The organism is Leptotrichia sp. oral taxon 223 (assembly GCF_013394795.1).
In the GTDB taxonomy this organism is placed as follows: domain Bacteria; phylum Fusobacteriota; class Fusobacteriia; order Fusobacteriales; family Leptotrichiaceae; genus Leptotrichia.
Genome location: NZ_JABXYU010000001.1, coordinates 634,385 through 749,727, shown reverse-complemented (window position 1 = coordinate 749,727; position 115,343 = coordinate 634,385). Strand labels below are relative to the sequence as shown.

99 protein-coding genes, 5 tRNA genes, 1 other RNA gene and 1 pseudogene (2 of these 106 running past the window's edge) are annotated in these 115,343 nt (G+C 31.0%); 73 read left to right on the top strand and 33 right to left on the bottom strand.

Going from position 1 to position 115,343, the window contains the following annotated elements:
- The 9 genes from HW275_RS03535 to HW275_RS03500 form a co-directional block, all read left to right on the top strand.
- Positions 1 to 583: the 3' portion of a Rha family transcriptional regulator gene (locus HW275_RS03535; RefSeq protein ID WP_178935213.1), read on the top strand. 143 nt of this gene lie to the left of the window's left edge; the window shows 583 of its 726 coding nt (coding positions 144-726); the start codon falls outside the window, past its left edge; its stop codon occupies positions 581 to 583.
- A gap of 174 nt (positions 584 to 757) precedes the next feature.
- Positions 758 to 982, top strand: a complete 225-nt coding sequence (locus HW275_RS03530) for a hypothetical protein (protein ID WP_178935211.1) — start codon at positions 758 to 760, stop codon at positions 980 to 982.
- A 3-nt stretch (positions 983 to 985) separates the two neighbouring features.
- Complete coding sequence (locus HW275_RS03525) at positions 986 to 1,606, top strand: hypothetical protein (protein ID WP_178935209.1); 621 nt, start codon at positions 986 to 988, stop codon at positions 1,604 to 1,606.
- Between the two features lie 66 nt (positions 1,607 to 1,672).
- Positions 1,673 to 1,795 (top strand): hypothetical protein, encoded by a 123-nt coding sequence (locus tag HW275_RS12350; RefSeq protein WP_255460003.1) that lies wholly within the window; start codon positions 1,673 to 1,675, stop codon positions 1,793 to 1,795.
- A gap of 12 nt (positions 1,796 to 1,807) precedes the next feature.
- Positions 1,808 to 2,092: a hypothetical protein gene (locus tag HW275_RS03520; RefSeq protein ID WP_178935207.1), complete on the top strand. Its 285-nt coding sequence runs from the start codon at positions 1,808 to 1,810 to the stop codon at positions 2,090 to 2,092.
- Positions 2,093 to 2,109: 17 nt separating this feature from the next.
- Positions 2,110 to 2,262 carry a hypothetical protein gene (locus tag HW275_RS03515; protein ID WP_178935205.1) on the top strand — a complete coding sequence of 51 codons (153 nt, stop codon included), beginning with the start codon at positions 2,110 to 2,112 and terminating at the stop codon, positions 2,260 to 2,262.
- A gap of 539 nt (positions 2,263 to 2,801) precedes the next feature.
- On the top strand, positions 2,802 to 3,554 hold the full coding sequence (locus HW275_RS03510; protein ID WP_178935203.1) for a protein rep: 753 nt from the start codon (positions 2,802 to 2,804) through the stop codon (positions 3,552 to 3,554).
- A gap of 18 nt (positions 3,555 to 3,572) precedes the next feature.
- Positions 3,573 to 3,791: a helix-turn-helix transcriptional regulator gene (locus tag HW275_RS03505; RefSeq protein ID WP_178935202.1), complete on the top strand. Its 219-nt coding sequence runs from the start codon at positions 3,573 to 3,575 to the stop codon at positions 3,789 to 3,791.
- A 75-nt stretch (positions 3,792 to 3,866) separates the two neighbouring features.
- Positions 3,867 to 4,925 (top strand): site-specific integrase, encoded by a 1,059-nt coding sequence (locus HW275_RS03500; RefSeq protein WP_178935200.1) that lies wholly within the window; start codon positions 3,867 to 3,869, stop codon positions 4,923 to 4,925.
- Positions 4,926 to 5,279: 354 nt separating this feature from the next.
- Here HW275_RS03500 and HW275_RS03495 read toward each other — a convergent pair whose 3' ends face one another.
- From HW275_RS03495 to HW275_RS03470, 6 genes are all read right to left on the bottom strand, one after another.
- On the bottom strand, positions 5,280 to 5,453 hold the full coding sequence (locus tag HW275_RS03495) for a FeoB-associated Cys-rich membrane protein (RefSeq protein ID WP_178935198.1): 174 nt from the start codon (positions 5,451 to 5,453) through the stop codon (positions 5,280 to 5,282).
- 119 nt (positions 5,454 to 5,572) lie between these two features.
- The gene (feoB, locus tag HW275_RS03490) at positions 5,573 to 7,765 is read right to left on the bottom strand and encodes a ferrous iron transport protein B (RefSeq protein WP_178935196.1); all 2,193 of its coding nucleotides are present in this window, start codon (positions 7,763 to 7,765) and stop codon (positions 5,573 to 5,575) included.
- Positions 7,762 to 7,980, bottom strand: a complete 219-nt coding sequence (locus tag HW275_RS03485) for a FeoA domain-containing protein (protein WP_012806491.1) — start codon at positions 7,978 to 7,980, stop codon at positions 7,762 to 7,764. Before HW275_RS03485 ends, feoB begins: the two co-directional genes overlap by 4 nt.
- Positions 7,981 to 8,344: 364 nt before the next feature.
- Positions 8,345 to 9,547 (bottom strand): argininosuccinate synthase, encoded by a 1,203-nt coding sequence (locus tag HW275_RS03480; protein WP_178935194.1) that lies wholly within the window; start codon positions 9,545 to 9,547, stop codon positions 8,345 to 8,347.
- Between the two features lie 18 nt (positions 9,548 to 9,565).
- Entirely contained in the window at positions 9,566 to 10,120 is a 555-nt protein-coding gene (locus HW275_RS03475; protein ID WP_178936397.1) for a peptidylprolyl isomerase, read from the bottom strand.
- 436 nt (positions 10,121 to 10,556) lie between these two features.
- Entirely contained in the window at positions 10,557 to 10,961 is a 405-nt protein-coding gene (locus tag HW275_RS03470; RefSeq protein ID WP_178935192.1) for a MarR family transcriptional regulator, read from the bottom strand.
- A gap of 619 nt (positions 10,962 to 11,580) precedes the next feature.
- Here HW275_RS03470 and cobU point away from each other — a divergent pair.
- From cobU to HW275_RS03455, 3 genes are all read left to right on the top strand, one after another.
- Positions 11,581 to 12,171, top strand: a complete 591-nt coding sequence (cobU, locus tag HW275_RS03465; protein WP_178935190.1) for a bifunctional adenosylcobinamide kinase/adenosylcobinamide-phosphate guanylyltransferase — start codon at positions 11,581 to 11,583, stop codon at positions 12,169 to 12,171.
- A 28-nt stretch (positions 12,172 to 12,199) separates the two neighbouring features.
- Positions 12,200 to 12,781 (top strand): 5-formyltetrahydrofolate cyclo-ligase, encoded by a 582-nt coding sequence (locus tag HW275_RS03460; protein ID WP_178935188.1) that lies wholly within the window; start codon positions 12,200 to 12,202, stop codon positions 12,779 to 12,781.
- A gap of 380 nt (positions 12,782 to 13,161) precedes the next feature.
- A complete protein-coding gene (locus HW275_RS03455) occupies positions 13,162 to 19,914 on the top strand; it encodes an autotransporter-associated N-terminal domain-containing protein (protein WP_178935186.1) in 6,753 nt (2,250 codons plus the stop codon).
- 150 nt (positions 19,915 to 20,064) lie between these two features.
- Here the strand turns inward: HW275_RS03455 and ssrS are convergent.
- Both ssrS and HW275_RS03445 read right to left on the bottom strand, forming a co-directional pair.
- Positions 20,065 to 20,266, bottom strand: a non-coding RNA gene (ssrS, locus tag HW275_RS03450) — 6S RNA.
- Between the two features lie 59 nt (positions 20,267 to 20,325).
- Positions 20,326 to 21,003 (bottom strand): Crp/Fnr family transcriptional regulator, encoded by a 678-nt coding sequence (locus tag HW275_RS03445; protein ID WP_178935184.1) that lies wholly within the window; start codon positions 21,001 to 21,003, stop codon positions 20,326 to 20,328.
- A 295-nt stretch (positions 21,004 to 21,298) separates the two neighbouring features.
- On the opposite strand from HW275_RS03445, the gene HW275_RS03440 reads away from it, so the two are divergent.
- A complete protein-coding gene (locus tag HW275_RS03440; RefSeq protein WP_178935182.1) occupies positions 21,299 to 22,456 on the top strand; it encodes a CapA family protein in 1,158 nt (385 codons plus the stop codon).
- A 69-nt stretch (positions 22,457 to 22,525) separates the two neighbouring features.
- Here the strand turns inward: HW275_RS03440 and HW275_RS03435 are convergent, their stop codons facing one another.
- The 8 genes from HW275_RS03435 to HW275_RS03400 form a co-directional block, all read right to left on the bottom strand.
- Positions 22,526 to 23,785: an efflux RND transporter periplasmic adaptor subunit gene (locus HW275_RS03435; protein ID WP_178935181.1), complete on the bottom strand. Its 1,260-nt coding sequence runs from the start codon at positions 23,783 to 23,785 to the stop codon at positions 22,526 to 22,528.
- 15 nt (positions 23,786 to 23,800) lie between these two features.
- A complete protein-coding gene (locus tag HW275_RS03430) occupies positions 23,801 to 26,464 on the bottom strand; it encodes a molecular chaperone (RefSeq protein WP_178935179.1) in 2,664 nt (887 codons plus the stop codon).
- Between the two features lie 149 nt (positions 26,465 to 26,613).
- The gene (locus tag HW275_RS03425; RefSeq protein WP_178935177.1) at positions 26,614 to 27,513 is read right to left on the bottom strand and encodes a serine/threonine-protein kinase; all 900 of its coding nucleotides are present in this window, start codon (positions 27,511 to 27,513) and stop codon (positions 26,614 to 26,616) included.
- The gene (locus HW275_RS03420) at positions 27,470 to 28,885 is read right to left on the bottom strand and encodes a hypothetical protein (protein WP_178935175.1); all 1,416 of its coding nucleotides are present in this window, start codon (positions 28,883 to 28,885) and stop codon (positions 27,470 to 27,472) included. Before HW275_RS03420 ends, HW275_RS03425 begins: the two co-directional genes overlap by 44 nt.
- 15 nt (positions 28,886 to 28,900) lie before the next feature.
- Positions 28,901 to 31,270, bottom strand: coding sequence for a PP2C family serine/threonine-protein phosphatase (locus HW275_RS03415; protein ID WP_178935174.1), 2,370 nt, complete (start codon positions 31,268 to 31,270; stop codon positions 28,901 to 28,903).
- Between the two features lie 503 nt (positions 31,271 to 31,773).
- Entirely contained in the window at positions 31,774 to 32,418 is a 645-nt protein-coding gene (locus tag HW275_RS03410) for an FHA domain-containing protein (protein ID WP_178935172.1), read from the bottom strand.
- Positions 32,419 to 32,461: 43 nt separating this feature from the next.
- Positions 32,462 to 33,289, bottom strand: coding sequence for an FHA domain-containing protein (locus tag HW275_RS03405; protein WP_178935169.1), 828 nt, complete (start codon positions 33,287 to 33,289; stop codon positions 32,462 to 32,464).
- A gap of 16 nt (positions 33,290 to 33,305) precedes the next feature.
- Entirely contained in the window at positions 33,306 to 33,740 is a 435-nt protein-coding gene (locus tag HW275_RS03400; protein WP_178935167.1) for a DnaJ domain-containing protein, read from the bottom strand.
- A gap of 220 nt (positions 33,741 to 33,960) precedes the next feature.
- Here HW275_RS03400 and HW275_RS03395 point away from each other — a divergent pair, with 220 nt between their 5' ends.
- Together HW275_RS03395 and HW275_RS03390 are read left to right on the top strand one after the other, a co-directional pair.
- Positions 33,961 to 34,191: a hypothetical protein gene (locus HW275_RS03395; RefSeq protein WP_218975082.1), complete on the top strand. Its 231-nt coding sequence runs from the start codon at positions 33,961 to 33,963 to the stop codon at positions 34,189 to 34,191.
- A 338-nt stretch (positions 34,192 to 34,529) separates the two neighbouring features.
- Positions 34,530 to 35,900 carry a spherulation-specific family 4 protein gene (locus tag HW275_RS03390; protein WP_178935165.1) on the top strand — a complete coding sequence of 457 codons (1,371 nt, stop codon included), beginning with the start codon at positions 34,530 to 34,532 and terminating at the stop codon, positions 35,898 to 35,900.
- Positions 35,901 to 35,955: 55 nt separating this feature from the next.
- On the opposite strand, the gene HW275_RS03385 is transcribed toward HW275_RS03390, so the two are convergent.
- Positions 35,956 to 36,699: a gamma-glutamyl-gamma-aminobutyrate hydrolase family protein gene (locus tag HW275_RS03385; protein ID WP_178935163.1), complete on the bottom strand. Its 744-nt coding sequence runs from the start codon at positions 36,697 to 36,699 to the stop codon at positions 35,956 to 35,958.
- A gap of 180 nt (positions 36,700 to 36,879) precedes the next feature.
- On the bottom strand, positions 36,880 to 37,977 hold the full coding sequence (locus tag HW275_RS03380; protein ID WP_178935161.1) for an RNA-guided endonuclease TnpB family protein: 1,098 nt from the start codon (positions 37,975 to 37,977) through the stop codon (positions 36,880 to 36,882).
- 295 nt (positions 37,978 to 38,272) lie between these two features.
- On the opposite strand from HW275_RS03380, the gene dnaX reads away from it, so the two are divergent.
- The 16 genes from dnaX (at position 38,273) to HW275_RS03300 (ending at position 57,142) form a co-directional block, all read left to right on the top strand.
- A complete protein-coding gene (gene dnaX / locus HW275_RS03375; protein ID WP_178935159.1) occupies positions 38,273 to 39,850 on the top strand; it encodes a DNA polymerase III subunit gamma/tau in 1,578 nt (525 codons plus the stop codon).
- Between the two features lie 47 nt (positions 39,851 to 39,897).
- Positions 39,898 to 40,350, top strand: a complete 453-nt coding sequence (gene rplI, locus HW275_RS03370; RefSeq protein ID WP_178935157.1) for a 50S ribosomal protein L9 — start codon at positions 39,898 to 39,900, stop codon at positions 40,348 to 40,350.
- Positions 40,351 to 40,392: 42 nt separating this feature from the next.
- Positions 40,393 to 41,829: a replicative DNA helicase gene (gene dnaB, locus HW275_RS03365; protein WP_178935155.1), complete on the top strand. Its 1,437-nt coding sequence runs from the start codon at positions 40,393 to 40,395 to the stop codon at positions 41,827 to 41,829.
- Between the two features lie 44 nt (positions 41,830 to 41,873).
- The gene (locus HW275_RS03360) at positions 41,874 to 43,142 is read left to right on the top strand and encodes a U32 family peptidase (protein ID WP_178935153.1); all 1,269 of its coding nucleotides are present in this window, start codon (positions 41,874 to 41,876) and stop codon (positions 43,140 to 43,142) included.
- 247 nt (positions 43,143 to 43,389) lie between these two features.
- Positions 43,390 to 44,070, top strand: coding sequence for a response regulator transcription factor (locus tag HW275_RS03355; RefSeq protein WP_021744742.1), 681 nt, complete (start codon positions 43,390 to 43,392; stop codon positions 44,068 to 44,070).
- Positions 44,071 to 44,080: 10 nt separating this feature from the next.
- Positions 44,081 to 45,691: a HAMP domain-containing sensor histidine kinase gene (locus HW275_RS03350; RefSeq protein WP_178935151.1), complete on the top strand. Its 1,611-nt coding sequence runs from the start codon at positions 44,081 to 44,083 to the stop codon at positions 45,689 to 45,691.
- A complete protein-coding gene (gene glmM, locus HW275_RS03345; RefSeq protein ID WP_178935149.1) occupies positions 45,684 to 47,045 on the top strand; it encodes a phosphoglucosamine mutase in 1,362 nt (453 codons plus the stop codon). The genes HW275_RS03350 and glmM overlap by 8 nt, the downstream gene beginning before the upstream one ends.
- Before the next feature lie 618 nt (positions 47,046 to 47,663).
- Entirely contained in the window at positions 47,664 to 48,041 is a 378-nt protein-coding gene (locus HW275_RS03340; RefSeq protein WP_178935147.1) for a hypothetical protein, read from the top strand.
- Between the two features lie 176 nt (positions 48,042 to 48,217).
- Positions 48,218 to 49,471: a glucose-1-phosphate adenylyltransferase gene (locus tag HW275_RS03335; protein WP_178935145.1), complete on the top strand. Its 1,254-nt coding sequence runs from the start codon at positions 48,218 to 48,220 to the stop codon at positions 49,469 to 49,471.
- Between the two features lie 200 nt (positions 49,472 to 49,671).
- Positions 49,672 to 51,060, top strand: coding sequence for a glycogen synthase (locus HW275_RS03330; RefSeq protein ID WP_178935143.1), 1,389 nt, complete (start codon positions 49,672 to 49,674; stop codon positions 51,058 to 51,060).
- Between the two features lie 197 nt (positions 51,061 to 51,257).
- Positions 51,258 to 52,388: a mannose-1-phosphate guanylyltransferase gene (locus HW275_RS03325; protein WP_178935141.1), complete on the top strand. Its 1,131-nt coding sequence runs from the start codon at positions 51,258 to 51,260 to the stop codon at positions 52,386 to 52,388.
- Positions 52,389 to 52,514: 126 nt separating this feature from the next.
- Entirely contained in the window at positions 52,515 to 53,495 is a 981-nt protein-coding gene (locus HW275_RS03320; RefSeq protein WP_178935139.1) for an SIS domain-containing protein, read from the top strand.
- Positions 53,496 to 53,510: 15 nt separating this feature from the next.
- Entirely contained in the window at positions 53,511 to 54,971 is a 1,461-nt protein-coding gene (locus tag HW275_RS03315) for a lipopolysaccharide biosynthesis protein (RefSeq protein ID WP_178935137.1), read from the top strand.
- Positions 54,972 to 55,006: 35 nt separating this feature from the next.
- On the top strand, positions 55,007 to 55,885 hold the full coding sequence (locus HW275_RS03310; RefSeq protein WP_178935136.1) for a glycosyltransferase family 2 protein: 879 nt from the start codon (positions 55,007 to 55,009) through the stop codon (positions 55,883 to 55,885).
- Positions 55,886 to 55,940: 55 nt separating this feature from the next.
- Complete coding sequence (gene mnmA / locus HW275_RS03305) at positions 55,941 to 57,047, top strand: tRNA 2-thiouridine(34) synthase MnmA (RefSeq protein ID WP_178935135.1); 1,107 nt, start codon at positions 55,941 to 55,943, stop codon at positions 57,045 to 57,047.
- A gap of 20 nt (positions 57,048 to 57,067) precedes the next feature.
- Positions 57,068 to 57,142: transfer RNA gene (locus HW275_RS03300), tRNA-Cys, on the top strand.
- Between the two features lie 698 nt (positions 57,143 to 57,840).
- Here HW275_RS03300 and HW275_RS03295 read toward each other — a convergent pair.
- The gene (locus HW275_RS03295) at positions 57,841 to 58,698 is read right to left on the bottom strand and encodes a YitT family protein (protein ID WP_178935134.1); all 858 of its coding nucleotides are present in this window, start codon (positions 58,696 to 58,698) and stop codon (positions 57,841 to 57,843) included.
- A gap of 453 nt (positions 58,699 to 59,151) precedes the next feature.
- Between HW275_RS03295 and HW275_RS03290 the strand changes: the two genes are divergently transcribed.
- From HW275_RS03290 to queA, 10 genes are all read left to right on the top strand, one after another.
- Entirely contained in the window at positions 59,152 to 59,772 is a 621-nt protein-coding gene (locus HW275_RS03290; protein WP_178935133.1) for an MliC family protein, read from the top strand.
- Positions 59,773 to 59,926: 154 nt separating this feature from the next.
- Positions 59,927 to 62,398 (top strand): helicase C-terminal domain-containing protein, encoded by a 2,472-nt coding sequence (locus tag HW275_RS03285; RefSeq protein ID WP_178935132.1) that lies wholly within the window; start codon positions 59,927 to 59,929, stop codon positions 62,396 to 62,398.
- Between the two features lie 65 nt (positions 62,399 to 62,463).
- Positions 62,464 to 64,518 carry an HD family phosphohydrolase gene (locus HW275_RS03280; RefSeq protein WP_178935131.1) on the top strand — a complete coding sequence of 685 codons (2,055 nt, stop codon included), beginning with the start codon at positions 62,464 to 62,466 and terminating at the stop codon, positions 64,516 to 64,518.
- A 19-nt stretch (positions 64,519 to 64,537) separates the two neighbouring features.
- Complete coding sequence (gene ybeY / locus HW275_RS03275) at positions 64,538 to 64,999, top strand: rRNA maturation RNase YbeY (protein WP_178935130.1); 462 nt, start codon at positions 64,538 to 64,540, stop codon at positions 64,997 to 64,999.
- A gap of 42 nt (positions 65,000 to 65,041) precedes the next feature.
- Positions 65,042 to 65,878 carry a diacylglycerol kinase gene (locus tag HW275_RS03270; RefSeq protein WP_178935129.1) on the top strand — a complete coding sequence of 279 codons (837 nt, stop codon included), beginning with the start codon at positions 65,042 to 65,044 and terminating at the stop codon, positions 65,876 to 65,878.
- A gap of 142 nt (positions 65,879 to 66,020) precedes the next feature.
- The gene (gene prfA, locus HW275_RS03265; RefSeq protein WP_178935128.1) at positions 66,021 to 67,103 is read left to right on the top strand and encodes a peptide chain release factor 1; all 1,083 of its coding nucleotides are present in this window, start codon (positions 66,021 to 66,023) and stop codon (positions 67,101 to 67,103) included.
- Entirely contained in the window at positions 67,096 to 67,764 is a 669-nt protein-coding gene (locus tag HW275_RS12345; RefSeq protein WP_255460001.1) for a hypothetical protein, read from the top strand. The genes prfA and HW275_RS12345 overlap by 8 nt, the downstream gene beginning before the upstream one ends.
- On the top strand, positions 67,722 to 68,249 hold the full coding sequence (locus HW275_RS12340; protein WP_370464340.1) for a HemK/PrmC family methyltransferase: 528 nt from the start codon (positions 67,722 to 67,724) through the stop codon (positions 68,247 to 68,249). The genes HW275_RS12345 and HW275_RS12340 overlap by 43 nt, the downstream gene beginning before the upstream one ends.
- Before the next feature lie 74 nt (positions 68,250 to 68,323).
- A complete protein-coding gene (locus tag HW275_RS03255) occupies positions 68,324 to 69,406 on the top strand; it encodes a hypothetical protein (protein WP_178935126.1) in 1,083 nt (360 codons plus the stop codon).
- Positions 69,407 to 69,507: 101 nt separating this feature from the next.
- A complete protein-coding gene (gene queA, locus HW275_RS03250; RefSeq protein WP_178935124.1) occupies positions 69,508 to 70,530 on the top strand; it encodes a tRNA preQ1(34) S-adenosylmethionine ribosyltransferase-isomerase QueA in 1,023 nt (340 codons plus the stop codon).
- Positions 70,531 to 70,754: 224 nt separating this feature from the next.
- On the opposite strand, the gene HW275_RS03245 is transcribed toward queA, so the two are convergent.
- Positions 70,755 to 71,171: a hypothetical protein gene (locus HW275_RS03245; protein ID WP_178935122.1), complete on the bottom strand. Its 417-nt coding sequence runs from the start codon at positions 71,169 to 71,171 to the stop codon at positions 70,755 to 70,757.
- A 710-nt stretch (positions 71,172 to 71,881) separates the two neighbouring features.
- Here HW275_RS03245 and HW275_RS03240 point away from each other — a divergent pair.
- The 4 genes from HW275_RS03240 (at position 71,882) to HW275_RS03225 (ending at position 75,466) form a co-directional block, all read left to right on the top strand.
- Positions 71,882 to 72,934, top strand: a complete 1,053-nt coding sequence (locus HW275_RS03240) for a hypothetical protein (protein WP_178935120.1) — start codon at positions 71,882 to 71,884, stop codon at positions 72,932 to 72,934.
- Positions 72,935 to 72,963: 29 nt separating this feature from the next.
- On the top strand, positions 72,964 to 73,650 hold the full coding sequence (locus HW275_RS03235) for a PspA/IM30 family protein (RefSeq protein ID WP_178935118.1): 687 nt from the start codon (positions 72,964 to 72,966) through the stop codon (positions 73,648 to 73,650).
- 23 nt (positions 73,651 to 73,673) lie between these two features.
- Positions 73,674 to 74,666: an SPFH domain-containing protein gene (locus HW275_RS03230; protein ID WP_178935116.1), complete on the top strand. Its 993-nt coding sequence runs from the start codon at positions 73,674 to 73,676 to the stop codon at positions 74,664 to 74,666.
- A gap of 263 nt (positions 74,667 to 74,929) precedes the next feature.
- Entirely contained in the window at positions 74,930 to 75,466 is a 537-nt protein-coding gene (locus tag HW275_RS03225) for a hypothetical protein (RefSeq protein WP_178935114.1), read from the top strand.
- A gap of 216 nt (positions 75,467 to 75,682) precedes the next feature.
- Here HW275_RS03225 and HW275_RS03220 read toward each other — a convergent pair whose 3' ends face one another.
- Positions 75,683 to 76,183, bottom strand: coding sequence for a TlpA disulfide reductase family protein (locus HW275_RS03220; RefSeq protein WP_178935112.1), 501 nt, complete (start codon positions 76,181 to 76,183; stop codon positions 75,683 to 75,685).
- A 243-nt stretch (positions 76,184 to 76,426) separates the two neighbouring features.
- Between HW275_RS03220 and HW275_RS03215 the strand changes: the two genes are divergently transcribed.
- The 3 genes from HW275_RS03215 to HW275_RS03205 all read left to right on the top strand — a co-directional run bounded on the left by HW275_RS03215 (position 76,427) and on the right by HW275_RS03205 (position 78,672).
- Positions 76,427 to 77,437 carry a YiiG family protein gene (locus HW275_RS03215; RefSeq protein ID WP_178935110.1) on the top strand — a complete coding sequence of 337 codons (1,011 nt, stop codon included), beginning with the start codon at positions 76,427 to 76,429 and terminating at the stop codon, positions 77,435 to 77,437.
- Between the two features lie 186 nt (positions 77,438 to 77,623).
- Positions 77,624 to 78,076 carry an OmpA family protein gene (locus HW275_RS03210; RefSeq protein ID WP_178935108.1) on the top strand — a complete coding sequence of 151 codons (453 nt, stop codon included), beginning with the start codon at positions 77,624 to 77,626 and terminating at the stop codon, positions 78,074 to 78,076.
- Between the two features lie 35 nt (positions 78,077 to 78,111).
- Positions 78,112 to 78,672: an OmpA family protein gene (locus tag HW275_RS03205; RefSeq protein ID WP_178935106.1), complete on the top strand. Its 561-nt coding sequence runs from the start codon at positions 78,112 to 78,114 to the stop codon at positions 78,670 to 78,672.
- Positions 78,673 to 78,710: 38 nt separating this feature from the next.
- Here HW275_RS03205 and HW275_RS03200 read toward each other — a convergent pair.
- Positions 78,711 to 78,786 (bottom strand) — tRNA-Thr (locus HW275_RS03200).
- Positions 78,787 to 79,307: 521 nt separating this feature from the next.
- Here HW275_RS03200 and HW275_RS03195 point away from each other — a divergent pair.
- The 13 genes and pseudogenes from HW275_RS03195 to cbiB all read left to right on the top strand — a co-directional run bounded on the left by HW275_RS03195 (position 79,308) and on the right by cbiB (position 93,654).
- Positions 79,308 to 80,447 (top strand): cysteine desulfurase family protein, encoded by a 1,140-nt coding sequence (locus HW275_RS03195; RefSeq protein WP_178935104.1) that lies wholly within the window; start codon positions 79,308 to 79,310, stop codon positions 80,445 to 80,447.
- Positions 80,448 to 80,536: 89 nt separating this feature from the next.
- A complete protein-coding gene (locus HW275_RS03190; protein ID WP_026749356.1) occupies positions 80,537 to 81,148 on the top strand; it encodes a metallophosphoesterase in 612 nt (203 codons plus the stop codon).
- Between the two features lie 65 nt (positions 81,149 to 81,213).
- Complete coding sequence (locus HW275_RS03185; RefSeq protein ID WP_178935102.1) at positions 81,214 to 82,995, top strand: DUF4032 domain-containing protein; 1,782 nt, start codon at positions 81,214 to 81,216, stop codon at positions 82,993 to 82,995.
- 27 nt (positions 82,996 to 83,022) lie between these two features.
- Positions 83,023 to 83,814 (top strand): Cof-type HAD-IIB family hydrolase, encoded by a 792-nt coding sequence (locus HW275_RS03180; protein WP_178935100.1) that lies wholly within the window; start codon positions 83,023 to 83,025, stop codon positions 83,812 to 83,814.
- 34 nt (positions 83,815 to 83,848) lie between these two features.
- Positions 83,849 to 87,405: pseudogene (dnaE, locus tag HW275_RS03175) on the top strand (DNA polymerase III subunit alpha).
- 24 nt (positions 87,406 to 87,429) lie between these two features.
- A complete protein-coding gene (locus HW275_RS03170; RefSeq protein ID WP_178935098.1) occupies positions 87,430 to 88,200 on the top strand; it encodes a hypothetical protein in 771 nt (256 codons plus the stop codon).
- Between the two features lie 93 nt (positions 88,201 to 88,293).
- Positions 88,294 to 88,848, top strand: a complete 555-nt coding sequence (gene rsmD, locus HW275_RS03165) for a 16S rRNA (guanine(966)-N(2))-methyltransferase RsmD (RefSeq protein WP_178935096.1) — start codon at positions 88,294 to 88,296, stop codon at positions 88,846 to 88,848.
- A 27-nt stretch (positions 88,849 to 88,875) separates the two neighbouring features.
- A complete protein-coding gene (xseB, locus tag HW275_RS03160; protein ID WP_060918438.1) occupies positions 88,876 to 89,097 on the top strand; it encodes an exodeoxyribonuclease VII small subunit in 222 nt (73 codons plus the stop codon).
- A 109-nt stretch (positions 89,098 to 89,206) separates the two neighbouring features.
- Positions 89,207 to 90,097: a polyprenyl synthetase family protein gene (locus HW275_RS03155; RefSeq protein WP_178935094.1), complete on the top strand. Its 891-nt coding sequence runs from the start codon at positions 89,207 to 89,209 to the stop codon at positions 90,095 to 90,097.
- Positions 90,098 to 90,139: 42 nt separating this feature from the next.
- Positions 90,140 to 91,072 (top strand): YeiH family protein, encoded by a 933-nt coding sequence (locus HW275_RS03150; protein ID WP_178935092.1) that lies wholly within the window; start codon positions 90,140 to 90,142, stop codon positions 91,070 to 91,072.
- A 35-nt stretch (positions 91,073 to 91,107) separates the two neighbouring features.
- On the top strand, positions 91,108 to 91,815 hold the full coding sequence (locus HW275_RS03145) for a hypothetical protein (protein ID WP_178935090.1): 708 nt from the start codon (positions 91,108 to 91,110) through the stop codon (positions 91,813 to 91,815).
- Positions 91,816 to 91,838: 23 nt separating this feature from the next.
- On the top strand, positions 91,839 to 92,618 hold the full coding sequence (locus HW275_RS03140) for a polyphenol oxidase family protein (RefSeq protein WP_178935088.1): 780 nt from the start codon (positions 91,839 to 91,841) through the stop codon (positions 92,616 to 92,618).
- A 31-nt stretch (positions 92,619 to 92,649) separates the two neighbouring features.
- Entirely contained in the window at positions 92,650 to 93,654 is a 1,005-nt protein-coding gene (gene cbiB / locus HW275_RS03135; protein ID WP_178935086.1) for an adenosylcobinamide-phosphate synthase CbiB, read from the top strand.
- On the opposite strand, the gene HW275_RS03130 is transcribed toward cbiB, so the two are convergent.
- From HW275_RS03130 to tpiA, 10 genes are all read right to left on the bottom strand, one after another.
- Positions 93,649 to 94,059: a hypothetical protein gene (locus HW275_RS03130; RefSeq protein WP_178935084.1), complete on the bottom strand. Its 411-nt coding sequence runs from the start codon at positions 94,057 to 94,059 to the stop codon at positions 93,649 to 93,651. The genes cbiB and HW275_RS03130 overlap by 6 nt on opposite strands.
- A gap of 24 nt (positions 94,060 to 94,083) precedes the next feature.
- Positions 94,084 to 94,452 (bottom strand): AtpZ/AtpI family protein, encoded by a 369-nt coding sequence (locus tag HW275_RS03125; RefSeq protein WP_178935082.1) that lies wholly within the window; start codon positions 94,450 to 94,452, stop codon positions 94,084 to 94,086.
- A 109-nt stretch (positions 94,453 to 94,561) separates the two neighbouring features.
- A complete protein-coding gene (locus HW275_RS03120) occupies positions 94,562 to 95,302 on the bottom strand; it encodes a bifunctional 2-polyprenyl-6-hydroxyphenol methylase/3-demethylubiquinol 3-O-methyltransferase UbiG (protein WP_178935080.1) in 741 nt (246 codons plus the stop codon).
- Between the two features lie 139 nt (positions 95,303 to 95,441).
- A complete protein-coding gene (locus HW275_RS03115) occupies positions 95,442 to 96,077 on the bottom strand; it encodes a peptidylprolyl isomerase (protein WP_178935077.1) in 636 nt (211 codons plus the stop codon).
- A 90-nt stretch (positions 96,078 to 96,167) separates the two neighbouring features.
- Positions 96,168 to 96,527: a hypothetical protein gene (locus tag HW275_RS03110; RefSeq protein ID WP_178935075.1), complete on the bottom strand. Its 360-nt coding sequence runs from the start codon at positions 96,525 to 96,527 to the stop codon at positions 96,168 to 96,170.
- A gap of 32 nt (positions 96,528 to 96,559) precedes the next feature.
- Positions 96,560 to 97,480, bottom strand: a complete 921-nt coding sequence (locus HW275_RS03105) for a manganese-dependent inorganic pyrophosphatase (RefSeq protein WP_178935073.1) — start codon at positions 97,478 to 97,480, stop codon at positions 96,560 to 96,562.
- Between the two features lie 93 nt (positions 97,481 to 97,573).
- Positions 97,574 to 100,855: an exodeoxyribonuclease V subunit beta gene (locus tag HW275_RS03100; RefSeq protein ID WP_178935071.1), complete on the bottom strand. Its 3,282-nt coding sequence runs from the start codon at positions 100,853 to 100,855 to the stop codon at positions 97,574 to 97,576.
- Entirely contained in the window at positions 100,839 to 103,946 is a 3,108-nt protein-coding gene (locus HW275_RS03095) for a PD-(D/E)XK nuclease family protein (RefSeq protein ID WP_178935069.1), read from the bottom strand. Before HW275_RS03095 ends, HW275_RS03100 begins: the two co-directional genes overlap by 17 nt.
- A 122-nt stretch (positions 103,947 to 104,068) precedes the next feature.
- Positions 104,069 to 104,275, bottom strand: a complete 207-nt coding sequence (gene secG / locus HW275_RS03090; RefSeq protein WP_018451309.1) for a preprotein translocase subunit SecG — start codon at positions 104,273 to 104,275, stop codon at positions 104,069 to 104,071.
- A 62-nt stretch (positions 104,276 to 104,337) separates the two neighbouring features.
- Entirely contained in the window at positions 104,338 to 105,105 is a 768-nt protein-coding gene (gene tpiA, locus HW275_RS03085) for a triose-phosphate isomerase (RefSeq protein ID WP_178935067.1), read from the bottom strand.
- Between the two features lie 186 nt (positions 105,106 to 105,291).
- Here tpiA and HW275_RS03080 point away from each other — a divergent pair, with 186 nt between their 5' ends.
- The 12 genes from HW275_RS03080 (at position 105,292) to fucO (ending at position 114,834) form a co-directional block, all read left to right on the top strand.
- Positions 105,292 to 105,702: a DUF4870 domain-containing protein gene (locus HW275_RS03080; RefSeq protein ID WP_178935065.1), complete on the top strand. Its 411-nt coding sequence runs from the start codon at positions 105,292 to 105,294 to the stop codon at positions 105,700 to 105,702.
- A 114-nt stretch (positions 105,703 to 105,816) separates the two neighbouring features.
- Positions 105,817 to 105,903: transfer RNA gene (locus HW275_RS03075), tRNA-Ser, on the top strand.
- A gap of 18 nt (positions 105,904 to 105,921) precedes the next feature.
- Positions 105,922 to 106,015: transfer RNA gene (locus HW275_RS03070), tRNA-Ser, on the top strand.
- 35 nt (positions 106,016 to 106,050) lie between these two features.
- A tRNA-Arg gene (locus tag HW275_RS03065) sits at positions 106,051 to 106,127 on the top strand.
- 462 nt (positions 106,128 to 106,589) lie between these two features.
- The gene (locus HW275_RS03060) at positions 106,590 to 107,069 is read left to right on the top strand and encodes a hypothetical protein (RefSeq protein ID WP_178935063.1); all 480 of its coding nucleotides are present in this window, start codon (positions 106,590 to 106,592) and stop codon (positions 107,067 to 107,069) included.
- Between the two features lie 338 nt (positions 107,070 to 107,407).
- The gene (locus HW275_RS03055; protein WP_178935061.1) at positions 107,408 to 108,250 is read left to right on the top strand and encodes an NAD(+)/NADH kinase; all 843 of its coding nucleotides are present in this window, start codon (positions 107,408 to 107,410) and stop codon (positions 108,248 to 108,250) included.
- Between the two features lie 92 nt (positions 108,251 to 108,342).
- Complete coding sequence (gene recN, locus HW275_RS03050; protein WP_178935059.1) at positions 108,343 to 110,022, top strand: DNA repair protein RecN; 1,680 nt, start codon at positions 108,343 to 108,345, stop codon at positions 110,020 to 110,022.
- Positions 109,998 to 111,002: a tyrosine-type recombinase/integrase gene (locus HW275_RS03045; RefSeq protein WP_178935057.1), complete on the top strand. Its 1,005-nt coding sequence runs from the start codon at positions 109,998 to 110,000 to the stop codon at positions 111,000 to 111,002. Before recN ends, HW275_RS03045 begins: the two co-directional genes overlap by 25 nt.
- A gap of 5 nt (positions 111,003 to 111,007) precedes the next feature.
- Positions 111,008 to 111,427, top strand: coding sequence for a phospholipid phosphatase (locus HW275_RS03040; protein WP_178935055.1), 420 nt, complete (start codon positions 111,008 to 111,010; stop codon positions 111,425 to 111,427).
- 189 nt (positions 111,428 to 111,616) lie between these two features.
- On the top strand, positions 111,617 to 112,216 hold the full coding sequence (locus HW275_RS03035) for a DUF1694 domain-containing protein (protein ID WP_178935053.1): 600 nt from the start codon (positions 111,617 to 111,619) through the stop codon (positions 112,214 to 112,216).
- A complete protein-coding gene (gene murA, locus HW275_RS03030) occupies positions 112,209 to 113,477 on the top strand; it encodes a UDP-N-acetylglucosamine 1-carboxyvinyltransferase (RefSeq protein WP_178935051.1) in 1,269 nt (422 codons plus the stop codon). The genes HW275_RS03035 and murA overlap by 8 nt, the downstream gene beginning before the upstream one ends.
- A 208-nt stretch (positions 113,478 to 113,685) precedes the next feature.
- Positions 113,686 to 114,834: a lactaldehyde reductase gene (gene fucO, locus HW275_RS03025; protein WP_178935049.1), complete on the top strand. Its 1,149-nt coding sequence runs from the start codon at positions 113,686 to 113,688 to the stop codon at positions 114,832 to 114,834.
- Positions 114,835 to 115,228: 394 nt separating this feature from the next.
- On the opposite strand, the gene HW275_RS03020 is transcribed toward fucO, so the two are convergent.
- A protein-coding gene (locus tag HW275_RS03020) for a tRNA1(Val) (adenine(37)-N6)-methyltransferase (protein ID WP_178935047.1) crosses the window boundary here: on the bottom strand, positions 115,229 to 115,343 show its 3' end. Its footprint extends 614 nt past the window's final position; 115 of the gene's 729 nt are visible here — the last part of the coding sequence; its start codon lies off the right edge, out of view — the gene reads right to left on this strand; it ends in the stop codon at positions 115,229 to 115,231.

Genomic DNA, 115,343 nt, shown 5'->3' with positions numbered 1-115,343 from the left:
CATTTTTGCGTTGAGTGAATATTCGGACAATACAGGAAGAAAATTGCCACAGTACGATTTAACAAAAGAGGGGGTATTCCAGTTAGCGGCTCGATATGATGCGGTAGTAAGATTTAAGTTAATTGAAAGAGCTACTAAACCTAAGCAGTTTACTAAGATTGAGTTGTTACAAATGCAGATAGAAAGCGAGCTTGAAAACGAAAGATTAAGAATTGAGAACGAGGCACAAAAGGAAATAATCAAAGGGCTTAATGGAGATTTACAGCCTTATCAGATAGAGGACATTATAAACAGGGTCGTAAGAGTTGGTGGGGGAAATTACGGGAACAGATACAATGAAATTTACAGGGTATTTAAGGAACAATATCACATTGATTTAAAGGCTAGAATGACTAACTATAACAAGACGGTAAGGGCAAAGGACAGATTTAAAAGCGTGCTTAAATATGCACTAGCGAATGATTATGGCAAGGACTTATTAAAAGTGGTAACAAGGCTATACCCCGAAAGTGTAAGGGTTATAATGGACGGAATCAATCAAAATACAGGGCTAGGGAATAATGAAGTTTTGTTATTGAACTAGATCCGAAAATAAACAAATAAATAAAATTTAATATTGAAATGGAGTGGTAAAGAATGAAACACAAATTTGAAGCCATAGGAATGGTAAACAAGAACAGCGACAAGGCAAGGGAAAAGGAACAAAAGAAAATCATTAACAGAATCAAGAAAATATTTAAATAGGAGAGTGGATTAAATGGAAGAAATGAAAGAAAAAGCGAAAAAAAGTATGGAAGAAGCAATACTTGAATGGGCAGATATAGAACTTGAGATACGTTGCAAAAGAAAAATGGATATTGTAATGAAAGAACTTAAAAGCAGTAGAGAGGCGAGTAATTTTTTTGCTGATTTACTTGTAGAAACACAAAAAACTTTTTTTGAATTAGGAAAGCAAGTGGCAAGAATGGAAATGGAGGGATAGGAAATGACTATATACATTGGATACGAACTAAATAACGAATTGAGTAAACTTATTGCAAAGGCGGAAGAAAAAAGGCTGATATTTTTAGAAAGCCTAAGAATAACTAGAGAAAGCCACGAAGGTGCGTGGGGTTCACCAGAAGAAATTGAAAAAAATATCACGCAGAATATGAAACCTGTAAAAGAAAAATTTGAGATTGAAATAAAGCAAATAAATGCTGATATAACTGGAAATATTAAAGAATACAGTCAAAAATGGAGCAAAAAAGAAATTGAAAAAATAGACTTTGATAAACTTAAATATATAATGGAATTTTCAAAATTTGATATACCAGATGAACTTTTTGAAGAAATAGTATTTGAAATTTTAGGTTACGAGGCTAATAATCTTAAAATGCTTAGAATAATAAGGGAAATATTGGGGAACAGAAAAATAGGAAAATTATTTACAAGGCTAGATAAAGAAAAGGAACTTGAAAAATTGATAAACAAGGACTTAGAAAAATACCTTGATTTTGAACTTGAGCCGCAAACAGAAATGAGCTTTGAAGAAAAATACAGACCGTTTTTAAATGCTATTGAAGAAATACAAACTAAAGTTTTAGAAATAAAAACAGGCAGATAATACAGGAATTTACGAGAACGGAATTTTCCGTTCTATTAACTGAAAAAATAACGGGAGGAATACAGGATGGAGAAAATTAATAGTGATGAAAGAGCAAAGGCGATAATCAAAGCATTTAAACAATTAAGCGTGGAAGAAATGGAGAAATTATTGATTAAGTTAGGAATACCGACAGACAGAAAATTATAGGAGTGTTAGAAAATGGATAGAATGGGTATATTAAGAAAAGTCTTAACAACAACAAATGAAGAACGAAAAAAGAAGTGGATTGAAACACAAAAAGAACGGAAAATACAGGCAGTAGCATTTGTTGAGTTTTTAGGCGAATTGATGATACCTGGTAATCAAATAATTCAAATAGTGGATAAAGTTACCGATTTGTTAGAGGTGTCAATAGATAATGTTGTTTTTGAGGCACTTATTGACGAAAGCGAGCAAATAATGAAAGTCTTTGATGAAGAGGAAGACGGACAACCATTATCATAACAGCGAAAGGAGAAAATATGAAATCAGTATATTGCAAGCATTGTGGAACGTTCTTATTTGGAATAGAGAACAGCTGTATTTATTATGCCGCCAAATGCAAGAAGTGTGGCAAACTGAATTATGGAAAATCACAGCAAGAATATAATCCGAAGAAAAAGGACAAGAAATAAAAAAATGCCTGTTATTTCACAAAAAGGGGGGAGTGTTATAACAAGCAATCATAATTATTTTGGTGTATTTCTATATATCAATTATACCATATCAGAGCAGTTAAGACAATCAAAATTTAGGCCCTAATCTTTAAATGATAAGAGAATAAAAATGTAATATTAAATACCATAACAAATTATACGTTTTTGAAGTAAAAAATAGGAAATAAAAATGTAAAGTTAGATACCATAACAACAAAAAATGTAAGATTAATACAAGGTTAAAAAAATTACGTGATTTTGAGTGAACAAAAATTTTTCCCTTTTCTTATATATAGTTATATGGGGTAGTTATCTTACATTTTTAATCATTTTTCATTCAAAGATATAATCTAGATAGCATAAATAAAGGCTTAGAATACAAAATAATCTATATATTTCAAAGAAAAGCAATGATAATTTATTGATTATATACAGACATACACAAGGAAAAATGATTATAGAAAAAAGAGAGGGATAATGCACGCCGAATTTAACATTTGGGTAAGGAAGTGAATTGAATGGAAAAAAGTGGGAATTATCCTAAGCGATATAGATATACAGAAAAAGAAACAGATAGGATAATAGAGATATTGGAAATCATAGAGGAATACAGGAAGACAAATGAAGTTGATGAAATAATAGACTGCATAAACAATGAACTTTTATACAGTGCTGGAGAAATAAACTTTGTAACAAGGTGTAAGCGCCAAACTTGTCCTTTATGCCGAGAAAACAAAAAATTCAAGTCCTTTTTAAAACTAAAGAAAAAAATCAATGAACAAAACGGAATCCGATATATCCTAATAACATTTAACGGCAGAGAAATAAGCGATTTATCGAAATTAAGCAAGGAAGTGGGAGAAAATAATGAAATAGTGGCTAAAATCATAAGGAAAAGGAGCATACAGGCAATAATGCTGGGCTATATAAAAATAGTTGAAATTTCCTATAATAAATATACAGGAAAGTTATTGCCGCATATCCATTTATTATTAGGAGTTAGAGAAGACTTTAAGAAACATTGGATCAGAAAAAAAGAAATAGAAAAATTGGAAAAGACTTGGAAAAAATGGAAAGGAGAGGAAATTAAGAACGCTATTGACGTAAAAATAGTAAAAGATACTGAAAATGATATTGATACAGTATTAAAATATATAACTATTGTAGGAAAAAAGCGTATAATGAAACTTGATGATATGGAAATTCGGGCCTTTTTTGAAATGATAAATGACAGGAAAAGGCTGTTTACTGCTTCAGGAATATTCAAATAACAAAACGGGGTGATTTAATTGAACTTGAGAGCAAAGAGAATGGCATACAACGTATTAAAGCTCAAGATAAAGGATAAAAAAATGAATTACCAGAAATTAGCTAAGGAATTAAGAATATCGGAAAGTGGACTTAATAAAAAAATAAACGGAAAAAATTATTTTACACAGTCGGAAATATACAGGATAAAAGAGTTATTAGAACTAACGGACAATGAACTGATTAAAATATTTTTTTGACTATTGTAAAAAACGGTATTAAAATTATAGGGTAGAGTAGTGCCTATTAGCTAGATTTTTGGATTGGTGGAAGAAATGAAAAGAATAAAAAATGCAAATGGTACTGGAAGTGTAACAAAAACCACAAAGAGAAAGCCGTACAGGGTAAGGGTTACGGACTGGAGAACAAAGAAAAGGGTATCGCTGGGCTATTATGAAACAAGGAAACAGGCAATGGAAGTGCTGAATGAATATTTATACAATCCCTATGACGTAGAAAACAGCACAATGACATTTAAGGGGTTGTATAGATTATTTATTGAGAATCAGAAAGGACTGGTTGCAGTTGGCACGATAAAAGGCTACGAGAACAGCTTTAAGAGATGTAAGCCGTTACATAGTCTAGTATTCAGGGAAATAAAAGGACCGCAAATGCAAGATACAGTAAACAGTCTTAATTGCAGTGTAGCAACAAAGAAGATCACAAAGAACTTTTTGACAGTATTATCCAATTATGCTATGGAACTTGAGATAATGACAGTGAACAGAGCGAAGTTTATAAGGTTGCCAAAGGAAAGCAGCAAAAGGCAAAAGAACGTGTTTACAGGCTATGAAATTCAAAAGCTGTGGAATAATATTGGCATACAGTGGGTAGACTATATTTTAATTATGATTTACACAGGTATGAGAATAGGTGAAATTACAGAACTGAAAAAAGAAAACGTTGACTTGCTGCGTAGAATTATAAACGGCGGAAACAAGACGGAAAAAGGGAGACATAGACAAATACCGATACACAAGGATATATTTCAGTTAGTGAAAGGACTATATGAGAGCAGTCCAACTGAATATTTGTTATATAATAAAAAATGGGTATTTGAGAAAAAGAAAAAAGAAAATAAGCCGATACGTACAAATTATTTCAGGGAAAAGTTTTATAAGACGCTGGAAGAGTTAAAAATGAATCATAAGCCACACGATTGCCGAAAGACATTGGCAACCTTTATGAACAATCAAAAAATAAATAGCGTTGTAATAACCGATATACTAGGACACGAGGACATAAGCACTACAAATGAATATTATATTCAATCAGACATCGAGGAATTGACTGTATCAATGGATAACATCAAATTTTTGAATGATGTAAATTAAAACCATTAATTGAATCAATAAAACTGATAATTTGTAGGCAATGAATTTGGGGACCAACGGGGGACCAACCGGCAAGGTAAATGAGTACCTTTTTTAGAAAAATCACAAATAAATAAAAAATATTAAAAAATGAAAAAGGTAACTGAATACCTTTTTGGTACTGTATTACCTTGCTTTGTAAAAAATTGGCAAAAAAAATATGCTACCCTTGTGATAGCATATTTAAAAAGGAGTTTTGAAGAAAAAAGTTTTCACTTTTTCTATTGGTCAGATGTAATTATACAGGATAATTCTTATAATAAAATTTTTATTTTCTTTGTTTTTAATTTGTTAAAGAAATATATTTGAATTATATTATTTATTATGATTTTCTGATTTTTTTTGCAAATTACAGACCGAAACACCTGAACAACTGCAGCAGTCTGTTCCACAAAAATTTTTATTTTTCTTATAATCTTTGTATATTTTTCTAAAAACTGCGATTACAACTATGGCTGCAATTACAGCAACAATGATTGTTTTTTCCATGTTTGCACTTCCTTTCAAGATTGTATGGCTAATAGTAAATTTTATTTAGCAAAATTATTTTAAAATTATATGTTAATCTAAAAATATATTTAAATCACAGTAATTCAATGATTCTAAAATTATACAAATAATCGGGCGACATTAAAGAACAGTATTGATACAACATAAGGTAAAATTAACAGCATTGATACTTGGAATGCCAATAATTTCCATCCAAACTCCTGTTTTAACGCTCCCATTGCTACAGCACATGGTACTACAAGAAGGACGTACAGCATAAATGAATAGGCTCTTATTGGACCGTATTTGTCATTCCATAGATTTCTGATTGCTGGAACAATATTTCCTCCTGCATCTTCATCAAGCTCTTCCTGATTTTTCATTTCTAATGTTGAAATTTTGAATGTTGCAACGTGTCCCAGTGATTTTAGCGAATCAACTACGGCACCTCCCAACGCGATTCCTTGATCCTTTAAATCAGCCATGAAATTATATTCTTGCTTCTCATCTTCTTCCTGCGACAACAAAATTTGTCCTAAAAATCCTACAACAGTTTCCTTTGCTATGATACTTGGCACAATGGAAGCCACAGGTTCCCATCTGTCACCAAAACCGGTTGGCTTGAATACAGGCTGTACGACTTTTGCTGCCTGTCCTAAGTAGGAATTTTCAGCATCCCCTTTATTTGGGAAATATTGGAAAAACCAGATAATTAGCAAGATTCCCAAAATTATTGTAGTTGCTCTTTTAATATAAGCGAAAGTTTTAGATTTCATATTGTTCCATACAACTTTGGCACTTGGCAGTCTGTATGGAGGAAGTTCTATCAGCAGTTCCGTGTTATTTCCTTTAAAATAATTGAATCTTTTTAGTATGAATGCTACGAAAAGAGCCATAAATACTCCAAAAAGATAAATTGAAACAACAACTAAGGCTGCATGTTTGCTAAAAAATGCTGCTGCAAGCAGGGAATAAACTGGAAGTCTTGCACCGCACGACATAAATGTGGCAATAACCCCTGTCAGCCTTCTCGTTTTTTCATCTTCCAACGTTCTTGTCGAATAAATGGCTGGAACTGTACATCCAAATCCGATTAGCATTGGGATAAAGGCTTTTCCAGAAAGCCCAACCTTTGTCATCATCTTGTTCAGAATAAATGCTACACGTGCCATATATCCACTTTCTTCAAGAATCGCCATGAAAAAGTATATAAAGAACATAAGCGGAACAAATGTCAAGACTGAACCTACTCCAGCAAGAATCCCTTCCAGCACAAAGCTGCTAAGCCAGTCAGGCACCCCTTCAATAGCGTGTCCCACATATTTTATTACAAAGTCGCTAAAAAAACCGTCAATCCAGTCGATAAACGGAGAACTTCCGTCAAATACAATAACAAATACTGCATAAATTATGGCGAGAAATGCAAGTCCACCAAAAAATTTATTCAAAAGTATTTTGTCAATTTTGTCTGTCAGTGCAAATTTATCTCCGGTACCTCTTTTTAAGTTGGCTGAAATAATTCCACGCACAATTCCATATCTTGCTCTTGCCAGTACATCTTCGGGTACAATTCCATAATGGTCTTCAAGACTCTTTTTTTCAGTGTTTCCGATGCTTGATAAGTCAATCCCGAATTCATTTTTCACTATTGCCAGTATATTTGTATCATTTTCTAAAATTTTGATTACAAGCCAGTCAACAGGGTATTTTTCCAACACTTTTTCATAGGATTTCTCATTTTTCAGTTTATTTTTCAAAATTTCAATATTACTTTCAATTTCTTTGTCAAACAGAAGTCTGTGCTGTTTATGTTCTGATGAAGTTTGTTTTGAAATTTCAACTGCCTTTTCCATAAGCTTGTCTACACCATGCCCAGATTTTCCGCTTGTAAAGACTACTGGGATGCCAAGCTGCTTTTGAAATCTGTCCACATTCAGCTCATAGCCAATTCTTTTAAATTCATCCTCAAAGTTAAGCGCCATGACGATTGGAATGCCAAGTTCCTTTAATAGTGCAGTTAAGTAAATATTTTTCTCAAGCGATGTTGAATCCATAACATTGATTACCACATCAACTTTTTCATTTAGCAAAAAATCCCTTGAAACACGTTCTTCAGGAGTATTTATTGACAAATTGTAAATTCCTGGCAAATCAATAAGTTTTATATCTTCATTGCCTATCTTAAAAGAAACTTCCTTTTTTTCAATTGTTACGCCCGGCCAGTTTCCTATCTTTAAACTTGCATGCGAGATTTGGTTAATTAGGGCAGTTTTTCCTACGTTGGGATTCCCGACAAATGCTACGTTTATCATTTTACCACCTCAATCTGAATGTGATTTGCTAAATTTGTGCTGATTACGATTTTAGTTTCCACTGTTTTTATGAGAATATTTCCATTTGCGATATTTTCAATTGTGCAGGCATCTCCTCTGCATACTCCCAGACTCAATAACCGTGTGTCCAATTTCCTCTCATCAATATCTTTTAATAAAAATTTTTCTCCGACTTTTCCTTCTACTAACGTCATCTCGGATCATCTCCTCTCTTTTTCTGTAATGTTTATTGATTTTTCGATTTCCAAAAGCGTATTTATACTTATATGAAAACTATTTTAGAATTAAACTTAATATTGTTTAATTTCATAAGTTTTAGATTAAGGAATTCTAATACATACTTAGAATAATTTGAAATATATTTTAAAATCATTTCAAAAATGTAACATATACTATGAAAACCGAATATTTTAATTGCCAAACTAATTTTATACCTTTTTAAAAAATAATGCAAGTTTTTTCTCTTTTTAAAAAAAATGAACATAAAAAAAGCAGGAAAACTTCAATTTAAAACAAAGTTCCTGCCGTAATATATTTTTTTTTCTAAGAATTAAAATTTTATTTATGTTTTTTATAAGCTCTAATTCTGTTTGGAAGTGAGAACAATTTTATAAATCCTTCTGCATCTTTATGGCTGTAAAGCTCACTTGCGCCAAATGAAGAGATTTTTTCATCATACAAGGCAAAATCAGTGAATCTTCCAGCGATTTTTATGCTTCCCTTATACAATTTCAATTTTATTGTACCATTCACATTTTTTGAAGTTTCGTCTACAAATGCGTCAAGCCCTTCACGAAGTGGTGTAAACCATTGTCCTGAATAAGTTATGCCTGCATATTTTTGTGAAACAAGTTTTTTAAATTCAAAAGTGTCCTTATCAAAAATTAAAGTTTCCAGTTCCTTTAGTGCTTCCATTAACAGTGTTCCGCCCGGCGTTTCATAAATTCCTCTTGACTTCATTCCAACCAGCCTGTTTTCCACAATGTCAATTACACCGACACCATTTTCTCCAGCGATTTTATTTAATTTTCTTAATAATTCCACTGGCTCCAATGCTTTGCCGTCAACTTTTACAGGCCAGCCCTGCTCAAATGTAATATCCACATAAGTTGGCTTATCTGGCGCTTTTTCAGGAGGAGTTGTCATCATATAGACAATATCTTCCTTATGTTCATTCTCAAGCCCTTCAATATCTCCTCCTTCGTGGGAAATATGCCATAAGTTTTGATCTCTTGAATAAATTTTTTCTTTTGTTACACTTATTTTTATACCTTTTTTTTGTGCGTAGTCAATCGCATCTTCTCTTGAGGAAATATCCCAGATTCTCCAAGGAGCAATTATTTTTAATGTTGGATCCAATGAAAATACTCCAGTTTCAAATCTAACCTGATCATTCCCCTTCCCAGTACATCCGTGACAAATATATGTCGCACCTTCCTTATGGGCAACATCTACCAATGTTTTGGAAATTAACGGACGTGCAAATGAAGTTCCCAGTAAATATTTATTTTCATAAACTGCTCCCGCTCTTAAAGCACGGAAAGCATAATCTCTTACAAATTCATCTTTTTTATCTTCTACATAAACTTTGGAAGCGCCAGATTCTATGGCTTTCACTTTCACGGCTTCCATATCTTCGTTTTGTCCAACATCCACACAGCACGCAATTACCTCTAAATCATAATGTTCCTTTAGCCAAGGTATGATAATTGATGTATCAAGCCCGCCTGAATACGCTAAAACTACTTTTTCTTTTGTCATTTTCCTGTTTCCCTTCAATTAAAATTTATTTGGAAAATTTTGCTTCAATGTCTTATTCCAGTTGTCAACTCTACCTTTCTGAGTTTTTAAGAAAGCGTCAACGTCACCTTCAACTATAACTTTTGTCATCACATCTCCATTAGATAGTTTTTTAACAACAGCCAAATCAGTATCTGATACAACTTCTCCAAAAATAGTATGATTTCCATTTAACCATTCTGTCGGCACAGTCGTAATGAAAAACTGGCTTCCATTTGTTCCTGGCCCAGCATTCGCCATAGCCAGTTTACCAGCTTTAGAAAAGTTCAGTCCATTATTAACTTCATCTTCAAATTGGTATCCTGGTCCTCCTGCTCCTGTTCCAGTTGGATCTCCGCCTTGAGCCATAAAGTTTTCAATAACCCTATGAAATTTTAATCCGTTGTAATATCCTTTTTTTGCCAAATTTACAAAATTAGCAACAGTTACAGGCGATTTGTCAGGTAATAAATTAATATTAATATCACCTTTTGCAGTAATAATTTTCGCTTTCATCTTATACTCTTTACTGTATGATTGCACAGCAACAGTCATCATCATTAAAATCGATAACATCAGTAACGATACTCTTTTAATCATACATCTCCTTTCATTTCAATATTTGATTTGTTTTAAGGAACTTTATTTTAAAGTAAAACCTGTTATTCAAATAGTTAAAATTTCTATTTTTATTTAAGTTTATTTAAATAAGTCCAGATACATTCTATCATATTGTGAAAGATTTTTGAATATAATTTTAAAATTATTTAAAAGCATTGTATTTCTGGTATTATAGTTAATCCAGTTAAAAATTGGAGCAAAAATTATGTAAATAACTTTTTACTTTCATATTAAACTAGAATTGCTATGTATTCTAAAAATTTTGTTTAATAGACATTGCTTTCTTATAAATTAAAACGTACAAAATTATACATGCTCAAAAAGTAAAACGGCAATTTAATAAAACTGCCGTCCTAAATTTATTTATAAATTATTTACCATCGAATACTGTTGGATAAGCTTTATCATTATTAAATGCCCAAGAACCATTGTAATAGTAGCTATTGTCATTTGAATTATAAACTAGATTTTTACCTGCTTTTAAATGCATGTATTTGTATTTTTTCAAATATTTTTCAGTTTTTTCAACATTTTGAATTAATACGCCCACTTTTACATTCTCATAAGTTTCACCGTCGAACACACATTTGTCAAAATCTACATCAACTCGATAATCTTTTTCATTAATTTTCTTAAAATCACTATACTCTTTCGGAATATTACAATATGAATCTTTTTCTAGTTTCGCAGTTTTAGTATGCACCTTTTTTACTTCTGTACCTTCTGCAAAAGCCATCATAGACATAATAAACAATACAAACATACTCTTTTTCATAATAAATTTCCTCCTTGATTTTATTTCTATTATAATTTATCTATAATAGTATATCATATTTTCTTTGATTTTTCTATTTTTTAGGAAAATAAGGTAAATTTTTATTAAAAATACATCTAAAATTAATCAATAAATGTGAGAATTAAATATAATGCTATTTCCCATTTAAAGAGTAGAAAATCAAAAAAGTTATGAAATTAAAGTCATTTTTTTACATGATTATGCTATTATATAACCTATGTAACTATTAAAATATCCTTTACTTAAATTTATCATTAAGTATCCATATAAGGGATTTTTATTTAGATTTTGAAAAACTGCTTATTATTAATAAATATTTTTTTATGGAGTTTAGTATAAAATATTTGGATGGGAAAATCTTTATAAAAAACTTTGAGAAATCAAAAAAATATGGTACAATAATTTTGTAGAAAAAATTCCTACCACTACTAAGTCTGAAAAAATTTTGTGATACTGATAAATAAAGGGGTTCCTCAAACGTACGTAAGAATAGTAAATTCATTAAAATAATGATTGGAATAAAAAAATTAAAAAGCAACAACTTTTATATGAGGTTGTTTTTTTGTTTATAAAAAATTGTGAAAAAGGAGTGAAAGGAATGGCGTTAATTTTTGTTACTGGCGGGGCGAAAAGTGGGAAAAGTAAATTTGCTGAAGAGTTAATTTTAAATTTGAATAATGGGAAGCAGGAAAATGTGTATTTGGCAACATCGCTTGTGTTTGATGAGGAAATGAAGGAAAAGGTGAGGTTGCATAAGGAAAGACGGAAAAACGATTGGGGAACTGTGGAAACTTATAAAAATTTTGAAAATAAATTAAATAAATATTTTCCTAAAACAAAAAATGGAATTAAAAATAATATGCTTGTGGATTGCCTAACAAATATGATTACTAATATAATTTTTGAGGAAAAGGATGTTGACTGGGATAATTTTGATAAAAAGTCTTATGTAAAAATTGTGGAAAAATTGGATAAAAATGTGGAAAATACAGTAAATGAACTGCTGAATATAACAAATCAATTTGAAAATACGATAATTGTGTCAAATGAGTTGGGATTGGGGCTTGTGCCAAGTTATCCATTGGGACGTTATTTTCGTGAAATTGCAGGAAAAATGAATCAGGCTGTGGCAAAAAGGGCTGATGAAGTTTATTTTGTGGTGTCTGGCATTCCAATGAAAATTAAATAATATTTTTTATAAAAGGGGAAATTTTTATATGAAAAATGAAAAGTTAAATTTACAGCTAGAAAAGAATAAAATTAGACAAGAAATTTTGAAAACAAGAAATAATTTATCCACTGAAGAAGTAGAAAAAAAAAGTAATTTAATTATTCAAAATTTGGAAAAATTTATAAAAAATGCTGAAAATATAATGATTTTTATGGATATGAAAAATGAAGTGAGAATCACAAAATTGATGGAACTTTATCCTGAGAAAAGTTTTTTTATTCCAAAAATTACAGATAGTAAAAATAGAGAAATGAAAATTAATAAATATGAGGAAAATGAGCTTGTATTACATAAATTTGGATATTATGAATCTTCTTCCAGTGACTTTTACAACGAAAACATTTTGGACATCGTAATTGTTCCTGCGGCTGTCTTTGATTTGGAAAAAAATCGGATTGGATTTGGAGGCGGATATTATGATACATTTCTGAAAAAAGTTCGAAGGGGGAATAAAAAAGCTATATTTATTGGTGTGTGCTATGATTTTCAGGTTGTTGACAAGATTCCAAGAGAAGAGCACGATATAATCGTAGATTTTGTTGTGAATGAAAATCAGGTTTTTGAATAAAATTATTAGAAATTTTAAATTTAATTAAAAAAATAATTGACAATTCTAATTAATTTGGTAAAATATAGTGTAGCTATGTTTTTTTTAAAGGTTTTGTTAATTTATAATAAAATAAAACGCCTAGTAAAACTATTTTTAAATTTGAACAGAAAATTAAAATTTTAGTTTTTTATTTCATAAAATATTTAAACTTTAATTTTGAAAGAGAATAGACTTTGATTTTTTTATAAATAATTGACTTGAAATTTTAAATTATATTATTCGGTGTATTGTCAAGTCAAGTGCGGCAAGCTTGAATTGGAATAGAATAATTTTTTTAAATAAATATAGTCTGCATAGAAAAATAGTTATAAAGATTTTAGAAAAGGAGATGTGTTAAAATGACGAATAATTTGCAAAATGTGAAACGGGATTTATGTGCATTTGCAAAGCGATGCAAGGAGGTACACTATACAGACAGCTTGTTGATAAAGTTTTTAATGACTGGACTGGTAACAACAGTTACAAGTAATTTATTTTCAGCTTCGGCAAATAAAGGTATTGAAAGTCAAAAACAGGCAATTTCTACATCAATTAAGACAATACATCAGCAAGTTAAAGCGACACGGAAAGAAAACGACAAATTACTAAAAAATACAAATCTTGAACTTATTCAATTAATGGAGCAGGGGGATCATGTTGTAAAAGCGCCATGGAGCAGCTGGCAATATGGTTTAAATTATTTTAATAATAACTGGAACGGGACTTATAAAGGACGTGGAGATAAGAAAACGAAATATCCATATGAAGGAGTATTTCAAAGAAGTTCAAATTCATTTGACAGATATACTTCGCCTCTAAGTAAGCATTATGGTGAATTACCTTTAGGGGCAAATAGACGTTCAGCTTCATCAAATGAAAGAAAAAATCTTCCTTTGTCATCGTATGGACTGGCAAGTAATGATCCGGCTCAAGAACCAATCGTGGAAATGAACGTGGAAGCGTCAATCAGGCCTAAAACAGTAAACATAGATATTCCAGATTTGGGAATAAGAGCACCACGATTACAAGCACTGACAGTAAATGGAACAGAACCGCCAGCAATAACAGTGCCCAAACCAGATACACCTACGAAGGAAGTACATATTGTTGAGCCGAATGCAAACCCATTTACAGGATTCTTTTTTAATGGAACGACTTCTGAAATAGGTACAACAACTACTACTGACCCAATTACAGGTGGAACGTATTATGGAGGGATTCAAGAAAATAGTTGGCATGATACAGATGGAGATGGTGTAAATGATGCAGTAACTGGAGCTGCAGCAACTGGACAAGCAGGAACGGCAACCAAGACATCAAATCGGCCTACAAATATATTTTATAGAATTGGAACCTCTTTATCAAATGTTACTTTTTATGTTAGAGGACATATGAATTCAGATACTTATACAGATCAAGGTTCGGGTGCCTCAGGAGGAGTTGATCCAACGAATGGAATTTCAGGTGGGCCAGTAGTGCCAACTGACGGGACTATAGCTATTCATACGTTAAAAGACATGAATGTAAGTAATGTAACAGCCAATTTATATGGACGTGCAGGTTTTTTAACATCTGAAACATGGAGACATGGACAAGTAAATATGGTTAGCGGTAATAAAATAAATATGTTTGGTACCGAAAATTCAGCTTTTTATATAATGCCAGCAGCGTATAGAACTATTACAAAGTATTTTGATAATGATTTTCATACAGGCGCTATTTATGGGAAGACAGACATAAATATGTATGGTAAAGGAAATACAGCTTATTTAACAACTGGAATTTCTGCTCCAAGAATAATTGCAAATGAGGGTAAAATTCAATCAGATGGAGCTTCAAATATAGTATATTCAAGTTTTAGTTACATACCTAACTGGAATAAAACTGATTGGAAAACTTATTCGGGAAAATCTGGTAAACCTTATGACAGTATGAATTCTCTTATAAAAACAAGTGATGTAAATCTTTATGGTGATGAGAATATAGTTTTATTTTTTGGAAGTAAAATGAAAGGAACAGTTCCGAAATCTTGGGAACGTGCAGATGCTTATCCAGAAAGAAATGAATATTATGCAAAAGGTTCTTCCATAGGAATATATCAAGGGGAAATAGATGTAAAAGCGAATATCGGTTCTCAATTAACATCAGACAACAAAACAGCACAGACAAGTGATGGACAATTGGGTTCTACTGGTTATACGTCGACTACAGTTGATGGTGCTGTGGGAGTATTTGTTGAATCTGGACAAAGAAAAAACATTATACCTACAAAACATTTAGGAGTTCCTGTAACTGTAACTAAAATCAGTAATGCAACTGGGAACCCATATGGAAGTACTCCAGCTACAACTATAAATGGAGGAAAACTTTCTTCATTGGATAATGATAAGATTCATAACTTAGAGATTGGTAAAATAGACATAAAATTTGGAAAATATTCAAAAGATGGATTTATGATAATAGCTAAAAAAGGGAGTGCTGTTGATATAGGAAAACAAACGACGCATGATTATATATCTACAAGTGATATGAGCAAAAGTTTTTCAGATGGTGTAAATGGTGCTTCTACCTCAGAAAGCGATGCTTCAAAAGGAACTATAGTAGCCTATGCAGAAGGTGTATGGAAACAAACTGATCATAAGTTAGGTTCTAGAACTGAAGGAGATAATAGCACATCTGCATTAGAAGATCAACCTTCTGAAGTAAATATATACATACCATTAACTTTGGCTTCAAAAGAAGGAATCGCCTATATGGGTGATAACAAAGGTGTTGTAAATGCTGGAGAAACAGGAAAACCTATAACTACAACAGCAGTGAATCATAAATCAATAATTGGATTTGCACGGGATGAAGGAGAAGTTAATATTTTTGGAGATATTACAGCAGCAGATGCAATGGCTGCAACTGATAAATTTGAAAATATTGCAGCATTAGCTACAAAAACAGCAGCAGGTTCAAAAGGTGGAACAGTTACTATAAAGGAAGGAAACATTAAAATAAGCGGTATGGCTGGATTTGCTTCAGGAACTGGTTCTGTTGTAAATATTGACAATGGAACGGGTAATAAAATTCAGACTGGTAAAAATGGTGCGTTGGTTGCGACAGATGGAGGAACTGTAAACTTTAGTGGTGGAGCCATTTATCATGAAAATAAAGCAACATCAAGCAATGTGGTAGCAGGCGGAACTGATACTGTGGACCATTCTAAATCTACGCCATTTTATGCTGATACTAATGCGTCCGCAATAAACTTCAAGGGAGCTACAACAATAAATATGTCAGACGGTATATTAATGCCGGGAACTACGGCAGCTGATTATGAAGGAAATACTGCTGTTGCAACAGCAAAATATCACGGAATGCAAAATGTAACTGTAAACCTTACCGGAGATAACGTGGTATTGCGTACTTATACAGGAGATACTACCAACTGGACAGGCGGAACTACAGGTTCAAATAATATAAAAAATGATATGCAGCTTGCTGCATTGAATACAAATAATAAAAAATATAAAATATATTACATAGATGGCATATTTAATCTTAACAACAATCAAAATTTAGATGATCCGACAGATGAATTTAATACAAAAGTAGGACTTTCAAATGAAAAATTTACAATAGCAAGTGGAGTTACTGTAAGTTCTGCAACTGGAAAAGGTTTGTCAATGGCTTCTCATGATGGTGTTACAACTAACACAACTACAGGATACACAAATAACGGAACAATTAATATAACAGGAGGTACGCCTTCAAATACAACAGCATTGTCTACAAGTTTTGGATATGTTGATAATAAAGGAACTATTAATGTAGATAACGGAATTGGAGCGTATGGAATAAATGGAAGCAGCCTTACAAATAACAGCGCCATAAATATTACTTCAAGCGGAGTAGGTATGGCAGGATTTGCCTCAGCTTCCACATTAAAAACTTATGGAACGGATGATAAAATTTCAAAAGGAACATTGACAGCGGCTGATAAAGTGTTAGAAGTAACTAATAATGGTACAATAACAGTTGCAGGAAATGGTTCAATTGGGTTGTATGGAAATACAAATGACGTTGCAGGAACAGGATTAGTTTCAACTTCAAATGGAGTTATTACAAATAATGGTAAAATAGTAATGACTGGAGATAGTGGCGTTGGAATAGTGTCTGAAGGAAAAGGAAACACGATTAATCTAGGAGGAACAGGAAGTTCAGACATTGCAGTAGGAACTAACGGAATTGGAGTTTATGCAAGTGGAACAAAAAGTGTCGTAAACTTTACATCGGATACAGGAGTGGAAATAAAGGACAAAGGTGTAGGAATCTCTGTTTCAAACGGTTCAATTGTAAATCCTAATGGAAAAACTTTTGAAATAAAATACACAGGTTCTGCAAATGCTTCTGGAGCTGGTATTTTCTATGACAATACAGCAACAAATGTGACTGATATAAATATAGTAAATACAAGCAGTGACAAAGGAATCGTTGGAGTCTATGCGACAAAAGGAACCTTAACAAATACAGCTGCAATAACAGATAAAAGCGGAAAAGCCTATGGAATCTATTCTGAAGGCGCAAACGTAATAAACAGCGGAACATTGACTATTGGAAACAAAGGTAAGGGAATACTCAGTACAAATGGAGATGTCACATTGACAAGCAGTTCTGTAATTAATCTGGGAGAAGATGAAGCGATTGGGGTGTATACAAAAGGAACTGGAAACAACGTAACAGCGGATGCAGGCTCTACAATGGCAATTGGTAACGGTTCATATGGATTTATCAATGAAGGAACAGGAAACACAATAACAAGTAACATGACTTCACAGACAGTTGGAGATAATACAGTCTTCGTATTTTCAAGGGATACATCAGGAACAGTGATAAACAATACACCGTTAACTTCAACAGGGTCACTAAACTATGGACTTTATTCAGCAGGAAATGTAGTAAATAATGCAGATATTAACTACGGTTCAGGAATAGGAAACGTAGGAGTTTACAGTACAAATGGCGGAAATGCAGTAAATAATAAAACAATAACAGTAGGAGCTTCAAACCCGGATCCGACAGCTAATCAATATGCAATAGGAATGGCGGCAGGATATTTTGGAGATGCCTCAACGCCAGCGTATACAGGAAACGTAGTAAATAAGGGGACAATAAATGTAAATGGCGAATATGGTATAGGAATGTATGGAACAGAAATAGGAACGACAGTTACAAATGATGGAACAATCAACCTTAACGCAAGCAATACAACAGGAATGTATCTTGACAACGGAGCATATGGAATAAATAATGGAGTAATCAAGTCAAATGGAGCAGGCTTGAAAAAAGTTGTGGGAATGGTAGTCAAGAATGGCTCGACAATAGAAAATAACGGGACAATAGAAATTAATGCAGAAGAAGCAGTAGGTTTGCTTGCTAAAGGAAATGCGGCAGGACATAATATAGGGAAAATAAAGAATTACGGAACTTTAAGAATAACAGGAAGCGGAGCACAGGATTCACAAGTTCCAGAAGAGGGACAGGAAATATCTAAAGATATGTCAGGAGTCAAGATACATGCGCCAGCAGGTTCATCAACAGCAACAATAACAGTAAACGGAGTTCCAGTAGTGCCTGAATTAGCGACAACGACAGCAGAAGAATACAAGCCTATGGAAGTTTCAACAATAGGAATGTATATAGACACTTCAAACAGACGATTTACAACGCCAGTAACTGGGTTAAGCAAGTTGAGCACGCTAACAAATGCAGATTTGATAATAGGAGCTGAAGCTGCACAGAACACGACAGGTAAATACATTCAGGTAAGCCAAAAAATTCTTGAACCATACAACAAGATGATTTTAAACAATCCACAAATTAACAAGTGGAACATTTATTCAGGTTCACTTACATGGATGGCAAGCGTGGCGCAAAATCAGACAGATGGAACAATACAGAACGCTTATCTGGCAAAAATTCCATATACTAGATGGGCAGGAAGAAAAGATTCTCCTGTAAACAGCACAGATACATACAATTTCCTGGATGGTCTGGAACAAAGATATGGAGTTGAAGGTTTAGGAACTAGAGAAAAATTGTTATTTGACAAGATAAGCGGAATAGGGAACAATGAAGAAATCTTATTTTATCAGGCAACTGACGAAATTATGGGACATCAATATGGAAATCTTCAACAAAGAATCAATGCAACTGGAAACATATTGGACAAGGAATTCAGATACCTGAAACACGACTGGAGAAATCCGTCTAAGCAAAACAACAAGATTAAAGTGTTTGGTGCAAGAGATGAGTACAACACTGACACTGCTGGAATCATTGACTATACAAGTAATGCCTACGGTGTGGCTTACGTTCACGAAGATGAAAAAATCAAGATGGGTAACTCAAGCGGATGGTATGCAGGAGCTGTAACAAACAGATTCAAGTTTAAGGATATAGGACATTCAAGAGAAAATCAAACTCAGCTTAAAGCAGGAATCTTTAAGACAATGTCACCTAAGAAAGATTACAATGGAGCATTGCAATGGACAATCGGAGGAGATGTATTCGTAGGTATCAATGACATGAAACGTAGATACCTGGTTGTAGATGACGTATTCCAGGCAAAATCTGACTATCATTCTTATGGAGCGGCATTAAAGACAGACTTGGGATATGACATAAGAATGAGTGAAAGAACACATTTACGTCCATACGGAGCATTGAAGATGGAATACGGAAGATTCAATGACATCAAGGAAGACAGAGGGGAAATGAGACTGGAAGTAAAAGGGAACGACTACTTCTCAGTTAAGCCGGAAGTCGGAATGGAATTCAGATACGTACAGCCACTTGCAGTAAGAACAAACCTGACAGTGGGATTGTCAGCCGCCTATGAAAACGAATTAGGCAAGATGGCAAGCAAGAACAACGAAGGAAGAGTAAGATACACAAGCGCAGACTGGTTCGGAATAAGAGGGGAAAAGGAAGACAGAAGAGGAAATGGTAAGTTTGACTTGAACATTGGAGTTGACAACACAAGATTCGGAGTGACAGTAAATGGAGGATATGACACTAAAGGAAATAATGTAAGGGCAGGAATAGGATTTAGAGCTATTTACTAGAATGAAGAATTGGGAAAAGCGAAGAACTTTAACAACTGAAAATGTAACAGATGTTTGAGTAAAGAACTAAAAAAGGATAAAAATTAAGGACAGTGGAACTGAGGTTTTGCTGTTCTTTTTTTATGCATCAAACACAGAATTTAAAGAAATAAAAAATCCGATCTACCGTTCTAACGTAATTTTTAGTAGCCTGTAGGATGTTACAGGTGGTAGTCATATTTATAAACTGTACAGAATCCGTACAAAGCGTGAGCCGTCGTGATTTTCCTGAAACAATTTATAAAGGGATAACCCCATTAAAATAGAGTAAAGCCTAAAAATTCGTTGTTAGTATCGAATAGATCAGAAATTTTATTTATTATTTAATTGAGTTTCATTACTTAATTATTATAACTGTTATATGAAAAAATGTCAAACATTCTTTTCAGAAAAATTTGAAAAATTTACCAAATAGGCATTGTTTTCTAATTTCATTAAAATATTCTTTTTACATAGATTTGAAATTTCTCTTGACAAGGCGGGCCTTGTTACCTCAAACCGCTTTGCCAAAGCTGAAATGCTGGGTAAAAACTTGATTTTGCCATTTTTAGTATTTTCCTTTATATAGCTTAATATTTTTTCTTCAATTGTCTTATTTGTAAAATTAAACCATATCCGCTTTGAAAGAAGTTGACTTTTATTTGAAATTTCAGTTATGAAATTAAGTAAGAGCCTCTTATCCGAATAAATTGCATCCAAATATTTTTCTTTATCAAAAAACAGTAATTTAGAATTTTCCAAAGTTATTAAATCAACAGGAAAAATATTATTTTCTCCAAATAAAAATGCAGAAGCCAGAACTTCCCCCGCCTTCATCTCACCAATAACAATTGTATCTCCGTTAAATTTCTGCATTTCCCCATAAGTGGAACCTTTTATAATAATAATTACTTTTTCTAAAGTATCTCCACGAAAAAATACAGTTTCATTTTTCTTATATTTTTCTATTTTAAAATTAATTTTTTCCAGACATTCTGAAATTTCTTCAATAGTTAATCCTTGAAATAACGAAACTTTTGTCAAAAAAATTGATAGATCTTTTATTTTCATAATATTTCTTCTCTCTATAAATAATTTTAATTTAAATCAAAATACGGTAAAATCGCTTTAAAATCGAATTCAAAAGTTATAATTATTTTACTTAATTAAAAAATATCTAATTTTAATAGTTCGACATTATATATTTTGATGACAAAATATTTTGTAAATACTACCTAAGTTTTATATTACCATTTTTGAATTTTAATTTCAATAACAAATGAAAAATTATTTATTTTTAAATATAAAAATTTTAAATTAAAGGTGTGTAAAATATGTTTAAAATAACCATTTATGAGAGGATTTTATGAAAAAAAATATATTGTTAATTTTATGTGCTATTTTAATTTTTTTACTTGCCATAATTGCTGTAAATCCTAATTTTAAAGGTTTTACAAATAAATTTATTAATTTGAAAAAAATGCCAGAAACTAAAAAATCAAGTACTTCTAAAAATGATAAGCCTGATGAAAAATCAGAATTTACAATTATTGGTGTGGGAGATATAATGCTTGGTTCAAATTACCCTTTTGAACATCTGCTTCCTGAAAATAATGCCAATATTCTTGAAAATACACAAAATATACTGAAAAATGCTGATATAACAGTGGGAAATTTGGAAGGAACTCTATTTGATAATGGCGGGACTCCCAAAACCTGTAATAATCAAAATGTATGCTATGTTTTTCGTATGCCTTCAAGATATGGAGCATATCTAAAACAGGCTGGATTTGACTATTTAAGTATTGCCAATAACCATAGCAATGATTTTGGAGAAATTGGAATTAAGAAAACCATGAAAAATCTTGATAATTTAGGCATAAAATATTCTGGAATTAAAGATATCGCTGAAAGTGCGATTTTAGAAAAAGATGGAAAAAAATTTGGATTTATTTCATTTTCTCCAAATTCAGCTACTGTAAAACTAAATGATTATAATTATGCAAAAAAACTTATTTCTGAATTAAAATTAAAAGTTGATATTGTAATTGTTATGTTTCACGGTGGAGCCGAAGGTGCTGGAGCCGAACATATTACAAGAAAAAATGAAATTTTTCATGGCGAAGATAGAGGAAATGTTTATGAATTTGCCCATTTTGCCATAGACAATGGAGCCGATATAATCTTTGGGCAAGGCCCTCATGTTACAAGAGCAGTCGAACTTTACAAAAATAAATTTATTTCGTATAGCGGAGGAAATTTTGCAACTTTTGGAAAGATTAATATTTCAGGATCTATGGGACTTGCTCCAATTTTTAAGATTAAAATAGACAGCAATGGAAATTTTATATCTGGAGAAATTATCCCTATAAGACAGACTTATGAAAGTTTAGGCCCTTTTATAGATTCAGAAAAGTCAGTCATCAAAAAGATAATTTCCTTGAATAAATCTGATTTTCCAAATGGAAATGGACTTTCTATCACTGCTGATGGAAAAATTACCAAGATTAATAATCTAAATTAAAAATTTTTTATTTTATTTTTCACAAATTTAAAGAATATAGCTAGAAATCAGGATAAAAGCATCCTGATTTTACTTTCTTTTTAGTCTAATAATTTCCCTCTCATTTTCATCCATTCTATTCCCCAGTTTCTCATTTTCCCGCTCTAACCTTTCCAATTTTTTTCTCTTTTCAATTTCCTCATCCCTAATATTCCTTCGCTCCACAATCACGTTATTTACAATTTTATTATCAGGATTTCCAATAATTTCCATTCCTTCTTCAATATTCATTCCAAAAATTTCAATCTTCTTTCCGTTCTCCATCCCAACAAAAACTTCCTTTTCTTTAACCAAATTATTTTTATCAATCAAATAAATATAGCTTTTCTGATTTTTAAAAATAACAGCCTTTTTTGGAACAGCTAGAACATTCTCTTTTTTCTTATAAATCACACGAATATCCGCTTGCTCATTTAAAAACAAATCCTTAAATAAAATTGGCAAAAACTCAAATACATTCATATCCCCAATTTTATTAATCTTAAATAATTCTGCTTCAATAACCTTTTTTTCAGAAAATAAATCTGAATTTACTTTTGTTTTATCCTCATCTCGCAAAATTTCCTTATTTTTATCATTTTTAATTTTAATTAATTCTTCAAGTGTTTTTTCTTCTCCAATTTTTTTACTTTCCTTCCTGAAAATACTAATTTCAGCAACATTTCCAATATTCAGATTTTTAACTTTATCACTTTTCACACTTTCACTAACTATTTTTAAATCTTTCCTTTTGGCAAGAATCAAAATAGGCTCATTTTTATTTGTAATTCCACCTTTCACAGTATTAATTTTCACAATGTAAGCATCAAATGGACTTCTTACACTTCTCTGAACCAATCTTGTATTTCCCATTTCATCTTTAATTTCAATTTCCAACCCTGATATTTCTCCACGTAATTCCTGAATTTTCTGACTAACATCAGATCCCAATTCCTTTTGTTTTTCCAAATTTCGTAATTCCCGATTTTTAATCACTAATAACGTACGTTTTTCATTCAATCCATTTTTCTGATAATCACTAAATTTTACTATTACATCGCCCTTTTTTACAAAATCTCCAGCCTTGTAATAAACATCATCAACGGATAAATTCACATCTAGTCCAATTTTAGTAACATTATGTGCAACAACAGTTCCTTTTATATTCACAAAAAGTTCAAGATTTTCACGTGTTATTTTTTCAATAGCATATTTCTGATTAATTTTTGGAGTACAGAATTTTATCATAAAAAGAATAATAAAAATAAAAATTGCGGGCATTATCCAAATTATTTCATCTTTTTTTCTCAATATTCTCTTCCTTTTTTAGTGGTTTCCGTCAAAATAGGAATTTTCACTTAAATTATCTTCATAAGGGAAATATTCCTTTCGTCCAAGATAAAGCTGATCTGATTTTCTTTGGATTGGAACGACAAAAAATCCCCAGTTGTTCAAATCAGTATAAATAAAAAATCTTATTGTGCCGTTTTGAATTGTATCGGTATCATTTTGAGAAATTATATTTGTAAATTCAGGCAAAATTTCCTGTGCATCCATTTCTTCATAGTTATCTTCATTTTTATAAATCATCTCTTTTTTCAATTCACCTTCTGCAGTATAAACATAAATTTTTAGTTCTTCAGCAGAAATCTTTTTGTCAATTTGTCCAATCAGAATATCAGTCTTTCGTGAAGTCTGTATCATTTCCACTTTTTCCCCATCGTATTTTTCCACCCACACAGAATACGGCACAAGCGGAACTTCATTCACAATTTCCACATCTATATGCCCAAATCGCTTATAATCTAGATATTTTATAGCTCCGTCCAGACAGTTCAATTTCAGTTCGTAATCATCACGATGGCTCAGTTCCTTGTATTCAATCATTTTTCCTGGAACAAATTCCTTTAGAACTTCCTGAAATGTACTAATTTTCGTTGACTGTCCACTTAATTTTATTAATGAATACTCAAAAAGCAGCCCTTCCTTGTAATACGTATTCAAGAATTTTCTAAGCATTCCATAAATATCAGCTTTTACGATTTTTTCAATTTCTTTTATTGTGAAAATATGTCTTGGATAATCTGTTATTGTTTTAAATATGTTATTTTCATAAGTGTGAATTTTCCAGCTTTTTAACTGCGTTATGTGAATATCATTACGTTTTTCATAATTTCTAGGCACATCAAAACGTGTTCGTAGTCTTCCATCGGATGTAAAAAATTCCTTTTTAAGATTTTCAGCCGCTTCCCATAGCATATAAAAGTTATTCCGTATTTTCTGATATTCTTCACTCATTTTATTCTCAAACTGTGAATATTTTGTGGGAATTACATTTTCATACTTTTCATATTCCAAATTCATATTTTCAAAAATCTTCTCAACACCACTCTCGTCAATTATCTTGTAAATCATATCATTATCATATTTTATTAAATCATTAATAGAAACAACCCTATTTTCAGAATATCTTGCCCCAAGCACAATTTTCAAGAACTGCATAATCCTGTAAGTCAAGTCATTTCCACCAAAATTCTCATCCCCATTTTCAAAACTTGTCCTTATATCTAGATAATATGAAATCCTGTCCTTGCTAATCACATACTTGCAAGCCGCCAAATCTGTCGTTCCACCACCACAGTCAATAATTAAGGCACTATATTCCTCATTTTCCTTATATTTTCCCTTCCTTATCTGTATCTCAATTGTGTTATATAGCACCGCAATCGCCTCATCCATCGCATTTTCACGAATAATTTCATATTCATAATTTTTCTCACTTGAAATTATATTTTTTTCAGAAATTTCAGAATTCTGATTTTTATTAAATTTATTTTCCACCATGAAAATTTCCTGAAACATCGTCAAAAACTGCTCCTTTAATTTTACAGGACTTGAAGCGTGAATTTTTTTAAATTTGCATTTAAACATATATTCTGCACGATTCACAACATATTTTAAGTACGCCTTTATTATATCCTTTCTTTTTACATACAGAATATTTCCAAACTCATCATTAATTTTCTCAAGTTTATTATGTTCATGCACCCACCTTTTCAAGCTATAAAAAATCGAGCCATTGACAATATAGTCATTTCTCTCCAGCTTTCTTACCACATCATACCCAAATGAATACTTAATATTATTAGCATCACTGCAATCATCAACATAAACCAACGTCGGAAAAATCTCACGGTAATGCCTCTCCCCGTCATCAAATTTTACATAATTTATCGCATCAATCACGACATTTCCATTCAGAATATCATTTGTTGGCAAATCCTTCACATAATTTCTATCCAGATATGCTCCAAGAGCCGTATTTACTGTCCCAAAATCAATACAAAGCGGTGTATTCGTAGTTTCCAGATTTTTCACAATAAAATTTTCAATTTCAACTTTGTAATAATCCATCTGGTACGGATAAAGTGGTGTCATTTCATCTTCCTTCAAATTATAAAACTTATGAATAAATTTTAAATCATTTTCCTTAAAGAACAAAAATGAAAATTTATTATTTTTCAGCGTTTCAACTCTAAAAAATTCCTTTTTACTAATCAGAAAATACTTATTCCTGCTATTTAAATCCTTTTCCAGCTGGAAAATCCCACACAGGTAGTTATTAGCATTTATAAGAAAAACATTTGCACTGCTCACATTTTCAGGAATCTCAATTTTATAATTGTCCTCCCTCATCAAATTAAGTTCCTTATACAAAATAATCTTGTGAGGTACCCGTATCTTATTCTCATGATGAATCCTCTCGCCAAGTTTATTATCAAAAAGTTCCTGAACATTCACAAGTCCATTTTTATTATACTTGTCAATACAGTAACTTGCCTTGACTCCCCTGTATTTCATCAAAAGCGCAATAAGCTCCTCTCTCGTGGGCGTTTCCACATGTACATTTACCAAATGTTCCTCGATTGCAATTTGATACATCTCATAATAAGATTTTCTTCGCAATTCCTCTTCATAAAATAATCTCATTTTTACCTTGTCCCCTTTAGTCATTTTTGATTACATTCAAGTCTTGATTTTATTAATTTAAAATCCAAATAAAAAGCTATAAACATAGATTTTATAAAAACTATTTCAGTTCATCATTATAAAATCAAATCTATTTAAAAACTTTTATTTTAAGCAAAAATTTTTCTCAATTTATCAATCATTTCCCTAATACTTCCAAACCTTTTCTGCCTGTCAAACTCCAGCCCCTTTTTTATAACTTCTTCCACTTCCTTAAATTTCTCAATCTTCTCAAATCCCAAAATAACTTCTCTATCAAACTCTAGTTCTGCCTTATAAAATCTCTTAATTGCCCCATCCACTTTCACGCCACAAAGCATAAAATATAAAAGTGCCGCAAGTGAATAAACATCCGCCCTTTCATCAATCTCTACTTTTTCTGAATAAATCTCAATTGGCGAATACCCATCTGAAACCTTAACAAACTCAATCTTTTCCTTCTTTTTCAAGCTCGCTCCAAAATCAATAATCCTGATATTTCCCCTAATATCAATCAAAATATTTGAAGGCTTCAAATCACAATGAATAATTCCCTTTTTATGAATTTTACAAACTACTTCTGCAATTTTAAAAAATATTTCCAAAATATGATTTATCCTCATTTTTCCATTTTTTATCCGATTTTCCAAAATATATTTTTTCAAAGTAACTCCACAAAAATATTCAGTAACAATATAATTTGTCCCATTTTCAATAAAAAAGTCCACAAGTTTAACAACGTCATCCGTAAATTTCCATTTCCTCCTTTTAGATTTTTTCAAAAATTTCTCCAAAATACATTTTTCTTTCCAAAAACTTTCTTTCAAATTTTCAAAATCCTTCTTGTACTTTTCAGTAAAAACCTCTTTTCCATTTCTCATAACAATTTCTGAAGGATAACATTCCTTAATAATTACTTTTTCCCCTTGTCTGTCTTCACACATATAAATATTGGAAAAATCACTTTTAGCTACATAATTTAAAATTTTATACTTCCCATTCAATATTGTTCCCTTTGATAAAAAATCCATTCTTCTTTTCCCTTTTAAATTCTCTATTTTTCACAAAATTATTCCCATTTCTATCACGCCCAAGAACTTCCCAATTTTTCTCAATTTCCTTTTCAAGTTGTGAAATCCCATTACTTTTTACCTTATAATTTTTCTTAAAATTTCTATTATCTGCATTCAAATTTTTTCTATTATATTTTTTATTTTTAGAAACTTTCTTTTTTATTCTTGAATTAGTTAATTTTACAGCCCCTTTCTCTTTAATTTTTATAATATTTTGAGTAATTTCCAAATTTTTTGCATAGTTTTTTTCTATTTCTTCATTTTCTATCTTTTTATTTTTTACTTCCTCATTTTCAACCAGATCACTATTCTCCAAAGTTTTTTCAACTTCATCTTCAATATTTTTCTGTTTAACTTTATTTCTTTCTATCTCTGATTGTTTATTTAAATTATTTTTCATCAAATTTGCTTTTTCTATAATTTTCTCAGCCATTATATTTTTTACTTTTTCTTTTCTTTCACCTTTCAAGTTACCCTTTTGAATATTTTTCCCTACAGAAACAAACATAAACACAAATATTACAGCCAAAAATATATATTTTACAACTTTTTCCTGTTTTTGATTTTTCTCATTAATTTCTTTTTCTAACAATTCATAATTTTTTTCCAGTTCAATATCTTCAACAAAAATCGACAAAAATGGTATCACTTTACCCAATTTTTTCTCAGCAAGTTTTATCTGTTCGCTTAAACTTTGCTCAATATTTTCTTTACTTTTCTTGTCAACATATACTTCCTCAATTTCACTCTCATTAATAATCTTCCAGAATTCAGGACTCCCAGCCAGCAAATAATCATCTTTTTTCAGCCTTATTTTTTTGCTCTCTTCTCCACTTACCTTTTCCGCAATTCTATTTTCCCTATATAAAACAAGTTCAGTTTTCCCCATATTTCCAACAATCATATTATTTTTTTCAATAATAATAACAATTTGTGAATAAAAATTTTTTAAGTCAAGATTATTTTCAGCCTTATAAAATTTATATAATTTTGTTTTCTCAAAAATCACTTTATCAATGGAAGATTGTATCATCTGTTTTATATTTTCTAGCGAAAATTCATTATTTTCCAAATATTTTTCAATAATTTTGTGAACTCCAATTTTTGCTAAATTTATCTTATCAACTTTCTTATTTTCAACATTACTATTTTCAATTTTTTCAGATATTTCTAACTTTTCCTGCATTTTTTCATCTGTCTTTTCGTCAAGGTCAGCAATACACCATATTCCTTTGCTTCCATTTGGAATATATGCCGAATAAGTGTTTTTTTCAGCAATTTGTGCATATTCCTTAAAAAAGAAAGTATTTAATTTTATATTTTTTACCATTTTCCCTTCTCCCTTTTAAAAAATCTTCCAAAACTGCCACCATTTTTTATTCGCCTTTTTCTCAGCCTTTTTCAGCTTTTTCTCAATTTCGGCTATTTCATTTTGTTTTGTGCCGCTTTTTTCCAATTTTTCCTTCGCCTGCGTAAATTTTTCCACAGCTTCCTTCCATTTTTTATTCTTAAAATCATCATCTCCTTTTTTCTTTAGCAAATACCCCTCACTTTTTTCAATTTTTTTATTCAAATCCTCAATTTTGGACATCTGATTTCCAAAATTTCCATCAGCATTCACTTCTTCCAGAATTTTCTTCGTTTCCTCATATTTTGAAATGCTCTCTTCAAATCTTTCATTTATAGCCAACTGGTCTGCCTGCATTTCCAGATTTGACGCATTTTCCATTTTCCTTGTTATTTCTTCACGTCTTTGCCGTTCCCGCTCCATTTCTTCCTGCTGTGCCTTGATTTCAGCTTCTTTTATCTGCAGTTGCTGTTGCATTTGAATTTCCTGCTGCCTTAACCTTTCCGAATATTCCATTTCCTGCGTTTTTAATTTTTCAGCATTCTGGCTTTCAAATTTAATAAATTCCTGTGCCTGATTTATGTATTTACTTACAACATTTGCATTATTCGTATCCTTCATTTTCTGATAAATATTTTTAGCCTGCGTTAGAATATTTATTGCTTGTGCTGGATTATTAGCAGTTATTTGCGAAAGCCCTTCCTGAACGAGATTGTTGGCAGTCTGTAAATCAGCATTTTGCTGGGAATTGAGTTCCTGTATCTTATTGTCAATTTCTCCTACTTTCACAGTATCTCCAAGTGTCTGATACATCTGTCGTGCCTGATAATACGCCTCTTTTGAAGAATTAATATTGCTTTGTGCTAGCGAATCCCCTTTATTTTCAGCAAGTATTGCCCCATTATATGCTGTTTTTTCCTTATCCGTTATTTCCTCCAGCTTTTTCTCAACTTGCGAAACATAATCTGCCCTTCCATTTGCCAAATACATATCAGCCGCATTTTTATAACTAACCTTTGCTAAATTGTAGCTTCCTTCATTAACCGCCGTATCTCCAGCCGTTTCCAAAGCCTTAGCTTCCTTTAATTTCACAGTTGAATTTATCCGTGAATCCAATGTAGTTAAAATCTCTTCCGTGTTCAGTTCATCCCGTTTATAACTGTTGTCATTCAGGTTATACTTAGCCTGCTGATATTTTACGTTCGCCTCGTCATAATTCCCGCTGTTAAACATCTCATTTCCCTCATTAATATCCAAAAATGCCTTTTTAATCTTCTCAGTTTCTCCAATTTTCTTATTTATCTCATCAATTTTCTTATTTGCATCAGCTCTCTTTTTCTCAGCATTCGTAAGAAATCCTATTATTCCCCTGCTTTTTGACTTTAATTTTTCGTACTCTCCAATTTCAAGCTTCAAATTATCAATTGAGTTATTAAAATTTTTCTTTAAAATCTCCTCATCCGCCAATTTTTCATACTGCGTTGCCGCCTGCAGAATACCATTTCGCCTTTTTACATTCCAAATTACAACAAACAAAATAATTACAGCAATAATGAGCATTACAAGTATTATTTTTTTAATAAGTTTCCTTTTATCCTTTTCCATCGGCTCTGGACTTGCTACAGCACCCACTTCTACCTGTGCAATCGTATAATTTTCAATATTATCCCTAAGCGAAGCAAGTATCCGTTTTTCCAATGAATTTAACCATTGCTTCTTATCCTCAAATATGGATAAATCATTTTCCATATCATGCTCATCAATATTTTCCCAGAATCCTACAGTCGTCAAGCAAAAAACATCTTTTTCTATAAGTTCTACAGGTTTTTTTATAATATTTGGCTTAATTTTCCCAAAATCCCCAATTGCCTGCAGCAAATCATTTCTTTGCCTGTGAAATCTCATATCCGATATATTCAATGCCTCTTCGTCCACCAAAAGCTGTGCTATCGTGTCATCTCTGCTTTGAGAAATGATGTATCCGCCTCTAATATGATAAAACCTTGTATTTCCGATATTTCCATATAAAATTGAATTATAATTACTTATAATGATTAAAAGAGAAGTGTGCATAAGACAATATTTCTGAGTTTCTTCCTGTTTTTCCTTAACTTTCAGATTGGCATAATCCATCATTTCCTTTATTACATCATAGTTAAATCGTGGACGTAGCATAAAATATTCAATCACGGATTCCACAGCAATTCTTGCCGCAACTTTTGCCCCTTCCTCCTCATCAAATCCATCCGCCACAGCCCAAATCGCATAATTATCCAGCAAAACATACCCAAAATAATCGTTATTTTCAGCCTTCGTCCCAGCCTCGCTCAAAAATTCCGTAATAAATTTTGCCTCATCTTTCCTCATTTTCCCATTTCTCCCTCTATTTTTTATTAATTCAACTTTATAAAATATATTTTTATACTATTACTATTCCCCATTAAAAAGGTTGGTATCTAATAAATTTTGAATTGTATTCTATTTTCTAATAAGATTTAGTATTAGATTATTTTGTTTAATAACAATTTTTACTATTTTATATTATATTTTTTCTTTTATTTTCGTAGGATTGCTCATTGCTGCAAAACTTTATCTTGCAGTAAAGGTTAGTCCTAATAATTAAAATTGTGGCAAGATTGCTACGCAATAACCTATGGCTAGTCTACGACATTTTTCTGCACTGACAAAAACTCACTATGCTCAAACAGTTTTGCCAACACATAAAAATGCTCCGACGGATTAATTTATACTAAACTCTGTTTAAAAAATGAGAATTATATCTTAAATTAATTGAAAACATTAGGTTTATATCTTTTATTAGAAAAATTTGTAATAAATTCTTCATTTAAATTGGGTTTAGTATAAATTTATTAAATCTGTTCATAATCTTCGATTTTTACTTCCAAATCAGTATTTTTATTCTGAAAATTCGTATTTTTCACAATTTTTTCATCATTTAAATTTTCATATTTCCTTTTCACACTTTCCTCTCTCGACTTTTCCTTTTCCCAGTCAAAATAATCTCCGCACAGATTTACAAATACAAATTTGCTTTCTCCCATTTCAACTACTGAATAAGCCCTTAGTTCTACTGTGTTATAGACTGCTTCTCCATTCAGATAGATTAGTCCGTTGGAATCTCCGGGAGTTAGCATAAATTTTCGCTGTTTGGGATTATAGCTTATTGAGCAATGGTTTTTTCTGGAAATCATAGTATCTCCTAAAATTTGTATATCCATATTTTCTCCACGCCCAACAAAGTTTCGTTCGCTCACAATTCTGTAGTCTTTTCCCTTATCATGCCCCTCAATGCACGTAAGCCAACCCACGACTGGATCTACGGTGCTGTCTTTAGACCAGTAGGCCGTTGTTCTGTCTTCATCCTTCATTTCTTCAACTAGATTAATTTTATCATCCAAGTTTTCCGTTTCCAGTCCTTCAGATTTACAGTAGGGGCATAAGCTGTATCTTGAAACATCGTATATATGCCCATTTTTACATCTATCCAATTTCATTTTAAAATTTTCCTTTCTTTTTTCATTTTATAAATTTATAGATTTATTTTAATAATATTTTTGTAGTCGCCAAATAAATTATGTCCCCTGATTCCACTTTTACTGGTATATTTTTTTTAAGTTTTATTTTCCGCTTATCTAAACTTCTTTCTATTCCACTTCCATTTTGTGAACCTAAATCCTCATAATACCAGATTCCATTGACACGATTTAATATTCCATGAGCCCTGCTGACTAAATTTGAATAAATCCCTTCACTTACATCTATATCCACCCTGTTTCTTGGCGATTGCTTACCAATAAGAAGCGATGTTGCCCTCCCAATTTTCCAAATTTTCATATCATAATCTTCTGAATCCTTCAAAAATATATGCTCAATCTGCTTTTTCTCCAAATCCTCAATTTCCTTTACCCTTTCTAAAAATACGTTATGCTCCCTTTCCCTCTCATACTTTATATTTTTGATTTCCTCCTCAACTTCCACCTTTTCAAAAAATCTTTCCACAATGAGCAGGTAAAGTGTAACTCCGATATAAATAAAAATCGAAAAATAAAGGCTTTTTGTAGAATATCCTAAAAGATGGACAAAAATAAATGTAAATATCAAAACAGTCATTATCAAAATATTTTTTATATTTAAAAATTTGTAGCTTTTCTGATTTTTTGCATTTAATTTCCGTTTTTCATATTTTTTTATTCCCTTATCCACACTAATTTTATTTTTTTCATCGTTAATTTTCCCATTTTCTTTATTTTTTCCAAGTCGTGCCACGCTTCTAAGTCTTTCCAGCCTGTAAATGCTTCCACGCCCAAGCGGACGTCTAAAGATATTTCTCCAATTTGCAAAACTTCTTCTGATTCCCCACAGCATTTCTAATTCCCCTTTCTTATTTTTTTTCTTTCATATCAAAAAAACTCTCGAACCTGCTTTTCATATTTTCCTTCTCAGCTTTTGCTTTATTCTTTGTCATTTTATCTAGCCCAAAACTATTTTCAAACATTCCTTTCATTTCAGCTGTACTTTTAAAGAATTCTTTTCCAAAAGTAAAATTATTACTAGAAAATTTATTTTTAACATTCTTTGACTTATTTTTATCTTGTTTCTGATTATTATCATTTTTCCTTTTATAATCGTATTCTTTCCGCTTTTTCCCGTTTCCAAGAACTTCATAAGCTTCTGTTATTTCCCGAAACTTTTTTGCAGCTTTTTCGTCCCCTGCATTTTTGTCAGGATGATATTTCATTGCCAATTTTCTATATTTCTTTTTTATTTCGGAAATATCAGCATTTTCAGACACTTCTAATATTTTGTAATAGTCCATTTTCCTTCCTCTTTATTAATCTTATTTTAATTTTTATTTATAATACTATATTTTTATATTTTTGTCAACCTTTTTTTAATTTTATTTTAAAAATTTTTATAAAAATAAAACTTAAATTTCACAAAAAAGACATAAAATTTACATAATTTTGTCAAAATTAAATGATACTATATACTTGTCAAGAGAAGAAGAGAAAAAAATTGAAACGGAGATGGTTAATATGAATATAAAAAATACTTTTAAGAAAATAGTTGCAATTTTAGGAATTATTGGAGTTTCAGTGGTATCCTTTGCAGAACCACCTAAACATCCAAAGCCAAAACCAAAAGCGATGGTTGTTCAGCCAAAAAGAAAAACGATAAACAAAAAGCCGGCAAAAAGACAATCTATGAATCCTCAAGGAAGAAGAAATACTAGAAGGCCTGGCATGAAAAAAAGCAGAAGACGTTAATTATCCAACTTAAAATTATGAAAAAGCAGTCAATGTTATTTAATGGCTGCTATTTTTTGTTTATTCAGAAAAACTAATTTTCAGTAGAATTTTAGAATGCTTTATAAAAAAGTTCTTGAAATTATAAAAAAAAATGATAATATATATTGCTAAAATAGATTTGGAAAATTCCAGAATTAAAATTTTTATTGGTCAATACAATTAACCGCTTTAAAGAAAATCAAAATACAACTTGTGAAATTACAATAATTTATGATTTGAAAGCTGTTTATAGTGTATAAGAAAACTGCAAGATAATTTTTTGAGCAGTATAAATATATGCTGAAAGGAGGTAGTAAATGAAGAAAAAGTTAAAAAATAACAGTTTTTTAATTCCATCTTTTTTAGCGGGAGTAACAGGATTAGGTTATGGAAAAGCCATACATTCTACAAACAATGATTCATCAGTTCAAGCTTCAAGTTTTACAGATTCTAAAAATATAAAGAAATTAAATTCAGAAAAAAAGTTTAGTTTTTCTAAAAATGATGAGATTTTTGATATTATAAAAAATAATTTAAAAAATGAAACAGACTTTAAAGTTGATTTTGGCTACACTGACGGATTTCATAAAAGCAGGATTAATGACAATCTTTACAGCCAGAATGTTGTTAGTATGCCTGATTCAGAAGATTCTTGCTCCAAAGCGACAATTCCCTACGTTATAATCAACCCTGCAAACGGTCCATCTGATAAAGCCGATTACAGCTATATTGTTCAAATTAAGAAAAATAAGGAGCTGGGAATTAAAAATCTTGGATATGTGACGACAGACGAGTATACAAAAAGCATAAAGCAAGTGTACTCTGAAATTGACAAGTACATACAGTTTTATGGTTCAGACAATATTTCGGGCATTTTTTTTGATGAAGTCTCATCGGGGAAAAATCCCTTAGAAGTCGAATATATGGCACAGCTATATAATTATGTCAAGACAAAGTATCCAGATTCAATGGTTGTTGCCAACCCTGGCGGAACCGTCACAGATGAAATGTCAAAATATTCTGATTTATGGCTGACAAGCGAGTTATCTGCAGACAATTATATTAACCACTGGACACCAAGAAGTTATAACTTTGAGAACAATCCTGAAAATGCAAACCGTATCGTCCATGTTATTCATTCTGCAGATCCTGCTCAGTATGAAACTCTTTTAAGGCTGTCAAAGGAGCGTAATGCAGGTTTTTTAATGATAACGACAGACGTGCCGAACGTTCCCTACGAGGATTTGCCGCAAAATTTTGAAAATCTGATATTATCAATAAATAATAGTTCAGCCTCACACGTTCTTTCAAATGTTAATGATAATTTGAACAGGAACTCAAAACTTGAGCCGGAAATGCCAGAAACAGAAATTCCTGATTTGAAGGCATCCATATTGTCAGGGAGTATAATGGAAAATAATAAAACTGACTCTTATCAGTTTAATTCATTTCAAAAATACAGTATTTCAGGAAATTTATATATTTCAAGTATTGATTTATGGAAACTTTTAGATAATTATGACAAAAGCAATTCAGAAAATGATTCAAAAGATAGATTTGATAACGATTTTAACTTTGGATTTAATATTTTAAATGAATTTGCTGCCAAGATTTCATATAAAATAAAAGATAAATTCGGCAATTTCGAAATTGACTTAAGAAAAAACTGGAATGTTTTAATATTATAAAAAAATCAAGCTGTATCATTTATACGAAACAGCTTTTTTTAGTATATTTAAAATTTTAATATTTTTTTCTTGAATTTACTTCATTTACAAACTTTTTAAATAATTTCTGAGCTGCTTCATCATTTACTGCCATCATTTCAGGATGCCACTGCACGCCGATAACAAATGTATCGCCTGAAATATTTTCAATTGCTTCAATTGCCCCATCTGCACTTTTAGCTGTTATGACAAATCCTGGTGCCAACTGGTTTATAATTTGATGATGGTAACTGTTTATGAATCCTATGCCTTCAGGGTAAATATCAGTCAAGAAACTGTTGGTTGCGACATTAATTGAATGAGTAGGCGTATGAGATCTGGCTTTCTGAAAATGCTTAATTGCGATATTTTCATTGTAGGACAAATCCTGATAAAGCGATCCGCCGCATTCGACATTTATTATCTGCATCCCGCGGCAAACTCCGAGGATAGGCTTTTTATAAGCCATTGCAAAACGGATTAATAATGAATCAAATTTATCCCTTTCAGGAAATACTTCTCCCAGTTTTTCCTTCGGCTCTTCCCCGTATAGCAGCGGAAATACATCATTTCCCCCTGTCAGAACAATTCCGTCAACATTTTTTACAAATTCCTCAATAATTTCCTCATGTTCGTTTAAAGGCAGCAGATGCGGCACACCTCCAGCATTTATTACAGCATTTATATATGAAGTATCCACATAAGCCCTTTTATAGCCTGCAAATAGCCCTTTTTCCAATTCTAATACATTACTCGAAATCCCAATAACAGGTTTTTTCATATTATCCTCCAATTTAAAAAAATTTATATATTGCACTCGATTGCTTTAATATCAGATTGACAAGAGTGAACTACTCCCGCTTTTAGAAGCGGGAGCTTCTTGGGAAGTATCTGCGTATGACTAGCCAAATATATTTACCAAGCTCTTCGGGCAGTTCCTACCCTGCTTCCTTTTATTTCCCTAATATTTCAACATCGCTTTTCCAATGTCTCTTATATTCAATGCCGCATTGTAATCTCTGTCAATTTCAATTCCACAGCACTCACATTTATAACTTCTTTCTGATAATTTCAGCTCCTCTTTAACGTTTCCACATTTACTACAAGTTTTCGACGATGGAAACCACTTATCTATCTTCAAAAATTGTTTCCCTAAAAACATCAGTTTATACTCAATCATTCTCAAAAACATTCCCCATCCATTATCTCCTACACTTTTCCCAAAATTTAATGCCTGACTCATCCCTTTCATATTCAAATCCTCGACAATCACAGCATTATACATTTCAGATAATTTTTTTGATAATTTATGTAAAAAATCTCTTCGACAATTTTTAATATACTCATGTAATTTTGATATTTTTTCTTTTTGTTTATACCAATTTTTAGAAAATTTCACTTTTCTCGACAATGACTTTTGTAATTTTTTCAATTTTTTCTCCAACATCTTAAAATATTTTGGATAATCAGCCCTTTGGTTTTCAGAACTGACAAATAATTCAGACATTGAAAAATCAAGTCCAATCACTTTATCTTTACTAGCTACCTTTTGAATTTCTTTTTCAAATTCCGCCAAAACAGAAACATAATAATTTCCATTACTGTTTGTCAATGTTACCGACTTTATTTTATAATCCTTTGGTATTTCTCTATGATATTTCAATTTGACTTTTTTCAATTTCGGCAAAACCAAATATTTGTTTTCTTCAATTCGTATCGAATTGTTCACACAATTTGTCGTATAACTTTTAACATTATTCTTTTTAGATTTGAACTTTGGAAACTTCGCTCTCTTTTGAAAGAAATTCGTAAACGATCGTTTTACATTCAATTGAGCATTTGAAAGTGCCAGACTGTCCACTTCTTTTAAAAATTGATTTTCACTTTTCAAACTGGCAGGTGTAATTATTTTATTTTTTCCAGTTTCTTCATAAAATTTATTTGCAGTATACAAAATCGTATTGTAGACAAAACGAACACATCCAAAAGTCTTGTTTATCAATAATTCCTGCTCTTTATTTGGATAAATTCTGTATTTGAATGCTAAATTATATTTCATAAAATTACACCTCCTTTTGATTTTGAATATTATTTTTAATTATTTCTCTTCCATATTTTATACAAAATTGTATCATAGACGTATCCTTTTTTCAATTTTTTTACAAAAAAAGCAATTCATCTCCCACTTGTAGGGGATGTCTTTTTGTTAAAGCAATTTTACTATACAAGATTTAATCATATATTTTTTTATTAGTCAAATATTTTATTTTTATTTTGCCGTTGCATTTTCAGTAGTTCACAAATCATAGTAAAAATGTTATAATATCAAACAGTAATGAAAAAGGGTGAGAACATTGAATATTACTTTATATAGAAAATATCGGCCTCAGAATTTTGATGAAATTGCTGGACAGGAATTTGTGCTACGGGCGATAAAAAACTCCTTGAGGGAAAATAAGCTGTCGCATGCGTATTTGTTCACAGGGCCACGTGGAGTTGGTAAAACAACTATTGCTAGACTGATTGCAAAAGGCGTAAACTGTCTGAACAGTAAGGATGTGACAGATAATCCCTGCGGAGAATGTGAAAACTGTCGTGAAATTTCTCAAGGGATTTCTATGGATATGATTGAAATTGATGCGGCTTCCAATCGTGGAATTGATGAAATTCGTGAGTTGAAAGAGAAAATAAATTATCAGCCTGTAAAGGGAAGAAAAAAAATATACATAATTGACGAGGTTCATATGCTTACAAAAGAGGCCTTTAATGCACTTTTGAAAACACTGGAAGAACCGCCTGCACACGTGATATTTATTCTTGCGACTACCGAAATTGACAAAATTCCGGATACAGTTATTTCCAGATGTCAGCGGTATGATTTTTTGCCAATTGATAAGAAAGATATAAAAAAATTGCTGAAAAATGTGGCTGAAAAGGAAAGCATTACGATTGATGACGCAAGTCTGGACTTGATTTATAGAAAGTCAGAAGGAAGTGCAAGGGACAGCTTTTCCATCTTTGAGCAGGTTGTGTCAAACTTCAACAATGAGGAAATTGATATTACAAAGGCTCAAAAGGCTTTGGGAGTTGTGCCTGACGTTATTTTGGAAGAATTTTTAAATCTGGTAAAGGAAAGCAATAAGAAAAAATTAGTTGAATTTATTGATAAAATCTGGGAAGATGGGCTTATTATCGAAACATTTTTAAAGGATTTTTCCTATTATCTGAAAGAGCAATTCAAGAAAAAGGCTGATTTGCCGGTAAATTTTTTGCTGGATACGATAAGTGCGATTTTTTTTACTTTAAATGAATTTAAATATGAAGAGGATAAAAGGCTGCTCGGTTATGTGCTTATTCACGAACTTTACAAAAATCAGGGGAAAAGTTCAAGTAAAAATAAAATTTCAGAAAATACAGGTTCTATTGGAAATATGGCTGCTATTGACAAAAATTATATGAAAGACATGTCAAACAGCATTTATGAAAAAGTATTAAATGAGATTACAAAAAATGCTAACATTGTAAGTCCAAAAGCCAGTGTTACAAAAAATATTGAACCTGAGAATAGTGAGAAAACTGAAAAAATTGCAAAAGATTATGATATTTCAATTTTTTCTGAAAACTGGAAAAAAGTTTTGGCTGGGATAAAAAAGGAAAGCGTTATGCTGGGGGCATTGGCGATTGAAAGTCGTCCAGACAGGGTGGAAAATGGTGTTCTTTATATAAAGTTTCCAAAAGATCACAAATTTCACAGCGAGCAAATTTTACTACCGGAGAAAAAGCCGAAAATTGAAAAAATTATTAATCAGATTTGTAATTCAGATATTATGATACAAACTTTTCTCGAAAGCGAAGATTCACAGAATGAAGAGGATAAATTTTTGCAAAATGCAGTCAAGTTTTTTGATGGAGAGATTTTGGAAAGAAAATAATGTTAAAATATTAAGTAAACTTACTAATTAAAGAAGGGATGATAAATATGAAAATTAAAGTAATTTTGAAGGAAACTATAAAAGGTGTTGGGAAAAAAGATGAAATTGTGGAAGTAAAAGACGGATATGCAAATAACTTCTTATTAAATAAAAATAAGGCAATACTTGCAACTCCTGAAAATATTAATAAATTGAAGGCAAAAAATGAAAAGATACAAAAAAATCATGATAAAGATGTAAAAAATGCAAATGAACTAAAAGAATTTTTGGCTGGAAAGGAAATTGTGTTAAAAGTGAAGGCCGGGGAAAATAACAAAGTGTTTGGCTCAATCGGGGCAAAGGAAATTGTGGAGGCTTTAAAAGAGCAATTGAATGTGGATATTGATAAAAAGAAGGTTTCTGCTAATGCAAAAGTGAAAGAAATCGGACTGCATAATGTAGAATTAAAACTTCATTCTGAAGTTAAGGCAAATTTGAAAGTTAAAGTTGAGGCTAAATAATTTAAAAATATATTTAAATATAGAAAGTGAGAAATTTAAAAAATGGGATTATATGATTTGGAAGAGGAGAAGAATAGTAAGCCGTTTAGTATCGAAGCTGAAGAGGCGCTTCTTGGCTCTATCTTTATAAATCCTAATGTTATTGGGGATATTGTTGATATTGTAACATCTGAAGACTTTTACAGGAATAACTATAAGCTGATTTTTTCTGAAATGGTAAAGGCTTATAATCTTGGGAAAATAATTGATGTGCTTTTAATCATTGAATCGCTGAAAAAGAAGGAACTTATGGAAGAAGTTGGAGGCGAGGATGTCATTTATGACTTGACGGAAGTTGTGCCAACCGCTGCAAACGCAATGAATTATGCTCAAATTGTAAAGGATAAGTCTATCCAGCGGCAATTAATAGGCATTGGGGAAAAAATCGTCAAAATGGCTATGCGTGGTTACGAAGAAGTCGATACAATGCTGGATAAGTCAGAAAGCATGATTTTTAAAGTTGCCGAATCCAAGCAGAAAAAGGATATTGTTCCTTTATTTGAACTGGTTCAGCGTAAAGTTACGCAAATGGACAACTATAGTGAGGGTAAAGGGGAAATAACTGGAATTTCTTCTGGATTTGACAGATATGACAGCATAACGAGTGGATTTCACGGTTCGGATCTGATAATTCTGGCGGCGCGTCCAGCCATGGGGAAAACCGCCTTTGCCCTAAATCTCGCAATTAATGTGGCACGGCAGGGGAAAGGTGTGCTTGTATACAGTCTGGAAATGGGAAATGAACAACTGTTTGACAGGCTTGTGGCAAGTGAGGCAAAAATACGGTTAAAGGCTTTAAAAGACAGCACAATGTCACCGGAGGAACTTGTAAATCTAGGAAATGGGCTGGGACGGCTTTCTGAAATGCCAATTTATATTTCAGATTCCTCGAGTGTAACAATGCTGGAAATAAAGGCTACTGCACGGCGGCTAAGGGCTGAAGGGAGGCTTGATTTTATGCTAATTGACTATCTGCAGTTAATCAGTCCGTCAGAAAATTCAAGAAAAAGCCGGGAACAGGAAATATCAGAAATTTCACGTTCATTAAAAATATTGGCAAAAGAGCTGAATATCCCAATTGTAACACTTTCACAGTTGTCACGTGGAGTGGAGCAGAGAGTGGATAAAAGGCCAATTCTGTCAGACTTGCGGGAATCTGGAGCAATTGAGCAGGATGCTGATATGGTAATGTTTTTATACCGTGAGAAATACTATCACAAGGATACTGCTCCTGAAGTTGATAATATGAATGTTCCGCAAAAATATGTAAGTACGCCACAGGAAGCGCCAAAAGATAATGAAAAGGAGCTTGAAAAAGTAGAGCTCATAATTGGAAAACATAGAAGCGGGCCTACTGGAACGATAGAATTAGGATTCAGGCCAAGCTATCAGCAGTTTGTAAACGTTGTAGACGATGAATTTGCCCCGCCTGCTGAATAATAAGAAATAAAGGAAAAGAAAAATGAAGGAGAGAAAATTCAGAAATGGAAATAAAAAAAAGAGTAGAATTATTGGCACCGGCTGGAAATATGGAAAAGCTGAAAACAGCTTTTCATTTTGGAGCTGATGCTTGTTTTGTTGGAGGGAGCGCCTTTAACTTGCGAGGAATGTCTTCAAATTTTAAAAATAAGGAATTAAAGGAAGCTGTGGACTATGTTCACAGTTTGGGCAAAAAAATATATGTTACATTAAATATTTTTGCACATAATACAGAAATTGAATATATGCCAAGATTTATAAAAAAATTGGATGAATTTGGCGTGGATGCAGTAATTGTAGCTGATCTGGGAGTTTTTCAGATGGTTAGGCAGTACGCTCCAAATCTTAAAATTCACGTAAGTACGCAGGCAAACAACACAAACTGGATGAGCGTGAAAACTTGGAAGGATATGGGTGCAAAGAGGGTTATTCTGGCTAGAGAAATGTCACTGAAAGAAATAAAAACTATCCGTGAAAAAGTACCGGATGTGGAAATTGAAGTATTTATTCATGGAGCGATGTGCATGGCTTATTCAGGAAGATGTCTGTTAAGCAATTACTTTACAAACCGTGATGCAAATCGTGGAATCTGTGCACAGGATTGCCGCTGGAACTATAAAGTAATTGCAGAAGGGCATGAGGAAACTGGGGCTCACGACATTGTGGAAAATGAGGAAGGAACATATATGTTTAACGCCAAAGACTTATGTTCTATCGAATTTATTGACAAAGTGCTTGAAACAGGTGTAGACTCGTTGAAAATAGAAGGAAGAATGAAAAGCATCTACTATAACTCAACTGTCGTAAAACAGTATAAAAGAGCATTGGATAATTATTATTCTGGAAATTATGAATATAATCCAGACTGGCTGAAAGAGCTTAAAACTATTAGCCACAGACAATATTCAAACGGATTTTATCTAGGGCCGACTTCTGAAAAGGATCAGAATTACGAAACTGGACTTTCCTACAGCCAGACTTACAGACTTGTCGCAAATGTGCTTGAAAAAGTTGACACGAATAAATACAAAATTCAAATAAGAAATAAAGTTTACGCAACAGAAACTTTGGAGCTGGTACGTCCAATTGGAGATGCTGTCAAATTCAAAGTAGAAAATTTTTTAAATACAAAAAATGACGAATTTCAGGAATATGTAAATCCAAATACAATCGCTATTATCGAAACGGATGTAGAAATGGGGCCAATGGATCTGATCAGAATAAAACTGCCTGAAGGACAGTCTGACAGTGATATGGATACCACTGAATTTTAATAAATATAAATAATAATTTAACTTAAACTTTAACCAATAAAAAGTGTTCCAAATAAAAACCAGCATTTTTTAATGTTAAATAAATCATTTGTTTATTAAAAATTATTAAAAAAGAAAGATAAAATACTATACAAATCCCAAAAAATAGGTTATAATTATCTATATGTTTAGTCACTTTTTATTTTTTAAAAATAAGAAGTTTGAAAAACTATAAACCTAAAAATCAAAAATAGAATTGGAGATAATTATGAGAGAAAAAATATTAGTAATTGAAGATGATCCTAAAATTTCAAGATTATTAGAAATTGAATTAAAATTTGAAGGGTTTGATGTGTTTTTTGCATATGACGGTAAAGAAGGATTAAATATGGCTAAATACGGTTCATACGATATTATCCTTCTAGATGTGATGCTTCCAAAAATGAGCGGAATGGAAGTCTGCAAAAGAATACGGGAAACTTCGCAAGTACCTATTATTATGCTTACTGCAAAAGATGAAATTAGCGACAAGGTAGTAGGATTTGACTATGGAGCGGATGACTATATGACAAAACCGTTCTCAAATGAAGAATTGCTTGCAAGAATAAAGGCTCTTCTTAGAAGAACTAAAAAATCTGTTGTTCACAAAGGTGTATTTGAATTTGAAGATTTGACAATCAATTATTCAACTTATGAAGTATTCAGGGATTACGGAAAAAATTTGATTCAATTATCAAAAAGAGAATTTGAACTTCTTGACTTTTTAGTGTTAAATAAAGGGATTGTGTTGTCAAGAGATAAAATTTTAGAAGAAGTTTGGGGATTTGATTATATCGGAAATGACAATATCCTTGATTTGTATATTAAATATTTGAGGGATAAAATTGACAGACCTTATGAAAGAAAATTTATTCAGACTGTAAGAGGAATTGGATTTATTTTTAAATAAGGAGTAAAGGATGAAAAATTTAAAATTAGAAGATCGTATTTCAGCAAATTACGCTCTTCTATTTTTGGTATTAATATTAGTTTCTAATATTATTCTTGTTTATTCACTGCAAAGGCAGTCCAATAAGGTGCGTGAACTTTCAGCCAGTAATAAAATGGATGAAATAAACAGCTTTTTGGATAAAGTTGGGATTTTTTCTGATAAAACAAATGTTCTTACACTTGATTTTAATCCTGAAATTATTGAAGGGAAAAAAGTTATTCACGTAAAGCCATTTAATCCAGGAGAGGATAACTATCTATATGTTCTGGAAATAAAACAAAATAAAGATTCTGTAATTCCAATTAACACGCTTGGAGACACTGACACGGAAGAAGCCTCCATGACTAATGAAAAAATGGTAAACTTGCTTGAAAGCTTTCATTTGGAAGACAATGATTCAGAAGGAAAGATAATAAATATTGAAAAAAATAAATATTTTGTTTTTAAAGTGAGCAGAGAAATTAAAAATTACAAATTTAATATTTATACTTTAAAAAATGTGACGCAGGAAAATCAGATTTATAAAAGGCTGGAATATCTTGTTATTTTGTTTACAATAATTGGTGTTGTTATAACGATTATTGTATCAAAGATAATGAGCAGAAGAATTTTAAAGCCGATTAACAACGTGATAAAAACGGCAAAAAGCATTTCAACAGATGATTTGAGCAAAAGAATAGAAATTCCAAAAGAGGAAGATGAATTACAGAATTTGACGCTTATTATAAATGAAATGCTGGATAGGTTGGAAACTTCATTTGAAAATCAGACAAAATTCGTATCAGACGCTTCGCATGAATTACGTACGCCGCTTGCAATAATAAAAGGTTATGCGGAAATTATACGAAAACGTGGAACTACGGACATTGACATCTTTGTGGAATCAATTGATTCGATAATCAGTGAAACAGACAATATGCGCAACTTAATACAAAAACTTTTATTTTTGGCTAAAGGCGAAATTACCAAAATTAATACAAAGTTTATAGATATTGACGCAAATGAAATGGTTCATCAAATTCATTCTGACACTGTAGTTTCTACTAAAACACATAACTTTCATCTGGAAATGGGAGAAGATTATAAGATTAAAGGGGACGAAACGCTGTTACAGCAAGCAATTAGAGCTTTAATAGAAAATGCTGCAAAATATTCTGAACCGCATACAAATATTTATATTAAGTCATTTATTAAAGATGGCTTTGGAAGAATTTCCATTCGGGATGAAGGTGTCGGAATTTCTGAAGAGGATGCAAAAAGAATATTTGACAGATTTTACAGGGTTGATTTGTCGAGAACGAAGGCAACTGGCGGAACTGGACTTGGACTTGCAATTGTAAAACGAATTGTGGAAATTCACAATGGAAAAATTGAAATTGACTCTAAAATGAATGAAGGGACAGAAATTTCAATTGTACTGCCAATTGGAAATACCGCTGCAACTGCACCGGAAGAAACAGCGAAAACTGCTAAAAAAGATAAATCAGAAAAAAAAGCCGTTTTCAATTTTTTAAAAAAGGAACGGGAAAAAGAAAATAAAAGAAAAAAGAAAAAAATAGGAAGGAAATATAATGGCTAGAAAATATTTTGGAACTGACGGAATGAGAGGGGAAGCCAACAAGGACCTGACAATCGACTTAGTAACACGTCTAGGGCTTGCCCTTGGATATTATTTAAAAAAACATAGAAAAAAAGCCGGAAAGCCAAAAATCATTCTTGGAACTGATACAAGAATTTCGGGTTATATGATTCGTTCAGCGCTTACAGCTGGATTAAATTCTATGGGAGTAAATATTGATTTTGTAGGAGTATTGCCTACTCCAGGAGTTTGTTACTTAACTAGGAAATTAAAGGCTGATGCAGGAATCATGATTTCGGCTTCACATAATCCTGTAAAAGACAACGGAATAAAAATCTTCAGTCAAAATGGCTATAAGTTACCTGATGCAGTTGAGGAGAAACTTGAAGGGCTGATGGAAAAAAAAGATGAACTTTTGAAACATCAAGTTCCAGGAGATGATCTGGGAAGATTTAAATATGTGGAAGATGATATGAGAATTTATTTGGATTATCTAACTTCTACTGTGAAAACTAATTTTTCAAAATTGCGGATTGTAATTGATACAGCAAATGGAGCGGCTTACAGAGTTGCTTCAAAAGTTTTTCAGTCTTTAGGGGCAGATGTTATTGTAATTAATAATATTCCAAATGGGAAAAATATTAATGTAAATTGCGGATCTACACATCCGGAGCTGCTTCAGGAAGTTGTCAAGGTTTATAAGGCTGATTTAGGGCTTGCTTATGATGGAGATGCAGACAGGCTGATTGCTGTTGACAATACTGGAGCAATTATAAATGGAGATCTGATTATTGCGATTATTGCAGAATATATGCAAAAAAGAGGACTTTTAAACGATAATAAAGTGGTTACTACTGTTCTTAGCAATATGGGATTTGAAAAATATCTGGATGAAAAGGGGATTGGATTAATCCGTGCAAATGTTGGAGATAGATATGTTCTTGAGAAAATGAAGGAATATGGACTAAACATTGGTGGAGAGCAGTCTGGGCATATTTTAATGCTTGACTACAACACGACTGGAGATGGGGTCTTATCGTCAATTCAGCTTGTTGCAGCCATTTTGGAAAGTGGAAAAACATTACATGAGCTTGTAGATGGGATTAAGTTATGGCCTCAAGATTCTAAAAATATCTTTGTTGCGAAAGAGAAAAAAGCGGCTTGGGAAACAAATAAGGAATTAATCAGCTTTATTAAGGAAAAAGAGAAAGAAATTGCTGGAAAAGGAAGAATCCTGGTAAGAGCTTCTGGAACAGAGTCTTTAATAAGGGTAATGGTTGAAGCGGAAAGTCAAAAAATTGTGGATAAATATATAAAAGAATTAAGCAAAAAAGTAGAAGAGATTCTCTGCTAATAAAAATTTTTGTTTATATAAGGAACTGTTTTGTAAAGTGATTTTATGAAACAGTTTCTTTTTTTAGGAAAAAATTTTAATTTCTAAAAAACATATGCCTGAACCCTCATTAATATTGAATTATGAATATTAATATATTTTTCATATTATTAAATTTTAATATTTTAAAATGTAATTGTTCAATTTATTCTTTATTTTAGCGGTTATATTATAAAACTTGTTTTTTAAATTAATTTAAATTTAATACTTTAAAATCTAAAAAATGCTTTATTTTAGATAGTTCCAATGTAATTAACAAAAACTAAAATGTACTCTAAAAATTTAAGAATTATTGTGATATAATTTATATTGACAATTTATTTTTTTAATAAATTAAACGATTTAAACAAAGATATAGGGAGATGAATAAATATAATATAGGAGGTGAAAAATGTTAAAAAATATAAGTTATATCAATATAAAAAAATATGTTTTTTAAATATGTTAAAATTAATATAAAATATAATGAAAAATATAAAATTAAAACATTATAATGCCTACATAAAGAGTTTTTTTATTAAAACATCAAATTTTTATATTGAATTATAATTAAAATTTATTTAAAAAGAGGAGAGTTTTATGAACAAAAATATTAAAGACTTTATTTTTTTTACAGATAAAGAAAATATTGATAAATTAAATCATGAAATACGAGGAAATTTTTTATTGCAAAGAGATGAAATTCAAGATGAAAATATTGAAAAAGTTCAGTTTGATAATTTGAAATTTGGGATTTATTTTTCTAAATCGAAAGAAAATAAGGAAAGAATATTAGTTTTAAAGAATAAAAAGAAGATAAAATGTGGACATTTTTTTATAAATGGAATAAAGAAGGAGTTTTATACAGATTTATATTTTCTTATAATGCATAAGGAAGAAAAAGATAGAAATGTAATTTTTGAGGAATTGATTGAAAAAATATTGGAAATTATTAAAATAAAGGATATAAACTTATAGTTTTAAGTAATGCTCAGGAATCAAATAGTTCTGGAGCGTGAGGAATACAGTTATAATTTTGGGATTTCAGTTTTAAAATGCTTTGCTATTAAAATAAATTTTTTTGAAAAATAATTTGATTTTTTGAAAAATAGAGGTATACTTTTAATGTAAAGAAATAAAATGGAGGTATTTATATGAAAGTTTTAGCTATGATTTTGGCTGGTGGAAGAGGTTCAAGACTTGATATTCTATCAGAAAAAAGAGTTAAACCAAGTGTTCCTTTTGCTGGAAAATTCAGAATAATTGATTTTGCGCTTAGTAACTGTTCAAATTCAGGTATCTATGACGTTGCATTATTGACTCAATATTTGCCGCTATCACTAAATGAACACATCGGATCTGGAAAGCCGTGGGATTTTGACAGAAGAGATACTAGCATTACAATGTTGCAGCCGCATGAAAAACTTGGTGGAAATTCCTGGTATCAAGGAACTGCCGACGCAATTAGACAAAATATTGAGTTTATTAAAAATAAAAATCCTAAATATGTACTAATTTTATCTGGAGATCATATTTATAAAATGGATTACAGATGGATGTTAAAAGAACATGAGGAAAATGATGCTGAATTGACAATAGCCGTACAGCCTGTGCCTATTGAAGAAGCAAGCAGATTTGGTATTTTTGAAGTTGACCAGAATAAAAAAATACTAAACTTTGAAGAAAAACCTGCTGAACCAAAAAGTAATTTAGCTTCAATGGGAATTTATATTTTTAATACAGATGTATTATTAGAATACCTTGAAAAATTGGAAAACCACGATTTAGACTTTGGAAACCATGTTATTCCTGCGATGATTCAGGAAGGAAGAAAAGTTTATGTTCATACTTATGGAAGCTACTGGAAAGATGTGGGAACTTATGATTCATACTTGGAAGCAAATTTGGATTTAATCAAGAAATCTGAAGAAGTTGGAATTAACCTGTATGATGAAGGATGGAAAATTTATACAAGAAGTGAAGACTTGGCACCAGTTAGAATAGGAGTTACAGGAAGTGTTCAAAATTCATTAATCTGTAATGGATGTAAAATTGAAGGAAGCGTGGAAAATTCAGTATTAGGGCCAGGAGTTACAGTCAGAAAGGGAGCAACTGTCAGAAACTGTATTATTTTCTCTGGAACTTATGTAGATGAAAATTCTCACTTGGACACAGTTATTGCTGATAAAAAAATATATATCGGTAAAAATTCGTTTATTGGAAACGGAAATGCAAGTATTCCAAATAAAGAACGTCCAGACTTACTGTCTTCAGGAATAACAGTTATCGGTAAGGGTGTAATTATCCCTGATGGTTCAATCATCGGTAAAAATGTAAGAATTTTATCTGGAGTTAAACTTGATGAACATAACAGATTAATTGAAACTGGAGAAACTGTAAAATGGTAGTCTGAATGGCTAAAATTTGGCATAAAAAATTAAAGATTATGTTTTTGAACAATTTTGAATTATTAATTTAGTAAATCTTAAAATTGTCTAAAATTTAAGAAAAAGTTCAAGTTATTAAGGATTAAGCATGTTTTTAGATGGTGCGTACCTTGGTAACTTGAATATTTTACTATAATATTTTAAGAATAGGAGTGATTAATTTGAAAATAGTATATTTGGCATCTGAAGTGGCTCCGTTTTATAAATCTGGCGGACTGGCTGATGTTCTGGGTGCATTGCCTAAAAAAATGCAGGAGTTAGGACATGAAGTTTCTATAATAATGCCTAAATACGATATAATACCATTAAAATATCTTGAAAAATTGGAATGGGTTGCAAGGCTTGAAAGTCACGGAGATATATTTAATTTAGTAAGGTACCCAGATGATAAGATAAATTATTACTTTATTGAAAATAAAGCGTTATACGAAAGGGGACATGTTTACGGAGATTTTGATCAGGATGTTCAATATGCTATGTTTTCAGAATTGGCACTTAGATTTTTGAAGGAAATTAACTTGCAGGCGGACATTTTGCATTGTAACGACTGGCAAACTGGTCCAGTTCCATATTTCTTAAATGTCAGATATAACTATGATCCGTTTTACTGGGATATGAGAACCGTTTATTCGATTCATAATTTGATGTATCAAGGAAAATTCTCTAAATACTCATTTGAAAGAATGGGCTACTACATGGATGACAGACATGACTTGAACTTTATGGAAATTGGAATTGGATATGGAGATGTAGTAAATACAGTGAGTCCGACTTATGCTCAAGAAATAAAATACTCATATTTTGCTGAAGGGCTGGAATGGATTACAAATAGAAAATATATTCACGGTATTTTAAACGGAATAGACGTGGATGAATTTAATCCTGAAACAACAAAGGGAATAGTGCATTTCAATAAAGACTCTTTGGATAAAAAGAAAGAAAATAAATATTTGCTGCAAGAAAAATTGGGACTGCCAAAATCAGATGTTGCCTTAATTTCAATAGTTTCAAGACTTGTGGAAGGAAAAGGGCTGGACTTGGTATCGGCGGCACTTGAAAACTTGCTACAATATGATGCTGTTCAAATAGTGATTTTAGGAAGCGGAGATAGATTCTACGAAGACTACTACAACCATTTGGCATGGAAATATCCTGATAAGTTCAAAGTTTATCTTGGATACAATGGACAGCTTGCAAATGAAATCTATGCAGGAAGTGACATGTTCCTGATGCCGTCAAGATATGAGCCTTGCGGACTTAGCCAAATGATAGCAATGAGATTTGGAACTATTCCAATCGTAAGGGAAACTGGAGGGCTAAAAGATTCTGTACAGCCTTACAACATCTTTACTGATGAAGGAAACGGATTCTCATTCACAAACTTCAATGCAGACGATATGCTTTTCACAATAAAAGTTGCAGAAGGAATTTATTATGACAGGCCTGATATTTGGGAAAAATTAGTAAAAAGAAACATGGAACTTGATTTTTCTTGGGACAGATCAGCAAAAGAATATGAAAAACTTTACGAATTAGCTAAATCTTATTAATGTATTTAAAAAAATAAATTTTGTAAATGAAATGGAGTAAAACTGTAATGGTGAACTCCATTTTTTGGTGAATAAATGTTTTCATAAATTGATAAAACAAGTAAATTATGTTATACTTTTAACTGAAAAACAATCAAAAAAGAATAGATAAAAAATAGGATGATAAATAAAAATAAATTGGAGAACAGGAGAAAGTTATGGATAAGATAGCTTTAATTATGGCGGGAGGAAGCGGGACGAGATTCTGGCCGCTGTCTACGAACGAGAAGCCGAAGCAGTTTTTGGATCTTGTGTCAGAAAAAACTATGATAAAGGAAACAATTGACAGGATAAAAAAACTTGTTCCGATAGAGAGGATTTTTATTTCCACGAATATTAAATATTTTGATATAATAAAAAAGGAATTGCCCGAGATTGCTGACAGGAATATAATTTTTGAGCCGATGGCAAGGGATACGGCGGCCTGTATCGGATATGCGGCCTGTATTATCAGAAAAATTTATAAGAACAGCATTATGGCCGTTTTGCCGTCAGATCATTTAATCAAGAAGGAAAAGGAATTTTTAGACAGCTTGGAGTTTGCATTTTATGAGGCGGAAAAAAATAAGATTGTTACGCTGGGAGTCAAACCGACTTATGCAGAAACTGGGTACGGATATATTGAGTATGTGGATAGAAAAAAATCAAAAGATGATAAAAATAATTGCAAAAATAAAGAAATTAAGGAAATATTCAAGTCGTATAAAGTGAAAAAGTTTAGGGAAAAGCCTAATAAGGAACTGGCTGAAAAATATATTGAGCAGGGAAATTATCTTTGGAATAGCGGAATGTTCCTTTGGAAAACGGAATTTATTTTGCATGAAATAAAAAAACATATGGAAACGCATAAGGCTGTTTTGGAAAAGATTGAAGAAATGCTGGAAAATGTGGATTTGAATGAGTTTTATGGCGAAAAGTTAAGTGATTTTGTAAAAGATGAATTTGAAAAATTTGAAAAAATTTCAATAGATTTTGGAGTGATGGAGTATACTAAATCTGTGAGCGTAATTCCCGTTGACATTGACTGGAACGATGTTGGAAATTTCAAGTCGCTTGAGGATATTTTCCTAAAGGACAGAGACAGCAACGTTGTGCAGGCTGATCACTTTGAGCAGATTGAATCGGAAGGAAATATCGTAATTAATAAGGAAAATGACAAAATTATCGCTACAATCGGGGTAGAGAATATTGTTATTGTAAATACAAAGGATGCCTTGCTTGTCTGTCATAAGGATAAAAGTCAGGAAGTTAAGAAAATATTGAATAAAATTGAGATGAAAAAGAAGTAGCTAAAAATAATATTTGACTATTTTACTTGGATTTTAGTATTATTTAAGACTAATAATTTGATTTAGCCATAATAAAAAAAATATCAATGTAAAAATATTGTTTGAATAAAGGGAGCGGAACTAAAAATGGAAATAGATATTATAAAGGAAACTAAAAATGTATTTGACATTGAAATTGCGGAACTGGAAAAATTAAAAAATAAGCTGGGAGATAATTTTCAAAAGTTAGTTCAAATGATTTTGGAATTGAAAAATAATAATAAAGTTGTTGTGACAGGAATTGGAAAGTCTGGAATAATTGGGAAAAAAATTACAGCGACACTTGCTTCGACTGGTACAACAGCAGTATTTATAAATGCAGCAGAGGCACTTCACGGTGATTTGGGAATGATTAGCGATGGAGATGTTGTAATTGCAATCTCAAACAGCGGAAATTCAGATGAGGTATTAAGCATTTTGGCACCAATAAGGAAAATTGGAGGAAAAATTGTTGCATTTACTGGAAATCCTAATTCTACATTAGGGAAATATGCGGAACTGACGATTAATGTCGGGGTGGAAAAGGAAGCATGTCCGCTGGGGCAAGCTCCGATGAGTTCAACTACAGCAACACTTGTGACAGGAGATGCACTTGCCGTATGCCTTATGAAATTAAAGAATTTTACAGAAAATGACTTTGCCAGATATCATCCAGGAGGAAGTCTTGGGAAACGGCTATTATTACACGTTTCGGATTTAATGCACATTGGAGATGAATTGCCAGTTGTGAAGGAAAATGAAAAAATTGAGAATGTATTAATGGTTCTTACAAAGAAAAAATTAGGAGCTGTATGTATTTCGGATACAGGGCTTGAAAATGGTAAACTGCTTGGAATTATAACAGAAGGGGATATTCGGCGTGCATTGAAGCATAAGGAGAAATTTTTTGATTATGTGGCTTCTGATATTATGATTTCCACGCCAGTAACGATTGAAAAGGATGCGATGGCTCTCGATGCGCTTCATCTGATGGAAAATAGAAAAAGCCAGATTAACGTATTGCCAGTCGTGGAAAATGGGAATGTTGTGGGCTTAATAAGAGTGCACGATTTAATAGGATTAAGATAAGGGGAATTTTTTTGAATGGATAATAAGAATTTATTGAAGGGGACAATGGTTTATTCTCTTATGAATTTGGTTACAAAGATGGGTTCGTTTATATTTTTGCCGATAATAACGAGGTTACTCACACAGGAGGAGTTTGGGATTGTGGGGACACTGGCTCCGATTACTTCATTGTTTACGGTGATTCTGGGGCTGGGGCTTTATAATGCTCAGATGAAGAAATATGTAGATTTGAAGGAAAGTGAAGATGAATTTGGAAGCTATATGTTTTCTTCAACTTTGATTATAATAGTTTTTAATGTACTTACTTATATTTTTTTATTTACACCGGCAGCACAAAAGTTGTTTTCTTATATAGTTGATTTAAGCAAGGTAAGTTACTATCCTTTGATAATTGTCAGCGTCTTAATTGCCACAACGAACGCTTTTAACAATCTTTCGACAACTTTGTTCAGAATGAAGAGAATGTATATGAAAGTTGCAATAGGGAGTGTTGTAAGCCTTTTCACAACTTATATTCTGGCAATTTACTTTATAAAATACTTGAAATGGGGAGTTTTTGGAAACCAGTTTGCAAATTTAATTGCACTGCTTATAGTATTTTTATTTTATTTTAAGGATTATTTTGGGAAATTTAGATTTAAGCTGAATTTTGATTATGTGAAATATTCGCTGCGAAATGGATTGCCACTGATTTTTATTGAACTTACAGATCAAGTTGTAAATTTGAGCGATAGGCTTGTTTTAGCAAAATTTGTTTCTCTTGCGGTAGTTGGGGGATATACGCTTGCATTTACTGGAGGAAGGGTTTTGTCGGTTGTTACAGGTTCTTTTGTAAACAGCTGGACGCCAGAGTTTTATGAGGCGATGAAGGAAGATAAGACAAATCCGAGAATAACACGAAGTGTGGAAAACTTTATTGCAATTATTTCCTTTGCCTGCGTAATTGCACAGTTATTTGCTCCAGAAGGAATAAAGCTGATATTTCCAAAAAGTTATCATCAGGCGATAAATTATATGCCTTTAATTCTAGCTGGAATTGTAATACAGGCATTATTTTGCCTTGATTATTTTTTCCATTTTCACGAAGACAGCATATATATTTTTTATTTTACAATGTTTGCAATGATATTTAATCTAGTCGGAAATATAATTTTTATACCGAAATTTCCAGAAATTGGGCCTATTATTGCAGCGTGGACAACGTTACTTGCCTTTTTATTTAGAGCGATAATGGAAATGATGATTATAAGGGAAAAATACAAGATTTCGTTTAATTATAAAAAATTATTTTTATATTTCATAATTATTGTAAATCCTGTAATATTCTATTTATCAAATGATCAGCTTTCGTGGATGAAATTTGGCTTGAAAATAGTTTATTTGGCGATAGTGACAAAATTGCTTGTAAATCGGGAAGTTTACACCAAAATTGCAAATCTTGTGAATGGAATAAAAAGAAAAATTATAAAACGATAAATTTTAAAGTTTTGGAAAATAAGGGGAAATAAAAAATGAAATTTACGATTTTTACACCGACTTTTAACAGAAAGGAACTGCTTAAAAAATTGTATAAATCACTTCAAAAACAGACTTTCAAGGACTTTGAGTGGCTTATTGTAGATGATGGCTCTGCTGATGGAACTAAAGAGAAAGTAGAAGAATTTTTGAGTGAAAAAAAGCTGGATATAAAGTATTATTTTAAGGAAAATGGGGGTAAACAGCGGGTGTATAATTTTGCAACTGATAAAGCAAATGGAGAGCTTTTTATCTGTCTTGATTCTGATGATGAATATGTTGAAAATGGTCTTGAAACTATTTTGAAATATTGGAAAAAATATGAAAAAAATAACAATATTGCGGGAATGGGGTATTTGTCAACTTATCCAAATGGAGAAATTATTGGCTCAAGTTTTCCAGAAAAAGAGATGGCTTCAACACAGTTTGATATTTACAATAAATACGGAGTTAAGGGCGATAAAGGGCTTATGTTTCGGACTGAAATTATAAAAAAATATAAATTTCCAGTTTTTGATGATGAAAAATTTATTACGGAAGCTGTTGTCTATAACAGAATTTGTGAAAAATATAAGATGGTTTATGTAAATGAGAAAATTGAGATAAAGGAATATCAGGAAGATGGATTGACAGCAAAATACAATAATTTACTGTTGCGAAATCCGAAAGGACAGGCACTTTATCATAACGAAATTAATTCCCAGAATCTGTCTTTTAAGCAGAAAATCCTAAATAATGCTGTTTATTACAAATTTTGCAGGGTAGCAGGCTATAAATTTGGAAAAATATTTAAAGAAAATAAAAATAAATTGTTTTTAATTTTTGCTTTGGGAATTGGGGAATATATGTGGCAAAAAGAAAAAAATAAAAAATAAGATTTTAAGTTCGGAAACGTAGAAATTAGAAATTTAGGAAAGAGAAAAATAAAAAATGAACAAAAAATTAGATGATAAAAAAGTAGTAGTTGGAATGAGTGGCGGCATAGACAGTTCTGTCGCTGCTCTTTTATTGAAACAGCAAGGCTATGAAGTTATAGGAGTTACGTTAAAGCATTTGCCTGATGAACTTTCAGAAAATCCTGGAAAAACGTGTTGTTCCCTTGATGATATAAATGATGCAAGGTACACGTGTTACACATTGGGAATCCCCCATTATGTCCTAAATGTCGTGGAACAATTTAAGAAGGATGTAATGGAATATTTTATAAAGATGTACAATGCTGGAAAAACACCTTCACCTTGTGTAATTTGCGATGAAAAGGTAAAGATAAAAAAACTCGTAGAATTCGCTGATAAAATGGGAATAAAATACATTTCGACAGGGCATTATTCAAAAGTTAGCAAGAATAATATGCTTTTATGGGATAAAAATAACAGAAAAGATCAGACTTATATGCTTTATCGGTTGGATAAAGATGTTGTAGAAAGATTTTTATTTCCACTTTCAGAATATGAAAAATCAGAAGTTCGTGAAATCGCAAGACAAAATGGTATTCACACTCATAATAAGCCCGACAGCCAAGGAATCTGCTTTGCTCCCAACGGATATATTCCATTCTTGAAAAAAGTGCTTGGAAATGATGTAAAAAAGGGAAATTTTGTGGATAAAAATGGTAAAATTATCGGAGAACACATAGGTTATCAGTTTTACACAGTTGGGCAGCGGCGTGGATTGGGGCTTAATTTAGGAAAGCCATTTTTTGTGCTTGAGCTTCGCCCTGAAACAAATGAGGTTGTTGTGGGAGATTTTGATGAATTGCTGATAAAGAAAATAGAAGTGATAAATTATAAATTTCACTATAATTTAAAAGAAATAATCGGAAAAAGATTAACTGCACGTCCAAGATTTTCTTCAAAAGGACTGGCTGGGGAATTGAAACTTTTGAAAAGTGAAGAAAGCAATGAAAATAGGATAATTTTTGAATTTGATGAAAAGACTCACGAAAATTCAGAAGGACAGCACATTGTATTTTATTTGGACAATGAAATTGTTGGTGGCGGCGAAATAAAAATATTTGACAAAGCCCTAAAAATATGATAAACTTAACAAAGTCAAGTGGCGACATGGTCGAGTGGCTTAGGCAGAGGTCTGCAAAACCTTGTACACCGGTTCGAATCCGGTTGTCGCCTCCATTAACTGATTACTGATAATAATTAATTTGATAACTACTTTAATGTGGTTATTTTTTTTATCTTTAAAATTTTAGAAATTATATCATAAATTTTGAGTGGTTTATTGGTTAATAAATGTTTTTTCTTTTTTCTAAAGCAGAGGAAATTAATCGCCATTTCCTCTGCACTCCTGGCTCGTCTAAGCATTTTTTGAAAACAAAAATTAAACTCGCTTTTTAATAAAAGTTATTTTAATCTCTTCAAATAATTACAATTTTAATATTTTGAAAAAGCTCAGACAGTAATTTTTATTTCCAAAAAATCACAACATTTTAATTCAATTATAAAAGTTAATCTAATAAAAAAAAACCTAAATTGGTTTATTGAAACTAAAACATTTATTATAAATTTCCGAGATTTTAATTTTTCAGTAAAAGACAATTTGTTTGAGCTTTTCTATTTCATTTAAATTAATAATAACTTTATGAGATTAAAATAACTTTTGTTAAAAGCGAGTTTTGTCTTTTGCTGTAAAATTGAAATTCGAGAGCGGGGATGCAAGGGCATGGCGTTTGATGCCCTTGCGTTAAAAAAAACTGCTATTAAATAAAATAAGAAAAAACATTTATTAACCAAAAAGGTCTAGAAATATAAAATAAAAAAATTGTAATTGGCTTTCTCTTTTTTTTGTAAAATTTAAAAATTTAAAAATTTAAAAATTAATGTAATTGATCGAAACCTTCTCCAAAGACTTTTGTTGTATCGGTTACTGTTACGAAGGAAGTTGGATCATGGGTTTTCAGGAATTTTCTTAGCTGAATAAACTGTCTTCTTTCAATAATTGTGAGTAAAATGTCCTTTTCAGCTCCAGAATACCCCCCAACTCCTTTAAGTACAGTGCAGCCTCTGTCAAAATCCTTTAAAATGTAGTTTAGCACGATGTCCTTGTTTGAAGTGATAATCATAATCTGCTTACGTGAATTAAATCCTTCAATAAACTTGTCAATGATAAATCCAGTTACATAGACACTTAACAGTCCCACAAGCCCCAGTTCGACTCCAAAGGCGAAAATTGCCAGAAGAGTAACAATTGCATCTACAATGAAACTTGACATTCCGTAGCTAATGTGGCAATATTTTGTAAGGATTCTCGCAATGATTGAAGTGCCGCCAGTCGAAGCTTCGTACAAATAAATAATCGTTACTCCCAAAGCACATAATGCACTTCCAAAAATTGTGGCTAAAATTAAGTCGTGAGTAAGGGCATAATTAGGATAAAATTTTTCAAAATATGAAAGAAAGACGGATAAAAGTACCGTAGCATAAATGCTCTTTACGCCAAATTGCCCGCTGATTACGATAAATGCAAGTGCAAACAGGATAAAATTGCTAACTGCGACAAATAACCCTGTTGAAATGTGAAAAATGCTGTTTACAACAATAGCTAGCCCTGTCACACCGCCGCTTGCTATCTTGTTCTGGAAAAAGAAAAAATGTAATCCAAACGCCAGAATAAAAGTTCCCAGTCCAATTAAAAAATACTCCTTAATCAATGTAAAAATTGTTTTTGTTCTCATAAAATAAAATATCCTTTATAAAAAATTTACGTTAATTACAAGGTAACGTATGCCCTTTGTATAGAATTATACATGATATTACTTTTTTTTTCCTTTAATTATCGGCTAGATTTTGAAGATATTTTTGGCTTTAGAATATGATGTGTTATTTTTGATTATAAATACTGGATTTGGAAGTCCTTAAAAAGTAAAACTATAGAATTTAAAGATTAAATTTTACTAAAAAATATGAAAAAAATTTTTTGTTAAATAATTGAAATTAAAATTAAAGTGTGGTATACTAATCTCGAAATTTTAGAAGAGATTTATAAAATTTCAAAAATGTAATTGTTATAGCCAAATTGCTTTAAAAATGAATAAAGTTTGGGCTATTACTCAAACAGGCTTTATATGTTTCATTTTTAGGAGTTTGAGCATATAATAAAATAAATTGAAGAAAAGAGAGTGGATGTTATGAAATCAGCAAAAAAAATGATTTTAGCAACTTTAGTTGGAGTTTTGGCTCTTAGTTCTATTGGTTTTTCAGCAGCGAGAGCAAAATCTTCAAAAAAAGCATCGAATTTAACAAGAAAATTCAGCTGCAGCAGCAGAAATGTGACAGTACAAAATCTTTCAACAGACAGAGTAAGATTGACAGATGGAAATGGAAAAGTCTACAATCTGAAATTAACAAGATCTGGTAGTGGAGAAGAATACACAGGTGGAGGAGTTTCGATTCATATAAAGGGAAATGATGCAGTATTTACAAAAAATGGAAGCGATGAAAGCTGCTATATGACAGGAAATGGCAACTCAAGCAGCAGCCAAAGTTCTAGCAGTCATTTGCTAAGAAAATACAGCTGTGACGGTTATCAAGATGTAACAGTAGAAAATCTTTCAACAGACAAAGTAAAACTGGCTGACGGTTATGGTGGAATTTATACTTTAAATTCAGTAACTTCTGGAAGTGGGGAAAAATATTCTAATGGAAATGTTTCTATCCACATGAAAGGAAACGACGCTGTCTATACAGAAAATGGAAAAGATAAAAGCTGTAGCCTTCAAAATTCTGGGCATGGTTCAATTAACGAATAAAGCCTGAAAAATTAAAATTAACAATTAAAAACTAATTTAAAAAGCTGTTTATATAATTTTATGAATTATATTAAATGGCTTTTTTCTATATTTTTTAAAAGAAAAGTTGAAAAAAAGCCTATTATATAGTAAAATCTTTATTATAGGAGGAAAGATGAAAGTTGCTGAATTTATTAATGCGAGAACAATAGAAAAAATGCGCCTGCAAATTGCGGAATCCGGTGGAAATGAAGTGTTTTTTCGTGGGATTCCAGATGGGGAAGGGATTGTTGCAGATGTAGAAGTGATAGCACGGGGAAATTCCAGCTCTGTTGCCGCATTATTAAATATGATGAGAAAAAATGAGGTTATAATACACAATCATCCGTCTGGAGTGCTGATTCCGTCTGATGAGGATGTGAGCATTTCCAGCATATATGGGGAAGTTGGAGGGGCTTCGTACATTGTAAATAACGCTGTGGATGATATTTACGTGATTGTGGCTTTAAAGGAATTTATAAAAATTGATGTGGATGAATATTTTGGAGAGAATGGGGCTATTCATAGGAATTTTGGTAAGTTTGAGGTACGGCGGGAACAGTATGAGATGGCTAAGTTTATTGAAAATAGCGTGAATGAGAATAAAAAGCTCATAGTTGAGGCTGGGACTGGGACTGGGAAGACGATTGCCTATTTACTGCCGACATTGCTTTACGCCATTGAAAATAACTTAAAGCTGATTGTTTCGACGAATACTATTAATTTGCAGGAACAGCTTATTAATAAGGATATTCCGCTTTTAAGGAAAATTATTGACGAGGACTTTAATTATCAGATTGTAAAGGGACGAGGAAACTATCTTTGCAAGAGAAAGCTTTACAATATAGATGTTACGGAGAAGGAAACAGATACGGAAGAGGAAAAGACTGAAAAAAATATTATAAGAAATCTTATTGACTGGGATAAAAATGTTACAAGAACAGGTGACAGGAATGAGCTGAAATACGAGATTTCAAACAGTATCTGGGAAAAAGTCAATAGTGAAGTTGATATGTGTAAAGGTGTAAAATGCCCGTATTATTCAAAATGCCACTTTTTTAATGCTAGAAAAAATGTTGCAGATGCGACACTTCTTATTGTAAACCATCATATGTTCTTTGCAGATTTAGCAATTAGGAATCAGACAGGATTTTATACAAATTATTCGATTTTGCCAAATTATGATATTGTTGTTTTTGATGAGGCTCACAATATAGAAGATACGGCTCGAAATTATTTTACTTTTGAAACGTCGAAAATATCATTTGGACGGCTTATGGGGCATATTTATAATAGACGTGTTATGGTAAATTCTAGCAATGCCGGGGCTATTGTCAGACTGATGGCTTATCTGAATGAGAGCCTTTCGAGTGAAGAATATGAGAAAGCCGATGAATTGAAGGAAGATGTTATTGCAGAATTGAACACGTTTTATGACAAGGGAATAGATATTTTTGATAAATTAATTTATCTTTTTTCAGAAAATAATGACAACAGGGAAATCAAGATAAAGATTGATAAGCAGAAAATGCGAAGTAACAAGGCTTTTCGTGAAGTTATGGAAATTAATAGTCAGTTTAAGGAAAGTTATGGAAATTTAGTTATAAGAATCAACAAGTTTTTAAATACTGTGAGCAATTATAATTTAGAAGACAGAGAGGGGTTTTTATTTGAATTTTCGAGATATTATGAGAGATTGAAGCAGTATTATAAGAAATTTGAGTTTATTCTGGAAGGGAAAGAAGAAGGATATGTTTACTGGGCTAATGTTACTACAGTCCGTCCAAATGTGAAATTATATGCGACGCCTTTTGATATTTCGGATGAACTGAATGATAACTTGTTTACGAAAATGGACAGGATGATTTTTACTTCGGCGACACTTGCTGTTGACAATAGGTTTGACTATTATAAAAAAAGCATTGGGCTTATGAAGGAAAATCGCAGGAAAATAGACGAAAGAATTGTAAAATCGCCATTTAATTACGAAAAACAAATGAAAGTTTATATTCCAGAAGATGCGCTTGATCCGACAAATATTGAATTTCTGCGGGATTTGGAAGAATTTATTGAAGGCGTGATAAAAAGTACGAAAGGGCATTGTTTTTTACTATTTACTTCATACAGCGCCTTGAACTTTTTGTACAATCAGTTAAAATCACGATTTTCAGAAAAGGAATATACGCTTATAAAGCAAAATGACTTTCCACGGCACGAAATGATAGAAATATTTAAAAACTCTAAAAATCCGATATTATTTGGGACAGACAGCTTTTGGGAAGGTGTTGATGTGCAGGGAGAACAGCTGAAATCAGTAATTATTACAAAATTGCCGTTTAAAGTGCCGAATGATCCTGTAACGGAGGCAATCATTGAAAATATTAGAAAAAATGGGCAAAATCCGTTTAATGATTATCAGGTTCCACAAGCTGTGATTAAATTTAAGCAGGGAGTTGGCAGGCTTATTAGAAGCAAGACGGACAGCGGAAATATTGTTATCCTTGATAATAGGATAATAAAAAAAATGTATGGAAAGAAATTTTTGACGGCTTTGCCACGAAATAAGGTGGTGGAAAGTAAAAATGATATTTTAAAAAGGATGAAGTAAAAAAAATTTAGAATATGGTAAAAATAAAAAGGGAGTTTTATAAAATTTAGGAAAGGAAAGGGAAAATGAGAGTAAATATACGAGGGCGGGAATTTATTTTTGAAGTAAAAGAAAAAAAAACTAAAAGCAATGAAATAAAGTATAATAGCAAAAAGAAATTTACATTCAGATTTATTGTTTTGACGATAACATTTATGATATTTGGCATAATTATCGAAATGTCAAGGCTAAATGTGAATTATGTTGTTGGAAGCATTGCAAAATCGGATATTGTGGCGTATAAAAATGTATCTTATTTTGTGGATATTCTGGATGACAGCATTGAAGAAAAAATAATGAAGACTACACAGCCTGAATTTGATAAAATAAAAGATGTAAACAAGCAAACTGTAATTTCACTGAACAGATTTCTGCGTGACATACGGAATATGAACCCATCTGACAATGCGGCAATTGAAAAGTATATAAAGGAAAATAAGTACACGTTTACAATTGCGGATATTAAGGAAATAGCGGCAAGAACTGAAAATGTAGAATATTCTGTAAACCTATCAGATATTATATCTGAAATTTATAGTGATGGAATTTATAAAACGGAAAATTTATCCAAAATAATCCGAAAAAAAGATATAAAGGCAGACAACATTGACATGAAAATCCTTCAAAATTTTATAAAGCCCAACCTTGTTATCAATGAAGAAGCTACAAAAAAGAAAATTGCAGATAATATGATGTCGTTGAGAGATAAGGAAATTAAGATTTACAAAGGGGACATTATCGTAAAAAAAGGTGAAATTATTGATTCAGATACATTTTTGAAGCTGGAAAAACTGAATCTGGTAAGAAATGGGGATAAATTTAGAAAAACTGTTGGACTTGTGGCTACTTTTACGCTAGTTATGACATTGATTTATTATTTGTTACGAAAAAATGCAAGAAAAGTTGTGGAATCAAAGGCATTTTATCCGACACTTATTACAATAATATTTGTAAACACGATTTATATTCTGTTTTTAAATAATCAATATTTCATTTATTTACTTCCATTTGCAATGCTTCCAATTATATCGACAATTTTGGGAAACAGGGCATATGCGATTATAATGACATTTTCAAATATGATTATTCTGTCACGGGAAGAATCGTGGTTTCTAGTTACAATAGCGGTTTCGCTAGTTGCGATTTATAAGGCTGCGAGCCTTGTGAGCAGAAGTGATATTGTAAAATTAAGTTTCTTTTTGGGAATATTTCAGGCTTTGATGTCGTTTAGTTATGGACTTGTTAATCAGTCAAGCTTTGGATTGATGATGTTAATGATAGTATTTTCAGTATTTTCAGGCGTTTTAACTGGAATGCTGTCACTTGCGGTATTGCCATATTTTGAAGATTACTTTGAAATTTTAACAACAATGAAATTGCTGGAACTCAGCGATTTTTCGCACACGTTGTTAAAACAATTGCTTATAAAGGCACCGGGAACTTTTCACCATAGCATAATGGTTGGAGCGCTGGCGGAAGGAGCGGCTGAAAGTATAGGCGCAAATGCTACATTTGCGAGAATAGCTTCATATTACCACGATATTGGAAAAATGAAGCGGCCAGAATTTTTTGTGGAAAATCAGCGGGATGGAGTAAATCCACATAATAAGATAAAACCGTCATTAAGTGCATTAATACTGACTTCACACACAAAAGATGGCTATATTATGGGAAAAGAAAACAAATTGCCAAAAGAGATTCTAGACGTAATACTGGAACATCACGGAACAACCTTGACACAGTATTTTTACTATAAAGCGCTGGAAAGTGGAGAAGAAGTTGTAGAAAGCAATTTCAGATACAGCGGGCCTAAACCTAGAACAAAGGAATCTGGAATAATTCTGCTGGCAGATACGGTGGAGGCGGCTACAAGAACTCTTGAAAATAAAAGCAAGGAAGGGATTGAAAATTTTATCAGATATTTAGTAAAATCAAAAATGGATGATAAGCAGTTAAGTGATTCTGACTTGACTTTGGGAGAAATAGAAAAAGTGGTACAATCCTTTATAAACACATTACAGGGAGTTTATCACGAAAGAATAAAATATCCGAAGATGGATGAAAAAATGAAAAAAGATTAAAAATAAAATGGAGAAAACTATGCTGGATATTGATATAACTTATGATGTTGAAAAAATTGACGATTTTTTTGATAAAGAAAAAATAAAGGAATTCGTCAGTTACATTTTAAAAGATGAATATAAAGAAGAATTTGACAAAAATGAATACTATTTATCATTATTAATTACAACAAATGAGCAAATTCAGGAAATAAACCGTGAATACCGTCAAAAAGATGCTCCAACCGACGTAATTTCCTTTGCCTACAATGAAACCGAAAACTTTGGGGCAGTAAATATGCTAGGCGACATTGTAATCTCAATCGAGCGGGTAAAAGAGCAGTCTAGTGAATACGGACATTCTGACGAGAGGGAATTTTATTATGTCTTGTGTCACGGGATGCTGCATTTGCTGGGATATGATCACATTGAAGAGGAAGATAAAGTTGTTATGAGAAGACGGGAAGAAGAAATTTTGAATAGATTTAATTATAACAGATGATTTATAAAATCTGTTTATTTAGAATTGTTTAAAAATCATTGAATGCAGAAGGGATTGAAAATTTTGGAAGAAAAAAATAAAAAAAATAAAAAATCAATATTTTGGTTATTTCATAGGAAAGATAGATATAATTGGGATATAAAGAAGGAGAGAGCAAGAGATAAAAGACTTGTAGACAGCTTTAATTTTGCAATTGAGGGGATGATTTCGGCATTACAGAATGAGAAACATATGAAAGTCCATATACTTGCGGCAATTATAATTGTAATTCTGGCAATTGTGATAAATGCGAGCAAAGTGGAAATTCTTATAATTTCACTGTCTGTATGTTTTGTAATAATTACCGAGCTTATAAATACAGCAGTTGAGGCGCTTGTGGATCTGATTTCTCCTGAGAGGCATCCGCTTGCTAAACTGGCTAAGGATGTAGCGGCCGGAGCGGTTCTGATTGCTGCGATAAATGCAATTTGCGTAGGATATTTACTGTTTTATGACAAATTGCTGGATATTTTTGACGGTACGAATAAATTGCATATTATAGCAGGGCGGAAAGGTAATATTTCGATTTTGATATTGCTTCTGGTTGGAATTTTAGTAATTGTATTGAAGTCATTTTTTCAAAAAGGGACACCTCTTGAAGGAGGAATGCCGAGCGGACATAGCGCAATAGCTTTTGCGGCTTTTGGAATACTGCTTTTTATGACATCAGATATAAGAATACTGATTTTAGGATTCTTTATGGCGGGACTAGTAGCTCAGAGCCGTGTTAAATCTGGGATTCATAGCATAAGGGAAGTTCTGGCAGGTGGGCTGCTTGGATTTTCAGTTGCATTTATTATATTATTTGTGATGCTGCAATTTGGGATTTTATATAATTAAAAATTGAAAAAAGTTAAAAAATATGCTATAATACTTAGCGTTGGAAGTTATTTAACTTTGAATAATTTTACTGGGAAAATTAACGTAGAAAGTTCAAAAATTATTTAAATAAAATAGAAATTTAGGAGTTGAAAAATAAATTATGTTTCAAAAATTGGACGATGTTGTCTTAAAGCATAAGGAACTCACAGAAATGCTTATGGATCCTGAAGTCGTTTCAGATCCAAAGAAAATTATGGAGTATAATAAGGCTTTAAACAGCATTGATGAAGTTGTACAAAAATATACATACTATAAAAAGCGTAAAGAAGAAATGGAAAGCCTGAAAGAAGATCTGAAAGCTGAAAAAGATACGGAAATGAAGGAAATGATGCATGAGGAAATTCATTCGATTGAAGAAGAAATTCCACATCTTGAAGAAGAATTAAAAATACTTCTGCTTCCAAAAGATCCTAATGATGATAAAAATGTTATCATGGAAATCCGTGCTGGAGCGGGTGGAGATGAAGCAGCATTATTTGCGGCTGATATTTTCAGAATGTTTACTAGATATGCAGAAAGAAACCGTTGGAAAACTGAAGTCATTGACAAAAGTGAAATTGGGGTTGGGGGACTGAAGGAAGTAACATTTTTAATTAAAGGGCATGGCGCTTATTCAAGATTGAAATTTGAAAGCGGAGTTCACCGTGTGCAAAGAGTTCCAGCTACCGAGTCTTCTGGAAGGGTTCACACATCTACAATTACAGTTGCAGTATTACCTGAAATAGACGATGTAAGCGCAGTTGAAATTAATCCAAGTGACTTGAAAATTGATACATACAGATCAAGCGGAGCAGGTGGACAGCACGTAAATACTACTGATTCTGCTGTAAGAATTACTCACTTGCCAACTGGACTTGTAGTAACTTCGCAAGATGGACGTTCACAAATAAAAAATAAGGAAGCTGCAATGAAAGTATTGGCTTCTAAACTGTATGAAATGGAATATGAGAAACAAAGAAGCGCAGTTGAAAATGAAAGACGTTCGCAAGTTGGAAGTGGAGACAGATCTGAAAAAATCAGAACTTACAACTTTCCTCAAGGAAGAGTTACCGATCACAGGATTAAATTGACGCTTCATAGGCTGGATGGCGTTCTGGATGGTGATTTGGACGAGATGATAGATGCCCTGATTGCTTATGAGCAGGCAGAATTATTAAAAGAAGTTGGAAATAGCAATGAATAATTTGCTGGATATTTTGAATAAATCGGTTAATTATTTGGAAAAAAAAAATATAAAAAACGCCAGATTGACAGCGGAAAGTGTAATTTCGGAAGTAATGGAAATGGAAAGAATTATGCTTTATGCTGAATTTGAGCGTATATTATCAGAAGATGACTTGAAAAAAATTAGAGAAAAACTGAACAACGTGATAAGCAACAATAAGAAAATATCTGACAATAACGATTTTGAAAATATGGAAAGATCTGAAAAGCAGTTAAAATTACTGCTTGATAAAAGCATTTTGTATCTTGAAAAAAATAGTATTGATGAGAGTAAGTTAATTGCTGAAATTGTATTTTCACATGTTTTGAATGTGGATAGAATGATGCTTTTTACAAGGTACAGGGATGAAATTGAAGATGAAAAAATCGAAAGAATCAGATATTTTATTCAAAAAATTGGACGTGAAAAATTTCCAGTTCAGTATTTGCTGAACGAACAGGAATTTTATGGAAGAAAATTTTACGTTGACAAGGGAGTTTTAATTCCACGTCAGGATACAGAAGTTTTGGTTGAAAAAATGATTAATATTTTAAAAAATAACATTTTAAAAATAAAAACTTTGAAAAAAATTCAAAAATTCATCCAAAAATACTTGATATTGGCGTTGGAAGTGGTATAATAGGAATAACAGCCGCATTGGAAATAAAAGATTCCTATGTATTAGGCGTGGATATTTCTGAAAAGGCGCTTGAAACTGCTGAAAAAAATAAACAACTTCTGAAAGTTTCAAATATAAAATTTTTAAAATCAGACTTATTTGAAAATGTTGAATTTAAGCAGTTTGATATGATAGTGTCAAATCCACCGTATATTTCCCTTAATGAAGCTGGTATTATGTCAGATGACACTTTATTGCATGAGCCAAGCGAAGCACTTTTTGCAGAAAATGACGGATTATATTTTTATTATGAGATTTGTCAGAAGGCAGCTGATTATTTAGTTGATTTTGGATATTTATTATTTGAAATAGGCTATAAGCAGGGGAAAAATGTTGCCAAGATTATGACAAGTTCAGGTTTTAAAAATGTGGAAGTTATAAAGGATTTAGCTGGATTGGATAGAGTTGTCGTGGGACAGAAATTATTAAATAAAATTGAAAATTAGCAAAATTTTGGATTTTTAAATTTTTTAGTTTAGAAATCAAGAATTGTTTAATAAAAAAGAATGGAGATGAGTTAATGATTAATGATAGGAGAATTTTCAAAAAGACAGGAGCGTTATTATTAGGATTAACGTATTCAATAATATCATTTGGAAGTGAGAGTATTAAGGAGGTGGTCTCAACATCAGAAAATGTTGAAACTGTAAATACGCCAAAACCTGAGCCAAAATTGGTAGCTTCAACAAGAACAAGCGTTAGTAATTCTCAATTGGAAAAATTAATAAAGAATCAATATAATAATAAAAGCATTGACTTAAATGTAAATACAAGTTTGAGAAATATGCGGGACAGCGGAAGTTATGAGCGTCCAAATGTAAATACTTATACAGCGAATAGAAAAACACAGCAAGGGACTCCTGATATGAAATTATCAAAAGAGCAGCTGCTGGCTGTAGCTGAAAAAATTTTCCAAAATGAAACAGGAGGTGTTAGAAACAATTTAGTTGACTGGAATGATGGGGAAAACTTCCCGTCGCTTGGAATAGGGCATTTTACCTGGTTTAAAGCAAGTGGTGGCAGAAAAGGATTTGGAGATAGCTTGCCTGACATGGTTGCTTACTATAAACAGCAAGGTATTACATTGCCAAAACTGCTTTCTGAATTTAGATATTCGCCTTGGAGCAGCAAGTCAGAATTAATGGCTAAAAAAGCTAGTGGTGATAAGGATATTCAGGAATTAATCGCATTTTTTGATAATACAAGGGATATTCAAGTAATGTTTATTTACGACAGATTAAAAAGTTCGCTTGATAAAATGCTTGAAGCCTCTTCAAATAAAGAAAATTTAAAAAATCAGTTTGACAGAATGATGAATACTCCTAATGGGCTTTATGCGTTAATTGATTATGTGAACTTTAAAGGTGAGGGATTAAAAGGCGTTTCTTCATATAATAACATAGCATGGGGATTAAGACAAGTGCTTGAAAATATGAAGGGAACAGCAGTAGGACAAAGTGCATTAGTAGAATTTAGCAACTCTGCGAAGGATGTATTAGCAAGACGTGTGAGAAATGCTCCAAGAAACGAGAGAAGATGGCTGCAAGGATGGTACAACAGAGTAGACACTTATAAAACATTTGAAATTGGAAGAGCATATTAATTGAATAACAATTATGGCAGGGAATTATTAAATTCCCTGTTTCCTTTGAAATGAAGAAAAAATAAAAAAAGAAAATATAGAAAATAGGAGAAATAAATTAAATGAAAATTTCAGATTTTGATTTTGAACTGCCTGAGGAACTGATAGCGCAGTACGCTGTAAATCCGAGAGATCATTCAAAATTACTGGTATTAAATAAAAAAGAAAAAACATTGGAACATAAAAAATTTTATAATATTGTAGATTATTTAAAAAAAGACGATGTTCTTGTAATTAACCGTACGAAAGTTATTCCGGCAAGACTGTTTGGGCATAAGGAAAATGGAGCTGTGCTGGAATGTTTTTTATTGAAAAGACATGATATGCATATGTGGGAAGTTTTGCTAAAGCCTGCAAAAAAATTGAAAATCGGGCAGAAACTTATATTTCTGGAAGGAGTCTTGGAGGCAGAACTGCTGGAAATTAAGGAAGATGGAAACAGAATTGTAAAATTTAATTTTGAAGGAAGATTTGAGGAAATTTTGGATAAATTGGGAGAAATGCCGCTTCCACCGTATATTATAGAAAAACTGGAGGATAAGAATCGATATCAGACTGTTTATGCTAAGGAAGGGGAATCAGTAGCAGCACCAACTGCAGGGCTTCATTTTACAAATGAACTTTTGGAGAAAATTCGTGAAAAGGGGGTTATTATCGCAGAAGTATTTTTAGATGTGGGACTTGGGACATTTCGTCCAGTGCAGGTGGAAAATGTTCTGGATCATAAAATGCACAGCGAAAGATACAGAATACCCGAAGAAACGGCTAAAATTATTAACAAAGCTAAAGAAAGAGGGAATCGTGTAATTGCAGTAGGAACTACATCAGTAAGAACGCTGGAATCTTCTGTTGATGAAAATGGTAAATTAATAGCCTCTGAGGGTGATACAAATATTTTCATTTATGGAGATTATAATTTTAAAATTGTTGATGCAATTATTACAAACTTCCATTTGCCAAAATCTACACTAATTATGCTAATTTCAGCATTTGGAGGAAAAGAATTTGTTTTTGAGGCATATAGGAAGGCAATTGAGGAAAAGTACAGGTTTTATAGTTTTGGGGATTCGATGTTTATTTATTAAAATCAACTATAATATAGCAATTCTATCTTAAAGGAAGAGCAGCTAGATTTATTTAATTTTTATTAATCTGATAATTTTAAAGCACACCCTAATAACAAAATATAAAAAAATTTAAAAAGCTTGGCATATTTTTTTATAATGTTAAAATTTTTACAATCTTTAGAAAAATTTTTAAAGATAGAAAGATAGTACGGTCTATTCTTAATATTTTATATAGATTAGAATTAGTTAACAACTGGAGCAGGACGATAATAAACATCAGCTTCAAAACAATACAATGTAATTCCTCTTGCTTTTACAGCTTTTGCTACTTCTGGATCAGGAGTAGCAGGAGTGTATCCAACATATTGTTTAAGGGCATTGTTTAATCCGGAATTTACTATATAAATTTTAGTTCTTCCCATATTTGATAAGTATTTTGCATAATCCTGTGCTGCTTTGTCATATCCGCCAGTAACTGAAGAGCTAAGTTGAGTGAAGCTTCCTGAGTTTTCTATGTATACCCATTGATATCTGCTTTGGAGTTGTGCTATTAATGTTGATTTGGAGATGCTTCGTGCCTGTACGTTCGAAAAACCTATAATTGCTGATACTAAAAAGGCTAAAATTAAAGATAACGGTAATTTAAGTTTTTTAATCATAATATATCCCTCCGAATAATAAATTTAAATTTTACATTATGAAAAAACAAAAATATGCCAAGCTGATATGGATGTGATACCTCATCTGTATAAAATTGAATTTTTTGTTTCAATAATTAACAGATTCAATTTATCATAATTATTATAGCATAGAAAGATTAAAGAAAAATGAGAACTTTCATATACACTCTAATATAAGTCATATTGTTTACCTTTCAATATACGGGCCATATAAATTATTTAGATATAATAAACTTTTTATTTTTTTCTTTGATTATTCATATTAAATCCTATTTAAAAAATAGAAGTAAAATTCTATAATAAATAATTTAATAGCTTTGTCAAAAAAAATGACTTTAATTCCATGAATTTTTATTTTCTATTCTTTAAATGAGAAATAGTATTAAATAAAATATATTATGATAATAACAATTTATTTTAATATAGTTTATTTCAACTTTTTACATTTTTTTGTGGTATAATATAGTGAAAGTAAAAAATGCAATTAATTGTGAAAAAATTAACTTGAGATTGAACTGATAGTTATAGCTATTTACCAATTTGAAAATTGATGTGATTTTTGTTATGTGAATCCGAAAAGAGATTGAGTACAGATTAAACTTTTTATTTGAAAATTAATTTTTTAATTAATACTTAATCTTATATTTAAATGTATAAAGCGGTATTATTCAAATAAGGAAGGGATAACTATGAAGAATGATGATTTTAGGTGTAAAAACTGTGGAGGAATGATGCGATTTGATTCAAAGTCTAAAAATCTGAAATGTGAAAATTGTGAAACGGAAGTAAAATTGCCTGAAGTTCTTACATGGAAAAAGCACAGCATAGATGAATATGAAGAGAGAATAAAAAATGAAGTGCCTGAAGAGAAGACAGTAATAGAGTGCAGCTCATGTGGAGCCACAATTGAAATAAATTCTCTTGAAACTTCAAAAAAATGTCCATATTGTGATTCGAATATCGTAATGAGCGAAAAGGCGGTGTCTGTTCTTGAACCTGACGGAATGAGGCCTTTTGCGGTGGACATAAAGGAAGTTGGACGGCTTTTTTCAGATTGGATAAAAAAGAGATGGTTTGCTCCAAATGTTCTAAAAAATTTGTATCAAAGCGGAAAAGTTACTGGAATATATCTGCCGTACTGGTCTTTTGACAATAATGCAGACAGCAACTATGCTGCTGAAGGCGGAATAGATAGGACAGAAACTTATGTGGAAGATGGAAAGACAAAAACGAGGACAGTTACAGACTGGTATTATGTAAACGGAAATGTTGAAAATGAATTTAAAAATATAATAATGAGAGCTTCAAAAACATTAAATGACAGGCTTATAAAAAGTCTAGGCGGCTTTAATGTGGAAGAAACAATAGATTTTGATTCAGGATACTTGTCAGGATATAATTCTGAAATTTTTAAAGTTCCAATGAGAGAAGGGTATGAAGAATCTAAACAAATAATGAAAAATAGAATACACGATACAATCAGCTCAGAAGTGCTAAGAAAGTATGACAGAGTGAGAAATATAAGATTTAATGTTTACTGGAGCAATGAATATTATAGGCTTTTATTATTGCCTGTGTATTCAATGTCATATTCTTTTAACGGGAAATCCTACCAAGTTGTTATAAATGGGGAAAATGGCATTATAGTAGGAGAATATCCAAAATCTGTAGTCAAGATAGCGTTAGCTGTTATAGCGGCAATAATCGTAGTGTCAATAATAATTTACTTTATGAGTAAATAAATTTATAAAAAATAATAGGAGGAATTGAAATGGCTAGTATTTTAGGAAGATTTAAAACAATAATGGCATCTAATATCAATGCGTTATTAGACAAAATGGAGGATCCTGAAAAAATGATAGATCAGTATTTACGGGATATGGAAAAGGATCTGGGGAGTGTAAAGGCTGAAACAGTTGCTGTAATGGCACAGGAAAGTGCAGCCAAGAGAAAAGTTGCAGAATGCGAAAATGAAATTAAGAAAATGGAAGATTATGCGAAAAAAGCTCTTCAGGCAGGAAATGAAGCTGATGCGAGAATGTTTCTGGAAAAAAAGGGTTCTATTAAGATAAAGCTGGAATCCCTGGAAAAAGAAAAAATGGTTGCAGTTGAAAATTCTTTGAAAATGCGTGAAATGCACGATAAGCTTACATCAGATATACAAAAGCTTAATGCAAGAAAAAATGAAATAAAGGCAAAAATAAAAATGGCAAAATCTGCTCAAAAGATTAGCGCAATGACATCTTCTGATGGAATTAGCGGGAAAATGTCATCATTTAATTCTATTGAAGAAAAAGCTGACAGAATGTTGGATGAAGCAAATGCCACTATAGAGCTTAATTCTCCAAAAAAAGATGAAGTGGATGATCTTATGAAAAAATATGACAGCGAAGAATTAGAAAGCTCATCAGCAGTTGATGATGAAATGGAAAGACTGAAAAAGGAAATGGGATTGTAAAAATTTGAAAGGAGAAATTTACTATGGGATTATTTGGAAATCAGCTGGCGAATGTGGTAGAATGGGAACAGTATAATGATGAAATGCTCTTTTGGAAATGGTCAAACAAGGAAATAAAAAAAGGATCAAGATTAATTATACGCCCTGGGCAGGATGCGATTTTTCTTTTTAATGGAAAAGTGGAAGGAGTATTTGAAGATGAAGGGAGTTATGATATTGCGTCACAAATAGTTCCTTTTTTGTCAACATTGAAAGGATTTAAATTTGGATTTAACTCAGGAATGAGAGCAGAAGTGCTTTTTATCAATACAAAGGAAGTTACTGTAAGATGGGGAACTAAGAACGCTATTAATATTCCGGCACCAGGACTTCCAGGGGGAATGCCTATAAGGGCCTTTGGTACAATGGCGTGCAAAATTGATAATTATAACGTGCTGATTGATAAAATTGCCGGAATTAAACAGCAGTTTGATATTGGCGACGTAAAGGAGAGGGTAATTTCAATGCTGGATCAGCTTCTTATGAAATGGATAGCAAGAGAAGGGAAGGATATGTTCAACCTTCAAATAAATTCATTTGAAATAGGAAATGGAATAAAGGAAGACATGGACTTTGAGATGCGAAAAATAGGACTTTCTATTCCTAGTTTTTCTATTTCCAGCTTCAGTTACCCGGAAGAAATTAAGAGAATGCAGGAAAAGGCAGCAGGCCAAAGCATGGTTGGAGATATAAACAAATATACTCAAGTGGCTATGGCTGACTCAATGGAAAATGGAGGAGGTGCAGGAAATATGGCTGGAAACATGGCAGGTATGCAAATGGGAATGATGATGGGACAGCAAATGTCAAATCAGATGAACCAAATGAACCAGCCAAATCAAATGCAAAATAATCAACAATCTTCAGGAAATGCTCAATCCACAGGAAATAGCGCTGCACCGAAGTTCTGTCCAGAATGCGGTACAAAAACAAATGGCAGCAAATTCTGCCCGGAATGCGGTACAAAATTATATTAATTTCTATAATCAGATAAAAATCATATGGGCTAATATTTCTTAATATCTTTAAGATAAGCCCATATTTTTCTATGAGCCTCAGCACGGCTAATGTGTTCATGTGCTAAAACTGTTTTGCTCCTGTTACTGTTATGATTATCTCGTTGTCAATAACACTGACATTTGCACTCGGTACAAAATTAAGAATTGTACAGTAAATATACTTGAAAACAAAAAAAGAATCAGGCTTATTAAGTAAGAAAGCATATAAGGATGTGGTTTTTATGAAAAATAGCTTTTTTAAGAAATTGTTGGTATTTTTATTATTATTTATTATGATTCCTCTTATTGGATTGGATAAACCTTATAAAAGATTGGACAAATTGCATGCTACAGGAATAGGCGCTCATCTTATGTCGTTTTATGAAACTGTTAGTAAAACTTGTGAAGGGCAAAAGATTCATTATAAAGGAGATACGTCTTTGGGAACTTTGCTCAAATTTAAAGTCCATCAAGATGGAATGAAAGTAAAAGTGGAAGAAGTGGAATTTCAAGATGCCAAAGATAATAAAATAACATTTAAAACTGTTCGTACGCTTTTCACTGTAAATCCTGTAAAAGGTAAACTTTATTGCTTTGAAGGAGTATTGCCTGATGGAATAGCGGATAAAAGAATGACTATAGAATACAGAGGTAAAAAAATAAGTTATTATTTGCACAATAGTTTAAACCATGTATTGGTAGAAGGGAAAGATGGGCCGGAGCCGATGGAGCTGGATACGATAGAATTCTATTCAGGTGATGAAGGTGATAAATACTAGAAATGATGCAATCAGACAGGTTATTGACGATGATCAGCTTAATATTAAAGGGAGCCTGTATATATCAAAAAACATGATCCTTAAAACTAATTTTTATATTTAGCCGTTAGATCATGTTTTATATTATTTTAGTAAACTCATAATAAATTATTTTAAAATTTAGCTCAAAAAATTATAAAAGTTACTATTTTTTTAAAATTATTCAATTGACAAAGATTAGTTAAGATAAAATGCCTGTTTTAAACCATCATAATCCATTATTCCTTCGTTAACATTTTCTATAACTGAATTTTGTATCATTATGTTTGTTGGAACGTTTTTAATTTTAAAGCCATTCATTAATGACTGAGTAGCGTCATAATAAACAGGGAAGGTAAATTTGTTTTCTGCAACAAACTGTTTTGTCGCTGTTAAATTTGTTCTTCTGCTTGTAAATACGACTGCCACGTTTACGCTATCCTTATTTTCTTCATAAAATTTTTGGACTTCTGCTAATTCAGCATGGCAATGCGGGCACCATTCAGCGGCAAATACTAATAATGTAGGCTTACCGTTATTGAATATTTTTCTGTTTTTTATATATTTCCCATTAAAATCCCTTAACTCGAAACTAGGAATTTTTGTTCCAGCTTCCATATTTACCTCAAGAGGTTTTGCCTTCCCGTATCCAACTAAAAATACCATAAACATTGAAATAATAAGTAATAATTTTTTCATTTTTATCCCTTCTTTCTATAAATTTAAAACTCTCAACTAGATTATATAACATTATTCAAAATATGTAAAATAAATTTTTTTACAAATATATTATTTTTATTTGACATTATCTGTAAAAATTATTATAATTGTATAGGTAGTAAAATAAATTTAAAATCAAACTCAAAGAAGTTAAAACTTAGTTAATAAAAATTTTTAAAATAAATTAGATATTGTAAAATAAAGGAGGATTGAAAAAGTTATATGAAAAAAATAGGAGCAATAGTAGTAATAATGCTGGTTATTGTTTTTTTATCGTGGCAGACAGGGAAGGTAGAAAAAAAATCGTTGAGTGGTGTTTCCAAGGAACAGATTGTATTAGAAAAAAACAAAGATAAATATAATAAACATATACGGTTTTATAACAGAATATTAAATATCGATAAAGGACTTTTGTATTATTTTGAAGATGCGGGAATGGATAAGAAGTTTAAAAATATTCAGACTGAAGATATTGAAGCGAATATTGCGATAGATAAAAACTTTATTGATAAATTAAAGGAATTATCAGAAAGCAAAGAAAAAAAAGACGAACTGGATAAAAAGGCGATAGCTATGATTCCAATACTTGAAAAAATGCTGCCAGTTGCAGAAGAAATGAGAACTTATTATAAAAATAAACAATATTTGAAAGATAATTACGCAAAAGCGCAGACATTGCATACAGAATTACTTGCCTCGCTAGATAAATACAATCAAGTGACAAAAAGCTACAAAGAAGTTTTTGAAAAAAAATCTAATGAAATCAAAAAATTAATGATAAAAGATTATGACAAACGAAAACAGTTTATAACATATAATCAGTTCATATTTATTGAGGAAGGCGACAAGATCATAAAGGAAATCCATAAGCAAGGGCTGGATGCAAGCGATTTTACAGTAAAGGGAAATGCTAAGAAATTCAAAAAAATTCAGGAAAAGATGGATAAACTTTTTAACAAATTTGAAAAATCCATAAAGAATACAAAACAGCTTGGAAAGGAAGGATACAATCCTGGAGATCACAGTGAGTTCATTCAGAAAGCAAATAAATTTAAGCAGTCTGTAAACGTATTTATCCAAAGAATAGAGAAAAAGGAAAAAGCTTCACACTCATCTGTAAGCGACAGCTTCTTTGCACAGACTGAGGAAGGGACACCAGAAAATGTACTTGCAAACTTTAATGAAGTGATAAAGGAACATAATAAATTATTGGCTAAAAAAGTTAAAAAATAATATTTATAGTTAGTTTACTTAAAAATTATAATAAAAATATGTAAAAAGCAATGAATTTCCATTTTCGTTTTAAATTAGAATTGCTATAAGATAAAAAAGAGAGATTTGATTTTATCAGATTTTTCTTTTTTTTTGTAAAAATGTGGTATAATTTTAGTGAAAACAATGTATTAAGGAGTGGTAGCAATGAAGAAAGCAGTTATATTTTTGGTGATGGTATTTGGTGTGAATGCAATGGCACATTTAGGACTTCCGTGTTCGTCAGAAGAAAAAAAATGTGTTATAAGAGGTTTTAAGATAGATGGAAATGTTCTGGATGAATCTGAAGCATCAACTATCAGGGAGATTATCAATGATTTGAATAAATATGGTAAATCTGGAACAATTGATATTATAGGGCATACAGATTCTACAGGTTCACGAAAACATAATTTAAAATTATCAGAAACAAGAGCAAAAAACTTTGCAAAACTAATGAGGAAATATGGGCTGGATAAAAGATTTTCCTTTGGAAAAATAAAAGGCGAAGGGGCAAATTCGCCTGTGGATACAGACGAAAGAGCTGAAGGCAGATACAATAATCGAAGGGTTGAGATTTTTTTGAATAATGTGGAATTTGAAAATCAGCAAAGTAAATAAGATTTAAATTTTAAAGGAGTTAAAGAAAAAGGATTATGAAAAAATTAATTATACTTTTGGTGATAATAACAGGTATAAATATGCAGGCAGAGGAAATTTTAAAAAAAGAAGAAAAAATTAATACGGAAAATACTAATTATATTCCAGAACCCCCAATGTCAACTCAGATAATTTGCGGTTTTCCACCTTGTGATTTGACATATGGAAAATGCATAGTTCGTGGATTTAAAGTAGATGGAGAAAAAATGAATGAATCTGAAAGTTATGATTTGAAATACATTGCAAATATGCTTAATACCCATATAGAAAAAGGTTCCCTTGAAATTATAGGGCATACAGATTCGACTGGTTCAAAAAAGCATAATTTGAAATTATCGTTGGCAAGAGCAAGAAATGCAGCTAAATTATTGCAGGAATATGGACTGGATAAAAGATTTTCTATTGTAAAAATTACAGGAAAAGGTGGGGAAGTGCCTGCGGATACAAATGAAACTGTAGAAGGGAGATACAATAATCGGAGAATTGAAATTATTTTGAATGACTTGGAATATAAAAAGTTGAGATTTATAAATAAAAAAACTATTTTACCGAAATAAAATAGTTCTAAATTATAATATGAGTGATCTTTATAAAGTGGTGCCGCTTGTCGGACTCGAACCAACCACCTACTGATTACAAGTCAGTTGCTCTACCAGATGAGCTAAAGCGGCAAAAAAATCAACAAAATTATTATATCGGATTTTTCCCTTAATGTCAAGGGAAATTTTTATTTTTATTGAAAGAAAATTTTTTTAATGATATAATTATGACAAATATTTGGATGTTTTTGGGGAATGAAAATTATGGATATAAATTGAAATTTTTCAGAAAATAATTATTCGGAGCAACATGGAATCAGTGAGGCCGGGATTGATATAAATTCCATAAAAAACAGAAATTATATTTTATGTTGTTTGCTAACAGAATTCATAACTAATCTGCTATTCAAACGGGAAATAGTATGAAACTTTTCGGGGAAAACTATTTATTGCTTTGCTTGTTAAGAAGATATGTCAAAATTTGCTGGATACACAGCGGATAAAAAATATGTTTGGTTCTTTTCAAATTTGAATTAAGAATTAAATGAATTAGAAATTTTGAATAGCATAACTAGAATTTTTTAAAATAGCTTTAACGCTATAAATAAATTTTGATAAAATAATGAATTGAAAAAAGGAGAAGAAAGTTAAAAATGAAAATAGTATATTTAGATAATGCCGCAACTACGAAAATGTCCGACAAAGTGATAGAAGAGATGACAAAATCGTTTAGTGAAAATTATGGAAATCCATCGTCTGTACATACTTTGGGACAACGGGCAAAATCAACTGTGGAAAGGGCAAGACATATTATAGCGCAGAATTTGAAGGTGGAAACGACTGAAATTGTATTTACATCTGGTGGGGCTGAGGGGAATAATCTTTTGATAAGGGGATTTTTGAAGGCGAATAAGGATAAGGGGAAACATATTATAACGTCTAAAATAGAACATTCTACGATTTTGAAAACCTTTGAGCAGTTGGAAAATGAAGGATATGAAGTTTCGTATATTGGCGTTGATGAAAATGGAGTTGTGGATATTGAGGAATTGAAACGGGAATTGAGGGAAGATACCGCCCTTGTATCGATAATGTTTGTGAATAATGAAACTGGAGTTATTCAGCCAATTAGGAAGATTGGAGAAATTTTGGCAGAGAGAAATATATTTTTTCATACAGATGCAGTTCAGGCAATAGGGAAATTGGAAATTTTGCCAAAAGATTTGAAAATAGGAGCTTTGACGGTGACAGCACATAAATTTTATGGACCTAAGGGAGCAGGATTTGTATTTATTGATAAAAAATATTCGGTTGAAAAGGAAATCTGGGGTGGCTCGCAGGAAAGGAACAGACGAGCTGGAACAGAGAATGTCCACGGAGTTTTGGGGCTTGGTGTGGCACTTGAGGAAGTTTATGAAAATTTGGAAGAAATGTCAGAAAAAGAAGAAAAATTACAAACTTATCTAGAAAATAAACTGAAAACTGAAATTGTAAAACTTGGAAAAAAAATAAAAATAAATGGAGAAAAAGCGGATAGAATAAAAACAACAACAAATGTCTACATAGAAGGAGTGGATATACAAATGCTACTGGTAGCACTAGATTTAAGAGGAATCTGCATAAGCGGCGGTTCAGCATGCATGTCAGGATCGCTTGAAAATTCACACGTTTTGAAGGCTATGGGACTTACTGATGAGGAATTGAAAGGTTCATTTAGAATTAGCATTGGGAAAGACACTACTATTGAAGATATAGATTATTTTGTGGAAAATTTAATTGAAGTTGTTTCATAGAATTAAATAAAAATAACTTATCTGAAATTATAAGGATAAATTTTTAAATAAAAAAATAATTATATGTTTGAAATTGGAGATTAAAATAAATGAAGAAAAGCAAAAAGAAAAAATATAAGTTTCTGTGTGTGAGTGATATTGAGATTTTGGCGGATATGGAAGAGGATTTATTGAAGCAGAGATTTAAGGATATAGATTTTATAATGTCTGCTGGTGATGTTTCCAACAATTATCTGGATTATCTTGTTTCAGTGCTGAATAAGGATTTGATTTGTGTTAATGGCAATCATACGTATAATAGGGATTGTCCGATAGAATTTGCAAAGGTAATTAATGGTAAATTTATAAAATATAAGGGATTGCGGATATTGGGGCTTGATGGGAGCAAGGTTTATTCGTTTCAGGAACATCAGTATAGTGAAAGTCAGATGAAAATGAAAATTTTAAAAAATATTTTTTTTCTTCGTAAAGGTGTTGATATTGTTTTGAGCCATGCTTCGCCTGAAGGAATTCACGATAGAGACGATGGTGTTCATAATGGTTTTAGGGTTTTTCATAAGGTTATAAAGCATTTTAAGCCAAAATTGTGGATTCATGGACATATACATTTGTCCAATTTTATGAATTATCAGGATACAATGGTTGGAGATACAATGGTGTCAAATACGTTTGGATATAGGATATTTACTATTGAAAAATAAAGAAATGTTAAAAAAGTTGTACAGTTATTGAAATATTTTAGAAAAAGTGAATATTTGGAGGAAAAATGGAAAATAGGACTTTGATGAATGTGATGGAGGCGGAAGAGGCTTATAAAAAATTTTTGAAATCTTCAAGAGGTATATTTGGATTTAATTTTAAGAAAAAGGAGAATTTAAAGTCGTTTTCGGAAATTCAAAAGGAAGAAAATGCCTATAATAGTGTGAATTTAGGGATAAAGGAAATTCCGCTTGATAAAATAGTAGGAAGTGTTGAAAAATATGCAGATTTTGATAAAAATTTTGTTCCTAAAAATAATGTGGTAAAACAGAGATGGATAAATATTTACATTGGATATACGTCAGATAGTATGCTTCCGACGGTTATTCTTTACAAAATAAAGGATAATTACTATGTTTATGATGGCAATCACAGGGTTTCGGTGGCAAAATTTTTAAATTTTGCGACAATTGAGGCACAAGTGGAGGAGTTTTTGCCAACAAAGGATACGAAGGATAAGGTTATTTACAGGGAGAATATGATTTTTGAGAAGGAAACAGGACTTTCTGATATTTTTCTTTCAGAGCCAATAAAATATAAATATTTGAAGGAAGAAATCGAAAGTTATAAAAATCTTTTAGACAAGAGAAAAAATGAAAATTTGGATTTGAAGGAAACAGCTAAAAATTGGTATATGAATATATTTTTACCAATAAAAATGATACTTTCTGAAAATGAAATAATTAAAAATTATGAAGGTAATCCAGATGATGTTTTTTTGTTTTTTTTAGAACATAAATATTATTTGAGTAAAAATCATGGGAAAAATGTAGGATATTTGTATAGTGTAATTAACTTTATAAATTTAGTAAAAACAAACGAAAATAAAGATTTGGAAAATATTTGTGAAATTCAGACGCAAGAATTAATTGAAAAATGTAAAAAATTGGAAAAGATTGATAATGAATTGATAAATTCTAATTTTAAAGATGAAATGCAAGCAGAAACAGAATTAGAAAATGAAATTGTAAGTTATTTTAGAAATGGAATAGAAAAACTTTCTAATAGATATTCCAGCTATTTGTTTGAATCTAAAAAAATGGCAAATAATGAAATATGGACTTATTTTGCTAAATATATTTTGAATTATATAAAAATTTTAAATGCTCAGGAAAATAATGATTTTAGCAATATGAATGGAGAAAATATTATTGAGGAAAATAACTTTGAAAAAGAGCAAATAACTAAACCAAAAATGAAATTTGACAATATTGAAGTAAACACACTGAACTATATCCTTGAAGTATTTTTACCAATTGTTGAAATATTTTTGAAAATAAATGAGAAAGATTGCTTTGTCGTGAATGAATACGAAAAATTGCAAAATGATTTTTTTTGTTTATTAAAATTAAAAAATTTGCTTAAAGCAGAAGGAAAATCTACTAAATATGAGAATATAATGACTGAAAATATAGAAATTGCGATAAATACAAAAAATAAAAAAGTTCTTTTTGGAGTAAAAGAGTTTCTTGTTTTAGAAAAGAAAAAGGAATTTTTGAAAAACTTGAAAAATCCTGAAATTTTTCAGGGGATATTGAAAAAATATGGAGAAATAAAAAAATACGAAACTTATGTAAAATTTTTTATAGCACTTGATAATTTTGGAGAAGAGGAATTTTTGAATAATTTGGAAAAAGATTTAAAAGAATTTTATTTGCAAGATGATAATGTGGTTGAGTACAAGACGGAAAAAGTTATGAAAATTGAAAATAGCGGCATTTTTGAAGATGATTATGAAATTGGATTTATAGATTTTTTTGTAATAAATTTGTTTGGTAAGTTATTTTAAAATTTGTTAATAAGGAAGGGAATTAAAATGAATAATACAAAAGCGATATTTATGGATTTGGATGGAACAGTGCTGACAAGTGAGCATAAGGTTTCGGAAAATTTGATAAGAAAATTGAGAAAACTGGAAGAAAAGGGAGTGAAAATATTTATTGCAACTGGGAGAACCTTTTCTTCGTCAAAGCCTTTTGTGGAAATGTTGGGGATAAAAAATCCAGTAATTAACTATAATGGAGGAAGAGTTGTAAATCCTTTGAATAGTGAAGTTATTTTTGAGAAGCCTGTTGAGGCACAGGATGTTAAGGAGCTTATTAGAATCTCGAGAGAAAAGAGAATTCATCTGAATTTATATATGAATGACAAGCTATATATTGAAAATGAAACAGACGAAGGTGTAAAATATTCAGAAAGTGTGGAAATTCCGTATTATGTAAGAAATTTTGACGAATTTATTGGAAAAACTTCCACAAAGGCGTTATTTATTGCGGAAAATGCGATTTTATTAGAATTGAAAAAGGAACTGGAAGAAAAATTACCGCATATTAATTTTGTATTTTCAAAACCATATTATTTGGAATGTTTGAATAAGGAAGTGAATAAAGGGCTGGCAATAAAGGAACTGTTGAAAAAATATGATATTTCCCCAGAAGAAACAATGGCGTTTGGAGATCAGTGGAATGATTTGGAAATGTTGAAGTTTGTGAAATATGGATATCTTATGGGGAATGCTACGGAAGAATTGAAACAGGAATTTTCAAAAGATAAAATTACTCTGTCAAATGATGAAGATGGTATTTATGAAGTGATAAAAGAACTTTAGGTATTTTTATAAAAATAGAAATTAGGTAGAAATTATGGGAAATAAATTTGTACATTTGAAATTGCATACGGAGTATTCGCTACTTGAAGGTGTTGGGAAGATTGATGAATATGTTGGAAGAGCTAAGGAAATTGGGGCAAAAGTACTTGCAATTACGGATACTTCGATGTTTGGGGTGATTGAGTTTTTTAAGAAGTGTAAAAATGCTGGAATAAAGCCGATTATTGGACTTGAGGTGTTTCTGGATGGGCTGGAGAAAGTGGGGGAGTATTCACTTACTTTGCTTGCTAAAAATCAGAATGGGTATAAAAATTTGTCTAAGTTGTCGTCAATTTCATATAGCAGGTTCACACGGAATCGAAATAAAATTAAATATGATGAATTGAAAAAATATTCGGATGACTTGTATATTTTGTCAGGCGGGATAAATAGTGAGGTTGTAAAGGGTATTCTGGACTTGGAAAATACTCAGGTTAGAAGGGTTATTGAGAAACTTGGTAAGGATTTTGGGGATAATTTCTTTATTGAAGTTCCTGCTGTGGAAAGGCTGGAAAAGGCTAGGAAAATGCTTTTTGACATTGTGCGTAAAAATAAATTTAATAATTTTGTTATTACAAACGATGTTTATTATCCAAATCGGAAAGATGCAGTTTTGCAGAAAATTGTGGAATCAATAAAAGAGGGAAGCAAAATTGATACAGAAAAATCGGAAAATAGTGAAATTTTGTATGATGATTTATATCTAAAATCTGAAAATGAAATAGAAAAAAGTTTTGAAAATAAGGAATATAGCGAATTTTACGAAACTGGAATTAATAATGTGGAAAAAATTGCGGAAAACTGCAATGTTGATTTTGAGTTTCATCATTTTAAATTTCCAAAATATTCGTTGCCGCAAAATGTAAGTGAAAAGGAGTTTTTACGAAATCTAGTATTTAAGGGACTTTTTCACAAATATTTGAAAAAATCTGTTTCAGATTCTGAAAAATTGCAGCTGGATAAAAATTTTGAGATAATTGAAAAAGAAATTGCAAAAGATGAAATTGCTGGGCAAAAATTGAAAGAAGTTAAAATTCGGGAAGAATTATTAAAAAATAATTTGGAAAATGTTTTGAAGCGTGCAGAGTATGAGCTGGAAATTATTGATAAAATGGGATACAATGGATATTTTATCATTGTCTGGGATTTTATAAAATTTTCACGTGAAAATGGGGTTTACGTTGGGCCTGGAAGGGGTTCTGCAGCTGGAAGCATTGTATCGTATGCTTTGAATATTACGGAAATTGATCCACTTGAATATAACTTGATTTTTGAACGTTTTTTGAATCCTGAACGTATTTCGATGCCTGATATTGACATAGATTTTGATCAGGAACAGCGGGAAATTGTTATAAATTATGTGGTGAATAAATATGGAGCGGAATATGTGGCACATATCATTACGTTTGGAACGCTAAAGGCAAGGCTTGCGATTCGTGATGTAGGGCGTGTGTTAAATGTTTCACTTGTAAAAGTCGATAAAATTGCTAAAATGATACCGTTTAATACAGAACTGAAAGATGCCCTGAACAATATCCCTGAAATTAGAAAAATGTATGAAACTGACAAAGAAATAAAAAGGGTAATTGATTATTCGCTTAAATTGGAGGGAAAAGTGCGGCATGCTTCTGTTCATGCAGCTGGAGTCGTTATTTCCAAAGATGTGCTAAGTGATGAGATTCCGACTTATTCTGATGGGAAGACGAAGATTGTTTCGACACAGTATCAGATGAAGGAACTGGAAGAGCTGGGAATTTTAAAAATGGATTTTCTTGGCTTGAAAAATCTCACGATTTTGCGAAAAACTGTGGAAAATATTGAAAAAAGACGAAAAACAAAAATTGTATTAAATGATATTCCTCTAAATGATGAAAAAACGTATGAATTGCTTACAAAGGCTGATACAATGGGAGTTTTTCAATGTGAGTCGGCTGGAATCAGAAGCCTTATGAAGAAAATGAAAATTGAAAAATTTGAGGACATAATTGCATTGCTTGCACTGTACCGTCCAGGACCTTTGCGAAGTGGAATGGTGGATGATTTTATCAATGTGAAAAATAACAGGACTGAGATAAAATATATTGATGATTCGCTAAAATACATACTTGAGGAAACTTACGGGATAATTTTGTATCAGGAGCAGGTTATGAAAATTGTGAGTGAAATGGCAAATTATTCACTTGGAGAAGCTGATGAGCTGCGGCGTGCAATTGGAAAGAAAAATCCTGAACTAATGAAGAAAAATCGTGAAAAATTTGTAACAAATGCTCAAAATAAGGGAGTTTTATCGAAAAAGGCAAACGAAATTTATGATTTAGTGGAAAAATTTGGTGGATATGGATTTAACAAGTCACATTCGGCAGCTTACGCTCTGATTGTTTACTGGACAGCATATTTTAAAGCAAATTATCCATTAGAATTTTTTGCTGCGATAATGACAACCGAAGTGCATAATCTGGATAGATTTGTTGTTTTTGTGAATGAAGCTAAGGAAAAAGGAATTAATATATTTTTGCCAGATGTGAATTTGTCTGATTATGATTTTAAAATTGAAGAAAATCAGGTGAATAATGAAAATTTTGGAAAGGTTGGAATAAGATTTGGACTTTTTGCGATAAAAGGCGTGGGGGCAGCATTAATTAATGAAATAAAAAAAGAACGAAAAAATGGAAAGTTTGTTTCCTACAAAGATTTTGGATATCGGATGAAACAAAACGGAATTACAAAAAAACAGCTGGAATCACTAATTTTATCGGGAGCATTGGATGGGCTTGATGGAAACAGGTTTGAAAAATATAGATCCATTGATAAACTTCTGGAATACAGCCAGAAAAAATACGAGTCCGAAGAAGATTTGCAAATGATTTTATTCGGCGGTAAAAAAGAAATGTCAGTTGATTTCCAGATGAAAAAAATGATGAATTTCCCCAAAAAGTCTTGCTTCAAAACGAAAAGGAATATTTGGGAATCTACGTTTCAAGCCATCCTTTAAATGAGAAAAAAAATCTAATAAATATAATTTCCCATAATAAAATATCAGAAATTTCTCAAAAAGAGCTAAAAAGAGTACGAATTATTGGAATAGTAAAAAATGTGAAAAAATTTGCAACACGGGCTGGAAAAGAGCCGATGGTAAAATTTGAAATGGAAGATTTTCAAAAAAGCATTGAAGTAATCTGTTTTCCAAGAGAATACATAACTTTTGGCTATAAAATCACGGAAGGGCAAATTATGGTGCTGGAAGGAATTGTAAATTCCGAGCAAAATAAAAATACAGTAATTTTAAACAACATTTGCAACATTGAAAATCTGGAAGAAAACAAGAATCTGAAATTATACATTTTAATTGACGAAGAAGTGAAAGAAAAAAATCAAAAACTAAAAGAGATTATTTTAAAAAATAAAGGCGATAATCAAGTATTTTTGGCATTTAAAACTAATGAGAAAAAGGAAGTTGTGAGATTGTCTAAAAAGTATAATGTGAATCTGTCGCTCAAGTTTATTAGGAAAATTGGGAAATTAGTGGGAATTGAAAGGATAAAGTTGAAATGATAAAAAAATTAAAGGAGTTGAGATATGTTTTTTTTAAATAATAAAAAATTAAAAAAATCTTTTAAAGTAACATTCATAATGATGATATTTTTTACAATAAATATTGTAACATTTTCTGCGAAATCAGAATTTTTGGCAATTGGGAATTTAAAAATTGTAAGACAGGAGCCGCTAATTATAAAGAGGGAAGATTTGAATATTACGATTGAGAAAAATAAAACAATAAAGGTTGAAAGTGTTTATACATTTGAGAATATTGGGAATTATAATGTGAAATCGACGTTTATGTTCTGGCTGGACACAAATATTGAGAAGAGCTTAAAAGAGGATTTTAGTAATAAAAATACGAATAACCGAGGGAAATTTGTAAAAAATATAAAGTTTTTGACAGACTATAAAAAGGCACAAAATTTGAGGGCAGTTATAAAATTTGATGAAAATATTTATGAGAGTCAAGTTACAGATAGTATCCAGCGTGAATGGTTTGCCATTTCAAAGGTTATTCCGTCGATGGAAGAAGGGAAAATCGCTGTTTATTATGATTTGGTAAATACAAAATTTTCAAGAAATAAGGATTTTGTGTACAGTTTTGAGCTAGTTGACAATTTTTTTAACAAAAATAAGGCGGAAATATTGTATGTAAATGTTTATAATAAATCGGATTTAAAAATTGACAGTATAAATTTTAAAGATTATGAATTTAAAAATATTAGTAAAAATAATACAAAAGAGCATTACGAACTACTAGAGAGTGGAGTAAATCTGGATGGAAAAATTTCAATAAAATTTAAGTAGGGTAAATATTGGTAATTTTGCCAGAAATGTAGTAAAATATACACAGATTAATTCAAATATAGAGAGAATCACAAAAATTGAAATGAGGGAAAAATGAGAATTATAGCAGGAACGTTGAAAAATAGGAGAATAAAGTCGAGGGAGGGGAGAGAAACCAGGCCAACACTGGAAAGAATAAAGGAGGCAATTTTCAGTATAATTGGAGAAAAAGTTGTTGATGCAAAGTTTCTGGACTTGTATTCAGGAACTGGGAATGTTTCATTTGAAGCACTTAGCCGTGGGGCAAAAAGGGCGATTATGATTGAAGAGGATAAGGAGGCACTTAGAGTAATTATTGAAAATGTGAATCATCTTGGCGTGGAAGAAAAATGCCGTGCTTATAAAAATGATGTTTTTCGAGCGATAGAAATTTTGGCAAGAAAAAGTGAAGCATTTGATATAATCTTTTTAGATCCGCCTTACAAGGAAAATATTTCAACAAAAACGATTGAAAAAATTTCGGAAGAAAATCTTTTGGAAAAGGATGGAATTATAATTTCAGAACATAGCACGTATGAGAAAATGGCTGATAACATTGGTAATTTTGTGAAATACGATGAGAGGGATTATAATAAGAAGGTGGTTAGTTTTTATAGGTTTGAAGATTGAAAAAATAAAAAATAAGGAGAAATAAAAATGGCAGTAAAAAAACAAAGTTATGAAGAAAATATTACACAAATTGATGAAATTTTGGAAAAATTGGAAAGTGAGGAATTGTCGCTAGATGATTCAATTTCTGAATATGAAAAGGCGATTAAGCTTATTAAGGATTCGGAAAAATTGCTTGAAGCTGGGGAAGGGAAAGTTATGAAGGTGCTTGAAAAAAATGGAAAAGTGGAAATGGAAGAGTTTGAATAAAAATTAAAGATAGATTTTTGAAGGTATAGAAGCAGAATATTTAAAATTTTTGAGTTCAGTTTTTAAGTAGATTTTATTTAAAATAAAAATTTGAGTGACGGGGGATAAAATGTTACGGGAATATTTGGAAGAGAAAAAGAAGGTTGTGGAGAATAGCCTGAGGGAATTACTTGGGAATTATAGGGGTAAATATCCTGAAAAATTGGCAGAGGCAATGGAATATGCAGTTATGAACGGAGGAAAGCGAATACGTCCTATTTTGATGTATATGATTTGTGATTTGTTTGAAAAAAATAATTGTAAAAGTTATGATAAAATTAAGGAAATTGCCGCTGCACTCGAGTTTATTCATTGCTATTCACTTGTTCACGATGATTTGCCAGCGATGGACAATGATGATTACAGACGTGGTAAATTTACAGTTCATAAAAAATACAATGAAGCAATCGGGGTTCTTGTGGGAGATGTTCTTTTGACGGAAGCCTTTGGAATAATTGCTAATTCTAAAAGTTTAGGGGATAAAAATAAAATTGAGATTATTTCAAGATTATCTGAATATGCAGGATTTTTTGGAATGGTCGGCGGGCAGTTTGTGGATATGGAGTCTGAAAATAAGAAAGTGGAAATTGACACATTAAAATATATTCACGCTCATAAGACTGGAAAATTACTGACTGCTGCGATTGAATTGCCGATGATTGCTTTGGATGTTGAAAGTGAAAAGCGTGAAAAAATGGTGGAATATTCAGAATTATTGGGAATTGCCTTTCAGATTAAGGATGATATTCTAGATATTGAAGGGAATTTTGAGAAAATTGGGAAAAAATCAAATGATATTGAAAATGACAAGACTACTTATCCGAGTATTTTTGGGCTTGAAGAAAGTAAAAGGCTGCTACAGGAGTATTTGGAAAAAGCGAAAAAGATTATTTTTGACGAATTTGAGGGGAATCAGTTATTTTTAGAATTGACGGATTATTTTGGTAATAGGAAAAAATAATAAAAACCTTTTGTAAATATTTTGAAAGTTAGGAGATATAAAATGAATAAAAAAATAATATTTTATGCGGGATGTGTAATTGCATTAATACTTCCATTAATTAAAAGTGTTCACGCTTTTGCTTCGGGAATATCTCTTCTTATGGGAATTATTCTGGCAAGTTTCAGTTTAATTCTAGTTCCAAAAAATTTAGGGAAAATACGAAAACTTACGCTAAATTCAGCTGTCGTATTTTTTGGATTTGGACTTAGCATAAGCAAGGTTGTTGCTGTTGGAAGTAAAGGGATTTTTCAGACGGCAATTAGTTTGATTGTAGTTATAAGTATTGGGTTATTTTTGGCAAAAATTTTTAAAATGGAAAAGAAGTTATCACAATTAATTGTGTTTGGGACTGCAATTTGCGGTGGAAGTGCTATTGCGGCAACTTCTCCAGTAATTGAGGCTTCTGATGAGGATATTGCCTTGTCTACTGGGATAGTATTTATTTTAAATACAGTCGCATTATTTCTTTTTGCGTTTTTTATTAATTATTTTAAGCTAAATGCTGAACAAACTGGAATATGGACTGCACTAAGCATACACGATACCAGTTCGGTAGTATCAGCTGCAGCTTTTCACAGCACAGAAGCCTTGAGAATAGCCACAATTATGAAACTTACCAGAACTCTCTGGATTATTCCAATAGTTATCGTTCTTAGCATTTTAAATAAATCTGAAAATAAAAAGATTAAATTTCCAATTTTTATATTATTTTTCATTTTAGCTTCAATTATTGCAACAATAATAAATTTACCAGCAATTTACAGTTTACTTACTCAAATAGGGAAAATGCTGTTATCCCTTGCACTTTATATGATTGGAACTTCATTAAATGTACAGACTATAAAAAAAATGACTGGGAAAAATCTTTTGTATGGCGTTACTCTTTGGATTTTTTCGATAATTTCAGGGTATATGATAATGATGTTTTTATAAAAAGATCAAAAATAATTACAAGGAAATGAGGTACTGTGAAAATAAAAAAATTAGTTATAACATTATTAGTGATATTATCTTTAGAAATGTTTGGGTTTGATTCTAAATTGGACTACATTGTTACAAGAAGTGAAAACTATAAAATTTCTGAACAAAAAATGAAAAAAGAGTCTTTAGAAGTAAAAAAAGGTTTTGAAGCTGACAATAAAAAATACAAAAATAAAGTAAGAGCCATTATTAAAAACTTTATAGAAAATGCGATATCAAAACAATCATTTAGTGGAGATGAAATATTCGGTGCTCAGGCAATGAAACAAATGATGGTTAGTATGTTAGAAAAAAGTATTGAGCATCAAAAAAATAAAATAGAAGAAATTAGATTTTTTAATGATGAAGAAGCACAAGTTACTCAAAAAGTAAAAGTTTTTGGTAGTAAAGAGAGTGATTCAAAATTTGAAAATGAATATGAAGTTTTTAAACTTGTTTTAAAAAAACTACAATATAAAGATGCAGACGATATGATGGCTCAAATGAAAAAAATGGAGAAAAAAGAAGCTTTTTCTAAAATTATGGATGCTATAAGTAGAGTTATAGAAGATGAATTAAAAAAAGAAGAAAATTATGTGGAAATGACTATAACTGTTGATATGCATAAAGTAAATAATACTTGGCATGTAAAAAATCTAGATGAACAAATAAAGATGGTGGAAGCGATGTTGTCAAATTTAGAAAACAGTATGTAAAAAATAGGTAAGGATAGATAATTATGTTTATAGAAAAGGAAAATTATTATTATATTGAAGAGTTTGAAAAATACGGTATCACAGCGGTTTATACAAAAAAAATCGCTGGAAATATGTCTGATTACTGCCCAATTGAAAATCAAATAGAAGGTATCCAGAAAAAAAATCGTGAAAAGTTGCTAGAAGAGTTGAATTTAACAGATAAACAAGAAGTGATGGCATTTCAAACACATTCTAACAATGTGAAAATTATTGATGAAGATATAACAAAATATTATTATGAAAAAGAAGAAGATGTTGATGGATTTCTGACAAAAAGGAAAGATATTGCAATTTTTACGTTTTATGCGGATTGTTTGCCGATTTTTGTATACGATAAGGAAAATCAGGTTATAGGAGTGTGGCATTCAGGATGGCCGGGGACATTTAAGGAAATGATGAAGTCAGGGCTTTTGGAAATGCAAAAAAATTATGGGACGCAAGTAGAGAATGTGGTAATGGCGTTAGGAATTGGGATTGGGCAGAAAGATTATGAAGTTGGAAACGAATTTTATGATAAATTTTTAGAAAAATTTGGGAAAAGTAACAGAGAAATTGTGGAAAAGTCATTTTGGTTTAATGAAAAAACAGGAAAGTATCACTTTGATAATACAAAATTTAATGAACTTATGGCACTTAAATTTGGGATAAAAAAGGAAAATTTGATCGTGGCAACTGAAAGTACGTTTGATGAGAAATTTCATTCTTACAGAAGGGAAGGAAAAAATGCTGGAAGAGCTGCAGCTATGATTAGTTTTAAATAAAATTTACAGAAAAAAGGCATAGGAGATAGTAATGAATTTTTTAATAAAAATATGGATTGCATTTATTTTGGACTTGATTTTCGGAGATCCGGAGAAAATTACACATCCAGTCCAGGTTATTGGTAAAATGATTACATTTTTAGAGAAAAAATTATACGGGAAAAAGGGAAGCTTTATTGGTGGAGCAGTTTTAGGTATTTTAGTAGTTACAAGTACATTTTTAGTAATGTATGGATTTGTGAAATTGACAAAAATTGTAAAAGTTTTGCAGATTTTTGAAATTTATTTGATGTACACGGTATTCTCGGTAAAATCGCTGGCTCGTGAAGGAAAAAAGGTTTATAGAATCTTAAAATTAGGAAACTTGAAAGTGGCAAGGGAGAAATTGTCTTATCTTGTTTCACGGGACACTGAAAAAATGGATAAGGTTATGATTATTAGAAGTACGATGGAAACTATTTCGGAAAATAAGGTGGATGGTGTGATTGCACCGATGTTTTATATGTTTGTGGGTGGGCTTCCGCTTGCAATGGCTTATAAGGCAATAAATACACTTGATTCAATGGTCGGATATAAAAATGAGAAATATGCAAAGTTTGGTACATTTTCAGCAAAATTAGACGATGTGGTAAACTTTATTCCAGCTAGAATTTCAGGAATTTTTATAACAGCAGCAAGTTATATTTTAAGATATAATTACAAAAATGCCTGGAAAATATTTAAAAGGGATAGGAAGAATCACGCAAGCCCAAATTCGGCTCATTCAGAAAGTGCAGTTGCAGGAGCATTAGGAGTGCAGTTTGGCGGAAAAGTTTCGTATTTTGGAAAAGAAGTGGAAAAGCCGACAATAGGAGACAAGAAAAAGGAATTTAGATTAGAAGATATTAAAAAAAATATACTATTGATGTATGTTACAAGTTTTGTAGCGATATTTTGTTTTTCTATAATTTATTTGATTATAAATGGAATGTTTAATAGTATATTTAATTCGATTGTATATTTTATATTGTATTTTTTTGTTAATATGTTTTTATAAAAATTTATTTTTTTTAGAAATTATTTTTTCATACAAATAACATAAAAAATATGAAATTTTAAAATTTAATGTTCCAATTCCAGTTGCCAGAAGATTTGTCAGTACATGACTTTCAAAATATTTCTGGCTTACTTTCCCAACTATAAACATTCCCACACAAAATATTAACATTCTCTTCAAATATTCAATATTTCCACGTAATTTACCCCTATCCTGAAAGTATAAGATATTATGCACACCATTCACAAGCAAATTTATATTTATAGTAGAAATTACTGCCCCAGTTAAATATCCAAAATAAAATTCTACACACTTAAAAATTATCCCTAGAAGAAGGATTAATATCATAATAAAAATAGAAATAATATATGCTTTTTTTATGTTTTTTGGCATTTTTTCCAGCATTTTTCTTCCTTTCTAAAGCTATAATTATTTTATGTTATTTACCTGCTTTATTAGTGACCAGTAGCCAGAAACTGCTCCTATAATGAGAAAAATAATCAGAACAATTGGCTGATCTGTCTTAAACAGGTATTTTTTCAAAAGTAAATAAAATCCCAGCATAATTAATACTGGTAATGCCAAAATATAAACCATATTTGTTGCAAGGGCAAAGTATTTCATTAATTTGTTGTTTCTTCTATTTTTTAATTCTTTTTCATTATTATGCCTACCTAGTTTTTTTTCTATTTCAAAAATCTTTTGTTTTTGTTTTTTTTCTTCCGCTTGTACAGTTTTCTTTTCGTCAGTTATTTCATTTTCTTTTTTCAAAATTTCTTTTTTGTCTTCTAATTTCATAATACGACTTCCTTTTTAAAATTTTATTTATCTTCTGATTTATAAATTCACTAAAACCTAAAACTCCTACAATTTTTATCAATTTAATATTTTTAAATTTTAACAATAATTACAATTTTTTTAGTACAAAAAATATTCTGCTTTCTCCAAATTCAGGATTAGAAGCAGTGTCAAACACTTCAAAACCGTTATTCTGAACAGTTTCCACAATCCATTCAGGCTCGTAGATAAATTTGTACTGCACTTCATTATATTTCCTAAATAAGTTATCACTTTCATTCTCACGGATAAATAAGTCAATTTCCACCAGATGCTTTCTTTCACTTAACTGTTCGTGTCGCCAGATGCTTGTATATTCAGGCTCTTCATCCAGAAATACATCATTTTCAAATATTTCCTCAAAAATATCTTCTGTTACAGCATCAAAAATTAAATATCCGTCTTTTTTCAAATTCTGATTACATTTTTCAATAAATTTCAAAAATTCCTTTTCATTTTTTAAATAATTTACGGTGTCAAAATTACAAATAATATAGTCAACTTGCTGAATTTCATTATTTTTGCTTACATTATCATAATGTACAATATTTTCCTTCACTAATTTGTAATTATGTACCAAATTCCTTTTTAATAATTTTTTTTCAGATATTTCCAGCATTTTTTCAGATAAATCCACTCCAACGACTGAAAATTCATCTCTTAAAAATCGCCATATAAATTCTCCTGTTCCACAACCTAGATCCAAAACAGTTCCCTTGTTTTTTATAAACATTCTCAAAAATTTATACCATTCGTCATAATTTACATATTTCATAAAAATATCGTAAATTTCAGCAAATTCCTTGTGCATTAATTTCCTCGTTTCTTTTAATTTAAATTATATGTTATTATAACATTTTTACTGTAACTTGTGAACTGAGTTTAAGAATTTTGACAAATAAAAAAAAGCAAAGAAAAAACTCCCAACTATTAATTGAGAGCCTCCAGGATTAATTGTTTTCAGGTTTTTTCAGTTTAGCTTCCCATTCGCTGACTTCGTCTGGGAAATAATCCAGAAATTTATCGACTTTTTTACCTTTAATGTCAATGTCTAATATTTTGTCATCTTGCCGCAAAGTTCTTAATACACTTAAGTCTTCACGATTTTTTGTTCCACCGATAATTGTATGTTTTCCATTCAGATTTTTCATTGGCTGCATAGTTATGAAAAACTGGCTGCTGTTAGTATTTGGTCCTGAATTTGCCATTGCCAGTATTCCTTCAACGTCAAAAGTCAGCCATTTTGTAAATTCATCTGCTAGAAAATAGCCTGCTGTACCAGTTCCATTTCCAGCAGGATCTCCGCCTTGAACAAGTGCATTTGGAATAACCCTGAAAAAAGTCAATCCATTGTAGAAATTGTTTTTTGCTAAAAATACAAAGTTTGCAACATTTTTTGGAGCGGCTTCAGGATATAGATAAAATGAAATATCCCCTTTTGTTGTTTTTATAACCGCTTCCAATTGAAAACCTTGCATAGCTTTTTCAAATTTCTTTTCTTCCTTTGATTTTTTTCCCTTAGCATTTACAACAGTTGCCATTAATAACATCAAAATGCTAACCAATACTACTATTTTTTTCTTCATAAACATCCCTCACTTTATTTTAAGCTATAATTTTTTATTCACATATGAAAATTCATCACTTAAATAAATAAAATTTACCAAATTACATAACTATTTATTGTATAGTCTTTTTATGTGCGTTATCATTTCTTCGATTTCCATTTTACCATTAAAATCAAATTCCAGAATTCTAAAATCAATATTTTCAATTTCCATATTATATTTCAAAAGTTCTTTTTCCTCCAGAATGTTGTCATAAATAACAAGCACAGAAAACTGGTTTCCAAAACTATCCACCAGCTCCAATGTATTAATCACACGATTTTTTGCCATATTAAGGGAATTTCTTATTATCTCGTTTGCTGTCTTTTTATTTCTGACTTCCTTATAAAGTTCGGAAATTATCATAGGCAGCTTTATTGCAAATAATATTTTCAGCTCTTCCCTTTTCTTAAATTTTACTATTGCCATTTTTAAAATCCTTATTTTTAATTTTTGTAAATTTACCCTTGAATCGCTTTTGTCAATGGCGGAATGATTTGTTTCTTTCTTGAAACTACACCTTTCAAAGTTACTAAATGGTTGTAAACTTTTTCTCCAAATGCTTTTTCAATGACATCATTTCCATCTCCTGAAACAAGAGCTGCAGAGTCATTTGTCAAAATATTTGTAATTGCAAGCATAAAGAATTTCAGCCCTTCTTTTGTAATAATATTGTCAATTTCAGCAAGCAATTTTTCTTTTCTTTCCAAAACTTCCGATTCATTTACAGTATTAACTTGCGCCACACCAATTTTTGCACCATCAATTTCAAATATTTTCATATCCATATTTAATAATTCCGCTTCAGACTTATTCCCAAGTGCAGTTCCAGCCTTTAACATTTCAAGACCATACTCATCCGCATTTACTCCAGCGATTTCAGCCAATTCCTTACCAGCCTTCACATCACATTCTGTACAAGTTGGAGATTTGAAAAGTAGTGTATCTGAAATAATCGCACTTAACATAAGTCCAGCAGTTTCCTTGCTTGGTACAAGATTATTTTCCTTAAATAATTTTAAAATAATTGTCGCAGTACATCCGACAGGCTCTACTCTTGCATACAAAGGCTCATCCACATTAAAGTTTGAAATTCTGTGATGATCAATTAGTTCCAAAACTTTTGCCTCTTCAAATCTTTCAGCAGTTTGAGTTCTTTCATTATGGTCTACTAAAATAATCTCTTTTCCAGCCACATTTTCCACCAATTCAGGCTTTTCAGCCTTAAAATAATTCAAAGCATACTTAGTTTCCTCATTAATTTCTCCAAGTCTTACAGCCTTAACATCTTTTCCCAATTTATTTTTCAGTTCTGCATAAGCAATCGCCGAACAAATTGTATCTGTATCTGGATTTTTGTGTCCAAAAACTAATATTGACATATTTTTTCCTCCTAAATTTTAATCATTTCATACTATTATAACCTATTAATCTTATTTTTGAAATAGAAAAATCCGTTTTTTTCAAAAATCACTTTAAACTTCCAATAATTTCACATCAATTTCATAATCTGTTGAAACTTTTTTGCTTAAAATATCCCTATACTCATTAATCTGCTCCTGATACTTCTCATTCGTTTCAGGCTCAAATCCAGTCTTGTAATCATAAATATAGATTTTCTTATTTTCCTCATCAATGTTAATTCTATCAATAATACGCTTTTTCCCATCAGAATCATAAATTTCAAATTCCGTGTAAACTTTGTATTTCTCATTATAAATATCACTATTTTTTTCAATGAATTTTTCCATTCTGACAATTAATTCTTCTACAATTTTTTTTCCCAGCATATTTCCGTATCGGCTCAAAAGAGCAGATTTTGCAATTAATTTATCAGTTTTCAAGTTATTTAAAATGTGTTCAAAGTAGTAGTGCATTGCAAGCCCTTTTTTACGTTTAAACTCCTTTTCCAAAGTTATACTTGATTTTTTTATTTTAAATTTATCATCAGAAAAATAAGTTTTTAATATTTTATTATTTATTTTATTTTTGCAAAGTTCAGTATTTTCATTAGAGTTTTCAGGAATTTGGTGAATTTTTCTTTCTGTTTCAGTAATTTTTCCAATTCCAAATTCTGTATTTTCATCGTAAACATCAATTAGTTTATTGACTAAATCATCAGAATATCCATTTTTTGTTATGTAAGCCTCAAAGTATAGTAGCAAATTTTTTTTCGCACGTGTCAAAGCCACATAGTCTGCATTTATTTCTTCCATTTTTTCCTTTTGGGCATTTTTTTCAGCGATTATTCCATATTCTTTTATATTTTTCACATTTTTAGCATATTTTGAAAATGTTATTAAAAAATTAGTTACGCTGGAAAAATTATCGTCGTAGTCAAAATATGTTTCAAAAGTTTTAAAATTATTTCCGCCAGTCTTCCCTTTTCGGTAATAGATTATCGTGTCAAATTCCAGTCCTTTGGATTTATGGATTGTCATCAGATTTATGGCGTTTTCATCCGAACTGCTTATTTGCCGCAAGTTGTCCTTTTCATCTTCAATATGTACAACAAATTCGTACAAGTTGTCAAATTCCTTTAGAATATTGAAAAATTGAAAAATATTTTTTATATCGCTGTTTGTTGAATAAAAACTTGTCACATCAAAGTCTTGAATAATTTTTTTTGAAAAGTTTTCTTTCGCATATTTGTCGTTCAAATTAATTGAAAGCTTGTAAAGATCCTTTATTTTTTCCAAAGTTTCAGAAAGCGAAAGTCTATTTCTTTCCATAAAATCAATATTTTTATATTCCATTAAATTTTGTTTTTTTTCAAAATTTTCCAAGTTTTCTACAAAATATTCAAAACTATTCTCATTTTCCAAATTTTTATGAGAAAAATCAATATTTGTTGTAATATATTTTTCAATTAAATCTTTATTTTCCACTAAATATTTTACGTGATCATTTAGGCAGCCAATCAAATCACTTCGCATAAATTCCAATAAATAAATAAAATTATGATAAACAAAAAATTTTATCAGCTTGTACAGCGGTTTAACAGCCCTGTAATCCAGAATCGAAGAGTTGCTTTCAAGCGTAAACGGAATTTTTTCCTCATTCAGTCTTGCCGTTATTTCCGCAAGTTCCCTATTTCCACGACAAATTATACAGCTTTTACCAAAATTCTGAATTTTTCCTTCCTTCAAGTTTCGTATCATTTCCTCGTATGCTTTTTCAGGCTTTTCTTCCTCGTCTCCATATCTAGATTTTCTTTCTTGAAAATAATATCCAAAATAACCCTTTTGATAGTCCTTGTCATCACGATACAATGAATTTGTGTATTTCCAGTTTTCATTATAGTTGGTAAAAATTTTATTCACATTTTCAATAATCTGCTTGTGGCTTCGATAGGATTTTTCCAGATTCTGAACATTTCCACCGATTAAATTTTCCAAATTTTCAAAAAGTTCCTTTTCTCCGCCACGCCAGTTATAAATACTTTGTTTCTCATCGCCAACACAAATTATATTTTTTGCACTTGAAAGCAGTAATTCTAAAATTTTCCATTGTAAAATACTCGTATCCTGAAACTCATCAATCATAATTGTATCAATCTGCCCACCGATAAGTTCTAGAAAATCTTCAGTAACTGCGTTGCTATTCTTATTATCAGTCTTTACAAATCCCAGTTCCTTGTCAAAAATAAACTTATATGTGTAGGTGGAAATATCCGTGTGAGTAAATCTTTTTGTATTTAATTTCATTTGTTCTGCAATATCGAATATAATTTTTGCCAATTCCTTTATTTTTTTGTCAGTCGGCAATACTTCCTCATTAAAAATATAATTTGAAACTGTTTCCCGCAAAATATTCTGCTCTTCTTTCATTTCATCCAGCAGTTCCTTGACATCTTTTCCGCCAGTTTTTTTTCCATTCCAAATATTACCTTTAGCAAAAATATCATCCGATTTTTCCAATATTAATTCTATTTTTTTATCTTGCACAGCAGAAATATCAAAATTATTTTGATTCAGTTCTTCAAACTTTTTAAAAATATCAGTAAATTTTCCATTCAATATTTCAATAACTTTTTTTCCTTTTATCTCAGCAATTTTTTTCACGTTTTCAAAAATATTTTCAAAATTCTCTACAAAACTTCTACTTGATTTATTATTTTTTAAAATTAAATTTGCTTCCTTGTAACTATCGCCAGCCAGCAAAAATTTCTCCTGCATGTCCAATAGCGATTTTACAATTTTCACATAAGTTGAAATATTTTTTCTGTCTTTTTCCTCATTCAATATAAACTTAAATTTTTCAAAATAATAGCTGTTTCCAATTATTTTTATCAAAATATCGTTGTAAAACTCATCTTCTTCCTTGTCAATTGTTTCATAATTGTAAATACCAAAATATGGAGCAATAGTATTTTTAAAAATTCTGTTTGTAAATCCGTCAATCGTGTAAATCCTGATTTCATCCTTATTTTTTATCATTTCAAAATATACATTTTGCAAATTTTCCTTCAAAATTTCGCTGTCAGAAAATCCATAAAGTTCTTTCAGGCTGTTTTCCAATCCTATCCAGTCATATTTTTCAAATGCAATCTGATACAGAAAATCATAAATACGCTCTTTAATTTCGGCAGTAGCCTTTTTCGTAAAAGTCATTACAACGATATTTTTATAATTTACGCCTCTTATTAAGTTTGCAATGTATTCCAGCGATAATCTATAAGTTTTTCCAGTTCCTGCGCTTGCCTTCAAAATAATTTTATTCTGCTCTTTATTATTTATATTACTTGCTTTCTCCATTTAATTCATCCTCCCTTCTGCATACATTCTTAAAAGTTTGATAAGTGTAATTTTGCACATCTCTTACATCACCAATATCATAATAATCGGTTTCATAATATTTTTTCACAACTTCCCGAATATCTTCCTCATTTAGAAAATCTTCGTCCTTTTCCCTTGTATCGCCAATTATATCGCCATCCCAAACATCTACCACAAATCTCTCTATTTCCTGCCCATTTTTTTCAGGCAGCATAACAGAATAATAATCCAGCTGTTTAAAGGCATTTACGACTTTTTCCTTCTTTTCTTCCCCTTTTTTATTTTTCAAAATACCAGATTTATAGTCATACAAAATCTCCTTGTTTTTCAATTTTATATGTAAGTCAATCATTCCGTTTATAAAAATATTTTCATAAATTTCCTTTTCAGATTTCAGTTTTATTCTTTCTTCCGAATAAATTTCGATTTCTTCTTCATTTTCCAGTGTTTTCATCAATTTTTGCAATATTTTTTCAACAGATTTTACAATTTCCTCAAACGAAACTTTTTTATAAAATTCCAGATATTCCTTCGGAATTTTGTACTCAAGTGAATTTAAGATATTTTTTAACGTTTCCTTAATTTCCTCATTATTTATAACAAATTTCCTCTGCTCAAGCAGTTCTTTGTTTTCCATTACGATTCTTTCATAAAGCCCATGAATAATGTTTCCAAACATCAGATTATCAACTTTATCCTCAATTTTTTCAACTTCTGTATTTCCAATCATCTTTTTCAAATAATATCCATACTCAAAATTCTGCATTTCCTCAAAGGAATAATACCCCAAACTCACTTTTTCAGCCTTAATCTTATCCAAATCCTTTTTCAGTTTCGTTGGAATAAATTTCCCAATTTCTCTTGATTCCCAAGACTTTTCCACATTTTCCAAAAAGTATTTCTTAATAAAATTCAGCTCGTCATTTTCATCTATTTTATTTTTTTGTGCCTCTATTCCATATTTCAGCTTAATTTCCTCAACAACTCCAGCGGAATCTATGTTTTCATCCAGATTTTTTACATAGGACAAATATACATTTTTTGCTCCTAAAATATTTTGATAAAATTTAAAAATCTCAATTTGCTTTTCATCATCGCTTACAGGAAGTCCCATTTTTGCACGTTGAATTTTTGTAAATAAATAATTGTTTATATTTATTTTTGGAAATGTGTCCTGAATATTAAGAAATATCAGATTTTCCTTTTGTGTTTCTGAAATTGCTGAAAATGAATTAATTGAATATCTTGAAATATTTTCACTGTCCTGTTCATCGCTTTCCTCAAGATTCAGGCTGATTGACTTCTTATCCAAATATTTCAAAAACAATTTTAATAAACTTGCCGAAACACCATTTTCATTAAAAAATCCTTTCCAAAGATTATCAAATGAAAAGTCTTCCAGCACTACCATTTCCGACAATGCCTCAAAATATTTATCTCTGACATCCTTATCAATTTCTCCACTTCTATCAAAAATCATTTCAAGATAATTCCCATATTCCTCAAGCGTCTGATAGTCAAAAATCATTTCAATTTCATTAATAAAATTAATCAGTCCCGCAATTTCAATATCTGCTGTTCCAGTAAGCCTGCTATTCAATTTTTCTGCAATCTTAAAAATTTCATCTCTTGAAATATATTTATAATCCTGCCCTATAATTTCCATAAAAAAATCATACGACTTTTTTAAGCCAAAAATTTTCAAAAAATCATTAGATTTAAAAGCGGCATACAAATCTTTCATTCTGATTTTTAAAGACTGTCTATAATTTTTTATAAATTTCACATTTTCAAAATTTTTTTCCATTTTACTATCAGAAAGTTTTAAATCTTCATTTTGAATATGTTCAACATTATTATTTTTTTTAATTTCAGAATCAAAATCATCATTTTCCAATTTTTTCCCAATAATTTTAACATTTTCCAAAATATTGCAAATCAATTCCAATATCTTATAAATCTTCGTTTTCTGCATCGTAAGTTCCAAATTGGAAGAAATTTTTTCCTGCCTTAAAAGCTGATAATCCTTTTTCCCATCTTCTCCATTATCCTGCAAATCATAAATCTTATAATTTACGTAATTTTCGTCCTTTTTTAAATCTTCAATTTTTTTTCTATTAATATTTTTCATATTTTGAATAATTTTTGTATCCGCAGTTATTTTTTCATTCTGAAAATACTTATCATTTTTTAATTTTATTTCTTTTTTATTATCATAGTTTTCTTTAATTTCATTTTTTGTTTCATTATTCAAAATTTCAATTTCATCCAGCTTTTTTACAAGCCCCAAAAGCTGTGAAAATTTATTTTCATACTCAAAAATCTCAATATTTGTCCCAAAATTTTCCAAAAACTCATTTTTATCAGGAATCGAAAAACTGTCATTTATTTTCAATTTTTCCTCATTAAAATCATTTTCCAAAAGCTGCAAAATATTTTCTACAGCAATTCCTCTATTTTCAATATCTTCAATTAACTCCTTTTCAAATGGCGTAATTTTAACTTTATTTACAAAGCAAATTTTAGAAAACTTCTTCAAAAAATTATCTGATATATTTTCCACATTTCTAAGCATATATGGTAAGATAAGCCCTTTCTGCTGCACACACTTTTTTATCTCATTATCAATCTCAATCAAAGTTCCAAAAGTTTCAACTTGCCACTTTTCCAGCTCAATTTTTTCCAAATCAATCTTATATTCCTGCAATTCCGCAAATAAATTATAGTAATTATAGGCAACATCAATAATATCATAATAGTTATTTACCTTCATATCCTTTTTTAACTTCTCAGTCAAAGCATTGTAAAACAGCACAACCTGTTTTTCTTCTTTTACCACAATTTTATCAGTAACAAAGACATTCTCATAAAAATCATAACTATTCATCATCTTAAAATTCTGAAAAATCCCTAATTCCTGCTGTATTTCCTCATTCTGTAAAAATTCCCTCTTTATCTCAAAAAACGAAGCCGAATTTTCAAATACAAAAAGCGTATCTTCATTCTTTTCAAATTCTTTAAACAATATATTTTTTAAATCAGATCCAATTCCTTTATAACTAATTTTCATAATATATTTTCCTTCCTTAATATCAAAAAAACTAAAATTAAAATTAGAAAAAATCACAGCCATTGTTCTAACTGTGATTTTAATATTTTTATAAAAAATCAAAAAAATTTACTTTTCAAAGATTATCTTACAATTTGGAATAAGATTGCGACAACTAGAAATAATGTTGCGACGATTTCTGTAAATTTTTCAATTCCTTCTTTTTCTTCATCCAAAATATTAGCAGAACTTTTTGCTAAACCTTGGCTTCTGTCTGGCTGTAGTAAAATTACGCTTATCATAATGATTGATAATATTACTAGAGCTACAATTAATAAATTTTCTAACACGTGTTCCTCCTATAATCTACAAAACAAGAGAATAGCTAATCAATTTTTATTTTTTAAGTTAATTATTTAGCTGCTGCATCTCCGGCTTTTATTATTACAGCGAATTTTTCAGGAATTAAGCTTGCTCCTCCTACTAATCCACCGTCAATGTCTGTTTGAGCGATTAAGTCAGCTGCATTTCCATCGTTCATTGATCCGCCGTATTGAACTGTTACGTTTTCTGCAACTTCTTTTCCGTACAAGTCAGTTAATAATCCTCTGATGAATGCATGAACTTCCTGAGCTTGTTCTGGAGTGGCAGTTTTTCCTGTTCCAATTGCCCATACTGGTTCGTAAGCAAGTACAACGTTTGCCATTTCAGCAGCTGTTACGTCTTTTAATCCACCAACAATTTGAGTTTTTACAACATCATTAGTAGTTCCAGCTTCTCTTTGCTCCAATTTTTCTCCAATACATAAAATCGGTTTTAAATCGTGAGCCAATGCTGATTTTACTTTTTCATTGATGATTTCATCAGTTTCGTGGTAATATTCTCTTCTTTCAGAATGTCCTAAAATTACATATTCTACACCTAAATCTTTTAACATCAATGGTGAAACTTCTCCAGTATATGCTCCGCTTTCTTTAGCGTTCATATTTTCAGCAGCAATTTTAATGTTGCTTCCTGCAGTTTCTCTAGTTGCTGTTTCTAATGCAGTGAAAGGCGCTCCAATTATGATTCCTGCATTTTTCACATCTGCTACTAAAGTTTTTAATTCATTGAAGAATTGTGCAGCCTCTTTTGCGGTCTTGTTCATTTTCCAGTTTCCAGCTACTATTACTTTTCTCATAGTTTCTCCTCCATTATTTATTTAATATTTTACATTTTCTTTTATTTTATCACATATTGCTTTTTTTATCAATGCTAATACACGAATTTTTCAATTTGATTTTTTATATCTTTTATGTTAAAATTCTTTTAAGCAGCTAAAGTAAATAAAATCCAAAAATATATTAAAATCAGGAGGAGTGAGTATATGGACAACAATACGAGTGAAAACAAATCAATTGCAGGATTACGAGCCTATGCCGCAGCTTTTCTTATAAACCTGAGCTTTTTTGCAGGATTTAGAATTGAAGCCGCTTCATTTCCAGTAAAATTGAGTTTTTCAATGGGATTTAGCCTATTGATACCAATAATCGCATTAATTCTGGAACAGGAAAATGGATTTGTAAGAACCTATGCAAAACAGACATTGGCAGTAACAGTGCTATTGTTAATTTCAACATTTTTAAATATTATTATAGTCGTGGGAAATATTTTATTTTTCGTAATTTTTGTAATATTATCTGTTTTCCAAATTATTGCAACAGTATCATCAATTTTGAAAAAAGAATTTAAAATTCCTTTTATAGAAAAAATTACAGATTTATTATTTGTAGACTAATAGAAATAAGGGGTGTAGGTTATTTTATGCCCCTATACACAAATTTTAATAAAATTTATGAAAAAGTTATTGACAAATTATAAAAATATATGATATACTAACTGAGTAACGTGTGGGTGGATGTCCGAACGGCTAAGGGACCGGTCTTGAAAACCGGCGAAATCGCAAGATGTCTGGGTTCGAATCCCAGTTCACCCGCCATTTAAAATATATATTTTTGGAGAAGTGGCAGAGAGGCCGAATGCGCTCCCCTGCTAAGGGAGTATCCGGGCTAAAACTTGGATCGAGGGTTCAAATCCCTCCTTCTCCGCCATTTTTTTTTAATAATTAAATTAATAATCAAAAAATGCATCTGTAGCTCAATTGGATAGAGCGTCTGACTACGGATCAGAAGGTTATGGGTTCAACTCCTGTCAGGTGCGCCACTTTATAAATAAAATATAGTATTTACATAGTTTGAAGAGATTTAAAAATATATTTGGGGACATTTTTAAAAATCTTCATTTTTTATTTTATACTATTTTCCATTTGAAGATTAATCATGAATTTTTTTGCAAGGAACCAAAACTCCTTGTCAGCAAATAATAAAATATAATTTCTGTTTTTTTAAATAAGATTTAGTGTTATATTATTTTTTATTTGCAAAGTAAAAATACTTAGCTTACAATTTTTTCTGTTTTAATATAATAATTTAAAGATATTTTTATATATTATAAAAACGTTAGAAATTTTTAAAACTACACATGAGAATAAAAGGAAAATATATTGAAAAAATGGATACTGAATGATAAAATATATTCAAATAAACTAAATTCATATACAAATTTGGTTTTAAAGTAGTTTGATATGTGTTAAAATATTTTTTATATAAAGTAAGGAGAGAGGTTATGAAGAAAAATAGTATAAAACTGTTATTTACTCTTTGTGTGTTTTTTGTTTCGTTTAATATTTTTGCTAAAAGCACTTCATTTAAAGCTGATAGTATTTTATTTACAAAAAAAATTCCATTTGAGAAATTACCGGAAAATATAGAACAGGATATGAAAAATGGAAGTATGAATTATATCAAAAATCAGCAATGTCTTATATCAACTTATAGAACCTTTTATAAAGATTCTAGTCTTAGCCATATAAACATTTATGCGACTTGCATGGAAGTAGATCCGCAGAAGAAAATTAACTGGGATCATCCTCAAATATCTGCTAGTGCTGAAATTAAAACAATTCATATTTTAGGAAAGGAAAATTCAAAAGCTCTTTTAAATGATTTGAGAAAAGGAAAAAGCACATTTTTCGGAGAAAGATTGGCGTATTATAAATCTTCTAATAAAAATTACAAGCCAAATGAATATTTCTATTTAAAATAATTAAAAAATACCTAAAATTAAGTTTGTATTTATAAAAAAAATTAAAATTTAAGAGTAATTGTAATTTACAGGCTCAATTTTAAAATAGTATAAATATAAGTTTATTTTAGAATATTAAGATTATAAATTATGAGTTTTTATTTTTAATAATATTGACTCATAATTTTTTTGGTACACAGATTGTATAATATGTTGTGACAAACTAAAAAAATATTTTTAAAACTAATGGAAAAAAATCTTTAAAAATGATACAATAATTCACAAAGGTAAAATTTCTAAATATCGAAATTTAGTATTTAATTTTAGAATATTTTAATTAAGGAAAAAGAGGTTTTATTATGGAAAATTTTGAAAAAACGGGAAATAATGATAATCTGGATAAAAAAAATGAAATAAAAAAAGTAAGAATTATAAAAAGTGGATATGGAAATGAAGAGCTGTTAAAGGATTTTTATGATTATTTACAAAAGAAAGGGATTCAGGAAGTTTTTGGCGTGGAAAAGGCAGACTTGATAATTTCACTTGGCGGAGATGGAACAATGCTGATTTCCGCAAAAGAGGCAATTACAAGCAATATTCCAGTTCTTGCGATAAATATGGGTTCTCTTGGCTATCTTGCGGAAGTAAAGCCGCAGGATGCTGTTAAAATGCTGCAGAATTATGAAAATGGAAATTATAAGCTGGAAGAAAGGGCTTTTCTTGAAGTAAAGTACGAGGACAATATTTTTTATGCGTTAAATGAGCTTGTAATAACAAAAGGCGGACATGAGGCACATCTGATACAAGTTGAAGTGTACTCAAATGATGTTTTTGTGAATAAATACAGGGCTGATGGAATAATTGTGGCAACTCCCACAGGTTCGACAGCCTATTCGCTCTCGGCAGGAGGTTCAATTGTCTATCCTGGACTAAATGCTCTTTCAATAACGCCGCTGGCTCCACAAAGCTTGACAGCCCGTCCAATTATCGTAGACGGATGCGAAGTTCTTAGTTTTAAAGCAACTTCAAGAGATGATTCGGTTCATTTGAATATTGATGGGAATCAGTGGTTTCAGATACAGCCCAATGATTTAGTGTCTGCAAGATTATCAAAGAAAAAAATTAAAATAGTAAAACCAACAAATAGCGATTATTACAGTATTTTAAGACAAAAACTAAAATGGGGAGATTCTGTATTGTAATTATTTGTTAATTTTTAAAAATTTATAATATTATTTGTCTGAAATAATTAGGAAATAAAGTTAAAAAAAAATAAAATAGTGAAAGGAAAAAAATGCTAAGGGAATTAAGATTAAATAATCTAGCAATAATAAAAAATCTGGATTTGGAATTTAATGAGAAATTTATTGCGTTGACTGGAGAAACAGGGGCCGGGAAATCAATTATTTTGGATGGAATTTCACTATTAATTGGTGAAAGAAGTCATGCTGATATGATTAGAAATGGGGAAGACAGCCTTTTTGCAGAAGGTGTCTTTGAGCTGAATGAGAATCAGAAGAGAAGGCTGAATGAGCTTGGATTTGAAATTGAAGATGACGAGCTTATTATAACTAGATATTTTGACAGGAATGCAAAGTCGAAAATAACAGTGAACGGGGCAAGGCTGACTTTGTCCAGGTTAAAAGAGCTTATGGTAAATATTATTGATTTAGTCGGGCAGCATGAACATCAGTTCTTATTAAACGATGAGTATCATCTGCATCTTCTGGACAGATTTTTGGATGATGAAGGAAGGGAACTTTCTAAAAAAATACGTGAAAATGTAAATGAAATAAAAAAATTGAATTCAAAAATAAGAAATATTGAAAATGAAAAAGCAAAAATTGCTGAAAAGAAGGATATTTTGGAATTTCAGTTCAATGAAATTGAGAGTTTGGAATTAGAGGAAAATGAAGATGACGAACTGGAAGAAGAGTATAAAATATTATTTAATGCCGGAAAAATAAATGAAAAGCTGGATGAAACTTCGCAATTGTTAAAGGAAGGCGAGTTTTCGATTTTAACGGCACTTGGTAGAGCGAGAAGAAATCTGGAGCAGCTTTCAGACTTGTCTGAGTCGTATGGAGAGCTATATGATAAAATTGAGTCAGTTTTGTATGAAGTGGAAGATATTTCGTATTCTGTGGACAATCTGGCTGGAGATGTTGAGATGGATGATGACAGGCTGGAAAAAGTTGTAGAAAGAATCAATGCTATAAATAAGCTGAAATTGAAGTATGGTTCGACAATTACGGAGATTCTTGAATATCGGGATAAAATTGAAAAGGATTTATCACTTGTAGAATTTGAAAATGAGGAGCTGGAAGACTTAAAAGCACAGAAAAAAGAACTGGTAAGCCAGTATTTCATTGATAGCGAAAGACTTAGTGAGATTCGTATGGAAATTTCTGAAAGCCTTCAGAATACAATTGACATTCAGTTAAGCGACTTAAATATGGAAAATGCAAAATTTAAAGTGGAAATTACAAAGACGGAGGAAATTACAGCTCATGGGATAAATAATGCGGAATTTCTAATTACGACAAATGTTGGGGAAACGTTTAAGCCGCTTGCCAAAATAGCGTCTGGAGGAGAAATTTCACGTATAATGCTGGCTCTTAAAACGGTATTTTCTACGGTCGACAATATTTCTGTCCTGATTTTTGATGAAATTGATACTGGAATTTCCGGGGAAACAGTGAGAAGAGTTGCAGAAAAATTACGGGAGCTTTCAAGAAATACTCAGATTATTTGTGTAACGCATTCGCCACAGATTGCTGGAAAGGCACAACAGCAGTTTTTTATCAAAAAGGAAATTGAAAATAACTTTACAGAAACAAAGGTACGGGAATTAAATACAGAAGAAAGAGTAAGGGAAATTGCAAGAATCATTTCAGGAGATAACATTACGGAAGCGTCTGTTAATCACGCTAAGGAGATAATGGGGCTATGGGACAAAAAAGTATTGATATAGAAAATGTGGAAAATGGAAATTTAGATTTAATCAAAAGCATTTCTAATACTGAGGAAAAAAATAATGAAACTAATTCAGAAGAAAAAATAAAAGGGAAAAAGAAAAAAATATCACGTGAAAATAAAATGCAGATCAGGGAATTTCTTGATTTTCTGGAATTTGAAAAGGGGAGTTCCCAAAACACTGTTACTGGATATAATCGGGATTTGATACAGTTTTTTCTATTTGTTCAAAAAAATTTTTCTGAAATTGAAGAAAAGGATATTTTTAAATATATAGAAAAATTGAATGAAAAATTGAGAAGAAATTCGGTTTTGAGAAAAGTTTCGGCATTAAAGACATTTTATAAATTCTGCTATTTGAATAGGGATGTGGAAAAAGATCCGACGGGCATGGTAAAAACTTTGAAACGTGAGCAGAGGCTTCCTGAAATTTTAACATTAAAGGAAATGAAGCAAATCGTGGATAATTGTCCGCACACGCCTGAAGGGATGAGAAATAAGCTGATTATTAAAATTCTAATTGCAACTGGAGCAAGAATTTCAGAAATATTGAATCTCGAAATAAAAGACGTGGAAAATCAGGACTATGAATTTATAAAGGTACTTGGAAAAGGTTCAAAATACCGTATAATACCGATTTATGACAGTCTTGAAAATGAAATAAAAAATTATTTGACTATTTACAGGCCAAAATTGAAAAATGCGAGCGAAAGTTTTAAGATTTTTCCAAATACCCGACGGGAAAAGTTCTGGAAGGATTTAAAGACGATTGCGAAAAATGCAAAAATTGAAAAAAATGTTTATCCGCATATTTTTAGACATTCACTTGCGACAATTTTACTTGGAAATGGTGCAGACGTGCGTATCGTTCAAGAAATATTAGGACATGCCAACATTACAACAACTGAAATCTATACACATGTGGAAAAGTCCAAACTAAAAATGATTTATGATAACATAAAGTTAGGAGATGATTAGACAAAATGAAGGAAAATCGTGAATTAAGAAGACATAAGGATGAAAAGTTGCGAGTATTATTAATTACAATAGTAACGTATTTTGTATTTCTAATAATAAAAAAAATGGGAATAGTAACTCCATATCTAGGAATCGTTATGCTAATTTTACTTTATATGTACGCAAACTATAATTTGATAAATATGTTTTTCATAAGTAAAAGAACGACTTTTAAAATATATGCCTTTCTTTTGCTGGAAGTAATTTATTTATATACATTTAACATTTCTATTAGAGGTGCTATCTTATACGTTATTTTCTTTTCACTTCTGTTTTTTTCCATAAGAAAAGATGAAGGAAGGGAAGAAATACCGAAAATAACTAAATTTGTTCAAATATTTCTTATATTTAAAGTAGTTTTTGTATTGACTATGTTGATTTTTTAATTTTTTATATAAAAATTTCTTTAAAAATATACTAAAAAATAAGTGGAAATAGCATTTGTAAACTATTTTATTAAAAATATATAAAAGTTAGAAAAAATGGTTGAGAAATGTAAAAAAAAGTAGTATAATGACAAGATATAATGGATTTTAAAAAAGATTTTGAATATTTAGATGAATTGGAGAAGTAGAATGGGAATTAACGTTAATAGAAGTTATGGAACAGACGACGTTATGAAATGTATGGAGGAAGCGACAGACAGAGCTGTAAATGCGCAAGCTGAAAAAAGCTTATTTCTTGGAGAATATAAAGAACGGATTATAAAGGCTCTTACCTTTGATGAAATAAAGGAAAAAGGGATTTATTATGAAATAGAAGAGGCTTTGGAAAATAAAGATGTGGCAAAAATGGTAATTTCACGTCATGCAAACTTTGATGATATAAAAAAATATATTGAAATAGCTAAAAAGAAAAAGATACCATATAAAATGATAGATAATCTAGTCTGTTCAGGGCAAATAGCACTTGTAGTAGCAGCAAAAGATGCCATTGTACACGAAGCTGGAGATGAAATTGTGGCAACATCGAAGTTGGAGATGTGCCATCTGAAACATTTGCCAGATGTATATTATGAAGCGATGGAAAGTGCAATTTGTGATTTTCATATGGATATTATAAAAAAAGAAATGCCAGAATACGCAAAAAATTATAAAGAATTAACTTTTATGGATAAACTCTTTGGATCAAAATGTCCAATATGTCAAAAATTAGGAGGAAAAAAACGTGGTTGATGGATTTAGAATAAAAGGAAAGACGCCTTTAAACGGTGTAATTAAAGTAAGTGGAGCGAAAAATGCAGCACTTCCAATAATTATCGCAACACTTGTTGCCAAAGGGGAGTACACTTTAAGAAATGTGCCAAATTTACGTGATATAAGAGTAACAATGAGATTACTTGAAGATCTAGGAATGCAGACTGAAAAACTGGATGATAACACTTACAGAATAATAAACAATGGCTTTAAAAGAAATGAAGCGAGTTATGAAATTGTAAAGCAAATGAGAGCTTCATTTTTAGTAATGGGGCCTATGATTGCAAACTTGGATGAAACTGTTGTTTCGTTGCCTGGAGGATGCGCCATTGGTTCACGTCCAGTTGACTTGCATCTAAAAGGATTTGAAATGCTAGGTGCAGATATTACAAGAGTTCACGGATATATTCACGCAAAATCAGATAATTTAAGAGGTGCGGAAATTCCTTTAGGTTTCCCAAGCGTCGGGGCTACACAGAATATTATGATGGCAGCAGTAAAGACACCAGGAAAAACTGTTATTTCAAATGCAGCAAGAGAGCCTGAAATTGTTGACTTAGGAAATTTTCTAAACAAAATGGGGGCTAAAATTACAGGACTTGGTACACCTAATATTGAAATTGAAGGGGTTAAAGAGCTTCATGCAGTGGAATATTCAATTATGCCAGATAGAATTGAGGCAGGAACTTATGTAATAGCGTCATTAATTACAGAGGGAGATTTGAAAATACAGGATGCAAGGCTTGAAGATCTGGGAGTATTTAAATCAGAATTGGAAGCTATGGGAGTGAAATTTGAGCAAAACGGAGATATTTTAACTGTAATAGGGAAAGCAAAAGACTTGAAGCCGTCAAAAATAAAAACATTGCCACATCCTGGATTTCCAACAGATATGCAGCCTCAAATGATGCTGCTTCAAACCCTTGTAAATGGTGGAAGCTCAATGGAAGAAACTGTATTTGAAAATAGATTCATGCACGTGCCTGAATTTAACAGAATGGGAGCAGATATTACCATAAGACATGGAGTAGCCTTTATAAATGGAGGGCTTCCGTTAACAGGTGCAGAAGTGATGTCTTCAGACTTGAGAGCGGGAGCGGCACTGGTTTTAGCAGCACTTGCGGCAGATGGTGAAACAATTGTGAACAGAGTTTACCATATAGACAGAGGATACGACAAATTAGAATTAAAATTAAACACAGTTGGTGCTCAAATAGAAAGAATTAAGCTAGATGTTTAATCAAATATAATATTTTAAAATCATTAAAAGTCCTTAAAGTTATGAGGACTTTTTTTTTCTATTTTTTAAATAGAGTTTAGTATCAAACCAGAATTTTTATTATTTAAAATAAAATACATCATTTAGACTTGAAAAGTGAAAAAAGTGTCGTATAATTAAAGTAGAAATGTTTATTAAAAAAATATAAATTTGAAAAGAGGTAGAAAAAATGGCACAAAGAATTATTTTAAATGAAATTTCATATCATGGTTTTGGAGCAATAAACCATATTGGAGATGAAGTGAAGAAAAATAAATTTAAAAAAGCGTTTATATGTACAGATAAGGGGCTTTTAAAATTTGGTGGAGTGTCAAAAATTACAGATTTGCTGGATAAGGAAAATTTAGATTATGAAGTTTTTTCTGATATTCAGCCGAATCCGACTATTGAAAATGTAAAAGATGGTGTTGAAAAGTACAAATCTTCAGGTGCTGACTATATTATTGCGATTGGTGGAGGTTCACCAATGGATACTGCAAAGGCGATTGCTATTATTATAAATAATCCTGAATTTTCAGATGTACGAAGCCTTGAGGGTGTTGCTGATACTAAAAATAAATGTGTACCAATTATCGCTGTTGCGACAACAGCTGGAACTGCTGCAGAAGTTACAATTAACTATGTAATCACAGATGTTGAAAAAGACAGAAAATTTGTCTGTGTAGATCCCCATGATTTACCAATTATAGCAATTGTCGATCCAGCGATGATGATGAGCATGCCAAAAGAACTGACTGCTGCAACTGGACTGGATGCTTTAACTCATGCAATTGAAGGCTTTACGACAAAAGCGGCTTGGGAAATGACGGATATGTTCCATTTGAAAGCTATCGAACTAATTGCAAAATATTTGAGAAGCGCTGTGAATAATGAGCCTGAAGGACGTGAAAAAATGGCACTGGCTTCATATATAGCTGGAATGGGATTTTCAAATGTGGGACTTGGAATTGTACATTCGATGGCTCATCCATTGGGAGCATTTTATGGAACTCCGCATGGAATTGCAAATGCGATAATTCTTCCAACTGTAATGGAATACAATGCTGAATTTACTGGAGAAAAATTTAGAGATATTGCAAAAGCATTTGGTGTAAAACATACAAGAAAAATGTCGCCAGAAGAATATAGAAAAGCTGCGATTGATAAAGTAAGGGAACTGGCAAACGATGTTGGAATCCCAGACAACTTAAAAGGAATTATGGATATAAAGGATTTGGACTTTATTGCTGAATCTGCATTAAATGACGTTTGTACAGGTGGAAATCCACGAGATACAAATTTAGAAGATATAAAAGAATTGTATAAAAAATTATTATAATTTTTGAAATTATGTAAATGTCTTTAATGATTTAGTTTTAAATATTTTATCAAGTGATTTTACTAATTCTTATTTTTAGTTTTTTTACGCAGAGGTATCAGACGCCATACCTCTGCACTCCCGCTTCTCGAATTTCAATTTTACAGCAAAAGACAAAACTCGCTTTTAACAAAAGTTATTATCGTTTCGTAAAGTTATTACCAATTTAAATAAAATAGAAAAGCTCAGACAAGTTGTCTTTTACTGAAAAATTAAAATCTCGGAAATTGATAATAAACACTCTTTCTTCAACAACTTTTTTATTAGATAGATCATATAATAAAATATTCAAGGAACAATTAAAAAACACCTAATTTTTAAAATATAAAGAAAATAAAAACATATATTAAATTTTCTATTCATATAAATTCTCAACATATTCACTTTTTCTTCCATTTTCATCATAAACAAAAATTGGCATTTCAATAGAAAATCCTTTCTTTGCATCCTTTATTGCTTCCAAAAGACAA

Excerpts from the sequence above, each read along its gene's own strand:
- HW275_RS03530 (WP_178935211.1), top strand. The coding sequence starts at position 758 with ATGGAAGAAATGAAAGAAAAAGCGAAAAAAAGTATGGAAGAAGCAATA.
- HW275_RS03525 (WP_178935209.1), top strand. The coding sequence starts at position 986 with ATGACTATATACATTGGATACGAACTAAATAACGAATTGAGTAAACTT.
- HW275_RS12350 (WP_255460003.1), top strand. The coding sequence starts at position 1,673 with ATGGAGAAAATTAATAGTGATGAAAGAGCAAAGGCGATAATCAAAGCA.
- HW275_RS03520 (WP_178935207.1), top strand. The coding sequence starts at position 1,808 with ATGGATAGAATGGGTATATTAAGAAAAGTCTTAACAACAACAAATGAA.
- HW275_RS03515 (WP_178935205.1), top strand. The coding sequence starts at position 2,110 with ATGAAATCAGTATATTGCAAGCATTGTGGAACGTTCTTATTTGGAATA.
- HW275_RS03510 (WP_178935203.1), top strand. The coding sequence starts at position 2,802 with ATGGAAAAAAGTGGGAATTATCCTAAGCGATATAGATATACAGAAAAA.
- HW275_RS03500 (WP_178935200.1), top strand. The coding sequence starts at position 3,867 with ATGAAAAGAATAAAAAATGCAAATGGTACTGGAAGTGTAACAAAAACC.
- HW275_RS03495 (WP_178935198.1), bottom strand. The coding sequence starts at position 5,453 with ATGGAAAAAACAATCATTGTTGCTGTAATTGCAGCCATAGTTGTAATC.
- feoB (WP_178935196.1), bottom strand. The coding sequence starts at position 7,765 with ATGATAAACGTAGCATTTGTCGGGAATCCCAACGTAGGAAAAACTGCC.
- HW275_RS03485 (WP_012806491.1), bottom strand. The coding sequence starts at position 7,980 with ATGACGTTAGTAGAAGGAAAAGTCGGAGAAAAATTTTTATTAAAAGAT.
- HW275_RS03480 (WP_178935194.1), bottom strand. The coding sequence starts at position 9,547 with ATGACAAAAGAAAAAGTAGTTTTAGCGTATTCAGGCGGGCTTGATACA.
- HW275_RS03475 (WP_178936397.1), bottom strand. The coding sequence starts at position 10,120 with ATGACTGTTGCTGTGCAATCATACAGTAAAGAGTATAAGATGAAAGCG.
- HW275_RS03470 (WP_178935192.1), bottom strand. The coding sequence starts at position 10,961 with ATGAAAAAGAGTATGTTTGTATTGTTTATTATGTCTATGATGGCTTTT.
- cobU (WP_178935190.1), top strand. The coding sequence starts at position 11,581 with ATGGCGTTAATTTTTGTTACTGGCGGGGCGAAAAGTGGGAAAAGTAAA.
- HW275_RS03460 (WP_178935188.1), top strand. The coding sequence starts at position 12,200 with ATGAAAAATGAAAAGTTAAATTTACAGCTAGAAAAGAATAAAATTAGA.
- HW275_RS03455 (WP_178935186.1), top strand. The coding sequence starts at position 13,162 with ATGACGAATAATTTGCAAAATGTGAAACGGGATTTATGTGCATTTGCA.
- HW275_RS03445 (WP_178935184.1), bottom strand. The coding sequence starts at position 21,003 with ATGAAAATAAAAGATCTATCAATTTTTTTGACAAAAGTTTCGTTATTT.
- HW275_RS03440 (WP_178935182.1), top strand. The coding sequence starts at position 21,299 with ATGAAAAAAAATATATTGTTAATTTTATGTGCTATTTTAATTTTTTTA.
- HW275_RS03430 (WP_178935179.1), bottom strand. The coding sequence starts at position 26,464 with ATGAGATTATTTTATGAAGAGGAATTGCGAAGAAAATCTTATTATGAG.
- HW275_RS03425 (WP_178935177.1), bottom strand. The coding sequence starts at position 27,513 with ATGGATTTTTTATCAAAGGGAACAATATTGAATGGGAAGTATAAAATT.
- HW275_RS03420 (WP_178935175.1), bottom strand. The coding sequence starts at position 28,885 with ATGGTAAAAAATATAAAATTAAATACTTTCTTTTTTAAGGAATATGCA.
- HW275_RS03415 (WP_178935174.1), bottom strand. The coding sequence starts at position 31,270 with ATGAGGAAAGATGAGGCAAAATTTATTACGGAATTTTTGAGCGAGGCT.
- HW275_RS03410 (WP_178935172.1), bottom strand. The coding sequence starts at position 32,418 with ATGAAATTGGATAGATGTAAAAATGGGCATATATACGATGTTTCAAGA.
- HW275_RS03405 (WP_178935169.1), bottom strand. The coding sequence starts at position 33,289 with ATGCTGTGGGGAATCAGAAGAAGTTTTGCAAATTGGAGAAATATCTTT.
- HW275_RS03400 (WP_178935167.1), bottom strand. The coding sequence starts at position 33,740 with ATGGACTATTACAAAATATTAGAAGTGTCTGAAAATGCTGATATTTCC.
- HW275_RS03395 (WP_218975082.1), top strand. The coding sequence starts at position 33,961 with ATGAATATAAAAAATACTTTTAAGAAAATAGTTGCAATTTTAGGAATT.
- HW275_RS03390 (WP_178935165.1), top strand. The coding sequence starts at position 34,530 with ATGAAGAAAAAGTTAAAAAATAACAGTTTTTTAATTCCATCTTTTTTA.
- HW275_RS03385 (WP_178935163.1), bottom strand. The coding sequence starts at position 36,699 with ATGAAAAAACCTGTTATTGGGATTTCGAGTAATGTATTAGAATTGGAA.
- HW275_RS03380 (WP_178935161.1), bottom strand. The coding sequence starts at position 37,977 with ATGAAATATAATTTAGCATTCAAATACAGAATTTATCCAAATAAAGAG.
- rplI (WP_178935157.1), top strand. The coding sequence starts at position 39,898 with ATGAAAATTAAAGTAATTTTGAAGGAAACTATAAAAGGTGTTGGGAAA.
- dnaB (WP_178935155.1), top strand. The coding sequence starts at position 40,393 with ATGGGATTATATGATTTGGAAGAGGAGAAGAATAGTAAGCCGTTTAGT.
- HW275_RS03360 (WP_178935153.1), top strand. The coding sequence starts at position 41,874 with ATGGAAATAAAAAAAAGAGTAGAATTATTGGCACCGGCTGGAAATATG.
- HW275_RS03355 (WP_021744742.1), top strand. The coding sequence starts at position 43,390 with ATGAGAGAAAAAATATTAGTAATTGAAGATGATCCTAAAATTTCAAGA.
- HW275_RS03350 (WP_178935151.1), top strand. The coding sequence starts at position 44,081 with ATGAAAAATTTAAAATTAGAAGATCGTATTTCAGCAAATTACGCTCTT.
- glmM (WP_178935149.1), top strand. The coding sequence starts at position 45,684 with ATGGCTAGAAAATATTTTGGAACTGACGGAATGAGAGGGGAAGCCAAC.
- HW275_RS03340 (WP_178935147.1), top strand. The coding sequence starts at position 47,664 with ATGAACAAAAATATTAAAGACTTTATTTTTTTTACAGATAAAGAAAAT.
- HW275_RS03335 (WP_178935145.1), top strand. The coding sequence starts at position 48,218 with ATGAAAGTTTTAGCTATGATTTTGGCTGGTGGAAGAGGTTCAAGACTT.
- HW275_RS03325 (WP_178935141.1), top strand. The coding sequence starts at position 51,258 with ATGGATAAGATAGCTTTAATTATGGCGGGAGGAAGCGGGACGAGATTC.
- HW275_RS03320 (WP_178935139.1), top strand. The coding sequence starts at position 52,515 with ATGGAAATAGATATTATAAAGGAAACTAAAAATGTATTTGACATTGAA.
- HW275_RS03315 (WP_178935137.1), top strand. The coding sequence starts at position 53,511 with ATGGATAATAAGAATTTATTGAAGGGGACAATGGTTTATTCTCTTATG.
- HW275_RS03310 (WP_178935136.1), top strand. The coding sequence starts at position 55,007 with ATGAAATTTACGATTTTTACACCGACTTTTAACAGAAAGGAACTGCTT.
- mnmA (WP_178935135.1), top strand. The coding sequence starts at position 55,941 with ATGAACAAAAAATTAGATGATAAAAAAGTAGTAGTTGGAATGAGTGGC.
- HW275_RS03295 (WP_178935134.1), bottom strand. The coding sequence starts at position 58,698 with ATGAGAACAAAAACAATTTTTACATTGATTAAGGAGTATTTTTTAATT.
- HW275_RS03290 (WP_178935133.1), top strand. The coding sequence starts at position 59,152 with ATGAAATCAGCAAAAAAAATGATTTTAGCAACTTTAGTTGGAGTTTTG.
- HW275_RS03285 (WP_178935132.1), top strand. The coding sequence starts at position 59,927 with ATGAAAGTTGCTGAATTTATTAATGCGAGAACAATAGAAAAAATGCGC.
- HW275_RS03280 (WP_178935131.1), top strand. The coding sequence starts at position 62,464 with ATGAGAGTAAATATACGAGGGCGGGAATTTATTTTTGAAGTAAAAGAA.
- ybeY (WP_178935130.1), top strand. The coding sequence starts at position 64,538 with ATGCTGGATATTGATATAACTTATGATGTTGAAAAAATTGACGATTTT.
- HW275_RS03270 (WP_178935129.1), top strand. The coding sequence starts at position 65,042 with ATGCAGAAGGGATTGAAAATTTTGGAAGAAAAAAATAAAAAAAATAAA.
- prfA (WP_178935128.1), top strand. The coding sequence starts at position 66,021 with ATGTTTCAAAAATTGGACGATGTTGTCTTAAAGCATAAGGAACTCACA.
- HW275_RS12345 (WP_255460001.1), top strand. The coding sequence starts at position 67,096 with ATGAATAATTTGCTGGATATTTTGAATAAATCGGTTAATTATTTGGAA.
- HW275_RS03255 (WP_178935126.1), top strand. The coding sequence starts at position 68,324 with ATGATTAATGATAGGAGAATTTTCAAAAAGACAGGAGCGTTATTATTA.
- queA (WP_178935124.1), top strand. The coding sequence starts at position 69,508 with ATGAAAATTTCAGATTTTGATTTTGAACTGCCTGAGGAACTGATAGCG.
- HW275_RS03245 (WP_178935122.1), bottom strand. The coding sequence starts at position 71,171 with ATGATTAAAAAACTTAAATTACCGTTATCTTTAATTTTAGCCTTTTTA.
- HW275_RS03240 (WP_178935120.1), top strand. The coding sequence starts at position 71,882 with ATGAAGAATGATGATTTTAGGTGTAAAAACTGTGGAGGAATGATGCGA.
- HW275_RS03235 (WP_178935118.1), top strand. The coding sequence starts at position 72,964 with ATGGCTAGTATTTTAGGAAGATTTAAAACAATAATGGCATCTAATATC.
- HW275_RS03230 (WP_178935116.1), top strand. The coding sequence starts at position 73,674 with ATGGGATTATTTGGAAATCAGCTGGCGAATGTGGTAGAATGGGAACAG.
- HW275_RS03225 (WP_178935114.1), top strand. The coding sequence starts at position 74,930 with ATGAAAAATAGCTTTTTTAAGAAATTGTTGGTATTTTTATTATTATTT.
- HW275_RS03220 (WP_178935112.1), bottom strand. The coding sequence starts at position 76,183 with ATGAAAAAATTATTACTTATTATTTCAATGTTTATGGTATTTTTAGTT.
- HW275_RS03215 (WP_178935110.1), top strand. The coding sequence starts at position 76,427 with ATGAAAAAAATAGGAGCAATAGTAGTAATAATGCTGGTTATTGTTTTT.
- HW275_RS03210 (WP_178935108.1), top strand. The coding sequence starts at position 77,624 with ATGAAGAAAGCAGTTATATTTTTGGTGATGGTATTTGGTGTGAATGCA.
- HW275_RS03205 (WP_178935106.1), top strand. The coding sequence starts at position 78,112 with ATGAAAAAATTAATTATACTTTTGGTGATAATAACAGGTATAAATATG.
- HW275_RS03195 (WP_178935104.1), top strand. The coding sequence starts at position 79,308 with ATGAAAATAGTATATTTAGATAATGCCGCAACTACGAAAATGTCCGAC.
- HW275_RS03190 (WP_026749356.1), top strand. The coding sequence starts at position 80,537 with ATGAAGAAAAGCAAAAAGAAAAAATATAAGTTTCTGTGTGTGAGTGAT.
- HW275_RS03185 (WP_178935102.1), top strand. The coding sequence starts at position 81,214 with ATGGAAAATAGGACTTTGATGAATGTGATGGAGGCGGAAGAGGCTTAT.
- HW275_RS03180 (WP_178935100.1), top strand. The coding sequence starts at position 83,023 with ATGAATAATACAAAAGCGATATTTATGGATTTGGATGGAACAGTGCTG.
- HW275_RS03170 (WP_178935098.1), top strand. The coding sequence starts at position 87,430 with ATGTTTTTTTTAAATAATAAAAAATTAAAAAAATCTTTTAAAGTAACA.
- rsmD (WP_178935096.1), top strand. The coding sequence starts at position 88,294 with ATGAGAATTATAGCAGGAACGTTGAAAAATAGGAGAATAAAGTCGAGG.
- xseB (WP_060918438.1), top strand. The coding sequence starts at position 88,876 with ATGGCAGTAAAAAAACAAAGTTATGAAGAAAATATTACACAAATTGAT.
- HW275_RS03155 (WP_178935094.1), top strand. The coding sequence starts at position 89,207 with ATGTTACGGGAATATTTGGAAGAGAAAAAGAAGGTTGTGGAGAATAGC.
- HW275_RS03150 (WP_178935092.1), top strand. The coding sequence starts at position 90,140 with ATGAATAAAAAAATAATATTTTATGCGGGATGTGTAATTGCATTAATA.
- HW275_RS03140 (WP_178935088.1), top strand. The coding sequence starts at position 91,839 with ATGTTTATAGAAAAGGAAAATTATTATTATATTGAAGAGTTTGAAAAA.
- cbiB (WP_178935086.1), top strand. The coding sequence starts at position 92,650 with ATGAATTTTTTAATAAAAATATGGATTGCATTTATTTTGGACTTGATT.
- HW275_RS03130 (WP_178935084.1), bottom strand. The coding sequence starts at position 94,059 with ATGCTGGAAAAAATGCCAAAAAACATAAAAAAAGCATATATTATTTCT.
- HW275_RS03125 (WP_178935082.1), bottom strand. The coding sequence starts at position 94,452 with ATGAAATTAGAAGACAAAAAAGAAATTTTGAAAAAAGAAAATGAAATA.
- HW275_RS03120 (WP_178935080.1), bottom strand. The coding sequence starts at position 95,302 with ATGCACAAGGAATTTGCTGAAATTTACGATATTTTTATGAAATATGTA.
- HW275_RS03115 (WP_178935077.1), bottom strand. The coding sequence starts at position 96,077 with ATGAAGAAAAAAATAGTAGTATTGGTTAGCATTTTGATGTTATTAATG.
- HW275_RS03110 (WP_178935075.1), bottom strand. The coding sequence starts at position 96,527 with ATGGCAATAGTAAAATTTAAGAAAAGGGAAGAGCTGAAAATATTATTT.
- HW275_RS03105 (WP_178935073.1), bottom strand. The coding sequence starts at position 97,480 with ATGTCAATATTAGTTTTTGGACACAAAAATCCAGATACAGATACAATT.
- HW275_RS03100 (WP_178935071.1), bottom strand. The coding sequence starts at position 100,855 with ATGGAGAAAGCAAGTAATATAAATAATAAAGAGCAGAATAAAATTATT.
- HW275_RS03095 (WP_178935069.1), bottom strand. The coding sequence starts at position 103,946 with ATGAAAATTAGTTATAAAGGAATTGGATCTGATTTAAAAAATATATTG.
- tpiA (WP_178935067.1), bottom strand. The coding sequence starts at position 105,105 with ATGAGAAAAGTAATAGTAGCTGGAAACTGGAAAATGAACAAGACCGCA.
- HW275_RS03080 (WP_178935065.1), top strand. The coding sequence starts at position 105,292 with ATGGACAACAATACGAGTGAAAACAAATCAATTGCAGGATTACGAGCC.
- HW275_RS03060 (WP_178935063.1), top strand. The coding sequence starts at position 106,590 with ATGAAGAAAAATAGTATAAAACTGTTATTTACTCTTTGTGTGTTTTTT.
- HW275_RS03055 (WP_178935061.1), top strand. The coding sequence starts at position 107,408 with ATGGAAAATTTTGAAAAAACGGGAAATAATGATAATCTGGATAAAAAA.
- recN (WP_178935059.1), top strand. The coding sequence starts at position 108,343 with ATGCTAAGGGAATTAAGATTAAATAATCTAGCAATAATAAAAAATCTG.
- HW275_RS03045 (WP_178935057.1), top strand. The coding sequence starts at position 109,998 with ATGGGACAAAAAAGTATTGATATAGAAAATGTGGAAAATGGAAATTTA.
- HW275_RS03040 (WP_178935055.1), top strand. The coding sequence starts at position 111,008 with ATGAAGGAAAATCGTGAATTAAGAAGACATAAGGATGAAAAGTTGCGA.
- HW275_RS03035 (WP_178935053.1), top strand. The coding sequence starts at position 111,617 with ATGGGAATTAACGTTAATAGAAGTTATGGAACAGACGACGTTATGAAA.
- fucO (WP_178935049.1), top strand. The coding sequence starts at position 113,686 with ATGGCACAAAGAATTATTTTAAATGAAATTTCATATCATGGTTTTGGA.